This window comes from uncultured Litoreibacter sp. (assembly GCF_947501785.1).
Taxonomy (GTDB): domain Bacteria; phylum Pseudomonadota; class Alphaproteobacteria; order Rhodobacterales; family Rhodobacteraceae; genus Litoreibacter.
The window spans coordinates 1,016,932-1,128,490 of record NZ_CANMXB010000001.1 but is presented as its reverse complement, the minus strand read 5'-3'; the positions used below and the strand labels follow the sequence as shown (position 1 = coordinate 1,128,490).

Sequence of the window (111,559 nt, the reverse complement as noted above, 5' to 3'; positions counted from 1 at the left end):
TCGAGCAATCTCGGCGCGGGTTTTTTGTTTAAGTTGGAGGGGCTTAGCCGACAAATGCCTTTTCGACCACATAGTGTTTCGGGTCGCTATTCGCGCCTTCTTCCAGGCCGAAGCCTTCCAGAATTTCCTTGAGGTCTGTGTTCAGCCCCATTGACCCGCACACCATCGCGCGGTCGGTGTCTGCAGAAATGCCGTCGATCCCCAGATCCTTGAAGACCGACCCGTCTTTCAGCCGCGTGGTGATGCGGCCCATAACCGGGCTCTCCTCGCGGGTGGTGGTGGGGTAGTAGACCAGCTTTTTCAGGTTCTCTTCGCCCAGCAGCTCGCCCATCATTTCGTCGCTGCGGATATTTTCGATCAGCTGCTTGCCATATTCCAGCTCCGCCACGTCGCGGCAGGTATGGGTCATGATAATCTGGTCATAATCCTCAAAGGTTTGCGGGTCGCGCAGCAGGGACGCGAAGGGCGCAAAGCCGGTGCCGGTGGCGAAGAACCACAGCCGCTTGCCGGGCAGCAGCGCGTCATGGACCAGCGTGCCCACGGGCTTGGGGCGCAGGATGATTTGATCGCCGGGTTGGATGTGCTGCAGCTTTGACGTCAGCGGGCCGTCTTGGACCTTGATGGAGTAGAATTCCAATTCTTCATCCCAGCTTGGCGACGCGATGGAATAGGCGCGCAAAAGCGGCTTTTGCTTGCCAGTCTCGGGGTGCGGGTCGCCCATCAGGCCGATCATCACGAACTCGCCGGAGCGGAACCGAAGCGACGCGGGGCGCGTCACCCGGAACGAAAACAGGCGGTCGGTCCAGTGCTTCACTTCCGTCACAGTCTGCGCATCGGGCAGTGTGGGGACGGCTTTTGCGGGTGCGTTCATGGTCATGTCATTCATAGCGTGTCTAGCGAGGTTGACACCTCGCCCTTCTCTGTAACGGGGAAATCTGGGTTCTGGAAGTGCGGTTCAGGCGCGCAGGCGGTTCTGGTAATCGTGCGCTTTCCAATTCGCGCGGGCCAGCCATTGATCCTGTGGCTGACGCGCGGCCAGATCGCCTGGTATCTCCACCTCGTCAAATCCCGACCGGCGCGCCATGGCGTATTGGTCCGCAATCACATGGCCATGGGCGCGTAGGCGGCCTTCATAGCCCATCAGCCGCAAACGGCGGGCGATGGTAAAGCCCCGCCCATCCGCAGAAGAAGGGAAGTCGATGCGGATCATGTCGGTCGTACTCAGCCGGTTAGCCAGCCCCGCAGGGTCTGCGTCACTGGGCAGATCGATGCAGCACACGGTGTCATTGGCGGGCAGCTCGGCCAGCGGGGTGAAACCGCGGTCCCAATCGTCAATGACGAAGCCTGTGTCTTGTACCAAAACGCTCATGCCGCGCTCTCCTGTCTGATCGCTTTGCCACCCTCGAAATGGATGCCGCATTCTGTTTTCTCTTGCCCGCGCCAGCGGCCCGCGCGCGGGTCTTCGCCCTCGGCCACTTTGGTGGTGCAGGGCGCGCAGCCGATGGAGGCGAACCCGCGTGCCACCAACGGGTGGCGCGGCAGGTCGTGCTGATCCATGTAGTCCGCTATCATCTTGGGCGTCCACGCGGCCAGCGGGTTGATCTTGATGCGCGTGGTCTCGTCCTTCTCGTAAAGCGGCAGCTGGGCGCGTTGTCCGCCCTGTACCCGCTTGCGCCCGGTGATCCAGCCGCCAAAACCTTGCAATGCGCGTTCCAGCGGCTCGGTCTTGCGCAGGGTGCAGCACGCATCGGTGTCGAAAGTGTGCAGGATGCCGTCCACGTCCCGCTCCATCACCTTGGCGCGGTCAGGGGTCACGACGCGGATATCCGTCAGGCCCAAGGTGCTGGCCAGTTCGCGCTGATAGGTCAGCGTTTCGGGAAACAGCATCTCAGTGTCGAGGAAGATCACCGGCGTGGCCGGGTCAATCTCGGCCACCATATGCAGCAGCACGACGCTTTCCGCGCCGAAGCTGGAGACGAGAGCAACCTCGCCAATCTGCACGTCATCCAGCGCGTGTTTCAGCACGGTCTGCGCATCGCTTTTGCGATGCAGCAGGGTGCGGCGTTCGGCGAGTTCCTTAAGCGGCATTGGCTTTGACCTCCGGATAGAGTGCGGCTTTGAACGGTGCCATGCCAAGACGGCGGTACGTATCGATGAACAGCTCATCGTCTCCCGCGCGCAGCTCAAGATAGGCTTCAATCAGCCGCTCAATGGCTGGCACAATTTCGTCATAGGCAAAGCCGGGGCCAGCACGTTCGCCGACAGCAGCGGTTTCAGTGTGATCGCCGCCTAGCGTGATTTGGTAGTTTTCAACGCCCGCACGATCGAGACCGAGAATGCCGATGTGACCCACATGGTGGTGCCCGCAGGCATTGATGCAGCCGGAGATCTTGATCTTCAGCTCGCCGATATCATGCTCCAGCTTCAGCTCGTCAAAACGGGTGGCAATCTGCTGCGCCACAGGGATCGAGCGGGCCGTTGCAAGCGCGCAGTAATCCATGCCGGGGCAGGCGATGATATCGGAGATCAGGCCGATATTGGCAGTCGCCAATTCCACCTCGCGCAGGCGAGCATGGATCGTGGGCAGGTGGGATTTATGCACATGCGGCAGGATCACGTTCTGCTCATGGCTGATGCGCAGCTCGTCATGAGCGAACTCACGCGCGATCTCGGCCATCACCCGCATCTGCTCAGACGTCGCGTCGCCGGGCGTTTGCCCCTGCTTCTTGATGCTGATCGACACGATGGCGTAGTCGTCATTGCGGTGCTTGGTGATATTGGTGTCGACCCAAGAGCGGAACACCGGGTTCTCATGATAGGCCGCGTTGAAGGGCGCAATCGACGCCTGCTCCCACTCTGGGGCGGCAAATTGCGCCTCGATGCCTGCCAGCATCTCTTGATCAACGCCGCCAAATTGTGGGCGCAGCAACGCAAACCGTTCTTCGACTAGGTCGCGGATTGTGTCGATGCCGTTCTCATGCACGGTGATCTTGATGCGCGCTTTGTACTTGTTGTCACGACGACCCAGCAAGTTGTAAACGCTGACGATGGCCTCGCAATAGGGCAGCAGGTCCGCCTTGGGCAGGAAGTCCCGCAGCACTTTGCCGACCATTGGTGTGCGGCCAAGACCGCCGCCGACAATGACCTCGTAACCTTTTTCGCCGTCCCGTTCGACCATGCGCAGGCCGATATCATGTGCTTTGGTCACGGCGCGGTCATTGGGCGAGCCTGTTACGGCGATCTTGAACTTACGCGGCAGGAACTGGAATTCCGGGTGGTCCGTGGACCACTGGCGCAGCAACTCAGCCGTGGGGCGGGGGTCTTCGATCTCATCCGCGGCAGCGCCCGCGAAATGGTCGGAGGTGACGTTGCGGATCGTATTGCCGGAGGTTTGAATGGCGTGCATGCCAACCTCGCCCAGCGCGTCCAACATGTCCGGGACATCGCGCAATTCGGGCCAATTATACTGAATATTTTGGCGCGTGGTGAAATGGCCGTAGCCCTTGTCCCACTTGTCCGCGATGTCCGCCAAGACGTTCATCTGGCCGCCATTCAGCGTGCCATAGGGAATGGCCACACGCAGCATGTAGGCATGCAGTTGTAGGTACAGACCGTTCATCAGACGCAGCGGCTTGAACTCATCCTCGGTCAGGGAGCCGTCAATGCGGCGCTCCACCTGGGCGCGGAACTGCGCGTTGCGTTCTGCAAGAAAGTCGCGGTCGAAGTCGTTGTATTGATACATTAAACCAGCTCCGCCTGTTTGCCGTGGTTGTAGTTAGACGGGCCCTTGGTGCGGAACTCCTCGCGGAAATGCACGGGCTGCGGGCCATTGTCGGTCAGGGTCACGTCGGCTAGATAGACGCCGACAACGTCATTGGGTTGCGACTGGCCAAACAGCATCCGCAAGTCGCCATGGGCTTCGTCTTCGATAACCTCGGCATCCTTGATGGTGCGCGACCATTGGTCATCCGCCGTCAGATAGATCACGTCACCCTCAAGCAGTGCGTTTGCGGTGACGACTTTGGGAGTAAAGGGCTTGCTCATACCGCAGCCTCCTTTTGTTCAAATTGATCAGCCACCTGCAAAGCGGCGCGGGGCGCGAGGCCCAGAAAGACAAGGGCAGGACCGTCGAAATTGGCCTCCGTCAGGGAGGGCTCCAGCTCGCTCAACTTGGTCGACAGGATACGCTGCGAGGCGCGCGAAGCGTTTTCGATCACGGTCACTGGCGTGTCGGGGTTGGCCCCGTGCATCAGCAATCGGCCTTGGATAAACCGCGCGGATTTCTTGCCCATATAGATCGCGGCAACCTCGCCGGGTTGTGCTAATGCGCGCCAGTCGTGATCGGCATATCCCTTGGTGTCATGGCCCGTGATCAACCGCACCGCAGAGTTGCGACCGCGTTTTGTAAGGCTTTGGCCCAATGCAGCCACACCGGCAGAGGCCGAGGTGATGCCCGGTACGATGGTCCATTTCACACCGGACGCCTCGCAGGCCTCAATTTCCTCGTCCAGGCGGCCAAACACGGTTGGGTCACCCGACTTCAACCGCACGACATGTGCGCCGCCGCGGGCGTGGCTGACGATCATCTCGTTGATTGCGTCTTGGGTGACCGAGGGGCCGAAGCCTTCCTTTCCAGCCGACAGCATTACCGCTTCGCGGCGGGCCAATTCCAGAATTTCCGGGGCGACGAGGCGGTCGTAGATCACCACATCGGCGTTATCCAACGCCTTGCGGGCCTTCAATGTCAGCAATTCGGGATCACCGGGGCCGGCGCCGACCAGATCAACCCAACCTTCACGCTCAGGCGCGTGCAGGTGCTTGTCGAGCAGGTCTTCTAGGCGTTCCTGCGCAACATCCGCGTCGGCCACGTCTGCCGCGTAATAATCCGACCAAAAGGCGCGGCGCTTGGCACCAAAGGGCAGGGCCTCAACTTTGGAGCGGAAGGCTTTGCCGATGCGGGCCATCAGGCCGAGGTTGGGTGAAAGCTGCTCCTCCAGCGACTTCTTGATCGAGCGGGCCAAGACAGGGGCGGCACCTTCCGTGCCAATCGCCACAGTCACCGGGTCACGGTCCACGATCGCGGGTGTGATGAACTGGCTGTCGGCCAGGTTGTCGACGATATTCACCAAGGCACCGTCGCGATGCGCTAAGGCGGCAACGCGGGCGTCCTCGGCATCATTCTCGTTCGCTGCGTAAAACAGGGAGGCGCAGATCGCGTCACCCGGCTCCATCGCGCGGTTGATCAGGGACAGACGGCCTTGAGCGGCCCAATCGCGAATTTCCGGCGCAGCGTTGTCAGACACAACGGTCAGCTTGGCTTCGGTCTTCAACAGCAGGCGCAGCTTGGCCAATGCAGCCTCCCCGCCGCCCGACAGGACGACGCGGCGGCCCTCGAGGGCCATGAAAATTGGAAAATGCTTCATATCAAGCGTTCCTTTGCGGTGTTGCCCTTATAGATAGGAAAAAATCCTAATAAAGCCTACCCATTCGCCCAGATAAGGAATATTGTTCTCTTGAATCGTAAATTAGGAACGTCAGTTCCCAATCGGAGAGAATTCAGGAATGGCAGACCAGTTGGACGCGATGGACCGGAATATCCTCGCAGAGTTGCAACGCGACGCATCACAGAGTCTTGATGAAATTGCCAAGAAAACAGGCAGTTCCAAGACGCCGGTGTGGAACAGAATCAAGAAAATGCGCAGCAAAGGCGTCATCAAACAGGACACCGTGCTGCTGGACCCCGAAAAGCTAGGGCTGGAGGCATGTTTCTTCGTCCTGATCCGTACATCTGAGCATGAAGCCGACTGGCAGGACCGGTTCCTGCAAACGCTTCGCGCGCGACCCGAGGTGTTGGAGGCCCACCGTCTTGCGGGCGACATCGACTATATTTTGAAGGTGCGGGTGGCCAATGCGCGGGCCTATGACGAGTTCTATCAGGCGCTGATATCCGAGGTACGCATCTTCAACGTCACCGCATTGTTGTCGATGGAAGAGATCAAATCGACCTCTGCGCTGCCACTTTAGCCCGTCTGCCGTGGCACCGTTGGTGCAACGGCCAGCATCTCCTGATCGGCGCGGCCTTTGACCAACCAGGCCAGCGAAAACGCCCAGACGCCCACGACCTCGACCCAGAAGATCACGTCGAAATCGACGATAAAGGCAGAGACATCAGGCGGGCCCATCTTCTTGGCGATAGACCCGAAGAACAGCCCCGCGCAGGAAAAGATGATTGCCCAGCCGCAGCCGCGGTAGATTTTGCGGCGGGGCTTGTCTGATGTTTTCGAAAATTTGAACATGCAGAAATGGCCCATGCAGTAGAAGAACACGAAGGCGCAGCTGTAGTGAAATAGCGGGCTGAGACCAACGCCGACGGTTTGCTGCACCACCGATGCAATCTCGCCAGTGGGGCTTTCATTGGGGAACAGCGCGACCCCAAAGACCGAGATCCCCGCGATGGTCGCCAACCAATTATCTGCAATGGTTTCATCGGGTTGGCGGTCATAGCCTTCATAGACGATCAGAAACGTGCCAATCGAAAACATGATGCCCACAAATATGTCGCGGGACACGGTGTGGAAGAAGTCGCTGATCGATGGCTCAACTCCGGTGCGGGCGAGCATGCCGCTCACCATCAGCAGAACCGGCAACATGAAGCCCAGCCAGCCAAGCGCCTGACGAACGCGGTAGAAGGACTTCACCACCGCGCGACGCTTGTCCATTGCCTGCTCGTGTTTGGCGATTGCGGCGTCAAACTTGGCTTTGCGGTCTTGGGCGGGCATAGGGCAAAAACACCGTCATGATGAACAACGCAGCGACTTTGCTTGAAATGCGGGCGGTGACACAAGCTATTTGTCAGATTTTCCGCTTACTGCGCCATGGGTTGATTGTACCTCGGGCGCAGCGCCCTTAGATTGCCGCCATGAGACGTCTTCTTCTGTGTTCAGCGCTGATATTGCCTGCCGTCGCGCAGGCGCATCCCCATATCTTTATTGAGACGGGGTTGGAGGCGATCGTGGATGAACAGGGTCGCCTAACCCATGTCAAAGTGACATGGACCTATGACGACTTCTATTCCTTGCTGATCACCGAAGATATGAAGCTAGATCAAGACTTTGACGGCGTTTTGACTGCCGAGGAAGAAGCCCGGTTGACCGGGTTCGACATGAATTGGGACGAGGGATATTACGGTGATTTGGTCGCGCTGCTGGGTGACAGAAATCTGACCTTGTTACGCCCGCAGGACTACACGGCGAGCTTTGCGGATGGGAGAGTGACCTCGACGCATATCAGGGCAGTGGCAGAGGCGCCGGTGATCACCGGGGGCGAGCTGGTCCTGCGGCCCTTTGATGAGACGTTTTATACCGCATATGACGTGACGCTGCCGGTCTCGGTCACCGGCGCGCAGGCCTGTTTGATCTCGAAGATTGAGCCAAATATTGATGCGGAGCTGGAGGCGCTTCAGGCACTCCTTGCCGACATAGATGCAAATTCCAATCCGGAAGATGCTGGGTTGGGCAATATGGGCGAGCGGTTCGCAACAGATGTGAGGATCCTATGCGCGGGGTCGTAGCACTTGTTGCCCTGGTTGTAGCAGGCGGATTGACGTGGTTCTGGGCGAGCGGTGGGTTCGACGATTTGGCCCGCTATGCCGCTGGCGAACAACGACAATTTCAAAACCAGATTGCAGGCACATTGCGCGGTTTGCGCAGCGGTGAGGCGGGGGCATTCTGGGTGCTCATGACGCTTTCCTTCGCCTACGGGTTTTTCCACGCGGTGGGGCCGGGGCATGGCAAAGTGCTGATCGGTGGATATGGGTTGGGACGAAAAGTGCCCGTTATCCGGCTGTCCGTCATTGGATTTCTTGCCTCCATGGGGCAGGCCGTTACGGCGGTTTTGCTCGTTTATACAGGGGTTTGGCTGCTGAACCTCACCCGCAGCGCGATGATCGGGGTCACCGAAGACATCATGGCACCGGCCAGCTACGGCGCAATCGCGTTGATTGGGCTTTGGCTGGTCTGGCGCGGGCTGAGAAAGCTCAGACCCGCAAAGGCACATCATCATCATGGCCACGATTACCACCATCACGATCACGACCACGGGGACACCTGTTCAGAATGCGGCCACAAGCACGGCCCAACCATTGAAGAAGTCAATAACATCAGAACGTTACGCGAGGCCGTTGGGTTGATCGGCGGCATTGCGATCCGGCCCTGCACGGGGGCGCTGTTTGTGCTGATCATCACCTGGCAAATGGGCATTGGCCTGGCAGGTGTGGCCGCCGCGTTTGCCATGGCGCTGGGCACCGCGTTGGTGACTGTGGGCGTGGGCATCGCGGCGGTCGGTATCAGGGGCGGTTTGCTTGGCGGGCTGGCCGGATCAACACTGGCCGCGCGGGTTGTTCCATTGGTTGAAATGGCTGCGGGTGCGGTGATTGTGGTGATCGCGTCAGGGCTGCTGATGCGCGCGATTTAACCCACTGAAGCGGGGCAAAGGGCAACAGAAGACCGCTCCGACATTTGCCTAATTTGCGCGTACACACCCTGTACACACCTTGTACACCATCCGTGCATCTATTTTGACAGCGCGTCCAGCACCCTCACCCAGGACCGGATGCCCTTGTGGAAGCTCGACAGGTCGTATTTTTCGTTCGGGGAATGGATCTGGTCGTCATCCTTGCCAAAGCCGATCAGCATCGCGTCCATGTCGAGGATGTCCTTGAAGTGCCCGGCAATCGGGATCGAGCCGCCGCAGCCCACGAAGGCGGCTGGGTTTGGCCATTCATCGGTCAGCGCCGCGCGCGCTTTTTCGAACGCGGGGTGGTCGGTCGACATTTCGGACGCAGGTGACGCGCCGTGGCCGGTGAATTCGACGCTGCAATCTTCGGGCAGCTGGTCTTGCACAAACTTGCGGAAGCTGTCGCGCAACTTCAGCGGGTCCTGACCGGGGACCAGCCGGAAGCTGATCTTGGCGGTCGCCTTGGCGGGCAGCACCGTTTTGAAGCCCTTGCCCTGATAGCCGCCGCCGATGCCGTTCACCTCGCAGGTGGGGCGGGACCAGATCATCTCCAGGCCGGTGCGCCCATCTTCGCCTGCGGGCACCCCAAGGCCGACCTCGCCCAGGAATTGCGCATTGTCGAAGCCCAGATCGTCCCATTGCTGCGCAATGTCGGCGGGCAATTCCTCGACCCCGTCATAAAAGCCCGGCACCATGATGCGGCCCGTATGGTCATGCAGCGAGGCGATGATCTTGGACAGCACCCTAATCGGGTTGCGTGCGATGCCGCCATACATGCCGGAATGCAGGTCCTTGTCGGGGCCGGTGATTGTCAGTTCTTCCCCCAAGAGCCCGCGCAGGCGGGTGACGATGGCAGGCGTGCTGTCGCCGAAGAGGCCGGTATCGCAGATCAGCGCCACGTCGGCGGTGAGTTCGTCCTTGTTGGCCTCCATGAAGGGGACCAGCGAGGGGGAGCCGCTTTCCTCCTCGCCCTCAAAGAAGATCGAGATTTTGGCGGGCAGGGTGCCGTTGACGGCCTTCCACGCGCGGCAGGCTTCCACAAAGGTCATCAGCTGGCCCTTGTCATCAGACGACCCGCGGCCGCGGATCACGGGGCCTTTGTCGGTTTCTTCCAAAGCGGGCTCAAAGGGCGGGCTGTTCCACAGCTTCAGCGGGTCGACGGGCTGCACATCATAATGGCCGTAGAACATGACGTGGGTGCCGTCGCCTTCGGCATGGGCCACTACCATCGGGTGGCCGGGCGTGTCGCGTTTGGAGGCGTCCATGCCCAGCGACTGAAGGTCTTCCACCAGCCAATCGGCGGCGCGGTCGCAGTCATCCTTGTAGGCGGGATCGGTGGAAATGGAGGGGATGCGCAGCAGGTCCAGCAGCCGCGCGACCGAGTTGGTGAGATCCTCATCAACGTGTTTTAGTACCTGATCCACCGACATATTTGCCCCCACTTCTTCGTGTATTTACGTTCCACCGACAACATACCTACCACCGGGAATGGGGCTGTAAAGCCAAACCGACATAGGCGGAAACAATGGCGCGGCTGCGCTTGTGACTGACGCTTGGAGCGGTGATAATGTGCCTTGTGAATCGGGGATCAGGTGGGGATTGCGCCATGAAATTATTAACATCTTTGGCCGTCATGGCGGCGTTGTCATTGCCAGCTATGGCGGAACCCATCACCTTCAAGGAGGCGCGCAAAGCGCTTCCGCGTGCCACTGCAAAAGCATCCGTCACCTTTGACGCCGCCATCTTGCCCGAGAGCGATCAGGCACGTGTGGGGGGCGAAGCCGCCGTCGAGAAACTGCTGCGCACATTGGGGGCCAGCACGCCAGCTTACGGGGCGGTTGCGATCTCTCCATCGGAGGGGTTGTTCGTGGAATGGCTGAACGGCGCAGGTAACTTCCACAGTATTGCCGACGCCCGGGCCGCGGCGCTTGCCTATTGCAACGGACAGCGCAAAGGCGGGTCCGCGAAATGCGCGTTGCTTGTGGAAGTGACGCCCAAGGGCACGTCTGAGGAAGACACGTTCTCGCTGAGCGGCCCCGCGAACAAGGCGCTGCGTGGCCCGTATCGCAAATTGAAGTCGCCAAAGGCTTTCGCGATCTCGGCCAAGACTGGCAATTTCGGGTTTGACCGTGGCGATGGTGGTCGCGCGCTGGAGGCTTGTGCCGCGGCGGGCGACGGGGCGAAGGATTGCAAAATCGTGGTGGCCGACTGACGCTACGGGCCGATGGTCTGCCGGCACTCACGTCTGCGTGGGGGCGTCAAATTGTAGCTTCGCGCCGGGGCCGGTTTGCGCCTATATGAACTTCAAAGATTCTAAGGGCTGCCGGATATGAGCTACGACACCGCGTTAGACACCGCCTTGAACCGCCTGCATGAAGAAGGGCGTTACCGCACTTTCATCGACGTGGAGCGGTCGCGCGGGAATTATCCAGACGCGGTCTGGACCCGCGAAGACGGCAGCCAGACCGATGTGACCATCTGGTGCGGCAACGACTATCTGGGCATGGGCCAGCACCCGGTCGTTCTGGCCGCAATGCACGAGGCGCTTGACGCCACCGGCGCAGGTTCTGGCGGGACGCGCAACATCTCGGGCACGACCGTGTACCACAAACGCCTTGAGGCGGAGCTGGCGGATTTGCACCAGAAGCAAGCGGCGCTGCTGTTCACCTCGGCCTACATCGCAAATGACGCGACGTTATCGACATTGCCCAAACTGTTTCCCGGGCTGGTGATCCTGTCCGACAGCCTGAACCACGCCTCGATGATCGAGGGCATCCGCCGCAATGGCGGGGCGAAACAGGTGTTCAAGCACAATGACCTGGATGACCTGCGCGCCAAGCTGGAGGCGCTGCCGGCGAACGCGCCAAAGCTGATCGCATTTGAATCGATCTATTCGATGGATGGCGACTTTGGGCCGATCGAGGCGATTTGCGATTTGGCGGATGAGTTCGGCGCGCTGACCTATTGTGACGAGGTCCATGCGGTCGGCATGTACGGCCCCCGAGGCGGCGGCGTCGCGGAACGCGACGGCCTGATGGACCGCATCGACATCATCAACGGCACGCTGGCGAAAGCTTACGGCGTGATGGGGGGCTACATCGCGGCCTCCGCCAAAATGTGCGACGCCATAAGGTCTTACGCGCCGGGCTTCATCTTCACCACGTCGCTTCCGCCAGCGGTTGCGGCGGGGGCCGCGGCCAGCGTCAAACATCTGAAAACGGATCACGCCCTGCGCGAGGCCCATCAGCAGGGCGCGGCGGCTTTGAAGCTTCGGCTCAAAGGGTTGGGGTTGCCGCTGATCGACCATGGCAGCCACATCGTGCCGGTCCATGTGGGCGATCCGGTGAAATGCAAGATGATCTCCGACATGCTGCTGGACGAGCACGGCATCTACGTACAACCGATCAATTTCCCGACGGTTCCGCGCGGTACGGAGCGGCTGCGCTTTACCCCATCGCCAGTGCACAATCCGGCAAAAGTGGACGCGCTTGTTTCCGCGTTGGACGCGCTGTGGGGGCAATGTGCGCTAAATCGCGCCGACATTGCCGGGTAAGATTTTCCGCACGTGCATTGTGACGGGTAAGTGTGGTATGTAGCTGGGAAATAGAGCCGCTTGGGGACGAATCGCGGCTCTGCTGGGAACGATAAAAGTACACACTTGAGAGTAGCGGGCAGACGCTGATGCTGGGGCGAAAGTCACATCGTAAGACCAAAGAACCTGAAGACGAGAAACGCGGCTTTGACGCGTTCGATCTCAGGCTCGGTGACATCATGCGCGGCGAGCGGGCGACGCTCGGCAAGTCGCTGCTGGACGTGCAGCGCGAACTCAAGATCAAAGCCACCTACATTTCAGCCGTCGAAAACGCCGACCCGTCGGTTTTTGAAACGCCCGGGTTCATCGCCGGTTACGTGAGGTCTTATGCCAGGTTCCTCGGGCTGGACCCGGAATGGGCCTTTGAACGCTTCTGCATCGAGTCCGGTTTTGCCGGCGTCGAAGGACTTTCGGCGGGCACAAACACCAAGCCCAAGGCGGCGACGGCATCAGCCGCAATCCGCCAGCCCGGCGAGGACCTGATTGTGAAGCCCGTTGCCCCCTACGCACCTGTGGGCGAGGGGTTGTTTTCGCGCATTGAACCGGGCGCCATCGGGTCGATCTCGGTCATGTTGGCCTTGATCGGCGTCATTGGGTACGGCGGCTGGTCGGTGCTGCAGGAAATACAGCGGGTCGATTTCGCCCCCGTGGAACAAGCGCCCGGCATCGTTGCCGAGATTGACAGCCTTCAAACCGGCCCGGCCCAGGTGGATGTGGCAGACGCGTCAACCGGATTTGCCGCGCCATCCACCGACGCGTTGGACCGGTTGTACCGGCCGCAGGCGCTGGAGGCCCCTGTGTTGACCGCACGGGATGGCCCGATTGCCGCGCTGGACCCGAACGCCAACGGCGCGCTGATCGACAACACCGACGGATGGCGTGTGGCCGGAACCTTGGCCCGCACCGCAGTAGATGCGCCGTCCACACCGCAGGTTGTTGCCGAAGCTTCGCCTGACGTCGTGCTATTTGCGGTGCGCCCGGCCTGGGTGCGGGTGGCCTCCGCCGACGGCACCGTGCTGTTTGAAAAGATTTTGGACGCGGGGGAGCGTTACGTGCTGCCGCAGTCAGATGAACAGCCTTTGCTGCGCGCAGGCAATTCAGGCTCCTTGTTCTTCAACGTGCAGGGCAAGACGTACGGGCCTGCCGGCCCCGGCACCTCTGTCGCCAAGAACGTGGCCTTGGGCGTCGAGGCGATCACCACCGCATATGCCGAGGCCGACCTGACCGCCGACCCCGCGCTGTCGGATGTGTTGACCGCCATGGCCGCCAGCCCGCTGCCAGCCACCGATCCGACCCTCGCTTCGGAATAATCTGACCGTTTCAGACAGTTTTATTGCGGGGCGTGGCCGCGCGGCCTATATCTAGTGCAACCGCAGCAATTGCAGGCCTCACGCGATGTCATCACTTCATTCTATCCGCCCTTGGCGCCAGATCGACCGCCGGAAATCGCGCCAGATCATGGTCGGCAACGTCCCCGTGGGCGGGGACGCGCCGATCACCGTGCAGACGATGACAAACACCATCACCACCGACATCAAGGCGACCATCGAACAGGTTCAGGCTTGCGCCGAAGCCGGGGCCGACATTGTGCGGGTGTCAGCGCCAGACGAGGCCTCGGCCCGCGCGTTGAAAGAGATTTGCGCCGAAAGCCCGGTGCCGATCGTGGCGGATATCCATTTCCACTACAAACGCGCGATTGAGGCGGCTGAATCCGGGGCGTCCTGCTTGCGCATCAACCCCGGCAACATTGGCGACGCCAGCCGGGTGCGCGAGGTGATCAAGGCCGCAAAGGATCATGGCTGTTCGATCCGCATTGGTGTGAATGCGGGGTCGCTGGAAAAGCATCTGCTGGACAAATATGCCGAGCCATGCCCCGAGGCGATGATCGAGAGCGGGCTCGACCATATCCGCATTCTCGAAGACAACGATTTCCAAGAGTACAAGATCAGCTGCAAGGCCTCAGACGTGTTTCTGGCGGCGGCGGCCTATCAAGGGCTGGCTGAGGCCACGGACGCGCCGATCCATCTGGGCATCACGGAAGCGGGTGGGCTGGTCTCGGGCACGATCAAATCCGCCATTGGGCTTGGAAATTTGTTGTGGATGGGCATAGGCGACACGATCCGCGTTTCCCTGTCGGCTGACCCGGTCGAAGAAGTAAAAGTCGGCTATGAAATCCTGAAATCCCTTGGGCTGCGGCACCGCGGTGTGAACATCATTTCCTGCCCCAGCTGCGCCCGGCAGGGCTTTGACGTGATCGCCACCGTGGCTGAGCTGGAAAAGCGTCTGGAGCACATCAAGACCCCGATGTCGTTGTCGATCATTGGCTGCGTGGTCAACGGGCCGGGCGAAGCGTTGATGACCGATGTCGGCTTCACCGGCGGCGGCGCGGGGTCGGGTATGATCTACATGGCGGGCAAGCAGGACCACAAGCAAAGCAACGAAGGCATGGTGGACCACATCGTGGGACTGGTTGAGCAGCGTGCGGCGCAGTTGGACGCCGAGGCGGACGTGGCAGCGGAGTAGGAAGAATTTTCTACGAAAATTCTTGAAAACTCTTCGGTCGAAGAGTTTTGCCTCCGGCGCCGGTATCTTTGAACGTGGGAAGGACGGGACGTGATCTGGAAGTCGGTGCTGGCGATTTTGGTCATCGGGTTTTTGGCGGGCGCCTATTTTGTGCGCACCAAGCCGCTCGATACAGCCAGTTTGCATATAGACCCAGAAACCGCTGAACGGCCCGGCGTTCCGGGGCATGTGCTGTTGCGCGCCGGTGGTGATATTGAGCCGCCCGTCTATGAGATGGACGCGTCGGCTTTGGCTTTGAGGGTTGAGGCGGTGATCCTGTCGACCCCGCGCACCGAGAAGTTGGCGGGGGAATTGGCTGACGGCTATGCCAGTTACGTCGCGCGCTCCGCGCTTTGGGGGTTCCCCGACATCGCCTCGGTCAAGGTAGTTGAGGCCGGGGAGGGCAAATCAAGCTTGATCGTCCTGTCGCGGCTGCGCTACGGGCAGATGGATATGGGCGTCAACCGCGCCCGCGTGGAAGACTGGTTGGCGCAGCTTAGCCGGTAAGGCAGCTGCTTTCCTGCTCGCGCCACATCGGCACGTTCAGCGACATCTCGCAGCGGGCCATGAAAACGCGCCCACCCACATTCATGCAGCGTGTCTGGCCCAGTTCAACCCGCGCGCCCGATTTGTCGGTGCAATAACAATCCACAGTCTTGCGCGCCTGTGCCACGGATTGGGTTGTTAAGCCGGCGCTCAGAAGCGCCAATATCAGCGTGATCTTCTTCATGGGGCCAGATTAGCACAGTTGACGCCCTCGTGCCAATCGGGCAGCACGTAGCCATGGTAGCTATAGAAAAACTCGCCCAGATTACGCAACGATTTGAATTCCTTGAGGCAAAATTGGCCTCGGGCGAGACCGACGATATTGCCGCGCTGAGCCGCGAATATGCCGAACTGAAGCCGGTCGCAGAAGAAGTGGCTGCGTTTCGCGCGATCACCGAGGGGATCGAGGCGGCTGAGGCCATGCTGGCCGACCCTGAGATGAAAGAGTTGGCGGAAGAAGAGCTGGCAGAGCTGAAAGCGCAACTGCCCGATGCCGAGGCCTCGATCCGTTTGGCCCTGCTGCCCAAGGATGCCGCCGACGCCAAGCCCGCGATGATTGAGATACGGCCCGGAACGGGCGGCGACGAGGCGGCTTTGTTTGCCGGTGATTTGCTGAATATGTACCGCCGTTACGCCGAAGATAAGGGATGGACATTCGACATCATCGAGATGGCCGAAAGTGAGCTCGGTGGCATCAAGGAAGTCACCGCGCATGTCAAAGGGCAGGGCGTATTTGCGCGGCTGAAATATGAAAGCGGCGTGCACCGTGTGCAGCGCGTGCCGGTGACCGAAAGTGGCGGGCGGGTGCATACCTCAGCGGCCACGGTTGCCGTGCTGCCAGAGGCCGAAGAGGTGGATATCGACATCCCCGGCACGGATATTCGCATTGATACCATGCGGGCCTCGGGCGCGGGGGGGCAGCACGTCAACACCACGGATTCGGCGGTGCGGATTACGCATATCCCGACGGGGATCATCGTGGTGAGCTCTGAGAAATCGCAGCACCGCAATCGCGAGATCGCCATGCAGGTGCTGCGTGCCCGGCTTTACGACCTGGAGCGGCAGAAGATCGACGACGCCCGCTCAGCCGACCGCAAGGCGCAGGTGGGATCGGGCGACCGGTCGGAACGGATCCGGACGTACAATTTCCCGCAGGGCCGCATGTCTGACCACCGGATCAACCTGACATTGTACAAGCTCGATCAGGTGATGCAGGGCGACCTGGACGAAATCATCGACGCGCTGACGGCGGACGCGCAGGCGCAGTTGCTGGCCGATGAAGGGTTATGAGCGTTGAGGTGCGCGCAGCCTTCCGCGACGCGGTACGGCGGCTGGAACTGGCAGGTGTGCCGACCCCACAGATTGATGCGAGCGCGTTGATGGAAGCGGCCTGTGACGGGCGCTCCGCCGCGGTGGACACATTGCCAGATGAGATGGCCGCTGATTTCGCGCGCATGGTGCAGCGCCGGGTGCAGCGCGAACCGGTGAGCCACATCACACAGAGGCGGGCCTTTTATGAGCATGAGTTCATCGTAACGTCAGACGTATTGGACCCGCGCCCGGACACCGAAGCGCTGGTGGATGAGGCCCGCTGGTGCGACTTCGAAACGGTACTCGATCTGGGCACCGGCTCTGGCTGCATCTTGTTGTCCCTGCTGGCTGCCAAGCCGGGCGCGCAGGGTGTGGGCACCGACATTTCCGCAGCGGCGTTGGATGTGGCGTCGCGCAACGCCGAAAAGATCGGTGTGGCGGATCGGGCGCGGCTGGTAGAGAGCGACTGGTTTGACCAAGTTGACGGACGCTTTGATCTGATCGTCTCCAACCCGCCCTACATCACGGCCGAGGCATTTGACGCGCTGCAACCAGAGGTCAAAGAATTTGAGCCAAAAATCGCGCTGACGCCCGGAGGCGACGGGCTGGCGTCCTACCGCATCATCACGGCAGGCGCACCGGATTACCTGAACGCGGGCGGCGCGCTGATGGTGGAAATAGGCTATGATCAGGGACAGGCGGTCAGCGAGCTGTATGATCAGGCGGGATTCACGGATATCAGCGTTTTGCCAGACATAAACGGCAAAGACCGCGTTGTGCGGGCGGTTTTGCGCTAGCCCATGTCGAATCCGCTTGCAAAATGCCTCTGCGCGTTGTTTTACTACCGTTAGTAAGACGAAGGCGCCTCGGTGCCCCTTACGCTTAAGCCAAAAATAAGGTCTCGATCCTAAGTCATGGGGACGCCGCGTATAGAAGCGGAGAGGATCGTAGGAAAGACCGCTGCTTAACTAGGCTGGAACCCAACCCACATGAGATCTCAGAAATCCCGCTCGCGCGGCAAGAACCGTAACAACAACCGCTCCAATGTGAACATCGTGAACCGGGTGTTTGACAGCTCCGGCCCCGAGGGTAAGGTGCGCGGCACCCCGCAGCAGATCATCGAGAAATACCAACAGCTGCACCGCGACGCGCAGTTGTCGGGCGACCGGGTGGCGGCGGAAAACTTCCAGCAGCATGCCGAACATTACGCCCGCATGCTGGCCGATGCGATGAAGGAACAGGAAGCCAAGCGGGAGGCGCATGAAGCGCAGCAAGCCGCGCAGCGCGAGCGCCAGCAGCGCGATGCCCAGCACCAACAAAACAAACAGGATCAGGCCGGCCAGAACACCGGCGGCGACCAACCCAAGCAGGACAAACCGCGCCGCGAGCGCAAGCCGCGTCAGGACGGCGACCGTGACGGTCTGGAGCGCGTTCTTGGCGGCGGCGACCAGCCCGATGTGATTGATATGGGCGGCGCTGAGGATAGCGGTTTGGTGGAAACGGTGGAGGCGGCGCCAAAGCCCGCCCGCAAGCCTCGGACCCGCAAGCCAAAGCCAGCGGCTGAGGCCCCCGCAGCCGATGACCAGTCAGCGGCGGAATAAGATACCCTTAGAACTGACGGGCCAAGGCGCAAAACCCCTCGAGGGGGACCTGCTCGGCGCGTTCCGTTGGCTTTAGCCCGGCGGCCAGCAGCCTGTCCTCGATATCGGGGGCCATCCCCTTCAAAGCGGAACGTAGCATCTTGCGCCTCTGGTTGAAGGCGGTCGCCACCACACGGTTCAGCTTGGCAGGGTCGGCGTCGAACCTGGGGGTGGGCAGCGCATCCAGATGTACCACCGCAGAATGCACTTTCGGGGCGGGGACGAAGGCCTCGGGCGGCAGTTCCATCACAATACGCGGATCGCTGCGCCACTGTGCCAACACGGCCAGCCGGCCATAGGCCTTGCTGCCGGGCGTGGCGACGATGCGGTTCGCCACTTCGCGTTGAAACATCAGCGTCAGGCTCTGCCAAAATGGCGGCCACGCTTTGGGCGTCAACCAGCGCACCAGCAGCTCGGTGCCGACATTGTAGGGCAGGTTGGCTGCCACGCGGATCGGCGGCGTCAAATGCGCCAGCGGGTCCACGTCCAGCGCGTCACCATTTATCACCAGCAGTTGGCCGGGATAGGCCTGCGCAATCTCGTCCAGCGCGGGCAGGCAGCGGGCGTCTTTCTCAATGGCCAGCACGCGGCGCGCGCCCTCGGCCAACAATCCGCGCGTCAACCCGCCGGGGCCGGGGCCCACCTCCAGCACGTCGCAGCCCGACAAATCCCCCGCCTGTCGCGCGATCTTGGCGGTCAGGTTGAGATCCAGCAGGAAGTTCTGCCCCAGGCTCTTCTTGGCGGAAAGCTCATGCGTCCGGATCACATCGGAAAGGGGCGGCAGCCCGTCTATCTGCGCCATGGGTGCGGCTTCGTTTTGGCAAAAATACTCATGTCGTGCGGGCCGACACCATGTCCTGCGCCATGCGCAGCGCGGCGATGGTCGAGGTGGGGTCTGCCAGACCCTTGCCGGCAATATCAAACGCCGTGCCGTGGTCGGGCGAGGTTCGGATGAAATCCAACCCCAGCGTCACGTTCACCCCACCTGCAAAATCAATCGTCTTGATCGGGATCAGGGCCTGGTCGTGATACATCGCCACGGCCACATCGTAGCCATCCCGCGCGGCAGCATGGAACATGGTGTCGGCGGGCCAGGGGCCGGTGACGTTCATGCCGCCTTTTGCCAATTCCGCGATGCAATCGCTGATCCAGGCCAGCTCCTCTTGCCCCATCGCGCCGCCTTCGCCGGCATGTGGGTTCAGCCCGCAGACCGACAGGCGGGGGGCCGGAACGCCAAAGTCGCGTTGCAACGCGCTTTGGGTGATCTCGAGAGTCTCGGACAGCAACTTGGGTGTCAACGCCTTCGGCACGTCGGCAAGGGCGATGTGAATCGTGACGGGCACCACGCGCAGGTCGGGGCAGGCCAGCATCATCACCACAGTGTCTTTGCCATCGAGATGCGCCAGGTACTCTGTATGGCCGGGAAAAGCGAAGCCGGCCCCGTCCTTCAGCGCCTTCTTGTGGATGGGCAGGGTGCATAGGGCCGACGCCTCGCCGGCCTTCACCAGCTCCACTCCGCGCGCGATCACGTCGATCACGCCTTGCGCGTTTTTGGGGTCTGGCTGGCCGGGGGTCGCGTCCCCCGCAAACTCATGGTGGATGAGGGGGAGCGGGCCGGCCGGGTCGGTCTCGCTGGCGGCCTCGATCACTTGTACGTCGCCGTCGACATGACGGCGGTCACCCAACAGAAAGAACGGCACCTCCGCGCCGAGCGCGTTCCAAGCCTTCCGGGCAATTTCCAGCCCGACGCCGGCGGGCTCCCCGCAGGTCAGGCAGATCGGGGTCATTGCGTGCTGTTATCGACGATAATGGCATCCGCGCGCAGCTCTTCGAGATAGCTATCGGCGTAGGAGGCCAGGCGTTGTTGGAACAGCTGCTGACGGGTCTGGTCGCGCTCGTCCACCACCGGCAACGGGTCGCCGTTTTCGTCCAGCTCCGGCTCGCCCTCGTCATCGGCGAGGATATCCAGCGTGCGCCCGCACAACATAAGGTAGACCTTGAACGCCCCGTTCTGACGGGTCAGCGTGCTGGAGACTTCGTTGTCGTCCAGCTTGGCCATCTCCAGCGCAATGTCGCCGGGGACCTCGTCCGCGGCTTGGGTCACCCGCTCAAAATACTCAGGCGGCAGGGACTGCGCGGGCTTATAGAGGTCGTCGCATGTGTCGTAATTGTCCCGCAGCTTTTGGGCCTCGGCGCGCGCCTGTTCGCTGTCTCCGCCAGGGATCAGGATCTTGACATATTCCAGCGCCAGCGTGTCGGGGGCGTCGCCCTCGGTTTCTTCAAGGTCGCGCAGCTGGAAGATGCCGATGCCGGGACCAAGGTTGATTGGGTCGGTCACCTCGCCGGGTTCCAGCACCAGGACGGCGGCGCGCAGCGCGGGCGGGACCTGCCCGATGGGCAACCAGTCCAGGCGGCCACCCCGACCACGGGTTGGCGCGGCAGAATAGCGCCGCGCAGCCGCCGCAAAGGCACCGGTGGTCTTCAGCGTTTCCGACAGGCGCTGGATCAGCGCGCGGTTGCGCGCCTCGTTCGGGCCGGCGGCGGGAACGATGATTTCAGACAGCAAGATGCGCACAGAACCACGGGTGTTGGTGGATTGCGACAGGGCGCGGTCGACCTCGGCGTCCGAGACCTGCGACCGCGGCCCGAAACGGCCTTGCACAAAGGTTCGCCACGCCAATCCGGCCGCGACAAAATCCCGGAAGGTTTCGGCGGCGACCCCGGCTTGCCCGATGGCCTGAATGAATTGGTCAGCAGTCAGGTTTGCGCGGCCAGCAAACTCCTCCAGGCCTTCCTGAATTTCCTCTGGCGACGGGTTAATGCCCGCACGGCGGGTTTCGCTGAGGCGCAGCCGGTCCTCGATCAGACCTTCGCGGGCCTGTTCCACCGGGTCGCCGGGCGCGCGCAGCAGCGTCAGGAAGCGGGCGCGTTGGTCGATCTCATATTGGGTGATCACCATCTCATTGACGGTGATTGCGGTGCCGAACAGGCTCTGCGCCGCGGCAGGCAAGGCGGCGAGGGCGACCAACACCATCAGGCCCGCGGCCAGCGTCATGCGTGAGATATGTCGAATACGTGTCATGGCTCTGCTCGTTTTTTCTTATCCATTGCACTTGCGCGCGAAGCTCTCCCCGCCAATCCCGCGCGCGCCGAAGCCCGCCAGCTGGACCGACAGGTTGAAATCCGTCGTTGGTGTCACATTAGTCGAAGAGGTGAAGCGGCGCGAGAGGGAAAGGTCGACCTTCGCGCATTCGTTCTGATAGCTGGCCCCGATGCCCGCGCGCGTGGTGCGGTCGCCGACAAAGTCGTAGCGCAGATTTGACGACAGCGTCCAATGCCGGCTGACGCGGTACGCGCCGTCCACGGCAAATTCCGAGGTGTCAATCGGTCTGCCCTCAGCGGCGTCTGCCTCCAACCAGGCAAAGGTCGACCCCAGCCGGTAGGTGTCGCCCGTCCAGTTCAACCGCATCTCGTTGCGCGAGATAGAGAAGCTGTCGTCAAACACGACGCGGTTGATAACATCAAACTGCTCGCCCACTTTCAGCTGCGCGGCGATCAGCCAGTCGCTGCTTTTGCCCTGCAGCCCGGTAGAGACCGAGAATTGCCCCAGGTCGCTTTCGCGAATGACCCTGCCAACGGTGACGCCAAGGCCCCAGCCGTCGACATCCTCGCGGGTGTAGGTGACGCCCAGATTGATCCGACGCCCGCGTTCCTGCCCGTCAACGCCCGGAAAGCGCGAGAAGGAAAACAGGTTGGCCTCGTCAAATTCGACCAGCACGCTGTCTTCGTTGTCCACGCTGCGGGCGCCGTCCTTGGCCCAGACCAGTTGCACGACAGGTTCCAGCAGGTGACTGGCGCCCGCACTTTGGCGCAGCATCGGCCAACGCCATTCCGCCATGGCATAATGGGTGATCTCAGTCGTGTCGTTATTGGTCACCACGCCGCCTTGCCGGATTTGATACCAATCGGCGCGCAGCTCGGTCGCCGCGGCAAAGATCATGCCGTTGCCCATCACCCAGTCGCGCCGCCAGTCTGCCGCCGCTGATAGGCGGGCCACGTCTCGGCTAAGCGGGCCTACGGGGAAGTCGGATCGCCGGTAGTGTCCGCTCGCCTCCAATTGAAACGACGCAATTCCGCCGATGCTGCCTGGATCAAAACGGCGTTTGTAGATCGCGTCGCCCACCAAGGTTGGCAAGGTGCGGTTGTTGTCGCCGTCGCGCAACGATTTGTAATGCACCACCTCCAGCCCGATATATTCATCGCGGCTGGCGCGGAACACGTCGATGGCGCTGTCCAGTCGGTCCTTGTCGGAATAGTCGTATTGCAGCAGGTAGCCATTGTCGGTTACCGCCTCGACGTCAAATTTCAGCGTAAAGCCGCGCGGCAGCGCGAAGGTGCCGTCGGCAAAGACATATCCGCGGATGTTTTCGGTGGTGGTCAGATTGTCCTCAGTAATGGCGCCGTTGATCTCGAATTCGCCGAAGCTCAGCTTCTGGCGGTAGCGCGCCTCCAGTGTTTTGGAGCCGTTCCAGGTCAGCCATGGCGTCAGCGTCAAATCCGCATGATCGCCCAGCGTGAAGAAATAGGGGATCTTGATGCCGACCCCAAGATCGCCATCCGAATTCAGGCTCGGCAAAAGAAAGCCGCTGGCGCGTTGAACCGTCGGGTCGGGCAGGCGCAGGTAGGGCCAGTAGAAGACGGGGACATCCAGAACCCGAAAGCTGGCGTTTTCAAAATAAAGCTGCCGTTCCTGCCCGTCATGGGTGATGCGCTTGGCCCTGATTTCCCAAAGCGGTGTAGGGTTGTCAGCGCAGATCTGGCAACTGGAGGCCACGGTCTTGTAAAACTGAGTGTAACGCCCGCCGCTGCGGCGCACCTCGTTGGCCGCCAGTTGTAGCTGCTGCGCAAACACCACCCGCGCCTGCGCCAGTATGCCGTCCTGCAAATCGCCCGACAATTCGGCAAATTCCGCGACAATCACCACGTCTTGGCCGTCGATCAGATAGAGGGGGCCGGTAACCACCAGCCTGTCCGTCGCGCCGTCATATGCGATCGAGGACGCGCGCAGCCGGATCCCGTCTTGAAGCACCTCGACATTGCCCGACGCCAACAGCCTGCGCCCCTGCGGATCAAACGTGACCTCATCGGCCACAAGTGATGCTGTCTGCGGCTGCGATTGGGCCAGCGCCAGGCCGGGCAATGCAAGCGATACGATCAGGGCGAGGATCAGCGCGCGCATGTCAGCCATCCTCCATATGAAACAACAAGCCCAGCGACATGAAAATGCCCGCCAGCGGCGGCGCCCACGCGGCGACGATGATCGGGATTTGTCCATTTTCGCCAAGAACTTGCGCGAAGTTGCGCAGGAAGTAAACGGAGAAGCCCATCAAAATGGCAAACAGCACCATCAGCCCGGTGCGCCCAAAGCGGGTGTGGCGCATGGTGAAGCCCGCGCCAATCAACACCATGGCTGCCAACAGCAGCGGGTTGGCCAGCTCCATCTGCAACCAAACGCGATGCTGTAAAGCGGAGAACCCGGCGCGGTCCAGCTGCTTGATGAAACGAGGCAATTCCCAAATTGGAATGGCGGCCGGGCTGCCGAAGCTGTCGCGGATCTGGTCGCGGGTCAGCTCGGAGGGAACGGCGAGACGGCTGAAAGTCCGCGCGCCTTCCTCGGCATTGCTGTCGGCTGAGAACGTCCAGCGTTTGGCCTCGGTCAGGTCCCATTGGCCGGGGGTTAGCAGCGCCTCCGCCGCGTCAATGCGATAGGTCGCGGCGCCAACATCGTCAAAGCCGTAGAAGGTCACGCCAAAAAACTGCGTCCCGTCCAGATTGGACCGGCTGGCGCGGATCACGACCTGGCCCACCGCACTTGCCTGGCGCAGCCACAACCCGCCATCACTGACCGACGAGGTGCTGGAATTGCCTGCATAACGCGCAGATGCCAGTTCGAACTGTTTCGACGTTGCCGCCACAATCGGGTTCAGCGCCGCCACACCCAATGCGCCAAACAGGAATGCCGTCACCACCGGCGCAAAGAGCGACCGGATGGCAGAGCGTCCCGATGCCCGCGCCACCACCATCTCGGAGGTGCGGGCGAGGCCGAGAAACAGCATGATCGTGGCCAACACGGTTAGAAGCGGCAACATGCGGTACATTGTGGCCGGTGCTTTCAGCAAGGCCAGTTCGCCGGCCTCTACCATGCCAACGGCCGCGCTGTCGAAGCGGCGCATTTGTTCGACCATGTCGATCAGGTAGACAATCCCGAAAAACACGCCAAAGACCAGCAGAAACGCGCGGATGAAGCGCCGCATGAAGTACCAATCCAACCTCATGCCGCCGCCCCCGTATTTGCTGGTGCCGCACGCCGAAACTTGCGCATCGAGGACAGGGTTATCAGGATGCCGGACATCACAAAGCCCATCAGCGGGGCCAAATAGGCCAGCCACCATAGTGTTTCGTCTTTGCGGGCGACTTCCTCAGCGGAGTTTGCAATCAGCTGGACCAGAATGATCAGTACAACCGCAATGACCACCTGCCGCCATACGCCGAACCGGGAAAAGCCACCAACCATCAGCGCCGCAAAGCCCATCAACGGCACCACCACCGAAAGAAGTGAACGCGCGATGCGGTCATGCGCCTCATAGAGGAAATCTGCCAATTCTCCATGCGCGCTGGCGATGTCATCAGGCGTGGGGTTCAGCAGCACGGCTGTCGGCAGCTCGCGCAGGTCGCGGGTGCGGGTGTCGCCGTCCTGAATGAGCGCGCCGATATCGTAGGCAAAATCGGCAAAGCCGATGGTGCTCAGCTTGCCGGTCTCAGGGCGGAATGTCTGCGCCAACCCGTCAAACATCACCAGCCGCGGGCCGGTGTCGCCGCGCACCAACAGCGCCTTTTCGGCGGTATATGTCACAACGGCGGCAGGGTCGCGCTCATCTTCCAGGAACAATTCCTTCATTTCGCCTTGCTCGGTGATGCGGCGGATGTAGACGGTGATGCCGGACGCGGGGTGCAGAAACTGGCCTTCCTTGAGGAATCGCGCCGTGATGTCGCGCGAAATTTCGGCGCTGCGCCCGGCCAGCTCGGTTCGGGCGGAGGGAACCAGAATATGCGCCAGGATCCCGACCAGAACTGCAACGATCAGGCCGAAGTAAATCACCGCCCGTCCGATGCGCATGGTTGAGGCCCCTGCAGTTTGCAGCACCACCATCTCGCTGTCCGATGACAACCGGTTGGTGACGTAAACCGCTGCCACGAAAGCAGAAATTGGCAGCACAATCATGATCACATAGGGCAGGGCCAGCATGGTGAATTCCAGAAACACCAGCGCGCTTTGCCCGTCGCCGATCAGCTGGTCAAACAGCGAGATCGCGCGGTTGATCCAGTAAACAGACACCAAAACGAGGGAAAAAAAGCCGAACAGAAGCAGCAGCTGCGACAGCATATATCTGTCGAATCGCGCCACTTGCTACTCCTCACGTTTCTTTTTCCGAAAACCTAACCGAATTATGCCTGTCTCAAAAGGGCCTTCTGGCCTTCCGGCTGGGGGCAGGCTAGCTATATCCCAACCAACCCATTCCCGAGAGGCCCACCATGACATCGCCAGTGACCCCCACCTTCATCGCGACAGACATCGAGTTGATCAAAGAGGCCGACGGCATCCTTGCCATTTTCGTGCCAGAGGCCGGGACATTGGACGCAACCGCCAAACGCGCAAACCGTTTGTCGCGCGGGGCTGTGGCCCGGCTGGTGGACAGCGATGGCTTTTCCAAGTTGGAGGAAGGCAAAGGCAAGATGCTGGCCTTCCCGATCAACATGGAGGCTGAGGGCGTCGTGGTGATCAAACTGTCCCGCCGCCCCGATGTCAGCGCTGCGCGCAAGGCGGGCGCGACTTTGGCCAAGATGGCGGGTGGCAAGCCTGTGATGGCGCTCTGCGGCAACCTACGCCGCGCAGAGGAGGTCGCCTTGGGTTTCGCCTTGCGAGCCTACGATTTCGATGACCATTTCACCAAAGATTCCGATGCCCCCGGCGCGGTGACCTTCATGGTCAATGACGTACCCAAAGTGACCGAGGCCGCAGAAGCCAATGGCGCGATAGCGGATGGCGTCTTTTTCACCCGCGATCTGGTCAATGAACCCGCCAACGTGTTGACCACCACCGAATTCGCCGACCGTCTTGTCGCGCTGAAAAAGCTGGGCGTCGCCGTTAAGGTGCTGGAAGAGGACGAACTGGAAAAGCTCGGCATGGGGTCGCTACTGTGCGTGGGCCAAGGCTCGGTCAGCCCGTCAAAGGTCGTCGTTATGGAATGGATGGGCGGCGAAAAGGGCGATGCGCCCTTCGCGCTGGTTGGCAAGGGCGTGGTGTTTGACACTGGCGGCATTTCTTTGAAACCCGCAGGCGGCATGGAAGACATGACCATGGATATGGGCGGCGCAGGTGTGGTCGCGGGCGTGATGAAAACGCTGGCCGCGCGCAAAGCCAAATCCAATGTCGTGGGGCTGGTCGGGTTGGTGGAGAACATGCCGTCCGGCAACGCTGTGCGTCCGGGCGACGTGGTCACATCTATGAAAGGGGACACGATCGAGGTCATCAACACCGACGCCGAAGGTCGATTGGTGCTGGCTGACGTGCTCTGGTATGCCCAAGAACAATACAAGCCCCTGGGCATGATCAACCTCGCCACCCTGACTGGCGCGATCATCATTGGCCTTGGCCATGAAAACGCAGGCGTATTCTCCAACAATGACGCGTTGGCCAATGCGTTCTTGAAAGCCGCTGGCGCGGAGGAAGAAGGCGCATGGCGGATGCCGATGGGCAAAGCCTATGACGACCAGCTGAAGTCACATGTGGCCGATATGAAGAACGTGGGCGGCAGGCCTGCTGGTTCCATCACTGCGGCGCAGTTTTTGGAACGCTTCGTGAAACCCGAAACGCCTTGGATCCATCTCGACATTGCCGGCGTCGCCGCGTTGAAGACAGAAAGTGACTTTGCACCCAAAGGCGCCACCGGCTGGGGCGTGCGCGCCTTGAACCGGCTCATCGCTGACAATTTCGAGGAGCCGCAGGGCTAAATGGCGGAAGTTTTCTTCTACCACCTGACCAACCAGCCGTTGGAGCAAACCTTGCCCAAGCTGCTGGGGCTCGCCTGCAAGGCCGGATGGCGGATCGCCATCCGTGGCAAAACCGCTGAGCGGTTGGAGTGGCTGGACCAAAAGCTTTGGCTCGAAGACGGCTTCCTGCCGCATGGGGTTGCGGGTGGCGAACATGACGCCGACCAGCCGATCCTGTTGACAGACGGGCAGGCGGGCAATGCGCCCGATTGTCTGATCTCCATTGATGGCGCGGATGTGGACCCGGCGGAGGTCAGCGGCCTGAAACGCGCCATGATCCTGTTTGACGGCAATTCCGGCGACGCTGTCGCCTTCGCACGGACCCAATGGAAAGCCCTGACGGAGGCCGATTTGCCCGCCAAATACTGGTCACAGGAAAATGGCCCGTGGGAGATGAAGGCGCAACATCCGGCTTAGGTGCCGGTGTCGTCGTTCCATTTCCACGCAATAGCGCCAAGGTAGTTGCCACGATCAACGCTGATGACACTGATGCGGGCCGGGCCGTAGGCGTCAGCGCGCCGCACGCGTCGATCCGAATTGCGGTTGCGGACAAGGCGGACAATACCGGTAATTGTCAGAGCTAGAAACATACCTTCCCCGGCCAACGGAATGGTTTCCACTGTCTGCCACCCGTTTTTCAATGCGTCTTCCAGCAATGCAAACGGGTCAACCCGGCTGTTGGTCGGTGTATCTCTCAAAATGTTATGTCCGCGAGTGAGTGACTCTTAGCGCCCGCGTTATGCCGGTACAGGGCCAAGGCGTAAAGGGGCAAGGCGGCATCGGATGTCACGTTATTGGGATCATGGTGAACAGCGCCTCTCATCGTTCCAGCAACAGCGTGTCGCCGCGTATCTCGATCCGGCCAAACCGTTGCAGGTAGCTCATGCCCAGCAGCGACGTCTCCAGATCACCCTCATTGACCGAGGCGCGCACAGTGCCCTCGTCCAAATCACCGACACGCACGTCTTCCAAGCGCACGCGGGCGGTGCGCACGATGCCGTTGGCGGTCGAGGCCTGTCCGCTGAACACCAGCTCGTCTTCGTTGATGCCGATGCGCGCGGCGTCCTGCATGCTCAGAACCACATCCGTGGCCCCGGTGTCGACGACGAACTCAACGGGCACGTCACCCACGGTCATGGTCAGGTAGAAATGTCCGTCACCTCGGCGCGGGGCTTCGATAACCCCTTGTTCTCCAAACACAGTTTGCTGAGGCAGCACGGTTTGTTTCACGTCGTTCCACAGCCCGTAGCCCACGATGACGCCCAAGAAGATGAACACCCACAATGCAGCGGCCCGCGCAGTTTCGCCCAGTTGCTTGCGCCCTGAAACAAAGAAATAGCTGCCGATGACGCAGCCCAAAAGGACAAGGTAGATCAGTCTGCCGGTTTCGTCGCCACTCATGATGCGGGCCCTCCTGAGACCTATATAGGGACGGGGTCAGCCGGCTGCCAGAACCCCAAGGTCGCGCATCCCGTCCACGACGAATTGCACGGACAGAGCCGCCAGCAACATCCCCATCAGCCGCGTGGTCACAACGACGCCGGTGGCGCCAAGCAGCTTTTCGATAGGCGTGGCCAGCAGGAACATAACAAACACCAGCGCGACCACGGCCAGCATCACACCCAAGATCATCACCGTCACGTCCCAATCCGCGCCCGAGGACAGAAGGATCATCGACGCAAGCGCGCCGGGCCCCGCGATCAGCGGCATCGCCAGCGGGAAGACGGACGGGTCATTGGCCAGGTCGCCCGACGCGTCATCGGCCTTTTCCTCCCGCCGCGCGGTGCGGCGTTCAAACAGCATGTCCAGCGCGGTGATGAACAGCAGGATGCCGCCGGAGATGCGGAATGCGGCCAAGGAAATGCCAACGAAATCAAGTAGTTTCTGACCCGCCAGGCCAAACACCGTCAGAATGAACACGGCCACCAAGCAGGAGGTCGCCGCGATGCGCAGCCGCTGTTTCTGCGTCATGCCCGACGTCATGGCAACAAACATCGGAGCCAGCCCAATAGGGTCGATGACCACAAACAGCGTAAAGAACGCGGTAACTGCCAGTGCCATTTCCATTACTTTTCAGCCTTCTCCAGCTTGGCCTGCGCCTTGACCCACATGGTTTCGGCGCGGTCGAGAGCCTCCATCACCTCGGAATATTTCTTCTGGTAGACCTCGCGTTTGGCCTTGTTCTGGTCCTCGTAGATCTTCGGGTCCGCCAGCCGTTTGGCCAGCTCGTCCTGCATGCCTGCGATCTTCTCCACCCGGGCCTCGCATTGCCGCACATCGGCGCGCATCGCGAGGATTTCGTCGCGGCTTGCGACTTTCTTCTTGGGCTTTTCGATCTTGTTGCCGGATTTGTCCTTGTCCGGTGGGGCCAGCAGCAACTTGCGGTAGGCCTGCAGATCCTCGGTGTAGGGCGTCACGCGCCCGTCTTTGACCAGCCAAAGCCGGTCGGCGACAAGGCTGAGCAGGTGCATGTCGTGACTAACCAGTATCACCGCGCCGGAATAGGCGGTCAGCGCCTCCACCAAAGCCTCGCGGCTTTCGATATCTAGGTGGTTGGTCGGCTCATCGAGGATCAGCAGATGCGGGGCAGGGAGCGTGGCCAGCAGCAGGCTGAGGCGGGCTTTCTGCCCGCCCGACAATCGGCCCACTTCGGTGTCAGCCTGATCCGCGCCCAGCCCAAAGGAGGCCAGCCGCGCCCGCAGCTTGGCTTGCCCCTCATGCGCGCGTTCGCGGATCAGATGCTCCAGCGGCGTTTCGTCAATATGCAGCTCATCCACCTGATGCTGAGCAAAGAACCCGATGCGCAGCTTGTTGGAGGCCGTCAGTTGCCCGCCCATTGGTTTAAGCCTGTCCGATAACAACTTGGCCAGCGTCGATTTTCCTTCGCCGTTGCGGCCCAACAACGCAATGCGGTCATCTTGGTCAATGCGCAGGTTCAGGTGGCTTAGAACAACCTTGTCATCATAGCCAACCGACACGCTTTCGGTGTTGATGATCGGCGGCGACAGCTCTTCGGGCTTGGGGAAGGTGAACACTACGCGGGCCGCGTCTTCGGGCGCCGTAATCGTCTCCATCTTCTCCAGCATCTTCACGCGAGACTGGGCCTGCTTGGCTTTGGACGCTTTGGCTTTGAACCGGTCCACAAAGGCCTGCAAATGCTCTCGCTTCAGGTCCTGCTTCTTGGCGGCGGCGGCCTGCACGGCGCGTTTGGCGGCACGTTGACGGGCGAACTGGTCGTAAGGCCCCGTGTAGTAGGTCAGCTGTTTGTCTTCGAGATGCAGGATTGCGTTCACCGACCGGTTTAACAGCGCCCGGTCGTGGGAAATGATGATGACCGTATGCGGGTAGCGCGTCAGGTAATTTTCCAGCCACAACGCGCCTTCAAGGTCCAGATAGTTGGTCGGCTCGTCCAGCAGCAGGTAGTCTGGTTCTGAGAACAGTACGGCGGCCAGGGCCACCCGCATCCGCCAGCCGCCAGAGAAGTCGGAACATGGCTGCAATTGTTCTTCCGGCGTGAAGCCAAGGCCCGCCAGTATGGACGCGGCCCGCGCTTCCGCCGACCACGCGTCAATATCGGCCAATCGGGTCTGCACCTCGGCAATGCGGCCGGGATCTGTCGCGCTGTCCGCTTCTTCCAACAGCGCAGCCCGTTCCAAGTCAGCCGCCAGCACGGTGTTTATCAATGACACCTCGTTGCTCGGCACCTCTTGCGCGATGCCGCCAATGCGGGCGCGGTCGGGCAGGGTGATGGTGCCGCTTTCCAGCACCAATTCGCCCCGGATCAGCTTGAACAGCGTGGTTTTGCCCGCGCCGTTGCGGCCAATCAGGCCGACCTTGTGGCCGGTGGGAATCGTGGCAGACGCGCCCTCTAACAGGGTGCGGCCTTCGACGGCGTAGCGGAGGTCTGACATGCGTAACATGTGGCCCGTGTCGCTTATGGCGCAGCCCGTGTCAATGAACCGCTTTTCAAGGCCGAGGCCCCGTGTTAGGTCCGCGCCAAACTCACACCCAAAGGAGCCCGACATGGCTGTTCAACGCACATTCTCGATCATCAAACCAGACGCCACCAAGCGCAACCTGACGGGCGTCATTGCCTCCAAGTTCGAAGAGGCAGGCCTGCGCATCGTCGCCTCCAAGCGCATCCAGCTGACACTGGCCCAAGCGCAGCAATTCTACGGCGTGCACTCCGAGCGTCCGTTCTTCGGCGAGCTGTGTGAATTCATGATTTCCGAGCCGATTGTTGTTCAGGTTCTCGAAGGCGAAGACGCCATTGCGAAAAACCGCGAAGTCATGGGCGCAACCAACCCGGCGGAAGCCGCAGACGGCACCATCCGCAAGGAATTCGCGCTGTCGATCGGCGAAAACTCTGTGCACGGCTCCGACGCGCCAGAAACCGCAGCTGAAGAGATTGCGTTCTTCTTCTCTGGTCTCGAACTGGTTGGCTAAAGCAAAATTCTTCTTCGAAGAATTTTAGCCAAGAATTTTCGTCGAAAATTCTTTCTATTGCGGGCCGCTCTGATCTGTCAGAGCGGCCTTTTCTTTGGGGCGGCCTAGTTCTTCGCGCAGGATTCGGGTGTTGCGGATGTTGGCCTGCCATCCAAAGTCGAACAGATCCCCGACGACCGGAACGAGCCCGACCAGCCAGTCAATGCCGACATTGAACCCCATGCGCCCCAAAGCGTGGGAAGATGCGCCAAGGCGCTTGGCCTCGATCATTACATAGAGGGACGGCGCCAAGGCCAGCGTGTCGCCGACCACCGGGATCAGGCCCAATACCGAATCCAGCCCCAAGGTCAGGCGCGTTCCCGGAATGCGCACCAGCGCATCCATATTCACCGCGAACCGGTCCAGCTTGTCCAGGTCGCGCTCCAGCTCTCGGCGACGAACAGGGATGTTTGGAATGTCACTCATCTGCGTATGCCCACGCCAATCGCGTCAAGGACGCCTTCAAAGGCGCTGAGATCATTGTCAAAATGCTGCTCTTTCAGTGCGTCAAAGCGCACCCGAAGTGCCTTCTTTTCTGCGCCCTTGCAGTCGTTCCAAGGGCGGCCCTGAAGCCCCATCACCAACACGTAATATCCGATGAAATGTGGGCGGGTGCCATTGGCCAACAGCTTTCCATAGGCCGCATCGGGGCCAATCTCGCGCAATTGCTCGGCAGAGGTAATGCCAACCCCGGCGAGGCTCTTCTCATAGGCGGGGCCCAGATTGCGGATAGATGAGATCGGTTCGGCCATGGGCCAAACATAGTCACGCCGGCACGCGGGGAAAAGCCTCTACAGGCTCGCCCAATCTGTAAAGCGCCATTCAGAGGCCTTCACAGGCGGGGCGCTTACGGGCGGTTTTGCGTCGCGGTCTACCGGCTTTTGCGGTTGTTGTGTCATTGCTCGCCTCCTCATGGCGGGAGATTTCTGCTCTGAGGAGGAGCGCAACACGCAATTGGGGCGTCTGACGGGTTAGAATGTGGCGGAAGTAAGGCGCAGCCGCAGTGAGGCTTTCTGGCCACAGTCGCGACTACCGGGTCGTATCCACGCTGCGCTCCCGCGCGTATTCCGCTTCGGCCAGCTTACGCAGGGCCCCCCGGATGATTTTGCCAGTGGTGGTCATCGGCATCTCATCAACAAAGCGCACCACACGTGGGTATTCATGCGCCGCGAGGCGGGTTTTGACGAAGGCCGCGATCTCTGCCTCCAGCGCTTCCGAAGGTGCGACGCCGTCCACCAAGGTCACATAGGCCGCCACCACTGCACCGCGCACGGGGTCAGGCTTGCCCACCGCCCCCGCCAGTTGCACGGCGGGGTGGCGGATCAGGCAATCTTCGATCTCGGACGGGCCAATGCGGTAGCCCGATGAGCCGATGACGTCGTCATCGCGGCCGATGAATTTGAACGCGCCCGACGGGGTGCGCAGCCCGCGGTCGCCGGTGAGGAGCCACTTGCCGTCCGGGCCCTCCACGAATTTCTCCGCCGTGGCGGCGGGGGCGTTCCAGTATTGCAGAAACATCACCGGGTCGGGCGAAAGAACCGCAATGGCCCCTTCCGTTCCGTCTGGTAGCACCGCGCCGGTGTCCTCTTCGATGATCTCGACGCGGTGTCCCGGCACCGCGAACCCCATGATGCCGGGTTCCGGCGGGGAGAGGGCAGAACAGGACGACACGATCATGTTGCACTCCGTCTGGCCGTAGAATTCGTTGACCTCGGCGCCCAAGGCGCGGCCACACCAGTCTATCAACTCAGCGCCAAGTGTTTCGCCGCCGCTGCCCACCGATCTGAGGCTGACACCGAAATCCTCGGCGCGGGGCAGCTGCCGCATCAGTTTCAGCGCCGTTGGGGGCAAAAATGCGTTCTGAACGCCATGATCGCGCATCAGGGCGAAGGCCGCCTCCGCGCTGAACTTCTCAAACCGGCGGGCCACAACGGGGATGCCATGATGCAGGCTGGGCATCAGCACATCCAGCAACCCGCCGATCCACGCCCAATCGGCGGGGGTCCAGAACCGGTCGCCATTTTCGGGCAGGAAGTTATGGCTCATCTCCACGCCGGGCAGGTGGCCCAGCAGCACCCGGTGGGCATGCAGCGCGCCCTTCGGGTTGCCGGTGGTGCCGCTGGTGTAGATCAGTAGGGCAGGGTCGCGGGCCTTGGTGTCTGCCGGGATGAACGCCTCGCTTTCCGCGTCGCAGGCGGCCACGAAATCCTCAGCGGGAGCCGCGTCACCATCCACCGACAATATGCAGGTCAGGTCGGGCAATTCGGGCAAAAGGTCTTGCAGCTTTTCGCAGCCGGCCTTGTCGGTGATGACGGCCTTAGCGCCCGAGTCGCGCAGCCTGTGCACCAGCGCGTCCCGGCCAAACAGCGTGAACAGCGGGATCGATATGCAGCCCATTTTCGTGACCGCGATGTGGGCGAGGGCGGTTTCCACCCGTTGCGGAAGCAAGACGCCCACACGGTCCGCGTAGTCCCCGGCATTTGGCCCGACGCCGCGGGTCCGCAACGCATTCGCCAGCTGATTTGACCGCGCCTTCAACGCGCCGAATGTGACGTCCTGCGAAGTGCCGTCTTCGCTGACATCGATGATTGCGATCCGGTCGGGGGCTGCCTCGGCCCAGCGATCACAAATGTCGACGCCAATATTGTAGCGCTCCGGGATGTCCCAGACGAAGTTTTCACAAAGAGAGCTGTAGTCTTCCTGCTTCTCAAGCATGGGTAACGCCTTTGTCCTTGCCGCAGGCTCTGTCTAGCACTCGCCGCAACGGGCGGACAACGCGGCGGGATCATCCGGTGAATTGGCGTACCGTGCTGACGCCGCCATCCACGGCCACAACCTGACCATTGACGAAGCTTGCATCTTCCGATGTCAACAAGGCGGCGACGCCCGCGACCTCGTTGAGATAGGCCACGCGGTTGCTTGGGGTGGCCTCCACCCAGCCCTGCCGGGCGGCGGGATTGGGTAGCATCCCGCCGTCAACCGCGCCGGGGGCCAGCACGTTGACGCGGATACGATGCTGCCCCAGCTCTGCTGCCATCACGCGGGCCAGCGATGCGACGCCGCCTTTCGACGCCGCGTAGGCGCCGCGCCCCTCAACGCCCACCTGCCCATGGATCGAGGTCACAAGCACGATGCGCCCACCATGCGCCATCATCAGGGCGCTTGCCCTTTGCGCCACCCGGAATGCCCCCAGCAGGTTGACCTCCAGAACGTCCTGAAACGTGTCTTCCGTCAGATCCATGAAAGCGGCGGTGCGCATGATGCCCGCCGCATGGATCAGGACGTCGACCCGTCCGAGCCGTTCTGCGGCCCGCTGCATGGCCGTGTCCACGCTGGCGGCGCAGGTGATGTCGACCGGAATATAGGCGGCGTCCGACGGGGCGGGCGGGCGTTGGTCGAGGCAGACCACATCGTCCCCGCGCGCCAGCAATGCCGAGATGATGGCCCCGCCCAAAGCGCCGGACCCGCCGGTTACCAGGGATTTCAATCTACGGCTGGTCGATTCGGGCATATTATCAGAGCTTCCTCGGCCGCATGGGGAGATGGTGCAAAACGAAAATTACCAAATCATATTATAATTTGCATGTATATATTATAAATTTCTTGCGCGCCTTGGCCGGTATGGTATCTCTTGGCGAATGGTCTGATTTCAACGTCTGGGGAGGGTTGGACAGAATGCCAAAGCAAAGCTCCGTTATCGCAACTCTGTCGGATCAGTTGCGCCGCGACATCTCGCTTGGGGTGATCAGGCCCGGCGACAAGCTCAACATTGAAGCCTTGAAACGCACCTACAGCGTGTCCCACCCCTCGGTGAGGGAGGCGCTGTCGCTGCTGGTGGGAGAAGGCTATGTGGGGTTCCAGGAATCAAAAGGGTTCCGCGCGCTGGACTCGTCTCCGGACGAACAGCAGGACAACATCCGGCTGCGCGCTGAATTTGAATGCATCGCGCTGGAATGGTCCATTGCCCGGACAAATGTGGACTGGCGTTCCTCCGTCGTTGCTGCTCATTATGCGTTGTCAGAAATCGAACAGGAGATGCCCGGCGATCCGATGAACGCGGCCTTGGAATGGGAAGAGCGCAACCGAAGCTTCCACGCCGCGCTGGTCGGCAATTGCGACTCGCCGAAGCTGCTGGACATCATTGACACGCAATACAATCTCAGCCGCCGCTACAGATTGATGGCCCATGCGCAGGACCGCAGCCAGATGTCGCGCGCCCGCTGGGTCGAGACAAGCGCGCAGGAGCACCGGCTGCTGAAAGACGCGGCGCTGGAGGGGGATACCGAATTGGGCAAACGCGTCCTGAGACAACATATCAAAAAAGCCGCGCTTCACGCCGTTGAAGACGCTGCATCCATCCGTGGGGCTGCAAAATAGCTTCACTTCAAAGGTCTTAAGCGACACTTTCAAAGCAAGACCACAACAACCAAGGGAGGGATCACATGATCCATACTTTCAAGACGGCCGCGATCAGCGCGGTTCTGGCTTTGGGCCTGGCGGGCACCGCCATGGCGCAGGACCTCAAATTCTTCACCATCGGCACAGGCGGCACCGCGTTCACCTACTATCCGGTTGGCGGGGTTATCGCGAACGCAATCTCCAAGCCACCCGGGTCGCGCGAATGCGGCGAGGGCGGGTCTTGCGGCGTTGACGGGCTGATTGCGTCGGCGGTGTCGTCGCGTGGCTCCGTGGACAATGTGAATGCCATCATTTCCGGTCTGCGGAATTCGGGCTTTGCGCAGTCGGATGTGGCGTATTGGGCCTATACCGGCACCGGCACGATGGAAGGCAAAGAGCCAGCCACCGACCTGCGCACCATTGCGGCGTTGTTCGAAGAGCATATCCACCTTGTGGCCTTGGCTGACAGTGGCATCAACTCCGTGGCGGACCTCAAAGGCAAGCGCGTGTCGTTGGATGAGCCTGGCTCCGGCACATATGTCGACGCGACCCTGATCCTCGAGGCCAACGGCCTGAGCGTCGATGACGTCACGGCTGAGCAGCTGAAAGGCAACGCTGCCGCTGAAGGCCTGCGGAACGGCAAGATCGACGCGTTCTTCGCAGTTGCGGGCTACCCGACCGGCGCAATCGTTGAATTGGCTTCTGCTGCCGACATCAAGCTGGTGCCGATCTCCGGTGCGGGCGCGGATGCGCTGACGGAAAAATACGGCTTCTTTGCCTCTTCCGACATCCCTGCGGGCACCTATGAGGGTGTTGACGCGGTCACCACCGTGGCTGTTGGCGCGCAATGGTTCACATCCGCCAAGGAAGATGAAGAGCTGATCTACAACATCACCAAAGCTTTGTGGAATGACGAAAGCCGCAAGCTGCTGGATGTGGGCCACGCCAAAGGTGCGACCATCACACCAGACACCGCGCTGAACGGCGTGGGCGTGCCTCTGCACCCGGGTGCAGAGAAGTTCTACAAAGAAGCAGGCCTGCTGGAATAACTGGCCTATTGCTTTGAATCCGGGCTCGGGCGCGCCATGGCGTGGCCGGGCCCTTTTGACACCTAAGAAATGACGGGACGCGCGCAATGGCATCGGACAGCACCACAGACCTGACCCCGGAACAGCTGGCTGAGCTGGAACGCAAATATGACAGCGAAAGCGCCTTCCGCCCGATGGGCTCCAAGATGGGGGCGGTGGTGGCTGTCGCCCTGGTGGCCATGTCGGTCTACCATTTCTACGCCTCCGGCTTCGCGCTGATCCGCGAGCTTTTGCATTTCGGCATTCACCTGGCCTTTGTGCTGGGGCTGACCTTCCTGCTGTTCTCGTGGCGCAAGGATTACCGGCTGTCCGGCCCGCCCAAAGGGTGGATGTATGTTGATGGGGTCAACATCTTTGACATTGCTTTGGCGATCCTGGCCGTTGCTGCAGCGCTTTATTTGCCGCTGCTGCCGCCCGCCGAGGCCGCGCAGCGCGCGGGCAACCCGAACGCAACCGATACGTTCATGGGCTCCGTCGTCCTGCTCTTCACGTTGGAGGCCGCGCGGCGCTCCATCGGCTACACGCTGCCGCTGATCGCGGGGTTCTTCGTCCTTTATGCCATCTATGGGCAGATGGCGCCCGGCATGCTGAAACATGGCGGCGTGGCCTGGGCGGGCTTTGTGGACGGCATTTACGGCAGTCAGGGCATCTACGGCATCGCGATCGGCGCCATGGCGAAATACGTTTTCCTGTTCATCCTTTTTGGGGTGCTGGCGGCCCGTATCGGGCTGGGGCAGCTGTTCATCGATTTGGCCACCGTGGCCGCTGGCCGCTTTGCGGGCGGGCCTGCTAAAGTTGCAATCTGCGCCTCGGCCTTCATGGGGTCGATTTCGGGCTCGTCAATTGCCAACACGGTGACCACCGGGGCGCTGACCATTCCGGCGATGAAGAAGGTGGGCTACCCGCCGCATTTCGCAGGCGCGACCGAGGCGACCTCGTCAACCGGCGGGCAGATTACTCCGCCGGTCATGGGTGCGGCTGCCTTCATCATGGTGGATTTCCTAAACATTCCGCTGCGCGACGTGTTGGCGGCGGCTTTGTTCCCGGCCTTCCTGCATTACTTCGGCATCTTCGTGATGGTGCATCTGGAGGCGAAGAAGCTGGGCCTGCGCGGCCTGTCGGCCGAAGAGATGCCGCTGCTGTGGAAGGTGCTGAAGGCCAACTGGTTGTCCGCCGCACCGCTGATCATCCTGATCTACATGATCCTGTCAGGCCGGACGCCGGATTACGCGGCCGTCTACGCGATCATCGCCTGCGTCGTCGTGGGGTTCCTCAAGCCCAATGACCGGATGACCATTCCCGGGCTTTGGGATGCATTGGCCGCGGGCGCGCGGTCGACCATCGCCATCGGCTCAGCCGCCGCGTGTGTTGGCATCATTGTGGGGGTCATCACCCTGACCGGCACCGGCTTCCGTGTGGGTGCGATCGTGATCCAGACGGCCAGCGACTTCGCCGGCGTAGTGTCGACGATCTGGCCGTTCAGCTTCTTTGACCTGCAGCAATGGGTGCTGTTCTTCTCGCTGGTGCTGGTGGCCCTGGCCTGCATCGTGATGGGGGCAGGGGTGCCAACCACGGCGACCTATATCATCCTGGTGTCGGTCACCGCTGGCGCATTCCAAATCTTGGGGGTCGAGCCGCTGGTGGCGCACTTCTTTGTCTTCTACTACGGGGTGCTGGCCGACATCACTCCGCCTGTCGCGCTTGCGGCCTATGCGGCGGCGGGGATCGCCGGGTCCAACCCGTTCAAGACCGGCAACACCGCGTTCCGGCTGGGCATTGCCAAGGCATTGGTGCCGTTTGTGTTCGTCTATTCGCCCGCGTTGCTATTGGTAGCGGACGGGTTCACCTGGTGGCTGTTCTCGGTCACGCTGCTTGGGGCCATGCTTGGCATCGGCTCGCTTGGGGTGGCGTTTTCGGGCTACATGCTGGCGCCACTCAAAGCATGGGAGCGGTGGTGGGTCGCCCTGTCATCCTTCCTGTTCATTGCGCCGGGCCTGACCACAATGGGTGTCGGGCTGGCGCTGATGACGCCGATTGTCCTGCTGCAGCTGACCCGCCGAAAGAAAGCCGCATCAACGCCCTAGATGGCGGGCGATTTATGCGGGCGTTTGGAGTGGGGGGGAATCGGCTCCATCCGGGCATGGTGGAGCGGGAATGTGGTCTGCTCGTTCGAGAATTCCACTTGCACAACGAATTAACCTGCCTCATCTTTTCGAGGTAGTCCTCGTTTAGATTATTAATATCAAATTAATAAACTCACGTTTTCATTGAATGGTTGGCGTTGTTTGCAAACTATTTTGCGCATGAAAATCTGATACATATTTCAAAGGAAGATTGAATTTGACACCGATGACCTTATCGCGCCGTGCGTTTTTGAAATGCACCGCAAGCTCTACATTTGCACTTGCTGTTGCCTCCCCCCTGCAGGCGGCATCCGAATCCACCGCGCCTGCATTTGCAAGCCCCGCTGATCTCGCCCCGGCAACCAAAACCGGCCAAGGCTTGGCCTTTATCGAGAGGTTCGAAGGAACGCTTGGGGCGGAGTACCTTGAGTACTTGACCCAGCACTGGCTCCAACACATGGAGGTGAACTTTACGGGTGGGGGCACGGTGCCAGACGTGTTCTATGCCCTTGGGTGCGAGACGCGGCCAAACGCGCCGTTCAACGGTAAGAACATTCGTGTGCCGGCCTATGTCGACATGACCAAAAATGAGAGCGGCCAACCCATTGTGGGCCCGACCCTGAACATGATGCGCGGGGAGACAACCGGGGTTTTGCTGAGTAACGCAATTCAGGGCTGCGGGGCGGATGCAATCCCAGGCGTCAAAGACAATGTGTCGGGGTGGAAGCCGCATGACTTCACCTCAACCAACCTGCACACCCATGGCCTGCATGTCTCGCCTCAGGCGCCGTCAGACGACGTTTTGATCATCCTCGATTCAAAGAACAAGCCACATGCTGCGCATGCGGGGCATGCAAATCACAATGGCGGTCATAGCGCTCACCACACGCTTCGAAGCGAATTGGATGCGACATCTTATGCGTATCGGTACGAGCTGCCCGGCGACCACCCTGTCGGCACCTTCTGGTATCACCCCCACAAACACGGCTCTGTCGCCGCACAGGTTGGCCCAGGCATGGCGGGGGCCCTCATTGTAACGGCGCCTGAAGCCGAAAAAGACTTTGACACTTTGCTGGCGACCACCTGCAACATCACCACCGCTGACGAAGAAATCGTGGTTTTGCAAAACATCTCGTACTTCGAGACGACCGGCGGTACGGGGAAGGGGGCGTTCTACCCATATGGCTATTACGTTGGTAAGGTAGAAGATAACTTTGACGCCAGCACCTGTGACGGGCTGACGCCGACCAGTGCGGCCGCCGTTCCGGCGATTGGTGTCAACGGGCAGGTTAACCCCGTCATCACCATGGATCAGGGCGAAATCAAGCGCCTGCGCTTTGTGAACGCGTCAAACGGTCAGACTATTGTGCCCCAGTTCGTCGGCCACGGCGCTCCTGAAGTGTATGCCATTGCGGTTGATGGCATTGCTTTGTTGCCGCCAACAGATGCGGAGGCCTCCGATAAAGAGTATTTCAAGATTGACTACAGCACCCCCAAGTCCGAAGCGGCGACCTATTGGACCACTGCGGAGTTGATCACATTGGCCCCGGGGCAACGTCTTGATTTGCTCGTCAAGGCGGGTGCTGTTGCGGGTAGCTTCCAACTCAAAGGCGCGGCGAAAGGGACAGTGCCTATGGTCGTGGAAGGTCAAGACCCCAATACGGCCGATATTCTGACCGTCACGGTGACAGAGAACCCGAGCACCAAAAACCAGAGCATTCCAACGATCAGCCTGTTCAGCGAACAGACCATCAAGCGCCCCGTCGAGCCGGCGTTTGCGATTGATGAAACGTGGCCGGCTGCTACGCAGTCCATCGAGTTCAAGACGATCAAAGAGAACTTCACTGAAAGCTACCCGTCAAAGCCCGCCTTTGTGGTGAATGACCAGTATTTTGACGTGACCGTTGGCGACCCGGCGCAAATTCAGCTGTTCAAAGGCGACACGGATGTCTGGAATGTCTACAGCACCAATGATGCGCATATCTTCCATATCCACATCAACTCGTTCCAAGCGCTCGGTCGGTCTGTCTACGACAAGGACAACCGCGTCTACAATCCACCTGTAACCTACAAGATGCCAATCTGGCGGGACACGATTTACGTGGACAGCATTGGGGGCGACACCAAACCGGGCTCAAGCCCGAAAACGAAGTACGACACCTACACACCCGGCACCATGGTCACCATGGCCAGCAAACAGGTCGATTTTACGGGCGAGTTCGTCCTGCATTGCCACAACCTGTTCCACGAGGATAACGGCATGATGTTGACCGTATCCATCCTTGATCCTGAGACCGGGGGCACGGACGACGCCTAACCGATCACAGGTCGCGCACAACATTTCCGGGGCAGAATGATGCGCCGGTTAGGTGCGCGGCCCAGCGGAGGTCTCAATCCCGGGCGGCAACGTCCGGTAAGTGGTTCGGTGTTAGCGGGCGTTTTTGCGCGCCGATGCGGGCTATGTGTCAGCCAAGAGTTCCTCGGGCGTTCCGATCTATGCTGGCTCCAGCTGGTCAAAGATATCCCTGAACGCCCTGCGCGCATCGCCGGGGTGGCGTGCTGTCTTGGCTTTGGCGAGGTTGGAAAGGTCGTCTCCCACGACGATCAGGCCAACCATTCCGACTTCGTAATGGGGCAGGCAGAGATATCCGTAGATGCCGGGAATTGTCAGTGTAACGGTCAGCTCCTCATCTACGGCGCCGTTCCAAGGTTCGGCCCCCTCGGGAATCATCCCGCGTTTGGAGGCGGCGTTGTGGCCCTTGTCTGTCGGCATAAAGGTAACGCTGTCGCCGGGCGCGATGTGCAGGATCGCGGGCTCGAACACATTGATGGCATTGGCATCGTTGCAATCGGCGTTGAGCATCATGACCGTATGGTGGCCAGCTATGGATGACGATGCGGTTTCTGAACGGGCCATGGGCGCCAGTGCAATGACCGGCAGCGACAGGGTGAAATTACGGCGCGTAAGCATGGACGGTCAGCTCCTTTCTTGGGCCGGGGGTGATGGTGACATCGACGCCGTAGGTGCGGGCGAGCGCGGGATTGCGCAGCACGTCGTGCGGCAGGCCTTGTGCAAGCACGCGGCCCTGGCCAAGCAAGATCAGATGATCCGCAAATCGTGCGGCGAGGTTGAGATCATGTAGCGCTACGATGCCCACGGCATCGCGTGCACGTACCGCGTCGCGGATCCGGCTGAGGACGCCAAGTTGGTGGTGCAGATCAAGGGCTGAGGTAGGCTCGTCGAACAGGTAGACATCCGCAGGGCGGATCAGCGCCTGCACGCAGGACACCAATTGCGACTGCCCACCCGAAAGCTCACTCACGTAGGCTTCGGCCAGGTGGCCAATCCCTCCGTCATGCAGCGCCTCGGCCACCCGCGCCAGGTCCTCAGGCGAGACCCGCCAGCCTTGCAACTGCTTTTCGGCCATCATCACCACGTCAAACACGGTCAGCGCGGCGTTGGCGGCGAAGAATTGCGGCATGAAACGGATGCGCGCCAGCCGGTCCTTGGTGCTGAGCGTGGCGAGGTCGGTTTGTCCCAGGGACACGTGCCCGGCCGACGGTGACAGCAGCCCCGCAATCAGCTTGAACAGCGTCGACTTCCCGGAGGCGTTGGGACCGATCAAGGCGGTCAATTTGCCGGGCTTCAGCGGCGCGACGGAGGCGCCATTCAGGATTGCGCGAGACCCGTAGGCAAAGCTGAGATCGGTGATCGAGAGCGCGTTCATTGCCAGTGCCTTTTGCGTTGGCTGAGGATCAGGGACACGAAGAACGGGATGCCGATTAGCGAGGTGATCATGCCAATCGGGTAGACCACGCCCGGCGTTATGGCCTTTGACGCGATCGATGTGCCGGACAGGATCAAGGCCCCCGCCAGTGCTGAGAGCGGCAAGAAGCCGCGTTGGTCTTCGCCCACGATCATGCGCGCGATATGCGGCCCGATAAGGCCCACAAAGCCAATGGCCCCGACAAAGGATACGGCCACGGCCGTCAGCAGCGAAACACCGGCCAACACACTCAGGCGCAGGACGGTGACATTGACGCCGAGGCTTGCGGCTTTCTCCTCGCCCATGCGCAGCGCGGTCAGGGCCCAGGATCGGCTCAGAAAATAGGGCAGGACCAGCAATAGCACGCCAAGGCAGATGCCGATCTTGGTCCATGTTGCGCGCGCCAGAGACCCAAGCTGCCAGAAGACGATCTGGGCGAGTTGCAGCTCGGACGCGCCATATTGCATGAAGGCCAGAAGCGCGTTGAATGTGAAGAACATCGCGATGCCGATCAGCACCATCACCTCGGCGGTGACGCCGCGCAGCCGGGTGAAAGCAAACAGCACGAGAGCGCTGAGCATGGCGAGAACGAAGGCGTTGACGGTGACAAACAACCCACCCACGCCGGGAATGACGGACCAGCCCAGCACGATGGCCAGCGCCGCGCCAAAGCTGGCGGCGGGGGCAAGGCCCAGCGTGAACGGGTCGGCGAGGGGGTTGTTTAGGATCGTTTGCATCTCTGCCCCGGCAACCCCGAGCATCGCCCCCACAACCACCGCCATCAGCGCAACGGGCAGTCGCAGGTCCCAGATGATGACATCCTCCTGCACCGACGCGACGGAGGGTTGCACAACCACCTGCAGCGTGCGCCAGAAACTCAGATCTGCGGGGCCGGTAATCACGTCAATGATAACTGTCGTCACCAGCAGGGCAGCGGCCCCCAATACAAGCGCAAGCCTTTTGGCAGAACGTCGTTTGTAGTCGCGCACCAGGTCTTGTGGTGCGGGCGGGGAAAGAGCCTGATCGGTCATGTTTCCATTTTCAATTTAGGAAGGTTAGGCGGCCCCCCTAACAGAAGGGCCGCCGGTCAGGGTCAAGGATGGCTTCAGTTGGAGGCTGGCGCTTCCATGCTGAGCCAGAACTGGCCCGAATTGTCATACGGCATGAACCGCGCGTGCAACTCGTCAAAGGTGGCTTGCGGGTTCAGGTCCTCGAACTCGTCGGGATGCAGCCACTTGGCGATCTGCTGAATCGCGATGAAATGATACGGCGAGTTGTAGAACTGGTGGTAGATGGAATGCATCCGCCCGTCCCGCACCGCGCGCAGGTCCCTGAACCCGTTGCGTTGGGCCAAAGCGGCTAGGCGCTTGTCGTTCTCAGCCGGCTCACCCTCGTAGCCCAGCAGCGTTGCGGTCACTTCAGGTTTGGCTTCGGCCCAATTGGCCCCTGTGCCGATGATCACATCGGGGTCGGCGGCAATGATGCCTTCAAGACTCACTTCTGTTGAATAGCCCGAAAACTTGGTGGAGCCGTAATTCACACCGCCCGCAAGCTCGACGAAGCGGCCATAGTTGAAGCTGCCGAACGTCCAGCAGCAAAAATCGGTGTTCCACCCGGCGGCGTTCTCGACAAAGACCAGCGGCTTTTCGTCATTGGGCAGGCTTTGCACCACGTTGGTGACTTTGCGCATTTGGGCGACGTAGAAGTCGATGAACTCCGCCGCGGCTTTCTCTTCCCCAAGCAAGCGGCCCAGTATCAGCATTGAGGGGATCGCGTTCTCGGTCGGGTTCTGGCGGAAGTCGATGAAGACCGTCGCCACACCCGCCTTGTCGAGCTTTTCGATCAGCCCGGTGTCTTCCGCTTTGAACAGGTTTCCAAGGTCAAGCAGCACCAGATCGACTTCTGATTCAAGCACCGCCTCGATGCTGAAGTCCCCGGCATAGGGGTTGCCGAAGTTGATCATCCGCGCGGTGTCCTGAGGGTAGGCGGCCTCGAACTTTCGGAAGGCGTCGGGGTCATAGAGGATCAGGTCGTCTTTCCAGCCGACGATCTTTTCGAACGGGTTGCCGTCCGACAATGGGGCCACGGCATACATCATGCGGCCTTCGCCGAGGATGATTTTGTCGGGCATTTCGGGCAGCGTCACTTCGCGCCCCGCGATATCGGTGAGTGTCACAGCTTCAGCAAATGCTTGAGGGGCTGATGCGAGAAGGGTCGCACTGGCTGCTATAGCAAAGGTGAAACCATGCACACGTTTCGTGTGAAACATGGGCTTCTCCTGGGTTGTGGACGGCGGAAATCAGCCATCTCAGGCATTAGCATTTATTAACTGACTAAATTAGTCAATTACTCTCTTGTCTTTTCTTACTAATTCACTCAACTTCTCCTCAGAGCCAGCCAATGTGAGTCTCCGGCAAGCCAGACACCCGTCATCCCGAAGGGAATGGGAATATGCAAATTGCTCAAGACAGCAGGCGCTTGCGCCGATCCGAGGCCACCGAAATGCTTTTCACGGCGGTTTCGTTTGGCGTGCCACAGATTTTCAACGTTGAATGGCTGATTGATAAGGTCGAACGCGACGAATGGAGCGGGCTATGGTGGTAAACGTCGCCCGGGAGACCAAGATTCGCCCCGATGATACGCTGCCCATTTATGAGGCGAGCGACCTCACCAAGGGCGGCGACCTCGCCCGGATCAAACTGGAGGATCAGCTCTACACCCTGCGCATTACCCGCGCGGGCAAGCTGATACTGACCAAATGAACGCGATGACCGCTCCGCATCGCGGCGGTGCGCCGGTTGGATTTGTGACGGAGCTGGGCCCGGCTGAGGCAGGCGCGGTGCTGTATCTTCGTCTGTGGTGCGATGGGCCGGATGCCCAGACGCTGGCGAGAGCCAACTTCGCCGCAGCCCTCGGTCAGAAGCGTGGCCGCTTGACGAGGGGTTGATCGACTACATCTTTGCCTCTTACGGCGGTGCGGCAAATGAAAGGCTATCAGGGCAGCGTCGCAATTTCTGAGGGTGCTGTTCACATCGCGACTGGGTCTCCACACGCGGGCGTCATTCAGACGTTCCAGCGCACGAAATTGGTGGAGGAGGTGCCCATAAGTGATGTCTGTGGCGTTGCGCTACAATTTCATCGCCTTCACCCATCTTACGAGGCGTAGAGACGGGATCGTTCCCCGACTGTTCCCGCGACACATATTTAGCAAAACTCTGGCAGACGAGATTTGTTCAAGGCGCTGCAAAATAATGGGGAAATTGGCTCCGACGGTAGGGATCGAACCTACGACCAATTGATTAACAGTCAACTGCTCTACCGCTGAGCTACGTCGGAACGGTTTGGGCGATATAGCAAGGGTCCTATGCCCCCGCAAGTGGGTTTGACGCGAAATTCGTCAGCGAAGTGAAAAAACCGCCGTCTCCGATAAATCGCCGTCGGGGGCGGCAATGTCGCGGGCGGTCAGGTCGATGAGATGGGCCAGCACGTTGCGGGTCGCGGCGGGCAGCAGGCGGGGGTCGACATCGGTGTAGATTTGGGCCGCCAACCCGGCGGCGGAGGCGGGGCCTTTGTCCAAAGCCTGCACAATCTGGCTTTCACGGCCGGTGCGGTGCTCCTGCAGGCCCGCGACCCGCGCGACCGGGTCGTCAACCGGCGCGCCGTGGCCGGGGTGGTAGGTGGCGTGGCCGTCGCGCCCCTGCAACAGCCGAAGCGAGGCCATGAAATCGGTCAAATGGCCGTCGGGCGGCGAGACCATGGATGTGGCCCACCCCATCACCATGTCGCCGCTGAAGACATGGCCGCTGAAGGTGCCGTCCCAGTCCAGCTCGAAACACAGGTGATTGCCCATGTGGCCCGGCGTGTGCAGTGCCCGCAGGGTCCAGTCGGACCCGGCTATCTCGCCCAGATGCGGCACGCTGACATCGGGCATGAAGGTCTCGTCTATGCCTTCGCCGCCGCCAAGATCGCCCAGCGCCGCCATCACCGGTGCGCGGCCCGCGCTGCTGGGGCCGAACCCATGCACTTTCACCCCGGCGACCTGCGCCAGCACCATGGCCAGCGGGGAATGGTCGATATGGCTGTGGGTCACCACCACGTGGCTGATGCGCTGGTTGCCTTCCAAGGCGCCCATGATGGCGTCCAGATGCGCCTGGTCCGGCGGGCCGGGGTCGATGACGGCGATGTCGCGATAGCCCACCAGATAGGTGTTGGTGCCGCGAAAGGTCATCGCCGACGGGTTGGGGGCAAGGATGCGTCTGATGCCGGGCGCAAGCGTTTCGGCCAGCCCCGCTTTGGGGTTGAATGTGGTGTGGTCGTCCATTGCTCTTTCCCTCCGCCGCAAGGCGGCTTAGCTTTGCCTGCGTCATGACCCAATTTTCAATCAAACGCTACTTGCCACGCAGCCTCTACGGGCGGGCGGCGCTGATCCTGCTGGTGCCAATTATCACCATCCAACTTGTCGTGTCTTTTGCCTTCATTCAACGCCTCTATGAGGATGTGACGGTGCAGATGACGCAAAACATGGTGCCGCAGCTGGAATTGCTGCTGGACGCGGTGCCGAACGGCGAGGGCGCGCTGAGCGAGGCCGCCGACACGTTGCAGCTGGGCGCCAACCTGCCCGCCGAGGCGTTGAAAGAACGGGTGCGATTCTATGATCTGTCGGGCCGCGCGGTGCGCGACACGCTGCAAAGCAGCTTTCCGGCCCTGACCGGGGTGGATCTGGTCGAGAACCGCAAAGTGGTCCGGCTGGCCTTTGACACGCCACAAGGCATGATGCAGGTCAGCTTCCCGCGCAGCCGCGTGTCGGCGCGCAACCCGCACCAATTGCTGGTGTTGATGCTGGCCACCGGCGCGCTGATGACGCTGATCGCCTATCTGTTCCTGCGCAACCAGCTGAAACCGATCCGCCGCCTGGCGACAGCGGCCGAGGCGTTCGGCAAAGGCCAGATCGTGCCCTATCACCCGTCCGGCGCCAACGAGGTCCGCTCTGCCGGTGGGGCCTTCCTCAACATGCGCTCGCGCATTGAGCGGCAGACGCAGCAGCGCACGCTGATGCTGTCAGGCGTCAGCCACGACCTGCGCACGCCGCTGACGCGGCTTAAGCTGGGCCTGTCCATGCAGCCGCAGGACGCTGACACGGATGCGCTGCTGGGCGATGTGGGGGAGATGGAGAACCTGATCAGCGCCTTTCTTGACTTCGCCCGCGCCGATGCGACGGAGGAGCTGGAACCCTGCGACCCCGCTGATCTGGTGCGCGAGGTCGCGGCCAATGCGCAGCGGGCGGGGCAGGCCGTGACGCTTGGGACGATGCCTGAGGAGCCCGGCGAGATGAAGCTGCGCCCCATGGCCATCAAACGCGCGTTGGAAAACCTGGCGGGCAACGCCACCCGTTACGGCACCAATGCCCGGCTGTCGGTCGATGTGCTGGAAACGGCCGTCCGCATCCGCGTCGAGGATGACGGCCCCGGCATCCCCGAAGACAAGCGCGAGGAGGCGCTCAAACCCTTCGCCCGCCTTGATGCGGCGCGCAATCAGAACAAGGGCTCCGGCGTGGGGCTGGGGCTGGCCATAGCCGCCGACATCGCCCGCAGCCATGGCGGCACTTTGCGTCTGGGCGAAAGCGAAGCGCTGGGCGGGCTCTGCGTCGATCTGGTGTTGCCGAGGTAGCCAAAACCGGTGCGTTGCCGATGGCACCTGTTGTCCGAGTTCGGCGCCACCGAGCCACGTTCACTCCGTAATAGTCGCTCGGCCGTTGGCTGAAATCAGGTGAATGTGGGGTCGCTCAGCTTCATGACGGATGCCGCCGGTCTGTCGTTCAACCGAAAGATGTAAGCAGTCTCAGGGCTTCTTCTGCGACCTTGTCCTTTTCACGCTCGCTGGGTGATACAATTCCGCGGATCGAAAGGCCGCTATCGAGCGCTGACAGAAGGTTCGCAAGCACTCGGGGGTCGCGATCAGGGGGCAACTCACCGCTCGCTTGCGCCGCCTCAAGGTTGCGCAAAAACAATGCATGCGCTTCCTTGTGGACCGCTTGTGCGGCGTCAAATGCCACTTCCGAGACGGTGTGTTTATCCGTCAGCGTGTTGATCAGGAAACAGCCGTGGTAGTCGTCTCCAAATCGTATCGATTGGAAGTAGGATCGGATATTGCCGATCCCCATCGGCTCCACAGATAGCACGTCGCGATACGCGGTGCGGGCGGATTTCAGGTAAAGGTCCAGCGCTTCCTGAAACAGGCCCTCTTTGCCGCCGAACTCGGAATAGAGCCCGAATCTGTTCAATCCGGTGACGTCAACCAGCTCCGACAAATGCGCTCCTTCGTAGCCCTTGGCCCAAAACAGGTGCATCGCCTTCGTCAGGACGTCGGTTCTGTCGTAACTTTTTCTTCGGCCCATGGCCGTTTATCGCGCAGTGGATTGGGTTACGCAAGATAAATCACCTATCGTTCAGAAAACTTCTTGATCTTCCGGTTTGGGCGATATCATTTATCACCTATCGTTCTGAAAAGGAGAATCTACGATGAAGAAATTGCTGACCGGCGTGGCGCTTGCCGCCGTCTTGCTTGCCCAAAGCGTTCAGGCGGAAGAGTCGAAAATCCTGGAAATTGCCTGGTTCAAACTGCTTCCCGGTGCAAATGAGACCCAATTCCTCGATGGTGCGCAGCATGTGCAAGACCACTTTCTGCCACGCTTTGACGGCCGCATTTATCGTGAACTGATGTCTGAACACGAGGGTGGCTATTGGATTGACTCCATTCACTGGCGCTCCGTCGGGGATTTCGAAAAGGCTGCGGCGGAAATCCTGACGGATCCCGATGGCGCGGCGATCATGGATTTGATTGACCCGTCCACAATGGCTTGGTTCCACGCCGACCGCGTCAGGCATTGGAACGTCGCAGAGGTCCCGAAAGGGGACGGCTATACAGAAATACAGGTGTTCCGTCTTGTTGCGCCGGGATCGGAAATCGAATTTCTCTTCCCGACAACAGATGAGGAATTCCTGGTGTCGGCCGAAGCCATTCAGGCTGATCTGGCGTCCAAACAGGGATTTCTCGACCGTGAGCTTTTCAAGACCACGGATGGCTGGTGGGTCGATTTGATCCACTGGGAGTCCAAAGATGCGGCTGATGCCGCGATGGGCACCATCATGGCTGACCTTGCAGATATGGAATCCGCGGCAATGGGCTTCATCAGCAAGATTGACCCAAAAAGCCTCAAGTCGTTTTCAATGAACCAAGAACGGTTTTGGTAGACCAACGCAGAGGCAGCGCAATCGCGCTGCCTCATTGCTCCCCCAACGCGATAGTGACGACGGAGCCGCGCGCCACGTTTCACATGCGCTCTCGCGGATAAGGTTGGGAGGCGGCGTGGCGAAAGGGGAAGATGGTAGGCCCGGCAGGACTTGAACCCGCAACCAAAGCGTTATGAGCGCTCTGCTCTAACCAATTGAGCTACAGGCCCCCAAGTGGTGAGGGGTTTGGCTACCAGACCGGACGCGCAGGTCAAGAGGGAACCGGATTGCGAGCGCATTCAGGGCGCGGTAGCGTAACCGCAACAAGGGTAAGGACCCCGTCTGATGAACTCTGCCCATCTGATAAAACTCTATACGGTTTATTTTCTGTTAACGGTGATTGGCCTTGGCGCGGGCGCAGCGGCGCTTTCGGCGTTGTTTGATGTGGAGATCGGCGGCTCGCTTGGGATCGTCACAGTGATCTTGCCCTCGATGCTGGTGGGGCACCGCTACGCCAAAAGGTGGGAAAGCCGCCCGCCAAACGGCTACGCGTGGCGGCTGACGGCGATATTCACCTTGATCAACATAGGGCTGGGGCTTTGCGGCGCGCTCGTCTTTGTAGGCGTCATGTTTGGGTGGCAAGAAATCAGCGCGATCATGAGCGAGTTTGCGTCGGGCTATTTGCTGGCTATCGCGGCGGTGATGTTCCTGATCTACTGGCTCGCGGGCCGGTTCTTCTTCGGCTTTGGCGCGAAGAACCAGTTGAAATCCGTGGCTGAGAAGGCCGCCCGCGCGGCCAAGGATCAAAACCAGCCGTAGACTCTGGCCAGCGCCCTTGTTAGGTCGCTTGCGACCATTTCAGTTGCCGAGAGACGCGCCATGACTGACGCCAAAAAGAACGGATTGACCTACGCGGATGCGGGGGTCGATATCGACGCCGGCAACGCGCTTGTGGACCGCATCAAACCCGCTGCCAAACGCACCAACCGGTCCGGCGTCATGTCGGGCCTTGGCGGCTTCGGCGCGATGTTCGACCTCAAGGGCGCGGGCTACACCGACCCAATTCTGGTGGGGGCTACTGATGGCGTGGGCACCAAGCTGCGCATCGCGATTGATACCGGCAATGTGGACGGGGTGGGCATTGATCTGGTCGCCATGTGCGTCAACGACCTGATCTGCCAAGGCGCGGAGCCTTTGTTTTTCCTCGACTATTTCGCTACCGGCAAGCTGGAACTCGACGTGGCCGCGCGCATCATCGAGGGCATTGCGGAGGGCTGCGTGCGCTCCGGCTGCGCGCTGATCGGCGGCGAGACCGCCGAGATGCCGGGCATGTATCCCGAGGGCGATTTCGACCTTGCGGGCTTTGCCGTGGGCGCGATGGAACGCGGCGCGACTTTGCCCGCTGACGTCGCCGTGGGTGACGTGCTGCTGGGGCTGGCCTCAGACGGGGTGCACTCCAACGGCTATTCGCTGGTGCGCCGCGTGGTGGACCATTCCGGCCTGGACTGGGCGTCTGACAGCCCGTTCAGCGACGAGACCCTCGGCGCGGCCTTGCTGACGCCTACGCGGCTCTACGTCAAACAAGCGCTCGCGGCGGTGCGGGCAGGGGGCGTGCACGCTCTGGCCCATATAACCGGCGGCGGGCTGACCGAAAACATCCCGCGCGTGCTGCCGGATGGCATGGGCGTGGCGATTGATCTGGACACATGGGACCTGCCACCGGTCTTCAAATGGCTGGCAGAGGCGGGCGGCATTGCCGAGGCAGAGATGCTGAAGACCTTCAATTCCGGCATCGGCATGGTCCTGGCGGTGGACGCAGGCGAAGCCGACGCCCTGACCGCGCTGCTGCAAGAGCAGGGCGAGACCGTCGCGCGCTTGGGCGAGGTGACCGCCACCGAGGGTGTCGCCTACACAGGCTCATTGCTTTGAAAAACGTCGCCATTCTGATTTCGGGTGGCGGGTCCAATATGGTGGCGCTTTTGGACAGCATGGTGGGCGACCATCCGGCGCGGCCCTGTCTGGTGATGGCCAACAGCGAAGATGCGGGCGGGCTGGCCAAGGCGGAGGCGCGGGGCGTCAAAACGGCTTGGGTCGATCACAAACCCTATGGCGAGGACCGCGCCGCGTTCGAGGCGGAGCTGAACACCCATCTTGAAGCCGCTGGCACCGACATTATTTGCCTGGCTGGTTTTATGCGCATCCTGACGCCCGCGTTCATGGAGACGTGGCAGGGCAGGATGCTCAACATCCATCCCTCGCTCTTGCCGAAGTACAAAGGCCTCAACACCCACGCCCGAGCGCTCGCCGCAGGCGACTCGGAGGCGGGCTGTTCGGTGCATGAAGCGACGGCAGAACTGGACGGCGGACCGATTCTGTGTCAGGCCCGGGTGCCGATCGCGCCCGACGATGACGCGTCAACATTGGCGGCCAAGGTCTTGAGATTGGAGCATATTATCTACCCCGAAACGCTGCGCCGTTTCGCTGGCGGCGACAATGCGCGGCGCGACCATCCAATTGACGCCACGTGACCCGCCAACCCTTTCATTTTCTGGATTATAAGCGTATGACGCCTTGAGCGGGGGCGCCTGACGACAAGAACAAAGAACAACCGGACGCATATGAAAACCATCACCACCACGGACGAGCTGGCCGCCTATTGCGCCCATGCTGCCAAATTCGCTTACGTCACCGTCGATACCGAATTTCTGCGCGAACGGACCTATTACGCCAAGCTGTGCCTGATCCAGCTGGCCGTCGCGGGCGACGATCTGGAAGAAGACGCCGTGCTGGTCGACCCGATCGAGGGCAGCGACATGTCGCTGGAGCCGCTCTACGATCTGTTCCGCAACCCCGACGTGGTCAAAGTCTTCCACGCCGCGCGGCAGGACCTGGAAATTTTCTACGTCGAAGGCGGGGTCATCCCCGCGCCGCTGTTTGACACGCAGGTGGCCGCCATGGTGTGCAATTTCGGCGAGCAGGTGGGCTACGAGACGCTGGTGCGCAAGATTGCAAAATCCTCCGTCGACAAATCCTCGCGCTTCACCGACTGGTCGCGCCGGCCGCTGTCGGATGCGCAGAAGAATTACGCCTTGGCGGATGTGACGCATCTGCGCGTGATTTACGAATACCTCTCCAAGCGGCTCAACAGCACCAAGCGGGTGCCGTGGGTGGAAGAAGAGATGGCCGTCCTCCGCGCGCCGGAAACCTATGTGGTTGAACCAGCGCAGGCGTGGAAACGCGTCAAGGTGCGCACCAACGCGCCCAAATTTCTGGCCATCGTGCGCGAGCTGGCGCAGTTCCGCGAAAGCTATGCGCAAACGCGCAACGTGCCGCGCAGCCGGGTGTTCAAGGACGACGCGCTGCTGGAACTGGCCTCGACCAAACCCAAGGACATCAAGGATCTGGGTAAATCCCGCCTGCTGCTGCGCGAGGCGCGCAAGGGCGACATTGCCGAGGGCATTCTGGCCTCGATCTCTGCCGGGTTGTCCTGCCCGCCAGATGAAATGCCAAAGGTTGCCCCTCCACGGGACAAGAGCACGATCAACGCGGCTTTGGCCGACCTGCTACGGGTCTTGCTGAAGGCCAAGGCGGAAGAGGTGGGCGTCGCTCAAAAGCTGATCGCGACGGCGTCCGATCTGGACGATATCGCAATGGGCGAACGCGACGGGCTGTCGATGACCGGCTGGCGCCGCGAGGCGTTTGGCGAAGATGCGCTGCGGCTATGTGGCGGCGAAGTAGCCCTGACCGCCGATGGCGACAAGGTCAAAATCATCAACCTGAGCTGAGGGTTCGTGCCTACCGACGAACGGTGCGCTGGTTGCGCAGCCCGCGCACGGTGATGGTACGCACGCCTTGTAGCGCAATGTTGCTGAGGCTCGCGCCAGCGATGATTTCGCGCGACGCCACGGTGCCCTGCGCGCGGCGCTGCAGCGGCGGGACGACGCGGAACTCATACACCACATTGGCGGGGTCGGGTGTCTGGATGCGCACCAGTTCGGCGTCCCAGAACCCTTGGGTGGGCGGCACGCCCACGGCGCGGATGATGGCACCGCCTGGTGTGGCGTCCACGGCAAGTTCGGTCACCTGTTCGACAAATTGGCGACCGTCATTGGTGGCGGCCTCGGGTTGCACTTCAATCGTTTCCGCCCGGTCGCGACCAAACCAGTTGAACGGGTTGAGCCTGCTATCGGCGACCCGCCCGCAGGCTGAAAGGGTCAGGATGACGGCCAGGCTGGCCAGAAGCGGTTTGGTCATGCGTGTCACGAGTGGTCTCACCTGTTGTGCGGCCTTTTGCAGGGCGCTTCCCCCAAACAGCTACCGCATGGGCGCGAATTTGAAAAGCTAAAGGTGGACGCGGCACCGCGTGGCGCTATACCTGCCCTTAACCAAATGACGAGGATATCAGGCCCCATGGCGCAAGAGAAATTTGAAGAGATCGTCGAGACATTCGAATTCCTCGACGACTGGGAAGATCGCTACCGCGAGGTGATCGACATGGGCAAGGCGATGCCGCCCCTGGACGACGCGTTGAAGGTGCCCGCGACCAAGGTTGATGGCTGCGCAAGCCAAGTCTGGCTGCACCCCAAGATCGAGGGCGGGGTCTTCACCTTTGAAGGCGAAAGCGACGCCATGATCGTGCGCGGGCTGATCGCGGTGCTGCATGCGCTTTATGCGGGCCTGCCGGTGGATGAGGTCGTGACAGTGGATGCGGGCGCAGAGCTGGGGCGGTTGGGGTTGAACGATCACCTCTCGGCGCAACGCTCCAACGGTTTGCGGGCGATGGTGGAGCGCATTCGCAGCGTCGCGGCTGCGGCTTGAAACCGGCCCTTCGGGGAGGATACTTCAGACCATGGAAAGCGGTTAGAGGCGCGCCAGCGACGTGGCGAGGTCGCCGTATCCAGTGAAGCGGTATTCGTAGTCCAGCCCCAGCTTTTCGGCACAGGTTTTGGCTTTGGCTTGCAGGGCCGGGTCGTCGGTCTGGGCCTGATAGACCAGCTTGGTGTAATGGCCGAAATACATGTCGCGCAGGATGGCGGCTTGTTTTGGGTCGCGGTCCAGCCCCAGCGGCTTGGTGACGAAAGCATCGAATTGGCGGACAAGGAAGTCGGTGAGGTAGAAGGCGGTCAGCTCGCCCTTTGCCTCGAACGCGGCGTTGCCTTCGAAGAAGGAATAGCAATGCGGGCCCTCGACCATCTGCACCCCCAACTCTGCGCAGGCGGCTTGCAATTGCCCGCCGGTGCCGCAATCGGCATAGACCACGAAAATCTGCGCGTAGGCGTCGCGGTGCTTTGCCACGGCCTCGCGCACGGCGGGGACGATCTTGTCAGGCGTGTTGTGGTAAATCGCGGGCAGGCAGGCCAATGTCATGTGGTCCCAGCCATTGGCGTCTTTGACGGCGATGATTTCACGCGCAAGCGCGCCGCAGGCCAGCAGCAGGATCTGCCCCTTGTCGGAAGGGGCCAGCCCATCCTCGGTCAAGGTCGCGTCGTCAGGGATCATCGCGGTTCAGCCGTTTGTGCAGCGCGCGGATCAACAACCCCGCCAGCATCGCCAAGGGCAGCAGCACCGGGATGCCGCTGGCGGCTTGTCCCTGCGGCTGCATCTGCGCGAACAGGAACACGGTGAGACCTGCGGCCACGAGGACATAGCAGAGCAATAGGGCAAGGCGGGTGAAGGGCATGGGGTCTCTCCTTTGCCCTTTATGTATGCATCGCGAGCGCGTTTGCCACCGAGGGGCGCGCTTGCATCATCTCAAGGAAGGCGGACAGCTTCGGGAAGGCCGCCATATCCGCGCCGTCGCCCGCGAACCAGCGCGCGATGGTGAAGAGATAGATATCGGCGTTCGAGAACGTCTCGCCCAGCACAAACGGGCCCTTGAGGTAGTCGCTTTCAATCAGCGCGGCGTTCTCGGTGATGTTGCTGGCCACTTTGGCCTGCATGGCGGGGTAGGTGGCGGGGTCGTCCGACCAGCGGTGCCCGCGCATCTTGTGGGCGTGGTTGATATGCACGGTCGAGGCCAGATAGAGGAACACTTCCTCCATCTTGGCGCGCTGCCACGGGTCGTCGGGTGTCAGCGCGGCTTGGGGATGGGTCGCCGCGATGTAGTTCAGCATGGCGGCGGTTTCGGTCAACACGCCATTTTCGGTCATCAAGGCGGGAACCCGGCCTTTGGGGTTGATGGCCAGATAGTCGGGCTTGGTCTGCGCCTTGGCGGCAAAGTCCACCCAGACGAGGTCAAAATCGGCGCCGACCTCATTGAGCGCGATATGCGGCGCAAGCGCGACGGTGCCTTTGGCGAGATGCAGGGTCAGGGCGGGCATCGGTTGTCTCCAATCGGCAAGGTCATTTTTCTGGACGATGGCGCGGGTGATGTCCGCTGTCAATTGACCGCGCAGCTATTGGAGGTCAGCCAAAGAATGACAACGCGGACCCCAAAACAGCTGGGGCGGCGATCTTTGCGTATTCTGAGACCTTCGAGCTTCCAGTGGACTTGAACAAATCCTGCAAAGCCCCACCGTAACGCGCGGAAGCGTAGAGAATTCGGAATTTCTGGGCGTCACACGCGGTGTAGCCCGCAAGCCATAGATCCGCGAGGCCGAGCGTCTTTTCTTCCTCTTCGTCAGCGCGCGCTTTTTCGCGGCGTGCCACTTCGTCTGTGGCCCATGTCTCGTCAAGCACGGGATGTAGCGGGGTGATCTTGCGCCGACCTTTGGAGAGATCGGTTTCTTCCACCACCCATGGCAGGTCGCTGGCGGAGCTGGTTGCCCCGCCTGTATCTGCCTTTTTCAAACTATCTTCCGCCGCCAGAAATGGAGCCATGCGCAGTTGCGCCCAAACCGTGACAAGAACAAGCACCGCAGAAAAGCCGAACCCAACGAGCAGCAGGTAGCTTTGCAGTGCGGCTTCGCGTGCCGCCGAGAGTGTTGCGTCGCTGTCACCAAGCGTGTCCGCCAGATCCGTTGTCAGGAAGGCGACGGCCAGCAGTATCACCAGAAAGGTCACCGTCAGCGTCGCCGTCAAAGAGCCCAGATCGCTTTGGATATCCTTTGGTTTGAGCGTGTAGCCGGACGGCAGCCATTGCAAATTGATAGGGTAGCCACTTGCCTTGGCATGACGCCGCAGCGCCTGCCAGATTGGCTCCGGATCGGGTGCGGTGCCGTAAGCTCCGTTCACGGTCATATAGGGTGTAACAGTGCCATTTGGGTCGGGTTTGGGCGGGTCCTCCAAGGCTGCGGCGCGGTTGGGAAGATCCTGCACGTGAGAAGGGCGCGGGAAAGTGCTGACGTAGTTTGCCACAAGGAAGACGGTGATAGCGGTTGCGCCAGCCGACGTTCCCGCGAGCAGGGCAAAGATGGTGAACTGGCTGAGCGTGAACGTGCCGGACGTGTCAAACATCGCGAGTGCGGCCATAACGGCGACTATGCCAAGCGCCGCCGCGAGGCCGGTGACCAACCCGGGCGCTTTGCACAACACGACGTCTTGTTGCCTGAAATGCGGGATGGATTTGAGCAGCAAGGCCCATATGACCAGTAAGAAGGCCAAAACGATGCCAACCACGATGCCGGTTTGGTCAAATAGAAATATGCCGCCCAGCACGCTGACGGCGCCAAGCGGAAGGGCAAGCGCGAGTATCCAGTTCGCCTGGTAGCTCAGGCTGTAGGCATGTGGCGCGTCAAAAGCGTTACCCAGCGTGCTTTGCCAAGTGCGCACCGCCAGCTTGATTTGCGCGTGGATGATCGCGGCCAACACCACGACGATCAGCAATGTGCCAATGATCAAAGGCACGAGGTGCTGGTAGGTCTTGTAAGCAGCCGCCCGAGGCGAATTGCCTGCAGCCTTTGCCTGCATTGCCTCGACGGCATCTGCCGCCGCTTTGCGCTCTTTCAGGGTGCAATTGTCCCCGCCTGCACATCGCTGCAGCAAAGCATCTCGGGCCGCATCCGAGCGGGTTTTGAGATTTGAGCCAATTGAGTCTTCGATGGCGTTCTCGGGCAGGGCGCTGTTCCATTGGAAAGGCGCGGCGGCCAGGACGGGGATGAGCGCAACAAGAACACCCAAGCCTACGACAGTAGCCACGACTTTCCCAAAACCGGCGCCCCAAACCTGGGTATGCGGCGTCATCACTCGGTTGAGATGCTTCAGAAAGGTGTCAAACCTTTCTGTGCGGTCCGCATCAGCAGCCATATTCCGTCCCCCAGTTGCGCCTCTGGAGGGAGCTTAAAGCGGAAGACGATGTTGGGGCAAGGCGGCCGGGTTAGCCTACCCGGCGGCCATCTGGTTGTGCTTACGGGCCATGAATTCCTTGGCGGTTTCCACGGCGACGGCCGCGTCGCGGCAATAGGCGTCGGCGCCGATGGCTTTGCCAAATTCCTCGTTCAAAGGCGCGCCGCCGACCAGCACGGTGTAGTCGTCGCGGCGGCCTTTTTCGACCAGCGTGTCGATCACCACCTTCATGTAGGGCATGGTCGTGGTCAGCAGGGCGGACATGCCCAGAATGTCGGGCTCTTCCTTGTCCAGCGCCGCAAAATAGTCATCGACGGAGTTGTTGATGCCCAGATCGACAATTTCAAAGCCCGCGCCTTCCATCATCATGCCGACAAGGTTTTTGCCGATGTCGTGGATGTCGCCTTTGACGGTGCCAATCACCATCTTGCCGACGCGTGGCGCGCCGGTTTCGGCCAGCAGCGGCTTGAGGATGGCCATGCCGCCCTTCATCGCATTTGCGGCCAGCAGCACTTCGGGCACGAACAGGATGCCGTCGCGGAAGTCGTTGCCGACGATGGTCATGCCGCCGACAAGCGCCTCGGTCAGGACGCGGTAGGGTTCCCACTTGCGTTCCAGCAGGATTTCGACGCCTTCCTCGATCTCCTCCTTGAGGCCGTCGTAAAGGTCGTCAAACATCTGGGCGACAAGTTCTTCGTCGTCCAGCTCGCTCAGGATGATGTCGTCTTCTTCTTGGTCTGACATGGGGAGGCCCTTTGCACGTGTCTTTTTTGGAGTGTTGGACCTATCTGCCTGTCGTTGCAATTTAATTTACGACATGCGCGAAGTCGTGACCGACTTGTGATTGCGTGTGTTCTCTATTTGTTCTAAATTGATGGAATGGAGACTGATCCTCAGATTGATGCCGCATTGCGGCGCGGGCGCGGGGCCGCTACGAACCGGACGAACCGGTTTGAACGGCTGGTGCAGGTCGGCATTGATGACGGGTGGGGCCGGGACGAAGACCTGCCGCCGGTGCGCACCGAAGTCAGCGTCGAGGTGCCGCGCAAAGTGATCTCGCGCAACACCTCGCCCGACCTGCATTTCGACCGCTCCATCAACCCGTATCGGGGCTGCGAACATGGCTGCATTTACTGCTTCGCGCGGCCAAGTCACGCCTATCTTGGCCTGTCTCCGGGGCTGGATTTCGAGACGCGGCTGATCGCGCGGCCTGACGCGCCTGCCTTGCTGCGCAAGGAACTTCAGGCGAAGCGCTACGTGCCTCGGGTTATTGCGATCGGGACCAACACAGACCCGTACCAACCCCTTGAGAAGACGCATAAAATCATGCGCGGCCTGTTGGAGGTTCTGGCCGAGCATCGCCACCCCGTGGCGATTGTCACCAAGGGCACATTGATCGAGCGGGACCTGGATGTTCTGGCTGATCTGGCCGCGGACGGCTTGGTGCGCGTGGGCATTTCGGTGACGACATTGCAGCGCGATGTGGCGCGCAAGGCCGAACCGCGCGTGCCGTCGCCCGCGCGACGGCTGAAGACAATCGAACGGCTGGCCGCAGCGGGGGTCGAGGTGCGCCTGATGGCCTCGCCAATGATCCCCGGATTGACCGATCACGAGTTGGAAGCCGTGCTGGAAGCGGGCAGGGACGCGGGGGCGCTTTGCGCTTCGGTCACGCCATTGCGGCTGCCCCGCGAAGTGTCGCCGCTGTTCCAGGATTGGCTGGCAGAGCACTTCCCCGACCGCGCAAAACGCGTCATGGCGCGGGTCCGGGAGATGCATGGCGGTCAAGATTATGATGCAAATTTTGGCAGCCGGATGACCGGGACGGGGACCTATGCCGCGCTGATCCAGCAGCGTTACCGCAAGGCCTGCAAACGGCTTGGACTCGCCGAGAAGCTGCCGCCGCTGCGCAGCGACCTGTTCAAAGTGCCTGCGCGGGCAGGCGACCAGCTGAGCCTGTTCTAGCCGGTGATAACGAAGGTTAGGCGAACTTGGTCAGGACAGTACAAGCTGGCCCGCAGGTCTGCATGCGGGGGCACGAGGGGACGGTGCGGGCAAACCCGGCTCCTTGGCGAAATTTTGGGCCCTATTGGACGCTAGTTTTCTTTCAGTTCCTGCATCAAAAGAACAAGCAAATCCGCCTCGTCATCATCGCTGAGCTCAGTGTTGCGCCATGCAATGGACAAAGCGCATTTGACCGCTGCCCATTGCAGCAATCGACGCTCATTCACACCAAACTTGGCGCTCCAATTGCTGGCTCGCATTCTTATTCTTGCCGGGGCACGAATAAGGTCTTTCATGCCCCTTGGATTTCGAAATGCATTGGCCAGCTCATAGGTGCGTTCCCCCAACACGCCCTTTGCATCAAAGGCTCGATACCCGTGCGCACCGAGCCGGACGTTGTCGTGGTGCAAATCGCCATGAAGTGGCCGCAAGTCGTGGGACGTGGACAGAAGGTCGCGCGCCAGAACTTTGCTTTGCTGAATGGTGTGACGCAATTCCGGGTCGCAATCCGCACTGAGCTTCAGCTGAAGCAAGGAGCCAAACCAATCGGCAAGCGCCGGAAAGTCACCACTGATGGGACCCGTGCCTTGATGAATTTTGACCGCCAGCTTGACCAACTCATTGTCGGCTTCTTCGTCCCGGCCGCTGCGCGCCAGATCACCCAGCGATGGTCCATCAAGCCACTCAAGAAGCATGGCATTGTCCGACTGAATGTACACGTCAGCGCAACCGCGTCCCTTCAGAGCCTGCAAAAACGCGAAGCCGCACCTTTCATTTCCCATGTTTTGGTTCTTGTAGATCTTTAGCGCGGCGTGTTCACCGCTGCGGCAGATCACCCTCCAAACCGTGGCAATTGAGGTTTCATCAATGAACGTGGGGGCTGAGACCTGAAAATTCTTTAGTATCCGTGAGGATACCCGTGGCGGTACATTCATGGCGGCAAATTACAGATAAGATGGGCCCGACGAAACCCAAATCGGCAAATAGCCGGCACATCCGCATAACGAACCTCGACGCAGGAAAAACCTTATCCTGTCCGTCACGGCCTGCCCCTCGCAGAACGGGCCCGCAAACGCCGTTGGCACCCCGACCGATCAGACGGGGTGGGTTCAAGCTCGGTGCTGTCATTTGTATAAGGGTGGCGACGTCGCCGTTCCTGCGGACCGCAAATGCGGTGTCCTTTGCGCCGGGCTTTACGCCGACACATCTGGTCTACCGGTAGCGCCAGAGTGCGTCGCGGGAGACGGTTTTACCCGGCTGCGACGCTCCAAGAGCCACAATGTGGATACGACGGGCGGCCCTTGTAGGGACGCGCCGAAGGTTCGAACGGCGGCAGGTATAGCTGCCCCGAATTTATGAGGCGTTAACCATGCGTGCGGTGCCTAGGCCGTGGCGCGACGCCGCCCGCCCGCGCGGGCTTTGCGGGCGCCGGGGCCTTTGCCGTCGGTGCCGTCGCTCTCTGACGAGAAGCCGCCAAGGGCGTCGGTGATCTGTTCCAACGACGGCTTGCCATTTGGGGCCCGCGTTTCCAGCGCTTCGCGCATGTGGCGCAAGTGCTCGGGCGTGGTGCCGCAGCAGCCGCCGATGATCCGCGCGCCCGCGTCGCGCGCCAGCACGGCGTAGTTTGCCATCAACTCAGGCGTGCCGTCATAGTGGATATGGCCGTCATGGTATTTCGGGATGCCGGCATTGCCCTTGGAAATGAGGGGCAGGGTGGCGTCTGAGAACCCCAGAACGGTGCGCAGCAGATCGGACGAGCCGACGCCGCAATTTGCCCCGAAGGCCAGCGGTTTGTGCTTGAGCCGTTCCATCTGCGTGACCATCGCGGCGGAGGTGACGCCCATCATGGTGCGCCCCGCGGTGTCAAAGCTCATCGTGCCGCACCAGGGCATGCCGGCCAGCGCGATGCCTTCGGCGGCGGCCTTCATTTCTTCGGGGGCAGAGATCGTCTCGACCCAAAGCACATCCGCGCCGCCCGCTTTCAGGCCCTCGGCCTGTTCGTGGAACATCTCGACCGCGCTTGCGTGAGACAGCGTGCCCACAGGTTCCATTATGTCGCCTGTCGGACCCATCGAGCCCGCAACGACGACAGGGCGGCCCGCGGCGTCGGCAACCTCGCGGCCAATCTCGGCGGCGCGCTGGTTCAGCTCAAACACGCGGGACTGGGCGTCGTGCAGCTTCAGCCGCGACGCGTTGCCGCCAAAGGAGTTGGTCAGAAAGATATCCGACCCCGCTTTGACGGGGCCTTCGTAAAGCGCCTTGATGCGATCCGGGTGATCGGTGTTCCAAAGCTCCGGCGCGTCGCCGGATTGCAGCCCCATATTGAAAAGTTCGGTCCCCGTGGCCCCATCGGCCAAAAGCCAGTCGCGGGTGGAGAGGAGTTTCGTCAGGGCGTTGTCGGTGCTGCTCATGGCCTGCGTCCTTTGGTGTCATGCGCTGCAGCGCATGACATGCCGTGACCCGTGAGGCAAATTCATAAAACCGATAATGATTATGAGTTTGGTGGTATTTAGAGGGGGTGGCGAGGTGAACCCCGCCCTACAATTCGGACATCACCTGCGCTTTGGCCTCGACCATCAGCTCGGTCATCTTGGCGCGGATCGTGTCCTCGTTGGATTTGCCGCCCAAATCGCCCGCGACCTTGCGCACCACGTCGTCATCGCCAGCTTCCTCAAAATCGGCTTTCACCACCTCTTTGGCGTAATTCGCCGCGTCATCGCCGGATTTGCCCAACAGGTCGGCCGCCCAAAGGCCCAGCAGCTTGTTGCGGCGGGCTTCGGCCTTGAACTGCATTTCTGCGTCATGGGCGTATTTGTTTTCAAAAGCATCTGCGCGGTCGTCAAAGCTGGCCATTTGGGCCTCCATATTATGCGTGGTGTTGCCTTAGATATGACCATGGATGCGGGGCGGCGCAAGGGGGAGACGCTACATATAGGGGCATAACTTGTGTGGCCGCGCCCCGTGGCGTATAGGCAGCGTAACCGCGGGGCCGAAGTGAGTCCCGTGCGCGTTTTGGGGACCGCAATTATGGCACGTCGCAAGAAAATCTACGAAGGCAAAGCCAAGACCATGTATGAGGGCCCGGAGCCCGGCACATTGGTCCAGTATTTCAAAGATGACGCGACCGCGTTCAACGCCGAAAAGCGCGACGTGATTGAGGGCAAGGGCGTGCTGAACAACCGCCTGAGCGAGTTCTTCATGACCGGGCTGACGCAAATCGGCGTGCCGAACCACTTTCTGAAGCGGCTGAACATGCGCGAGCAGCTGATCCGCGCGGTGGAAATCATCCCGCTGGAGGTGATCGTGCGCAACTACGCCGCAGGGTCCATGGCCAAACGTTTGGGGATGGAAGAGGGCACGGTCTTGCCGCGTCCCATCGTCGAGTTTTCCTACAAGAATGACGATCTTGGCGACCCTTTGGTGCCGGAAGAGTATATCATCGCCTTCGGGTGGGCCTCGCAGCAGGATATGGACGACATGGTGGCGCTTGCGCTGCGGGTGAACGACTTCCTGTCGGGCGTCATGTACGGCGTCGGCATCAAGCTGGTCGACTTCAAGATCGAGATTGGCCGCCATTACGAGGGCGACTACCAGCGCCTGATCGTGGCCGATGAAATTTCGCCCGACAGCTGCCGCTTGTGGGACATCGAAACTGGCCAGAAACTGGACAAGGACGTGTTCCGCCGCGACCTGGGCAATCTGGCGGATGCCTATACCGAAGTGGCCAAACGTCTGGGCGTGATGCCGCAAAACAGCCCCCAGCCGGGCAAGCCGCAGCTTATTAACTAAGCCGCGGGATTTAGGTATTTTTGAAACAGTGATGGGTGATGTCGCACCCACGAACGAAGGAAAGCAGCGATGAAAGCCAAGGTACATGTGATGTTGAAGAACGGCGTGCTGGACCCGCAAGGGGAGGCCGTGAAACATGCGCTCGGGACATTGGGTTTTGACGGGGTTGACGGCGTCCGGCAAGGCAAGGTGATCGAGCTGGACCTGGCCGATGGGACGTCCGAGGCGACCGTTGCCGACATGTGCGAGAAGCTGTTGGCCAACACGGTGATCGAGAGCTACTCGATCGAGATGGTGTGAGCATGAAGGCGGCGGTCATCACCTTCCCGGGGTCGAACTGCGACCGCGATTTGGCTGTGGGCTTCGAGCTGGCGGGCGCGGATGTCACCATGGTTTGGCACAAAGACACCGAGCTTCCGGCGGGGCTGGATGTCATCGGCATCCCGGGCGGGTTCTCTTTTGGCGACTATTTGCGCTGCGGGGCGATCGCCGCGCGGTCCCCGGTGTGCAAGGCGGTTGTCGATTTTGCGCAACGTGGCGGACATGTCATCGGCATTTGCAACGGGTTCCAGGTCCTGTGCGAAACCGGCCTGCTGCCGGGCGTTTTGATGCGCAACAAGGGGCTGAAGTACATTTGCAGCCAGCAAGGTCTGCGGGTCGAGAGCACGGACAGCCCCTACACCAACGCGTTTGCCAAAGGCGCCGAGATCACGGTGCCGATTGCGCATCATGACGGCAATTACTCGGTGGATGACGACATGGTGGCACGCCTGAAAGGCGAAGACCGCGTGGCGTTCAGCTATTTGGACAACCCCAACGGGTCCGCAGGCGACATTGCCGGGGTGCTGTCCGAAAACCGCCGCGTGTTGGGGATGATGCCCCATCCCGAGCGGGCCACGGAAGCCGCGCATGGCAACACGGATGGGGCTGCGTTGTTTGCCTCGCTGATCGGTGCAATGGCGACGGCGTAATTCCGCCGACCGCCGCTATTGAGCCCCGTGCCGTGACGCCGTAACTTGGCGCCCATGTTGCCACGGACCCCGAACAAAGACGCCCCGCCGCGCCCGATTGGCGCCCGCTGGCAGGTGCGTCTGTTCGCGATCATGCTGATTGCCCTGGCCGTGGCCATCGTGTGGGTGTCCAACCTTTGGCTGACGGATCGGTTTACCGAACGCACGCGATCCTCGGCGGAATTGCGGGTGGCGCTGTATTCCAACGCGATCAACTCGGAATTGCAGCGCAACCGCGTTGTGCCGCTGCTGCTGTCGCGCGACCCGGTGATGGTGGGCGCGCTGAACTCCAACGACTTTTCGGCGACGTCGCAGCGGCTGATCTCCTTCAAGGAAGAAATCGGCGCGGCCGAGCTGCGGTTGCTGGACGAGGAGGGGCGCACCGTGGCGTCGTCTGACCGGCTGCAGATTGGCGAGGTGCAACGCAGCGAGGCGTTCTTCATCGACGCCTTACGCAGCACGGATACGCTGTTTCACATCACCGAATTGGAAACGGGCGCGTTCCAGTTCACCTACTCGCGTCGCATCGAATCGGAGCGGCAAGGCATCGGTGTGATTGTGGTGGATGTGGACCTGCGCCAGTTCGAAGGCCGGTGGCGCTCGCCCACCGACGCGGTGATGATTACCGACAGCGAGGGCCGGATCGTGATCGCGACGGACCCCAGATGGCGCGCCCAGACCGTGGACGCGGCACTGGCGGCACAGTCACCCGCGGGGGCGTTTCAGCGGGCATTGGACGCGACCAACGGCTATTTCGAGCTTGGGCGCTCCCCTGATGCGTATCTGCGCGAAGAGGCGGTGATGCGCGTCGATGGCCGCATCCCGTTCAGGGGCTGGCGGCTGATCAGCTTTTCCACCTATGCCTCTGTGCGCGAACGGGTAAACGGCGTTTTAGCGTTGGAAATCATGGGCTTCGCGATCCTTCTTGCCTTGACCTTTTACGTGCTGTCGCGCCGCGCCCAGTCGGCGGCGGGCTTTTTCCGGCGCGAAAGCGAACAGCTGCGCGAGCTGAACGCGCGGCTGAGCCGCGAGATTGCGGAACGCAAGAAGATGCAGGAAACCTTGGCCGTGGCCGAGCAGTCGCTGGCGCAATCGCAAAAGCTGGCCGCATTGGGCGAGATGTCGGCGGCGGTGAGCCACGAACTGAACCAGCCTTTGGCGGCGATGAAGACCTATTTGGCCGGTGCCAAGCTGCTGTTGCAGCGCAAACGGCCAGAAGAAGCGCAAAGCTCCTTCCAGCGCATTGACGACCTGATTGAACGCATGGGCGCGATCACCAAACAGCTGAAATCCTATGCCCGAAAGGGCGGGGACACGCTTCTGGAGGTGGATTTGCGCGACGCGGTGTCAGGCTCGCTGTCGATGATGGAGCCGCAATTGAAGCGCGGAGACATCAAGGTGGTGGTGACCCTGCCGGATCATCCGGTGAAGGTGATCGCCGACCGCGTGCGGCTGGAACAGGTGATCATCAACCTGTTTCGCAACGCGCTGGACGCCACCAAATCTGCCGAACAGCCGCAGATCGAGATTATGTTGAACGCGGGCGAAACCGCGACCCTGTCCCTGCGCGACAATGGCGAGGGGATAGACAACCTCGATGACCTGTTTGAGCCCTTCTACACCACCAAGGAGCCGGGCGAGGGGGTGGGGCTTGGTTTGGCCATCTCATCGTCCATCGTCACCGAGCTTGGCGGCACCCTAACGGCAAGAAACGGCCAATCGGGCGGCGCAGTGTTTGAAATGCAGCTTCCAATGCATAATTCTACCCCAAGGTCGGCCAAAGACGCCGAGGCCATCAAAGCCGCTGAGTAGTGCGGCCATAACCGCCGCCCAAAATGGCGGGACGTAAAGGAAAAACCGATGCAAAGTGCAAGTGCCCTGAAGATCGCGATTGTCGATGACGAACAGGATATGCGCCAATCCATCAGCCAATGGCTGGCCCTGTCAGGATATGACACCGAGACGTTCGGCTCTGCCGAGGACGCGTTGAAGGGCATTGGCTCCGACTATCCCGGCATTGTGGTCTCCGACATCAAGATGCCCGGCATGGACGGGATGCAGTTCCTCAAACGCTTGATGAGCACCGACAGCTCGCTGCCGGTGATCATGATCACCGGCCATGGCGACGTGCCGATGGCTGTGGAAGCCATGCGGGTAGGGGCGTTTGATTTCCTTGAAAAGCCATTCAACCCGGACCGGATGACCGAACTGGCCAAACGCGCCACCACCAACCGCCGCCTGACGCTGGACAACCGCGCGTTGCGCAAGGAGCTGTCGGACGGCACCAAACTGATGAAGAAGCTGATCGGCTCCAGCCCCGTGATGGAGAGGCTGCGCGAGGACATTCTGGATCTGGGCCAGGCCGACGGCCATGTGCTGATCGACGGCGAGACCGGCACCGGCAAGACATTGACCGCCCATGCGCTGCATGCCGTTGGCCCGCGCGCGGGCAAGAAATTCGTGGCGCTGAGCTGTGCCGCCTTCGACGAGGCATCGCTTGCCGCCAAGCTGTTTGACCCCGTGGAAGAAGGCGACACGCTGCCCTTGGTCGAAGAGGCGCGCGGCGGCACGCTTGTTCTGGAAGACATCGAGGCACTGCCCGGCGTGCTGCAGGCCCGCCTTTTGCAGTTCATCAACGACCAGGGCGCCCCCGCAGAGACCCGCATCATCGCGATCTGCAACACGCAGGAGCAGGACAAGACCTGCGAGGACCTGATCCGGGGCGATTTGTATTACCGGCTGGCGGCGATGAAGATCACCATCCCGCCGCTACGTCAGCGGGGCGAAGACATACTGACCTTGTTCAACCGGTTCGGCGAGCAATTCGGCGAGGAATATGGATCAGACGCGCCGGAAGTGTCCGCCCAAGAAGCGGCGCAACTGCTGCAGGCCCCGTGGCCCGGCAATGTGCGCCAGCTGATCAACGTGGCCGAGCGCGCGGTGCTGCAAAACCGGCGCGGGTCGGGGTCAATTGCCTCGCTGTTGATGGCGGACAACGCCGAGATGGGGCCGGTGGTCACCACCGAGGGCAAGCCGCTGAAGGAATATGTGGAAGCGTTTGAGCGCATGCTCATCGACAACACGATGCGGCGTCACAAAGGCTCGATTGCGTCGGTGATGGAGGAGCTCTGCCTGCCGCGCCGGACGTTGAACGAGAAGATGGCGAAGTACTCGCTGCAGCGATCGGATTACCTGTAGCGGCCCGTGACCCAAATGTGCCTGCGGCGCCGTTCTTATTCATTTGGGGCTCTGCCCCCGTCGCTGGCGCTCCTCCCCCGGGATATTTCTGAACGAAGGAAAGGGACGGCGTTTGCGCTTTGTTTCCTGAATGGAAACAGTGGTGTTGGGCGTTATCTGTGGTGTGGCATCGAATCCGCATTGTAAAAGCCATGTAAAACCCCCTATGTAAGAGATACGTACCGGTGGACGCTTCTTACGGCGCATTGGACGGTAGAGTTTCACTGACCCCCGCTTGCAGGACAAAACAAGCGATTGCTGGGCAGGATTAACGGCTTCTTTACGAGGCCAGAGCCTAAGATGGTTCCGAACCATCAAGGCATTTCGAACGGGCAGCCCCGAAACGCGGCGCTGTCGGAGACAAGAACGCGATGAGACGCGCAGGAGACAGACAGGCACAAAGGGTCAGGGCGCACAGCCCCGCTCGCGCCATTCCTGTCCGCGCGGACAGCCTCGCTCAGACAAGTCATTTCGCCAACGTTACTTCTCCCCCCGGGTCACCGCCCGGGTCTAGTGCCTTTGCGGAATGCGCACGGATACCATGGCTAAGAAAATGCTTATCGACGCAACACACCCGGAAGAGACCCGGGTTGTTGTCGCAGACGGAAACAAGATCGAGGAATTCGATTTTGAGTCTGAAAACAAACGCCAGCTTGCTGGCAACATCTACCTCGCAAAAGTAACACGGGTTGAGCCGTCGCTGCAGGCGGCGTTCATCGACTATGGCGGAAACCGCCATGGGTTCCTGGCGTTCAGCGAGATCCACCCGGACTATTACCAGATCCCCGTAGCCGACCGTCAGGCGCTGCTGGAAGAGGAAGCGGAATACGCCCGCCAGCAGGCGGAAGAGGACGAAAAGCCGAAGAAACGGTCGCGTTCTCGGTCCCGCTCGCGCTCCAAGGCGGCGGAGGCCAAGACCGACGACGTGGTCGTGACCGAAGAGGTAACATCTGAGGACGGCGCGGAAGTGGCCGAAGCCATTCCAGGCATGGACGTGGTCGAGCTGGACGAGGAAAAAGTGGTCGAAGAGGGGTCCTCCCCCATGGAGACCGTGGCGGAGACGCCCGTGGAAACACCTGCCGCCGACGACGATGACGGCGATGATGATGACGCGGCGGACGACGACGCGCTGCAGGCCACCGACAAGGACGAGAATATCGAATCCGTGGCGCAGGAAGACGACGCCGATGAGGTGCGCCCGAAGCGCAAGCCACGCCCGAAGCGCTACAAAATTCAGGAAGTTGTGAAAGTTCGCCAGATCCTTCTGGTCCAGGTCGTCAAGGAAGAGCGCGGCAACAAGGGCGCGGCGCTGACCACTTACCTGTCGCTGGCTGGCCGCTATTGCGTGCTGATGCCCAACACCGCGCGCGGCGGCGGCATTTCCCGCAAGATCACCAACGCCGCGGACCGCAAGAAGCTCAAAGAGATTGCGAACGAGATCGACGTGCCCAAGGGCGCGGGGCTGATCGTGCGCACGGCAGGGGCCAAACGCACCAAGTCGGAAATCAAGCGCGACTACGAATACCTGCAGCGCCATTGGGAGCAGGTGCGCGAACTGACCCTCAAGTCAATTGCGCCGGCCCCGATTTATGAAGAAGGCGACCTGATCAAGCGGTCCATTCGCGACCTCTATAACCGCGAGATTGACGAGGTTCTGGTCGAGGGCGAGGGCGGTTACCGCACCGCCAAGGACTTCATGAAGATGATCATGCCGTCCCACGCCAAGAACGTGAAGCATTACGCCGACGCGATGCCGCTCTTCGCGCGCCATCAAGTGGAATCGTATCTGTCGGGCATGTTCAACCCGACGGTGCAGTTGCCCTCGGGCGGCTATATCGTGATCGGGATCACCGAGGCTTTGGTTGCCGTTGACGTGAACTCTGGCCGGGCGACGAAGGAAGGCTCGATTGAGCAGACCGCGCTGAAAACCAACCTTGAGGCCGCCGAAGAGGTGGCGCGCCAGATGCGTTTGCGCGACCTTGCAGGTCTGATCGTCATTGACTTCATCGACATGGAAGAGCGGCGCAACAACAACGCCGTTGAGAAGCGCCTGAAGGATAAGCTGAAGACGGACCGCGCGCGCATCCAGGTGGGCCGCATCTCGGGCTTTGGCCTGTTGGAAATGTCGCGCCAGCGTTTGCGCCCCGGCATGTTGGAAGCAACGACACAGCCTTGCCCATCGTGCCACGGCACCGGGTTGATTCGGTCTGACGACAGCTTGGCCTTGACCATCCTGCGCCAGTTGGAAGAGGAGGGGACCCGCAAACGGTCGAAAGAGGTGCTGCTGAAAGCGCCTGTGGCCGTGGTCAACTACCTGATGAACGCCAAGCGTGAGCACATCGCCGAGATCGAAGCGCGCTACGGCATGGCCGTGCGCATCGAGGCGGACCCGCATAAGGTCTCCCCCGATTTCGAGATCGAAAAGTTCAAAACCGCAACCCGCAACCTTGCGCCTGTCGTGGCCAAGACGGCCGCCATCTCGATGGATTCAATCGACATGTCCGACATCGAGGACGCGGTTGAAGCGGATGAAGAAGAAGCGCCCGCACCGCGCGGCCAGGAACAGCAGCAGCAACGCAGCGAGCCTGAGCTGGACGAAGACGGCAACCCCAAGAAGAAAAAGCGCCGCCGGCGTCGGGGCGGCCGTGGCCGCAACCGCAACCGGGATCGTGAGAACGAGAACGCGGAAAACACCGAAAGCGCAGACAGCCAAAACGACACGCCAAAAGCCGCTGACGCCGAGGATGACGACCCACGTCCATCCATAGCGGAGGCCGCGGCGGCGGAGGCCGAGGCGGAAACCGAAGCCAAGTCGGACGAGAAGCCGAAATCGCGGCGTCGCTCACGTTCCAAAAAACCGGAAGAGGCTGAGGCCGAGACCGCGAAGGAGGAGGCGGCCCCCGCAGAGGCAGCGGCTGAGGAAGAAAAGCCCAAGCCCAAGCGCACCCGCCGCAAGAAGGCTGAGCCCAAGGAAGAGGCTGCGGAAGCGGCACCTTCCGAGGACGCAGCCCCGGCGGCGGAGGAGAAGCCGAAGAAGACCCGGTCGCGCGCGAAACCGAAGCCAAAGGCCAAGGAAGCGCCTGCCGAGGTGGTGGCGGAAGCCGCCATCGTGGCCGATGCCACGACCGACGCCGAAGCCGAACCCGCGCCGAAGCCGAAAAAGACCCGTACACGGACGTCGGGGACGACGCCAATGGCGGCAGCCGAAGGCGACACCGCCACGGAAGAAAAGCCCAAGTCCAAACGCAAGGGCTGGTGGTCGCTGGGCCGGTAGGGCTAAGCTACAGACTTACAGGGGCGGGCGCTGTGCCCGCCCTTTTTCGTTTGCGGGAGCTGTTGCGCGATGATTGATCACATGAATTTGCCGGTCACCAATGTGCACGACGCACGCGGGTTCTACGACGCGGTCTTGGCGACGTTGGGCGTCGCCATGGTGGCTGAAGATGGCGACGCGGTTGGCTACGGGGCGCAGCAGGAATGGTCCTTCGGGCTGGTGCCGGCAATAGGTGCGATAGAGCCGCTGCATGTCGGGTTCAGCGCGGCATCAGTTGCTGAGGTCGACGCGTTTCACGCCGCGGCGCTTGCGGCCGGAGGCACCTGCAACGGCGCGCCGGGGGACCGCCCGCAATACGGTGCAGGCTACTACGCGGCCTACATATTGGACCCTGACGGCCACAACATCGAGGCGGTCATACGCCGTTAGCGGCGGCGCTTCTTTGGCGCCGCTTTCGCGGTGCTCAGCACATCTTGCGCCCTCAGCCAACCTTGCGAGCCGCGCGGCAGGGCGCCCAAAGCCCGTTTTGAATGCAGCTCTGCCTCGTTGAAACGGCCAATCACCAAATACCTCTCCGCCGTGGCGACGGAGGCCATGGCATTCTGCCCATTCTTGGCATGCGCCAGGGCGAGGTTGCGCAGCATCACCGGATCGCCGGGGTCGCGGCCCCGCGCCGTGTTCAGGACCCGCAACGCTTCGGCATTGGACGCTTTGGTGTTTGCGGCCAGCAGCGCTTTGCCGAGACCGGCGAGGATCAGCGGCTCCCCCCGTGCAAGGTTAACCGCGTTACGGTAGGACTGCACGGCGGCGGCGGTGTTGCGGCTTTCAAGCAGAATTTGCCCCCGCAATTCGTGGTAGTACGGGTCGCGCGGGCGCAGCTTGAGCAGGGTGTTCATTTCCTTGAGCGCCTTCGCGGCGGCGGGCCGGCGGTGATAGGCCACGGCACGGCGCAGCACGGCGGTCTCTCCGTTTCCCTTCGCCTCAGGCCTACGCAGCACGGTTTTGGAATTTTGCAGGAAGCCTTGCAGCTTGGCCTCCATCCGGTTGTACCAATAGACCGTTTCGGCGGAGGCGGGCCGGGTCCGCGCTTTCAGCCCCGCCACATAGCCGCGCACCGCGCGTAGCCGGTCCGCGGTCAGGGGGTGGGTGCGCGCATAGGGGTCCTGGCGGTTGGAGCGCAGCGCCTCTTGCCCGCGAAAGAGATCAAGAATGTCGTTCATCGCCGCGGGATCAATCCCGGCAGACGCCATGTAGCGCAGCGCCGATTGGTCGGCGGAGGCTTCCTCGGCCCGCGTATGGGCGAAGAACACCCGTTGCGCGGACCCGGCTGACCCCGCCGCGATGCCGATGGCAGCTTCGCTTTCGCCCTTCGCGGCGGCCGCGACGGAGAGCGCCAGCCCGATCGCCGCGACCCGGCTCGCGGTCCGCGCGTTGCCCGCGCGACGCACCAGATGCCCATTGGCGATATGCGCAATTTCATGGGCCAGCACCGCCTGCAGCGCCTCGGGCCGTTTGAGCCGCATGATCAGGCCGGAATGCACGAAGATGTGGCGGCTATCGACCACAAAGGCGTTCAACGAGTTGTCCTGAATGACAAGGATACGGACCGAGTTGGTGCCAAGCCCCGCCGCGCGCAGCACCGGTTTGGCGATCTCCTTGAGAGAGCGTTCGATCTCGGCGTCGCGGATGACGGTGATGGCGTGCGCGGGCAGCGCCAACAGCAATGCCAGCATCAGGGGCAGCAGTCTGGACAGCATCAAGGCTTTCCTTTCATTGACCTTTGGCCCACGCGCTGGTTCAAGCGGGGCCAGAATTGCGGCCAGAGTGCGAGGAAGCCATGCGAAGTTCAAGCCGAGGCGACGTCGATCCGTTTATTGTGATGGATGTGATGGAGTCTGCAAGAAAACTTGAAGAGGCGGGCCGCCGGATCATCCATATGGAAGTGGGCCAACCCGGCACCCCGGCGCCCAAGCTCGCGCGCACTGCCCTGAGCCAGGCCATGGATGAAGACGCGCTGGGCTATACCGTGGCCTTGGGGCTGCCAGAGCTGCGCGCCGGTATCGCGGCGCTCTACAAGGATTGGTACGACGTTGACCTTGACCCGAACCGGGTGGTTGTCACGGCAGGGTCGTCCGCCGCATTCGTGCTGGCCTTTACAGCGCTGTTTGACACGGGCGAGGCGGTTGGTGTGACCGAGCCGGGTTATCCGTCCTACCGCCAAATCCTGAAATCGCTGGATTTGCACCCTGTGGGCTTTGCCACCCACGCCAAGGACCGCCATGTGCCGCAGCTGCCGTCAGCTGATCTGGCTGGGATGATCGTGGCCTCGCCGGCAAATCCTACCGGGACGATGCTGTCGCGTGAGGACCTTGCCGGGCTGATTGGCGCGTGCCAGATGAATGACGTCAGTTTCATCTCGGACGAGATTTACCACGGCGTACAATATGACGGCCGCGCCGTCTCGGCGCTGGAGATCAGCGACGATGTCTATGTGATCAACTCCTTCTCAAAATATTTCTCCATGACCGGCTGGCGGCTGGGGTGGATGGTGGTTCCGCAAGACCATGTCCGCATGATCGAGCGGCTGGCGCAAAACATGTTCATTTGCGCCCCGCATGCCGCCCAAATCGCGGCGCTCGGCGCGCTGCAGGCGCGGGACGAAACGGAAGCGATGCTGGAGGTCTATGCCGCAAACCGGCGGCTGATGCTGGACGGGCTGCCCAAGGCCGGGTTCGACCGCATCGCGCCGCCCGACGGGGCGTTCTACATCTACGCGGACGTGTCTGATTTGACGTCAGATTCGCTGGCGTTTTGCCGCGAAGTGCTGGACGAGGCGGGAGTGGCCATCACGCCTGGGTTGGATTTCGACCCTATTCGCGGACATCAGACGGTGCGCTTTTCTTACGCGCGCGCCACGGCTGATATCGCCGAGGGGTTGGACCGGCTGACGACGTTTATGACGCGACGCAAAGGGTAGCGACAAGCCCCGCGCCAACCGCTATACTATGTCAAAACAAGAACGGCCCGGCAGACGGGCCAAACAGGCTGGGCGGTCATGTATAGAAAGTTAATCGCAGCGTGCTGTGCGCTCTCCCTTGCGGTGGGCGCGGGTGCCTCAGTTGCACAACAGCTGCGCGCGCTTGCGCGTGTGGACATGGAAAATTCTGCGATCACTGACAATGGCTTGGGCGTCGAAGTGGCGCTCGCGCTGACACAGGCCGTGCCTTACCGCGTCTTCACGCTGGACGCGCCGATGCGGCTGGTGATCGATTTCCGCGAAGTGGCGTTTGAGGCCAATCTTGACGTGCTGGACCAGTCCGATCTTGTTGCCAGTGTCGCGGGCGGCGCGTTCCGCCCCGGCTGGTCGCGACTGGTGATGGAATTGTCCGGGCCTTTGGCCGTTCAAAAAGCTGCGTTGGAGACCGACCTGAACGAAGGCGATGCAGTCGTGCGCGTGGTGCTGGCGCCCGCGACGCCCGAAGAGTTTGCCGCAAGTGCCGGCGCGCCGGGAGAGGACAGCGCGCCTATGACGGAGCCTGTTCAACGCGACGATGGAAAGCTGATCGTGGCGCTTGACCCGGGCCATGGCGGCGTTGATCCCGGCGCGCAGCGCGGCGGCCATGACGAGGCCGACCTGATGCTGCAATTCGCCCGGGAGCTGAAAGAGGCGCTGCTGCGTGGCGAGGTTGACGAGGTGGTGATGACCCGAACCGACGACAGCTTCGTGTCCTTGCCCGCCCGGGTCAGTCTCGCGCGGGCTGGCAATGCGGACCTCTTCATTTCGCTTCATGCCGATGCGCTGGTCGAAGGCCGCGCGACGGGGACCACGATTTACACATTGTCGGAGGAAGCCTCCGACAGGGCGAGCGCGCTGTTGGCGGAACGCCAGGACCGGCAGGACATTCTGGCGGGGGTGGACCTGCGGGCGCAGGACGACCAGATCGCGACCGTGCTGATGGACCTCGCCCGGCTGGAAACAGCGCCGCGCGCCGATATGCTGGCCGACCAGCTGGTTATCGGCATGCGTGAACGGCTGGGAAGCTTGCACAAACGCCCGCGGTTGAAGGCCGGGTTTTCGGTGCTGAAAGCGCCAGATATCCCCTCGGTCCTGATCGAGCTGGGCTTTATGTCGTCGCAATCCGACCTCGACAATCTGATGGATCCGGTCTGGCGCGCGCAGGCCGCGGAGGGCATCGTGGATGCTATTGGTGCCTGGGCCGTCGAGGAAGAGGCGCAGCGCAGCCGGGCGGGGCAATGATGCTTTGCCCAAAAAGTGATCAAAATAGGCGTGAAATGGCCGCGTTTGGGCGGCCTCGCGTTTTGACGCCAGCCGCGCGGCCCCCTATAACGGGGCCATGTTTTAAATGGGGGCAGCTGTGATCCTGCGCGCAATCCTTTCCTTCTTCGGGTCGATCTTCAGCCTGATTACCATCGGGGCCTTCGCGGTCGCGCTGCTGGTTGGCGCCATCTTCATGATGTATTCGCGCGACCTGCCCAACACCGATGAGCTGGCGCAATACACCCCGCCCACCATCAGCCGCATCTATTCGGGCCAAGGTGACCTGATTGACGAATTTGCGCAGGAACGCCGCCTGTTCGCCCCGGCCGACCAAATCCCCGATATGGTGAAGCAGGCGTTCATTTCCGCCGAGGACAAATATTTCTACACCCACAAAGGCTATGACCCGCTGGGCATGGCGAAGGCCGCCTTGGACGCCGCGCAGGGCGGGCGTCTTCGCGGGGCCTCGACCATCACGCAGCAGGTGATGAAGAACTTCCTTTTGGGCGGCGAACGCTCGGCGGAACGAAAAGTTAAGGAGTTGATCCTCGCCGCACGGATCGAGACCACGCTCAGCAAGGACGAAATTCTTGAGCTGTACCTGAACGAGATTTTTCTGGGCCAGAACAGCTTTGGCGTGGCGGCCGCCGCGCAGACCTATTTCAACAAGACGCTGACCCAGCTGACGGTTGAAGAGGCGGCTTATCTGGCGGTGCTGCCGAAAGCGCCCTCGCGCTACCACCCGGTGCGCCAGATGGAACGCGCCATTGGCCGGCGCAACTTCGTGCTGCGTGAGATGTATGAAAACGGCTACATCTCGATGGAAGAATACGAGCGGGCGAAAGAGGCCCCGCTGATGTCCGTGCAGAACGGCGATTACGACGCGTTCAAAGGTCAAATTCCGGACCGCGATTATTTCACCGACGAAATTCGCCGCCAGCTGTCGGCCAACTTTGGCGAGGAAGAATTTTTCGGCGGGGGCCTGTCGATCCGCGCCACCGTGGATCGCGAATTGCAGGATGAGGCCGCCAAGTCGCTGCGCCGCGCGCTGGAAAGCTACGATCGCGGGCAAGGCATCTTCCACCGCGTGAAGACCAAGCTGGAGCCTGACACCCTGACCGGCGAGGCCTGGAAAGAGACGCTGTTCAATACTGTCTTTCCGCGTGACGTCAAAGGCTGGCGGGCGGCGGTGGTCCTGAAGCTTGAGGGCGCAGACGCGACCATTGGCATCGAGGGGGAAGGCGAAGGCATCATCCAAGGCGCTGACGTCAAATGGGCGCGCCCCCGTCTGGAAGACGGCAAGCTGGGCAAGAAACAAGCCTCCGTCGACAACCTGCTGGATGTGGGCGACGTCGTTCACGTGAAGGCCCGCGACGACGGCACTTGGTCGCTGCGCCAGATCCCGCAGGTGCAGGGCGGGTTCATGGCGATGGATGTCAATACGGGCCGCGTTCTGGCGATGCAGGGCGGGTTCTCCTACCAGCATTCGGTGTTCAACCGCGCCACGCAGGCAACGCGCCAGCCGGGGTCCTCGTTCAAGCCGTTTGTCTACGCGGCAGCTTTGGACAGCGGCTTTGCGCCCAACACCATCGTGGTGGACGCGCCGATTGAGATCAACACGCCGCAGGGCTTGTGGCGGCCCAAAAACGCCTCCAACAAATTCTACGGCCCCGCGCCGTTGCGCACCGGGATTGAACGCTCGCGGAACCTTATGACGATCCGTCTGGCCGAGGAAATCGGCATGGGCACCGTGGCGCAATATGCGGAACGCTTTGGCGTGTACGACAAGATGAACCCGTTCCTGTCCAACGCGCTGGGCGCGCAGGAATCGACGTTGATGAAGATGGTCACCGCCTACGCAATGTTTGCCAATGGCGGCGAACGGGTGGAACCCACCTTGGTGGACCGTGTGCAGGATCGCTGGGGGCGGACGGTGTATCGCCACGACCAGCGCGTCTGCGAGGATTGCCAATTGGCGTCGCTGGACGACAACTTTGCGCCCTTGATCGTGTCCAACCGCGAACGGGTGATGGATGCGATCACCGCGTATCAGCTGACCTCGATGATGCGGGGCGTGGTTGAGCGCGGCACCGCGGCCAAAACCGTCAACCTCGGCGTGCCGACGGCGGGCAAAACCGGGACCACCAATGACGCCAAGGATGTTTGGTTTGTGGGCTTCACATCCAACATCGTGGCGGGTTGTTACATCGGGCATGACCGCCCGCGCGGCCTGGGGCGTGGTGCCTCGGGCGGCGGCATGTGCGGCCCCGTGTTCAACAGCTTCATGAAGCAGGCGACGGCCAAATACGGGGGCGGCAAGTTTGACGTGCCTCCGGGCGGCTATTTCGTCAAGATCGACCGCTTCTCTGGCGCGGTGCTGCCCAACGATGCCAGCGGTGACCACGTGGTGAGCGAGTATTTCCGCGACGGCGAGGAGCCTACCTTCGGTCTGGGCGCTGTGCTTGATGGCGGCTTTGCGATGGGGTCCAACCTGAACCTGTTTGTGCGCGGCGACAGCAACGTGAATGCGGTGACTGAGGTCACCACCTCAAGCGGCAAACGCGCGGTGATCCCGAAGCGGGCCAATTTTGGCACGCTTTCGGCGGGCGGGCTGTACTGACACCACAGATTTCGTGAAAGAACGAGTTGGACGCGGGCGCGCCCAGCGCCTATCTATCCATGTGACTTAAGACAGGAAGACCACCGCCATGCGCGCAGACGCTCAGAACGCCGTCGAGGCCATCACCAAATCGCTGGAGCTTCTCAAGAGCCGCATGGACTGGGAAACCGCTTCTCATCGGTTGGAAGAATTCAACGCGCGCGTTGAGGACCCGACCCTGTGGGACGACCCGGAGAGCGCGCAGAAGCTGATGCGCGACCGCCAGTCGCTGGTGGATGCGATGGACAGCTACACCTCCATGCTGCAGGAGCTGGATGACAATGTCGAGCTGATCGAATTGGGCGAGATGGAAGACGACGCGGAAGTCGTGGCAGAGGCCGAGGCGGCGTTAACCGCCCTTGTCGAGAAAGCCGCCGCCAAAGAGCTGGAAGCGCTGCTGGACGGGGAGGCGGATGCCAACGACACCTTCCTTGAGATCAACGCAGGTGCGGGCGGTACGGAAAGCTGCGACTGGGCGTCGATGCTGGCACGGATGTATGTGCGCTGGGCCGAAAAACGCGGCTTCAAGGTTGAACTGCAATCCACCAGCGCGGGGGACGAGGCGGGGATCAAATCCGCCGCCTACAAGATCAGCGGGCACAACGCCTATGGCTGGCTGAAATCCGAAAGCGGCGTGCACCGGCTGGTGCGCATCTCGCCGTTTGATTCAGCGGCCAAGCGGCACACGTCGTTTACCTCTGTTTGGGTCTACCCGGTGGTGGACGACAATATTGATATCGAGGTGAACCCCAGCGATATCCGCATCGACACCTACCGGTCCTCCGGGGCGGGTGGGCAGCACGTCAACACCACGGATTCCGCTGTGCGAATCACGCATGAGCCGACCGGCATCGTGGTGACCTCCTCCGAGAAATCGCAACACCAGAACCGCGACATTGCGATGAAGGCACTGAAATCGAGGCTCTATCAGATGGAGCTGGACCGCCGGAATGCGGCCATCAACGAGGCGCATGAAAACAAGGGGGACGCGGGCTGGGGCAACCAAATCCGATCCTACGTGCTGCAGCCCTACCAGATGGTGAAGGACCTGCGCACCAACTACGAAACGTCGGACACCAAAGGCGTGCTGGACGGTGATCTGGATGGGTTCATGGCGGAAACGCTGGCCCAGAACGTGGCGGGCAAAAGCCGCGCCGACGCGCAGGGGTAAGCGCCTACGAGATGACCTGCGACAGGTCTTGTTCTGCCTTGCGCTTGCTGGGGCCGGTGGTGCCACTGAACACCGAAATGACGGCACTGATCGCGCAGAGTACTGCAGCGACGGCTGCGAACCGCGCGAATGCCGCGTTGGAGGCGGGCGCGTGGGACGCAAGTTCGGACGCCTCGCCAAAACTGCCGCCGCCGCCTGCCGCGCCATAGGTCACCGCAATCACGCTGCCCATTGTTGCCACCGAGATCAGGCCTGCCATGCGGGTCACCGCGTTGTTCACACCTGATGCGGTGCCGGTTTTGTGGCTTTCCACCGATCCCATGACGGCTGTGGACAGCGGCGCTACGACGAGCGCCATGCCGATGCCTTGCAGGCACATTGCGGGCATCACCGCGCCCCAGAAGTTTTGGGTATGGGCCACGTAAGACAACGACGCGTAGCCCGCCGCCAGCACCAACGAGCCTGTAACCAGCAGCGGCGCGGGGCCGTAGCGGTCGGCCATCTTGCCCGACAGACCCGACAGGGACGCGATGAAGAAGGACAGGGGCGCGTAGGCGGCCGAGACCTCGATCTCGGTGACGTTCCAGCCGCCGACCACAGCCATGGGCAAGTACATTGAGATGGTCGAGAACGAGAAATAGATGAAGAAGCTGACGACGTTGGCGATGGTGAACCGCAGGTTTTTGAACAGGCTCAACGGCATCATCGGGTGCGGGCTGGTGGCCTCGGTCCACAGGAACGCGCCCATGGCCAACAGACCTGCGCCCGCAATGGCCAGCGACTTGCCATCCACCAGATTGCCGTGTTCCGCTCCGGTCAGCGCCCATGCAATCAGCCCGAGGCCCAACGTGGCCAGAATGCCGCCCTGGATGTCGACGCCGCGTTCGGGTTGCGCCGGGTCCTGCTCGATCTTGCTCCAAAGTACGTAAAGCGCGAGCCCACCCAGCGGCAGGTTGATCGCGAAGATCCAACGCCAGGTGTCATCCGTCCCGAATGTCAGCGCCAGCCCGCCAATGATGGGGCCTAGGGCCGCCGTGATGGCCGAAGACGCAGCCCAGATGCCAATGGCGCGGCCACGTTCCTCGGGGGGGTAGGCGCGCGAGATCAGGGCGAGGGAGCCGGGCACCATGAACGCAGCCCCGATGCCTTGGATGGCCCGTGCCACGATCAGGAATTGCGGCGTGGGCGCAAGCGCGCAGGCGATAGAAGCCACCACGAACAACGCGATGCCGCCCGCAAAGACACGCGCCAGCCCGAAGCGGTCACCAATTGCGCCGCCCACAAGGATCAGTGCCGACAAGGTCAGCATATAGGCATTGGAGATCCACTGAGCTTGAACCAGCGTTGCAACCAGCGAGTTGCGCATGCCCGGAAGGGCGATTGCGACCATGGACCCGTCAATAAAGCCGAGACCGGAGGCCAGAATTGCTGCAAACAGAATATATTTTCGCGCCTCGGGGGCGCATAATGTATAGGGCCCCGAACCCGTAATTGGTCCCGGGGCCGATGTCTTAGTCATTCAATTAGCTTTTTGCGGGCTCTGCTTTGGCCGCCGCGGCGGTTGGAACAGGCGTTTTCGACCCGGAATTCAGTGGATCATCTTGCCGTTGCACCGAGCCCTCGAAATGGGCGCCGGATTCGATGGCGATTGTCTTGTGGATGATGTCACCTTCAACGCGGGCGGTTGATGTGAGGCGGACCTTGAGGCCACGCACGCGACCAACAATACGACCATTTACAACTACGTCGTCAGCAATGATCTCACCCTTGATAACGGCAGTGTCGCCGACGGTCAGCAGATGCGCGCGGATGTCGCCTTCGACAGTGCCTTCAACCTGAATGTCGCCGGTGGTTTTCAAGTTGCCGGTGATGGTCAGATCGCTGGACAGGGTCGATGGGGCCGCCTTGGGGCGGGGGGCAGTGCTGGTCATATCAGACTTCGGTGCGCTCGCTGGGGCTGATGAGGAAGCCGGTGCAGCAGGCACAGCTGGCTTGGCGTCGGAAGAAGAGGGGTTGGGTTCGTTGATCTTGCTCTTAGAAAACATCGCGTCCTGCCTTGATATAGGTCATTGGGTTTACGGGGTTTCCGTTGATCCGCACCTCGTAATGAAGATGCGTTCCCGTCACCCGGCCAGTAGCTCCCATATCACCGATACGATCACCGCGCGAGACCCTTTGTCCGACTTTCACGCGGATTTTTGAGTTATGCGCGTAGCGTGTTTCGATGCCAAATGCGTGCTTGATTTTGACCAACCTACCATATCCTGATTGCCAACCGGCGTGGGTCACAACACCGTCCGCCGACGCATAGATTGGGGTGCCGTGGGCGGCTGCAAAGTCAACGCCAGCGTGCATCCGCCGACCGGCCCCTTTCGGGTCGCGACGGTAGCCAAAGCCCGAAGTGAATCGGAATGCCGATTTCACTGGAACGCCCACCGGGGTCTTGTCAGCGGCGATGCGGAACAGGTTGATACGGTCGAGTTCCTTCAGCAGCGTGTTGGCGCGGGCCGATGTGCTGTCCTTCACGGTTGCACCGCCGGAGGTCGACTTGGTCACCGGCAACAGCGGGCCGCCCTGGCCGGAATATCCTCGGCGCACCTCGTTCAGGATGCTCTCAGTGGGCATGCCTGCGGCGCGGAACATTTTGTCCAGCGGCTCAAGCGATACTGTTACGGCTTCTTCAAGGCGTTGGAAAATGCGGTTGTTGCGGTCCTCATTCAACTGCATCTCGAAGCGCAGGTCTTCAACGATTGTCTCGGCCTCCGCCGAGAATTTCAGCGCTTCGTCGCGTTCTTCGGCGGTCTGTTCCAGCGCCGCTGTCAAAAACGCGACAGAGCCGTCAGCCGACTGCGCGCGGGCAATGGTTGGGCCGGTGCCGTCCGCATTTTCTTCCAGCTGTGCCAACAGCGTTTCATGTTCAGTGCGGGCGCCGTCGCGTTCGCGAATGGTGCGGCGCAGCGTCTTTTGAATAACTTCGATGCCGGTCTCGAGCTCGGTGCGGCGATCCTCCGATGCAAGCAGGGAGCTTTGCATGCCCGAGATCTGCTCCAACGCCACAAAGAACCTGTCCTGGGCTGCGGCAGCTTCGGCGGCGCGGTCGTCGCGCTCTTTGCTGAGCGCGTTCAGGCGCGCCTCATATATGGCGCGTTCGCGTTGGGACTGTTCACGCTGGTTGCCGGAACTGATCGAGTCCATCAAGAAGATGGCCGTTACCACGATGGCCCAGCTCATCAGCACGGCGCCACCGGCCAGCATTCCGGCCATTGTCAGCGGTCGTAACCGAATGAAACGGGTGCCCGCATCCGATTTCATGAAAAGGCGTTGTTCAGGCAGTCTACGCTCAAGCGCGGTGTTGAGCTTATCTAGCAGTTTTCTACGCAATTTGATGTGTCCCGTCGTGTCCCAGTACCCAGCGCGCGCAAGCGTGTCCCCACACGGTTTCCCGCGCGCCCGATGTGCTTAGGGGCTCAAGCGAAACGTCGCAATGATTTAGGTCAAATTTTGTGCCTAACGCGCGGATTTTTGCTTATGGCTTCGGCTTTTCCGGGCAGAAGTTAAAGAAATGGGACCCTGACGCTAGGTCAGCGCCGCCGGGGTTTGCAGCTCCGCCTCGGTCAGCGGCCAGTAAAAGTCAGGAGCAAGTCCCGCCTCGGCACGTTTTTCTTCGTTGAAGGGCGGTCTCAATTTTGAATGGAAGTAGCGTTTGACGAGGCCGTGAAATGCGATTTTGGGGTCGAGATTTTCGCGCCCGCACAGGAAGTGAAACCACTTTGAGCCATAAGCCACATGGGCCACTTCTTCGGCGTAAATCACATTTAGCGCCGCGACCGTTTGGGTGTCCTTGGCCTGCTGGAAGAGCTTGATCATCCCCGGGGTGACGTCCAGACCGCGGGCCTCCAGTACCATCGGCACGACGGCCAACCGGCCCATGATGTCCTGTGCCGTGTCAGTGGCCGCTTGCCACATGCCGGCATGCGCGGGCAGCGCGCCATAATGGCTGCCGTAGCTCTGAAGGCAGTCCGACAACAGTTTGAAATGTTTGGATTCCTCGTCAGCGGCCTTGACCCAGTCGTCAAAGAAACCAAGCGGAAATTCCACGTCGGGAAACCGCGCGACCAGATCCCAGTGCAGATCAACCGCGTTCAGCTCGATATGCGCAATTGCGTGCAGCATGGCAATGCGGCCCGCTTCGGTGCCGGGTTTGCGATGTGGCACATCGCGCGGGTTGAGCAGTTCCGGCGAGGCGGGGCGCGCAGGGAAATCCGGCGGCGCTTTGCGGCCGAGCGGTGGTTCTGTGCCAGTCGCACGCGCGTCGCGCCACGTGGCCGCATGGGCGCGGCTGAACGCCACTTTAGCATGCGGGTCGGCAGTGGATAGCACCTCGACCGCCATATCGCGCAAGCTGACATTCATGCGGATTGCGCGGCCTCAAGGACGGCCTCCACATGGCCGGGCACGCGCACTTTGTGCCATGCGTTCAACACCTTGCCGTCCCCGCCGATCAAAAAGGTGGAGCGTTCGATGCCCATATAGGTCTTGCCGTACATGCTCTTTTCTTTCCACACGCCGTAGGCCTCGCAGACCTGATCGTCGGCGTCAGAGGCCAGGATCACGCCCAAAGCGTGTTTGGCCAGAAACTTGTCATGCTTGGCGGCAGTGTCCTTTGAGATGCCGATGATGTCGCAGCCCGCGGCCTTGAACGCGTCCAGATGTTCGGTGAAGCCGATGGCTTCTTTTGTGCAGCCGGGCGTGTCGTCCTTGGGGTAGAAATAGACCACTGCCTTGCCGGGGCGCAGCTCCGACAGCGTGATCGTGCCGCCGCCGTCGCGGGGCAGGGTGAAGTCAGGGGCCATGTCACCTTCGGAAATCATGCGGGACGCTCCTTTCGCGTTGCTCATACAAAAATGATGTGGAGCGGAAGCTAGAGCGTTATAAGAAAAGATAAACCCGGCAAATCGCATTTCGGCGATGAAAGAGGCAAGAGGCAAAATGTCGAACGCGCCCACAGAGCCGCCCCCCGAACTTGAAGGGGTCGATGACGCCCCGCCATTGCCCGGCGGCGCGCCGCGCGAGGCACCGCGCAAGCGCGGCATGAAAGTGCGCAAGAGGTGGATCTTGCTATCGGTCATGACCGCCATGCTCAGCATGGTGGCCGCGGCGTTGGTGATAGGGCTGCTGACCGTGATGGGGCGGTCCGTGAACTTGCCGGATTGGGCGACGGAGCAGGTGCAAGACCGGATCAACGCCCAGATCGAGGGGCCAGACATTTTGTTGGCCGGCGTGTCGGTCGGGTTGCTGGATGACGAGCTGCGCCCGACGGTGGAGCTGCAGGGCATCCGCATGCGCAGCGCCGCCGAGGCCCCGTTGATGGCCCTGCCAAGCTTGCAGGTAAAGCTCGACACATCAGAGCTGCTGCAGGGGCGCATTGCCCTTGAAACACTGGACATCAGCGCCGCGCAGATCAACCTGACGCGGGATGCGAGCGGTCAGTTTGCCTTCGCTTTTGGCGGGACCGCGGCAGCGGATGAGCTGGAGGCCAACTCGGTGGCCGAGGTGATGGCCCTGATTGACGCCGCCTTCGCGCATCCGGCCCTTCGAGAGCTGGAGGAAGTCACCGCCACCGGCGTTCGCATGGTCTTGGATGACCAACGGGTTGGGCGTGACCTTGTTGTGGATGAAGGGCGTCTCAAGCTGGTTAATGGCGCAAACTTTCTGGCGCTGAATGTCGCTTTTGACATCTCCTTGGATGGCAACGATCCCGCAACGCTAACGCTGTCGGCGGACAAGGCCAAAGGCGCGCCGGGTGGCCGCCTGGAGGCGAAATTCTCGCAACTGCGTGTGCGCGACGTGGCCGAACAGGTCAGCACATTGAACTTTCTTGAACTGCTGGACGCTCCCATTGACGGGGCCCTGACCACCGAAATTGGCGCGGAGGGGGAAGTGGTCAGCTTCTTTGGCGCGCTCAATATCGGCGGCGGCTTCGTGCAGCCGGCCCCGCAGGCCAAACCATTGCCGCTCAACAGCGCGCGCACTTTGGTGCGTTACAGCTCGGCCACCGGCCGCCTGCATCTTGAGCAGCTTGACATCGACGCACCCGAGTTGCGGCTCAAAGGGCAGGGCCATGCGGACCTGATGGACTTTGCCGCCGGCATCCCCGAAACGCTTCTCATGCAAATTCGGTTGTCCGATCTCAAGCTGGACCCCGAAGGCATCTTCGAGACGCCGGTCACCTTTAGCGAGGGGCAGGTGGATCTGCGCTACCGGCCCAATGATCTGAAGGTTGATATCGGGCAAATGGTGCTGCGCGACGAGGGGACCGAAATTGTCGCGGGCGGCAAAGTGTCCGTGGGAGACGCGGGGTGGCTTGCTTCGGTTGACGCCAATATTGGCAGCATTGATCAGGACCAGCTGCTGGGGCTGTGGCCCACCAGCGCCGTCAAAAACACCCGTGACTGGCTGACCAGCAACATCCAATCGGGCGAACTGACAAATGCCGCCGCCGCCTTGCGGGTGGTGCCGGGCAAAAAGCTGGGCTCAGCTGTTACCTTCAACTTCGAAAACGCCAATGTGCGTTACCTCAAGACCTTGCCCAAGGTGGAAAACGGCCATGGCTACGTCACGATCGCCGAAGACGAAATGACCTTGGTCCTGCATGAGGGATTTGTGACCGCACCGGCGGGCGGGCGCTTGGATGTGGCGGGATCGGTCATGCAAATTCCCGACATAAACAAGAAGATCCCGGACGCTGAAATATCGCTGCGGGCGCGCGGGCCTTTGCAGGCGGCGATGTCGTTGCTGGACGAGAAGCCGTTTGAGTTTCTCAGCAAGTCGGGCTTCGCCACGGATTTGGCGCAAGGCCAGGCCGATGTCATCGCGCAGCTGCAAGTGCCGTTGGCCAAGGAGGTTCTTGTCAAGGACGTCACCTATTCCGTGGAGGCTTTGGTAAGAGATGTCCACTCTGACACGCTGGTCCCGGGCCGCAGCCTGCGCTCGGAAGTTATGAACCTGACGGCCGCGGAGGGGGCTTTGACCATTGCGGGACAAGGCACGCTGGACGGCATCCCGATAGATGTGACCTGGGAGCGTGGCATAGGTCCGAGCTCGGGCGACAGTTCGACGGTGAAGGGCTCTATCGAGTTGTCACAAACCGCGCTGAACGCGTTCAATATCGGGCTGCCAGATGGCAGCGTGCGGGGCAAGGGGCGGGGGCAGTTTGAGCTGGCGCTGACCAAAGGGCAGGTGCCCGACCTGACGCTGCGCTCTAACCTGCGGGGCGTCGGGCTGAGGATCGACGCTTTGGGGTGGTCAAAGGGGCCAAATCAGGACGGTGCCCTGAATGTCGCGCTCAGCATGGGTGAAACGCCGGTGATAAAGAGCCTCAGCATATCAGGCGCGGGCCTGTCGGCGACCGGGTCGCTGACGCTGCGCCCCGGTGGCGGCCTGGACCGCGCGGTCTTCAACCCGTTGAAAGTGGCAGGGCGGCTGAACAGCCGGGTCGAGGTTGTGGGACGCGGCAAAGGCAGGCCGGTGCAGTTGCTGGTGCGCGGCGGGTCCATTGACATTCGCAAGTTCGGGGTGGGCTCCGGTGGCGGCGCGCCCACCGGCGGCCCGCCGCTTGATCTGGCCTTGGACAGCCTTCAGGTGACAGACGACATCCGCATCGACAAGTTCCGCGGCAAGTTCCGCAACGATCGCGGGTTGGACGGGTCCTTCACCGGATTGGTCAACGGGCAGGCAAAGATCAACGGGGTGGTTGTGCCGACCGCCAAAGGGTTGGCGGTGCGTATCGCCTCCGCGAATGGTGGGGGCGTCATCGCCGCGACCGGCATTTTCCGCAACGCGCGCGGAGGGGAGATGAACCTCGTGCTGCAACCCACCGGCAGGGCCGGGGAATTTAACGGGCGCGTGACAGTCGCCAATACAAGGATCAAGAAGGCTCCGGCGCTTGCAGACCTTCTGTCCGCCTTGTCCGTTGTGGGGTTGTTGGAACAGTTGTCGGGCGACGGCATCCTGTTCAGCGAGGTTGACGCGACCTTTACCCTGTCACCCGGCGGCGTGCGCCTGCGCGAAAGCCGCGCGGTGGGGCCGTCGATGGGTATCACCATGGACGGCGTCTATTCTACCAGCAGCCGCAAGATGCAGATGCAGGGGGTGATATCGCCGCTGTTTTTCGTGAACCGGCCTTTGGGCTTCCTGTTCTCCAAGAAGGGCGAGGGATTGTTTGGCTTCAATTACTCGCTCAACGGTGCGGCGGATGCGCCCAACGTGGCGGTGAACCCGCTTTCGGTCTTTACCCCCGGCATTTTCCGCGAGATTTTCCGCCAAGCCCCGCCGAAGCCTACGAACTGATTTAGCATGAAACTTGATGATTTTGACTTTGATCTGCCCGAGCAGCTGATTGCCGTGCGCCCGGTGTCGCCGCGCCGGTCGGCCCGGATGTTGGTCGCAGATGGGGGCGAATTGCAGGACCGGATGGTCAGCGATCTGCCCGCCTTGCTCGGCCCGGACGACCTGCTGGTGCTCAACAACACCAAGGTGATCCCGGCGCGACTGTTTGGCACGCGGGATCGGGGGGGCAACGTCTCGAAGATCGAGGTGACGCTGTTGTCGCCCGATACGGACGGCAACTGGACCGCGTTGATCAAACCATTGCGCAAGGTCAAGGACGGAGAGGTGATCCGCTTTGCTGCCGGCCTGCAGGCCGAAATGCTGGGCCGCGCCGACGGGCAGGGCGTGCTGCGTTTCAACCTTGAAGGCGACGCCTTTGACGCCGCTCTGGCGGAGGCCGGTCAGATGCCTTTGCCGCCCTATATTGCGGCCAAACGCGCGGCGGATGCGCGCGACAAGGACGACTACCAAACCGCCTTTGCCAAACACCAGGGCGCGGTTGCGGCGCCGACGGCGTCGTTGCATTTCGACGACGTGCTGCTGGCGGAATTGAAAGCCAGGGGCGTGCAATTTTGCGAAGTGACGTTGCATGTGGGCGCGGGGACGTTTTTGCCGGTCAAGGTCGACGACGTCACCACCCACAAGATGCATGCCGAATGGGGGCAGGTCAGCGCCGAGGCCGCGGCGCAGATCAACGACATAAAGGCCAAGGGCGGGCGGGTGATCCCGGTGGGCACGACCGCGCTGCGGCTGATTGAAACCGCAAGCCGCGACACTGGCAAAGTTACGGCCTGGACGGGCGAGACCGACATTTTCATCTACCCCGGCTTCGCCTTCAACGTCACTGACGCGTTGATGACCAATTTCCATCTGCCGAAATCGACATTGCTTATGCTGGTCTCGGCCTTGATGGGGCAGGAGTCGGTTACGAAAATTTACGGACATGCCGTCGCGGAAGAGTACCGGTTCTTCTCATATGGCGACAGCTCGCTGCTGATCCCCTGAACACGAAATAATTACGACTCATTTTCGTCGTTGTGGGACCTGAAATCTGGGCGTAAGCGGGCGACGGTAAGGGCCATGCCGAGTCGGTGTCGCGATGTTGTGGAGCAGCAATATGTTCAAAGTGATCGGCAACGCCTGGGCGCTTTTGCTGGGCATGATGTTCTTGATGGTCGGCAACGGCATGCAAGGCACCATGATGGGCGTGCGCGGCGCGCTGGAAGGCTTCACCACCTTCGAGCTGTCACTGATCACATCCGCCTATTTCCTTGGCTTTCTGGGCGGATCAAGGCTGGCGCCGGACTTCATCGGACGGGTGGGGCATGTGCGCGTCTTCGCGGCCCTTGGGTCCATGGTGTCTGCGGCGTTGATCCTGTACCCTGCAATCACCTACCCGGCGGCGTGGATATTGTTGCGGGTGCTGGTGGGGTTCTGCTTCTCAGGGCTCTATGTGACGGCGGAAAGCTGGCTCAACAACGCGGCCACGAACGAGACGCGCGGCCAGACCTTGTCGTTATACATGATCGTGCAGATGGTCGGGATTGTGACTGCGCAGGGCCTGCTGAACGTTGCCGATCCTGGCGGCTGGATCCTGTTTGTGATCCCCTCGGTGTTGGTGTCCATCTCATTTGCCCCAATCCTGTTGTCGGTGGCCCCGGCGCCCGCATACGAGACCACCAAGAATATGAAATTGCGGGACCTCTACAAACTGTCCCCTCTGGGCTTTGTCGGGATGTTTCTGCTGGGATCAATCTTTGCGGCGCAATTCGGGATGTCAGCGGTCTATGCCACGGAAATTGGGATGAGCGTGGGCGAAATTTCGATCTTCATCTCAGCGATATTTGTCGGCGCGATGGTGCTGCAATACCCAATTGGGTTCATGTCCGACCGGATGGACCGGCGGCTGCTCATCATCGGGGTCGCAGCAGGTGGGGCGTTTGCAGCAATAGTCGGCTGGGTGTTCAGCGGCTATTTCTGGGCGCTTTGCATGTCTGCCTTTGTGCTGGGTGGTATGTCCAACCCGCTTTACGCGCTGCTGATCGCCTATGCCAATGACTATCTAGAACCTGATGATATGGCGGCCGCGTCAGGCGGGTTTCTCTTCGTGAATGGATTGGGGGCTGTTGGCGGGCCTATCCTGATTGGTTGGATCATGACCAGTTTCGGGGCGGATGGGTTCTGGTTGGTGATCATTGTGCTCATGTTCGCGGTCGCAGCTTACGGCATCTACCGCATGACCCAGCGTGCGTCGCTATACGTGGAGGAGGCCGACGATTACGAACCGGTGCCCTATGCGCCGGTGACGTCTGCGGGCATGGCGATTGCGGCGGAGGTGGCGCAGGATTTCTATTCTGACGCTGATGACGAGGACGAAAACTGGGAATTGCCGGAATGGGACGGGAATCCGCGTGAATAGCCGCAACAAACTGTCATGAAAGTCACGATCGTTTCGCGGGGAAAGCCAACCGGCTAAAAACCCTTGATCGGGGCGCAAATGGTTGTAACGATTTGATGAACGTAGGGGGTAAGTGGTCACGGGAGGGCGCTATGGCGACACCGGAAGAAGTACTGGCCTTTTGGCTGGATGAGATCGGACCCAAGGGTTGGTACGAGGCAAACGAAGAGGTCGATGAGGCCATTCGAACGCGTTTCAAGGACAGTTTGGACAAGGCGCGCTCCGGCGGATTGTCCATGTGGATGACCTACCCAAGCGGGGCCTTGGCCTACATCATCCTGACAGACCAGTTTTCGCGCAACATGTACCGCGGCTCCAGCGAGGCGTTTGCCACCGACAGGCTGGCATTGGCCATGTCGAAGATCGCGGTCGACCGCGGCTGGGATCTCAGAATAGACGAACCGGCCCGCCAGTTTTTCTATATGCCGATGATGCATTCGGAGTGCATCACCGATCAGGAACGCTGCATTCGCATGTTTGCCACCCGGATGCCGGAGGGCCGCGACGAACATCTGCTTCACGCGCGCGCGCATCGCGATGTCATCCGCAAATTTGGCCGTTTCCCGTTCCGCAACGAAGCGCTTGACCGCAAAACATCCGAGCCGGAGGTCGCATTTCTGGAAGCGGGCGGCTACGGCGCGACAGTTCGGGAAATTCAGGCCACGGCCTAACCCTGTTTTCAAATACCGGTGACCGGTTAACCTTCCCGCAGGTTGATGCTTGATGTCACGCGGGCCATCGGTAGGGTGTGTTGCATGCGTATGATCCTCTCAAAATGCCTCGTCTTTATCGTCATGCTTGGCTTCGTTGCGCCCCCGGCTGCGGCCAACGAGCCGCGCCAGGTGCTGGTGTTGGGCGACAGCTTGTTGGATTGGCACCGCATGCGCGGCAAATCCATCCCGCAGGTTCTGGCGCGGCAAACGGGGTGGAAAGTGCGCAATCGCGCCGCCTCCGGCGCGAAAATGTACCTGACCGGCGCCGAGGATAATCCGCGCAGCGTTATCCCGGCCCAGTTTGAGGAGGGCGACTGGGATTGGGTGGTCATCAATGGCGGAGCCAATGATTTGTTGACCAAATGCGGCTGCAATCGCTGCGAGAAGGTGATCAGCGGTATCATATCAAAGGATGGCAAAACGGGCATATTGCCTGATCTGGTGCGCCGCGCCCGCGGCACCGGCGCACAGGTGATGATGGTAGGTTATATAGGCAACCCGCGGCTCAACCTGTTTTCAGGGTGCAAAGACGATGTGCTGGAGCTGGTGCGCCGCCAGAAAATCATGGCGGGTCGTTTGCCGGGGGTGGGGTACTTCTCCACCCGCGAGGTCGTGGACATTGAAAAACGGTCCAGCTTTGCGCTGGACGGGTTCCACCCGTCGCAAAAGACCACCCGCAAGATCGGGGCGACCCTTGCAGCATCATTGAAAAAGCTGGAATCCGCCGGAAATTGACCCGATCCAGCGCGTCCGCGTTATGCATCTGGGTCATGGCGGGGTCGCAACTCTGTCTGTTGCTTTGTCATCTGCGCAAAACTAGTTTAACACTAAACTAGTTTTCGGGAGAGACAGATATGGCGACCGCATCCTACGATCTTGTTGTAATTGGCGCAGGCCCCGGCGGCTATGTCGCCGCCATTCGTGGCGCACAGCTTGGGCTGAACGTCGCCGTTGTCGAACGAGAACATCTGGGCGGCATCTGCCTGAACTGGGGCTGCATTCCAACCAAGGCGCTGCTGCGGTCCTCTGAAGTGTTTCATCTGATGCATCGCGCCAAGGAATTTGGCCTGAAAGCAGATGGCATCGGGTATGATCTGGACGCCGTCGTCAAACGCTCCCGCGCTGTGGCCGGGCAACTGGCGGGCGGCGTTGGCCACCTGATGAAGAAGAACAAGGTGACCACCGTGATGGGGGAGGCCAAGCTGACCGGCAAAGGCAAGGTCTCGGTGAAAACCGAGAAGGGCACCGAGGAGCTGACCGCCAAAAACATCGTGCTGGCCACCGGCGCGCGGGCGCGTGAGCTGCCTGGGCTGGAAGCAGATGGTGATCTGGTCTGGACCTACAAAGCCGCGTTGACGCCCAAGCGGATGCCCAAGAAGCTGCTGGTTATTGGCTCAGGCGCGATTGGCATTGAGTTTGCCAGCTTCTACAACACGCTCGGCGCCGACACGACGGTGGTCGAGGTCATGGACCGCGTGCTGCCGGTGGAAGATGAAGAGATTTCCAAATTTGCGAAGAAGCAATTTGAAAAACAGGGCATGAAGATCATGCAAAAGGCGATGGTCAAACAACTTGACCGGGCCAAAGGCAAAGTCACCGCGCATATCGAGGTCGGCGGCAAGGTCGAGAAGCACGAATTCGACACCGTGATCTCCGCAGTGGGTATTGTGGGCAACGTCGAAAACCTGGGTCTGGAAGAGCAGGGCATCAAGATCGACCGCACCCATGTGGTGGTGGATGAATATTGCCGCACCGGTGTTGATGGGGTGTTTGCCATTGGCGATATCGCCGGCGCGCCCTGGCTGGCGCATAAAGCCAGCCATGAAGGCGTGATGGTCGCTGAGCTGATTGCCGGCAAAAACAATGTGCACCCGGTGCGCCCGGAAAGCATTGCGGGCTGCACATATTGCCATCCGCAAGTGGCCTCCGTCGGCTATACCGAGGCGAAAGCGAAGGAGCTGGGCTATGACGTCAAAGTTGGCCGCTTCCCGTTTATCGGCAACGGCAAGGCGATTGCGCTGGGCGAGCCGGAAGGCATGGTGAAGACCGTTTTTGATGGCAAGACTGGCGAGCTGCTGGGGGCCCATATGGTGGGCGCGGAAGTGACCGAACTGATCCAAGGCTATGTCGTGGGGCGCCAGCTGGAGACCACCGAAGAAGACCTGATGAACACAGTCTTCCCCCATCCGACCTTGTCCGAAATGATGCACGAAGCTGTGCTGGACGCTTACGGACGGACGATCCACATGTAGCCAGGTTTTGCGACGGCTATCGTCGTCGCTAAGGCGGGGGCGTCGCCATTGTCGCTCGGACCAATGGCGCAACAATTGCGACCCCCCGTCGCTGACGCTCCTCCCCCCGGGAGTATTTTTGAACGAAGGAAAGGGACCGCCCGCCATGAGCCCGGTTCGCACAAACTGGCTGTTGGTGTTCATGCTGCTTGTGGCCGGGCTGTTCGCGGCGGCGCAGTTTGGCAAGCTGACCCTGACGCTGGAAGTGCTCCGTGCGACCTACCCGCAGGGCGGTGCGTTTGTGCCTGTGCTGATCTCGATCGTGGGGATTGTGGGCATCGTGCTTGGCGCGGTCGCGGGGTCTGTTGTCGCGCGCATCGGGGTGGTTCGGGCCTTGACGGGCGCGCTTTTGGCAGGCGGCGCGCTGTCCCTGTTGGAGGCGCTGATCCCTCCCATGCCGGTTTTCGCGGGGCTGCGGATTTTGGAGGGCATCTCTCATTTGGCCATTGTCGTGGCCACGCCCACCTTGATGGCAAGCATCGCGACCGACCGCGACCGCCCCGTTGTTATGGGCATTTGGGCCGCATTTTTCGGGATTTCTATGGCGCTTTTGGCGATTTTGTTGCCCGGATTGCTGTCTCTTGGCGGCTTGAGCGCGGTGTTCCTCTTTCATGGGGTGGGCATGTTGTTGGTGGCCGGGGCGTTGTTTCCGCTGCTGCCCAAGGGGCGGATTGCGGACCCGGTGCCGGTATCCTTCGTGGCAGAGCACCGGATCATCTATGCCACGCCGCGCCTGCTGATCCCTGGCGCGGGGTTCGTCTGGTACACGATCCTCTACTTAGCGTTGCTTGCGGTTTTGCCTCTCGCCCTGGATCTGGAGCTTTGGGTGATCACCGCGTTACCCCTGATCAGCATTGTGGGCACGATCTGGGGCGGCTTTCTGGCCAAGCGCATCGCACCCGACAAGTTGGTGGCGGCTGGCTTTGGGCTGACCATCGCCGCGACCGGGGTGGTCTTGTCGCTGCAAGGCGCGAATTGGCCGCTCTTCGTGTTGTTCTTCGTAATGGCGTTGATCCCGGCGGCGTCTTTCGCCTCGATCCCGTATTTCAACGATACGGCCACGGACCGCGCGCGGGCAACGGGGGGGATTGCGCAGCAGGGCAATATCGGCACCACGCTTGGCACGCCGATCTTCGTGCTGATGATGGAGAGCGGGGGGATGGCGGCGGTCGGCACGGTTTTGATCGCGTTTTGCGCATTGGGCATCGGCTCGACCCTGCTGCTGCGGCGCGCGATCAAATAAATCTGTGGATGTTCTCTTAATGTTCTATAAACTGGTTGGAACTTGCGGCGGCACGGATTAAGTGTGTCGCAACCGATTTGGGGTGGATCATGGCCGAGCTGAAAAACATCGAAGTACGCGGCGCGCGCGAACATAATCTCAAGAATATTGACGTTGATATCCCGCGCGATCAGCTGGTGGTCATCACCGGGCTGTCGGGGTCCGGCAAGTCGTCATTGGCCTTTGACACGATCTACGCCGAAGGGCAGCGCCGCTATGTGGAATCGCTGTCGGCCTATGCGCGCCAGTTCCTTGATATGATGGAGAAGCCGGATGTGGATCACATCGCCGGGCTGTCGCCTGCGATCTCCATTGAGCAGAAGACCACGTCGAAAAACCCGCGCTCCACTGTGGGCACGGTGACCGAGATTTACGACTATATGCGGCTGCTATTCGCGCGCGTTGGTACGCCGTTTTCGCCTGCCACCGGCAAGCCGATTGAGGCGCAGCAGGTGCAGGACATGGTGGACCGCACCATGGCTTTGGAGGAGGGGACGCGCGGCTACCTGCTGGCGCCGATTGTGCGCGACCGGAAGGGCGAGTACCGTAAGGAGTTTGCTGAACTAGCAAAGTCCGGTTTTCAGCGGGTCAAGGTGGATGGCGAATTTTATGAGTTGGACGCCGCCCCGACTTTGGACAAGAAGTTCCGCCATGACATTGACGTGGTGGTCGACCGCATTGTGGTCCGCGAAGGGTTAGAGACGCGGTTGGCTGACAGTTTCCGTACCGCTTTGGATTTGGCAGACGGGATCGCAATCCTTGAGACCGCCCCCAAAGAGGGGGAGCCCGAGCGCCACACGTTTTCTGAGAAATTTGCCTGCCCAGTGTCTGGCTTCACGATCTCGGAGATTGAACCGCGCCTGTTTTCTTTCAACGCGCCCTTTGGCGCCTGCCCAAGCTGCGACGGGTTGGGGGTAGAGCTGTTCTTTGACGAACGGTTGGTGGTTCCAGACGCCACGCTGAAGCTGTATGACGGCGCGCTTGCCCCATGGCGCAAAGGCAAAAGCCCGTATTTCCTGCAAACCATCGAAGCGATTGCCAAGCATTACGAGTTCGACAAGAACACGCCTTGGAAGGATCTGGACGCGCATGTGAAGCAGGTCTTCCTCTATGGCTCTGGCGACGACGAAATCCCGTTCCGCTATGACGAAGGCGGGCGGGTCTATCAGGTGACCCGCAGCTTTGAGGGCGTCATCCCCAATATGGAGCGGCGCTACCGCGAAACAGACAGCTCGTGGATCCGCGAAGAGTTCGAGCGCTACCAGAACAACCGCTCCTGCGGGACCTGCGGCGGATTCCGCCTGAAGCCCGAGGCTTTGGCCGTGAAAATTGCCGGGCTGCATGTCGGCGAGGTCGTGCAGATGAGCATCCGCGAGGCGTTTGACTGGTGCAAATCGGTGCCCGACAGCCTGACCGCGCAAAAGAACGAGATTGCCAAGGCGATCCTGAAGGAAATCCGAGAACGGCTTGGGTTCCTGAACAATGTGGGCCTTGAATACCTGACGCTGTCGCGCAACTCCGGCACCTTGTCGGGCGGGGAATCACAGCGGATCAGGCTGGCCTCGCAGATCGGGTCCGGCCTGACGGGCGTGCTATATGTGCTCGATGAGCCAAGCATCGGTCTGCATCAGCGTGACAATGACCGGTTGCTGACCACGCTGAAAAATCTACGCGATCAGGGCAATACCGTGATCGTGGTGGAGCATGACGAGGAAGCCATCCGTGAGGCCGATTATGTCTTCGACATTGGCCCCGGCGCGGGTGTGCATGGCGGCGAAATCACCGCGCATGGCAAGCCCGAGGATGTGGCCTCCAACCCGGATTCGATCACCGGTCAATACCTGACGGGCGTGCGCGAAATCAGCATTCCGGCCAAGCGCCGCAAGGGCAACGGCAAGAAACTGACGGTGAAGAAAGCCACCGGCAACAATCTGCAAAATGTCACTGCTGACTTTCCGCTGGGCAAGTTCGTCTGCGTGACGGGTGTGTCGGGTGGCGGCAAGTCGACGCTGACGATTGAGACGCTGTTCAAAACCGCCTCCATGCGGCTGAACGGCGCGCGGCAGACGCCTGCGCCATGTGAGACCATCCAAGGCCTCGAACTGTTGGACAAGGTGATCGATATTGACCAGCGCCCCATTGGGCGCACGCCTCGGTCAAATCCAGCCACTTATACAGGGGCTTTCACGCCCATTCGTGAATGGTTTGCGGGGCTGCCGGAGGCCAAGGCGCGCGGCTACAAACCGGGCCGGTTCAGCTTCAACGTCAAAGGCGGGCGCTGCGAGGCCTGCCAGGGCGACGGCGTCATCAAGATCGAGATGCACTTCCTGCCCGACGTTTATGTGACCTGCGAAACCTGCAACGGCGCGCGCTATAACCGCGAGACATTGGAGGTCAAATTCAAGGGTAAATCCATCGCCGACGTTTTGGATATGACCGTCGAGGACGGGCAGGAATTCTTCAAGGCCGTGCCCTCCATCCGGTCCAAAATGGACGCGCTGATGCGCGTAGGGCTCGGCTATATCAAAGTGGGCCAGCAGGCGACGACCCTGTCAGGCGGCGAAGCGCAACGGGTGAAGCTGTCCAAGGAGCTTGCCAAATCCTCCACCGGCAAGACGCTCTATATTCTGGATGAACCGACCACAGGTCTGCATTTCGAGGATGTGCGCAAGCTCCTGGAAGTGCTGCACGAGCTGGTCGATCAGGGCAATACCTGCATCGTGATCGAGCACAATCTCGACGTCATCAAGACCGCCGACCACATCATCGATATTGGGCCGGAGGGCGGTGATGGCGGCGGCAAGATCGTGGCCAAGGGCACGCCCGAACAGGTCGCCAAGGTCGAGGGGTCCTATACGGGGCATTACCTCAAGGACATGTTGGAGCCCAAGAAAACCAAGAAACCCGTCGCGGCGGAATAACCCCGGTGCCGACCGAGCCGTCAGCCTTCATCCAAGCCCACCGTATGCTCAGGGTGTCCGGCTTGGAGCCGTTCAGGCAATGGCGGCTGGCGCTGGTGGTGCTGTTGGTGACCTACTTGCCGCTCGCGATCTTGTGGTTCGGCTACGACGCGCTGATGAGCGCGGCAGCCATGGCCATTTATGACAGCGAGGAGGGGCTCGCGAGTGGCGGCATGGACCCGATCTTGGCGCAAACCCTGATCCATGGGACTGACAGCGTTGGGGTCTTGCTGCTGCTCTTTGGGGTCGTGGGCTACCCGTTCATCATCTGGGGCGTGGTGGTGTGGTGGCGGTCGCAGGGCGCGGGGATCACGCTGAAAGCCTCGCTCAAGTCGCTCTGGTGGGTGGGGGTGATCTATCTGATCCCGATGGTGGTCTCAGGCATCAGCGCGCTACCGTTGTATTTCGCCGACTTCGATGAGGGGTATGTGGGTGGGGAACTCGTGTCCTACCCTGAGCCGTCGCTGTTGCTGCCCAATCTGCTGACCTTTTTGTCCTACTGGCTGATCTTCCGGCTCGCCGCCGCTCTGGTCACAGCGGCGCAGGGGCAGGGCATGGGGTTGAAAGCGGGCTGGCAGGTCAGCGCGGCAGACAACAAGCTTACAGCTTTCATTGCTCTCGACCTCACCGTGCTGTCGCTGCTGCTTGACGCGGCATCAAAGTTTCTCGCGGAGATCAGCAATGCCAGATGGGAGCGGGAGCTGGAAAACCACGACCTCGACATGACGTCGCTGACCCTTTTCGACAGTGCCGTAGCGGGGGCGGAGAGTTTGGTTGTCACTTGGCTGATCTTTGTCGAATTGGCATTGGTTTGGTCGTTGGCGCAACGCTACAGGCAAGGCAAAACAGACTTTCGCGAAAGTCTGTAACCAAATCCTCGAGGAGGATTTGAATCCAATTTCTCCTCGAGAAATTGGCGCCAGAACCCTCCGTGGTGCCGCTTCAGAACTTTACCGTTGCTCCCGCCAATCGCTTCGTCCTACCGTGGGCCACAAAAGTGCGACAGGGCCAAACATCCATGACATTCGAACTGCTTTGCCGTTTCAGCTTCGCCATCTTTGCGGCACTGGCGCTGACGCTGCTTGTCGCGCCAGGCGTCATCCACTGGCTCTTTGCCATCGACAGCGGGGCGGCGGCCGACATCATGTCGCGCCGCGCTGCGATGTTGTTTGCGGGGCTTGCGGTCCTGATGTTTTTGGGCGGCAGCACCACCAGCCTTGAGGTGCAGCATCTGGTCAGTGCCGTCGCGGTCGTGACAATGGTCGGGCTGGCGGTGCTGGGGTTGGTGGAATGGTTGCGCGGCGTGGTTGGCATTGGCATCTGGCTGGCGATTGGCGTGGAGGTGTTCTTCGCCTGGTTCTATTTCCGCTACTGGCAGGAGTAGCGCCGGGCCGCGGCACGGCCCAAGGCGCGACAAATGCCCATAAGCAATTAGCCGTCTTTCGGCCGGAACGGCTCCAACACCTCGACATCAACCGACTTGATCCGCGCGAAGCGCTCCGTCACGTCATTGGTGGCGGTCCAGTTGTGGCGGGTCTTGGCCACCAGCTCGGTGCCATCTGGCAGCAGCCCGTGCCAATCGAAATCCACGCTGAGACTATAAAGCCCGTCCGCGTCGGGGCCGCTGGCGGAGAAGTATTCAAGCAAATGCGTGCTCGCCGCCACTTGCGAGCCGGGGCCCGCCAGCCACGCCTTGAACCCCTCAAAATCGGTGATCGCCCCGCTAGAGAAATTCAAAGAGAAGCCGTCGGCCAAAATCTCGCGCACTGGATCAGGGTTGCGGGATGGGTCTTCGATCAACGCCAGCCAGTAGTGCACAAGGCTCAGCATGCGGTTGTCGGCATAGGCGTCGGAATACGCGTCAGGCTCGCCTTCGCTGATCGGGGTAATTGTCACCTCGGACATCACCGGCAACACGGTGTCGGTTGGGCTGAGCGCTATGTTGTAGCTCAGTTCCGCCTGCCGGATCGCGCCGCCTTCCAACATCCCTTCGTTTTGGTAGGTGATCTGCGCGCTCAGCGTCATCGCGCCGTCTTCGCCATGTGTGATCTCGGTCGATTTGACGTGGTGGGCGTTCTTCCAGGTGTCAGGCAACAGTGAGACCCGGGCGGCGTAGTCGTCATGGCCATTCGCAGTGCCCAGGCCGGAGGTCACAGTCACGTCCTCAGCCAGAATGTCGAGCGCATTTTCAATGCCACCAGCGGGACGTTCGTAAATCTGATACCAGCGGTGAAGCTGCGCCAAAGCCGCGTGTTCCTTGAAACCGTTCTTGATGTCTTGGGTTGTCATCTCGGCAAATCCTGCTGTTGCGGAAGCGGTGAGAAGGGCAGCGCCAAGCGCCGTGGTCAGAGTTTTCATGCAATAAGCCTCGGGTTCAATGCGTTTCTGGTGCGGGTCTAGCGCAGCCCTTAGACAGCCGCCAGCCAGATCTGGCGTGGCGGCGGCGGCTTGCCAACGGCAACACCTTCAGGCGTCGGCCAGTACCGTCTTGATATTAGCAGAGCTTTCCAGCGTCTTGTGCACCGGGCAGCGATCGGCGATTTCCAGCAGCCGTTGGCGCTGTTCGGCGTCCAGATCACCGTCCAGATGGATCTCGCGCAGGAACGTGTCGATCTTGGAATGGCCGCCATCGGCATCTTGCGCATGCATCGCGTCGTGTTTGACGTCGACCCAGATGTTGTCGAGCTTCCACTTCTTGCGCCGCGCATACATGCGGATGGTCATGGACGTACATGCGCCAAGCCCGGCTGACAGAAAGCCGTAAGGCGTCATGCCCTTGTCGGTGCCTCCATAGGCCACCGGCTCGTCGGCCTGCATATGAAATTTGTGGCCAAGGTTGATATCTTGCAGGAACCCGCCGGGGTCGGCTTCGCGCACGCGCAGCACGCCCTCGGGCGCGCCAATGGGCGGGGCCGGGGGCTTGAGGTCGAGATATTTCGACGACCATGCGGCGATGACGTCGGCTGCGTATTCCGCGTCTTGCTCGCGGGTGATCAGGTGGTCGGCGTCGCACAGCGTGATGAAACTTTTGGGATGCTTGGCATGGATGAAAATCTGGGTGGCGTTTTCCACGCCAACCGTCGCGTCTTTCGGTGCATGCAGCACCAACAGGGATTTCTTGAGGGTCTTCAGCGCGCCTTCTAGCCGGTTGGCAGAGACGTCTTCCAGAAAGCCCGCCCCGATTTTGACGCCGCGCCCGCCAAGCTGCACCTCGGCCACGCCCTTTTCCTTGATCTCGTGTATCGAGCTGCCAAAATTGTGGGTCACGTGATCGGGGTCGAATGGCGCGCCAATTGTTACGACCGCGCGGGCTTGCTGTATCTTTCCAGCCGCGGCGATGATGGCAGCGCCGCCAAGCGAATGGCCAATTAATAGCTCGGGCCCCATGCCGCGCTTTTCCAGCTCGGCGGCGGCCAGCGTCAGGTCCTCGACATTGGATGAAAAGGTGGTGTTCTCGAACTCGCCTTTGCTGTGGCCCAGCCCGGTGAAGTCGAACCGCAGTACGGCGATGCCCATATTGGCCAAGCGCCCCGCGATGCGCCGCGCGGCGGGGATGTCCTTGGAGCAGGTGAAGCAATGCGCAAACAGCGCCGTCGCCAGATGCGGCCCCTCGGGCAGGTCAAGTCGCGCAGCAAGTTCGTCCCCGGAATGTCCGGCGAAGGTGAATCGTTCTGTGGCCATGGTCGTATTCCTATGTTGGCACCAAGGATGGGCCGCACACCGCGTTGCAACAACCTTTGTGGCGCCAAGGTCACGCGATGGTGAGCAAAGGAGAGGCTATGTGACAGAATTTCGGGATTCTCAGTGGTTTATCCGCCCCATGCGCGCGCGGAATCAGCCGGTTCGGCCGTAAAACCCCATCTGTTCCTCCGGCGTGAATCGCGCGCCGGGGTGGTCGTAATAGGTCATGACGGTGATGATCCGCGCCGTGTCACCCTCAACCGGGGTCACCCGGTGGGCGGTGTTGACGCCTTTGAACACGTTCAGTGTACCGGCCTCCACCGTCATCAGCTTGGCCCCGTCATCCTCGCCGTTCAGCAGCTTCGCGACCCCGTCGTAATTCGGGTCATCGGCGCTGCGCAGATTGGTACGGTATTCAAACCCGCCACCCTGATCGGGTTTTTGCAGCAGCAAGGTGATGGTGAATTGTGATCGGTCAAAGTGCCAATTCAACGCCTCGCCCGCGTGATAGGCCATGACGTTGAACGCGGCCAACTGGTCGTCCATCGGGTAAAGCGGCCCGGTCTCCATGACGTCAGACAGGAATTGCGCCAATGTCGGGTCGTAATAGAGCGTGGCCACGGGCGTGTCTTGCAACAGGTCGCCGCAGAGCGTGTGGTTGGTGGTGTCGTGCAGCTTCAGGGCAGGGTGGTCGTCGCTCAAACCCGGCACAGATTTCTTGAAGTAGATGTTGTGGCGGCGCTGGTGGGTGAAGGATTTCTCCTCCCACAGGGGGGCGGCCATGGCCAGAGTTTGCGCAATGGCGTCGGCGCGGAAGAACCCGTCTAAGTTGAACATGCCGTCCGCCTCCAGATCGGTGCGGCAGCGGGCAATCAGCGCGTCGCGCGCCGGGCCTTCTTGGTGGATGGGATGGCGGTCAAGATCAACCAGGTCAGCAAGCATCAATGCCCCATAAGTGCAGGATCGAAAGGGTATTTCGTCAGTAACTCATACCCGTCTTCGGTGATCAAGACCTGGTCTTCCAGCTTGATCGAGAAGGTGCCGCCAACCTCGCCCACCAGCGCCTCGACGCAAATCGCCATGCCCGGCAACAGCGGGTAGTCAAACGCGCCTTCCACATGTTTGTCTGGGTAGGCCACCAAAGGCCATTCGTCGCACAGGCCCACGCCGTGCATCAGGCAGCCGTATTTCTGCTCCTGGTATTTGTCGTGCAGCACATGGGTGTTCATTGTCAGCTCTTTGATGGTCACGCCGGGTTTGAGCATCTCCATATTGGTCTGTATGTGCTCGACGCCGTGTTTCATGGCCTCGATCATGTCGGCGTGCGGTTTCTCGTCCCCAATCCACCACGTCCGGGAAATGTCGCAGCAAATGCCGTATGGCCCCACAAGGTCGGTATCAAAGGCCAAAATCTCGTTGTTCTGGATAATGCGCGGCCCGCATTCCTGAAACCACGGGTTGGTTCGTTGGCCCGATGCCAGCAGGCGGGTCTCAATCCATTCCCCGCCGCGTTTGATATTCTCTGCATGCAGCACCGCCCAGACGTCATCTTCGCTGACGCCGCCAGAGGGGATGTTTTCGCGGGCAAATCGCTCCATCTCATACATCGCGGTTTCGCAGGAATGGCAGGCCGCGCGCATCGCAAGGATTTCGTCGGGGCCTTTGACCGACCGCGCGTGTTCGGTCAGGTCCTCGCCCTCATGCACCTCAAACCCACGGGCTTCGAGCGCGCGCAGCCCGGCCATCATGATCTTGTCAACCGCGATGCGTTTATTCCCGCCGCCATGGGCGAGAATGAGGTCCTCGACCTCCGCCGTGAAGGTTGACGCCGCTTGCTGCACCTTGTCGCCGTTGGAGAAATAGAACATCGACGCGCCCGAGCGCTGCTCGCGTACCAGCGGGTTGAATTCGGACAGGAATGGCGAGTTCTTGTAGTCCCAGATCACCATATACCCGTCAGCGCAGACCAGTACCGCCCGGAACGGGTTATGCGTGTTCCACAGCTGCATGTTGGTGCTGTCCGTGGCGTAGCGGATGTTGAGCGGGTCGAACATCAACAGCCCGCCCATATCGGCATCCACCACGTGCCGGGTCAGCCGCTTCCAACGATACTCCCGCATCTTTTCGAGGTTGGGCATGGTCAGCCCGTCGGCCTCCCACTCGGAAAAGGCCAGCATCGTCGGCCCGATCTCGATCCGGTCATTGTCATTGGGGCTGCCATCGGCCAAATGCGTGCCCTTGGTCGGGTCGATCTTGCGCGTGTCACGGTAATGCTGGTTCATCATTTGGCTCCCCGTTATTGGGTTCAGGATGGAAGGCCGGTTTCGCCCGTGCTAGGCAAAAAGCGTCAAAATGCGTGTCGTATCGAGGAAAAATGCCCGCAATCTGCCAATCATCGCTGCGTGACGCGCCCTGGATGCAGCCAAAAACGCGCCGGCTTCCGGGCATCCAGCCTTTGGATTGGTCTGATTGGATACAGTTGGACGAGGCATATGCGCCGCAAATGGCGGAACGCGCGCGGCTTCTTGAGGCGCGTCGCAACGAGGTGCTGCAGATGACACCCGCCGCCGAGATGGCTGCCAAAGAACTTCTGGGCGTGATCTGCGCGATGCTGGCGGGGCGGGATGACTTTGATGTGGACGGTGCGCGGGTCGCGCGGCCCGATGGGGTGACGGTTGAAATTGACCCAAATGACCCGCTTATGTCCATTAACCGCCTGATCAGCGAAGATGTCTGCATCCTGCAAAAGCGAGGCGGGGAACATGTTTTGACGGCAGGATTGCTGTGTTTCCCCGCAAGCTGGTTGTTGCATGAGAAGATGAACCAGCCTTTGACGGCGATTCATCAGCCGGTCTCCACCTACACCACGGATGTGGCGGCGCGGGTGCAACGCCTATTTGACGCGGTGCGGGCCGACAAACCCCTGTGGCGGGCCAATGCGTTGCATTACCACGATCCCGACCTGTTCCAGCCGCTGCCCGACACCGTCAAACGCGTCGTACCCGAAGGGCAGGGCTATATCCGGTCGGAGCGGCAGTCCATTCTGCGATTGCCAAAGTCGGACGCGATTGTGTTTTCGATCCATACGCGGTTGGTGGCATTCGGCGATCTCACACCAGCCCAACGCGCAGGGCTGCGGGAGAACCCCTTAGAACATGCCTTGGACGTCTCTGCGCTGCCTGCCAATGTCGGGGCAGACCTATGAGCAAAGTCAAAGATCAGTACGAGGCATACCCGTACCCCGAACGCGACCCGAAAGATGAGAAGAAAAGGCTGATTACGGGGTCACCCTCCCATCCTCTGGAGGTGGACCACTTTTTGTTTGGCGGGCAGCGTGACTGGTCGGCGGGCACCCGCATTCTTGTCGCGGGTGGTGGGACCGGGGACGCTCTCATTCAACTTTCACAGACGCTGACAAGCGCAGGAAAAGAATACGAAATCACGTATATCGATTTGTCTTCTGCCTCCCGCAAGATCGCGGAGGCCCGGGCCAAGGCCCGGGGCCTGAAAGGCATCACGTTCACCACCGGCAGCCTGCTGGACGCGGCGGAATACGGGCCATTTGACTATATTGACTGCTGCGGGGTGCTGCACCACTTGCCCGAGCCGCAGGCAGGCTTCGACGCGCTCGCCGCGGCGCTGTCGCCGGAAGGCGGGCTTGGCTGCATGGTTTATGCGCCCTATGGGCGGTCGGGCGTGTACCCGCTGCAGGAGGCATTCAGGAGCCTTCTCAATGGCTTGCCGCCGAAAGCTCAACTTCGCGAAGCGAAGCGCATCTTCGCGGAGCTGCCCGCCGGGCATCCGTTCAAATCAAACCCCCATCTAGTGGATCACAAGGCCAGCGATGCGGGGTTCTACGACCTGTTGCTGCATTCGCAGGACCGGCCTTACACGATCGACCAGCTATCACAAACGCTGGGCGCGGCGGGGCTGCGCATGGTGGGAACCCCGCAGGCGGCGCTTTATGATCTGAGCCGGTTTACCGATATAAAGAAGGACATGGACCCAGTGGCGCAGATGGCCCTGGCCGAAAAGCTGGACGGTACGATCAAGACGCATGTGGTCTATGCCCGCCCTAGCGCCGCACCGGTCGTGGCGGCAGGAAAGTCGGGCCGGGACGTGCCGCATCTCAAAGGTATGGCTGCGGGCGCACTTGCCCAGAAGGTGGCCCGCGACGGGGCGATCACAGTGACGCTGAATGGGGTCAAACATCACGTACCGATTGCCAAATCGGCGGCAAAGGCCATTTCGGGCGTAGACGGGCGGCGGGATTTGGCTGCTATCCAGGCGGGCTGTGCGCTTGATCCATTGGCTTGGAACGCCATCTGGCAACCGCTGCACTGTGATCTGACGCGGTTCGGATTGCTGGTCTATTCGCGGCTTCTGGCGTGACGGCTGACATTTTCCCGGTTCGCGGCGATGAAACTGGCCATATGTGTCTCAAACAGCTAGCTTTCACGTGGACAGGCATAGAGGACAGACACCCATGACACCCAAGAAACCGAGCAGCGGCGCGAAAGCCGCGCCGAAACGGTCAACCACCAAGGCCGCTATCAAGAAGCCGACCGCGGCGGCGAAGGCCACCAAAGCGGCGGTCGAGGAGAAAGCGGTCTCCACTGGCGAACTCAGCAAAAAGGAGCTGGTGGAGCGGATGGTGCTGGAAAGCGGCATGAAAAAGGGTGACGCGCGGCGCGCGTTAGAGGCCGTGCTGGGCGTGGTCCGCTCTGCCATCATCGAAGGCAAGGACATTTCAGCCGCGCCATTGGGCAAAATCAAAATCGCCCGCAAGAAGCAGACCCCAAATGGTGAATTGGCTGTGTTGCGGGTGAAGTTGAAGGATCTCACCAAGGCCGCAACTCCCGCCACATCCGACGGCGCGGTTGCACCCGACGAAAGCTGACGGTAAGCACGCAGCAGGGGTGATTAGCTCAGTGGTAGAGCGCTTCGTTCACATCGAAGATGTCAGGAGTTCAAATCTCTTATCACCCACCAGTTTTTGACGGCGCATCCTGACAAAGGGGAGCGCCGTTATCGTTTGAGGGGCGTGGCGGGCCGTGCGTGATTTTCCAGAATTGTTGATCCTGCGCCATGGCGAGACCGAATGGAATCGCGAAGGCCGGATGCAAGGCGCGCTAGACAGCGCGTTGACAGACCGGGGCAGGGAACACGCCGCGCAGCAGGCGCGCATTCTATCGCAGTTTGACCTGACTGAATTGGACCAGTTTTCCAGCCCGCAAGGCCGCGCCTGGGCCACGGCGCAGATCGCCTTGCCAGACGGGGCCGCGCAGGCACGCAAGGAGCCCAAGCTGGTCGAGATTGGCGTGGGCGCGTGGTCGGGAAAGCTGCGCGCTGATTTGCATCTTGATTTGCCGGCTGGCGTCACGCTGGAGGAGGGCCCCGACGGCCCGATCGGGCTGTATCAGCACGCGCCGGGCGGCGAAGGCTTCGTTGCATTGCGTGCGCGGGTGACGTCTTTTCTGGCTGATCTAAGCGGACCTTCGGTCATCGTGACCCATGGGATCACCAGCCGTATGCTGCGCGCCGTGATATTGAATGTGCCCGATGAGGCGCTGGGTGATTTGCCCGGTGGGCAAGGCGTTGTGTATCATCTGAAAGATGGTGTGCAAAAACGGCTCGAATAGGGGCTTGCAGGCACCGTATCAGTTGCGCTAAACGCTGCCCTAACGGGTCGTTAGCTCAGTTGGTAGAGCGCTTCGTTTACACCGAAGATGTCGGGAGTTCGAGCCTCTCACGACCCACCATACCCTTCCGCTACATATGATAATACTGGCCGATGCGCGACCTGCCAGGCCGATTGAAAAAATTCGTCATAAAGAGCCGTGAACGTGCTTGACGGGGCAGGGCTTGGGCCATAATACAACCCAACATTCACTGCGGTGAATGTGCAATGGGCGGTTGTAGCTCAGTTGGTTAGAGTACCGGCCTGTCACGCCGGGGGTCGCGGGTTCGAGCCCCGTCAACCGCGCCACCATTGCCTGAAAAAGCCCCGAACTTTGGTTCGGGGCTTTTTTCGTTGCTGACCTGATTGAGCGGCTGCGCCGCGCTCTATGTTTTGTGCTCTTGGGAGGTTTTACCTCCCGCCGCACGGGCAACCCACCAGAGTATTTTTGACCAAATGGAGATTAGGCCCGCCTGCGGGACGCAAAGCGTGGCAACATTGCCGAGAAGTCTTTGCCTAAGCCATCTTCGTTTTCGACAAAGGTCTCATAGAGCTGCGTAGCAGCCTCGCCCATCGGCGTGTCGGCATCTGCCGCCTCGGCGGCCATCTGGCTGAGGCGCAGGTCCTTGAGCATCAGCTCTGCCGCGAACCCGGGTTGGTAGTTATTGTCGGCAGGACTTTGCGGGCCGACGCCGGGGGCGGGGCAATAGGCGTTCATCGTCCAGCTGTAACCGGACGAGGTAGAAACCACGTCAAACATCTTTTGCCGGTCAAGCCCCAGCTTGTCGGCTAGGGCAAAGGCCTCGCAAGTGCCGATCATCGTGACACCAAGGATCATGTTGTTGCATATCTTGGCGGCCTGCCCGTTGCCAGAAGGGCCGCAATGCACGGCCTTTTGCCCCATGATGTCGAAGAGCGGGCTGACCTTGGAGAAGGCGGCGGCGCTGCCGCCGGCCATGAACGTCAAGGTGCCAGCAGCCGCCCCGCCAATGCCGCCGGAAACGGGCGCGTCGGCCGCCAGACAGCCTGCGGCCTCCGCTATCTCAGCGACGTCTCGCGCGGCGGCGACATCGACCGTAGAGCAATCGAGCAGCACGGCACCTGGGCCCATCACCGGGATCACCTCCTGGGCCACGCTGCGCAGGATCGCGCCATTTGGCAGCATGGTAATAACAACATCTGCGCCCTGCGCGGCCTGCGCGGCGCTTGTTGCCGCCGCGACCCCGTCGGGCGGCGTATTTGCCAGGTCGAACCCCGCCACGTCGTGGCCCGCCTTCGCCAAATTGAGCGCCATGGGTGCGCCCATGTTTCCAAGACCAATAAATCCGATTTTCATGACATGTTTTCCCAATTCAGCGCTGCGTCTTTCAGCGGTTTCAGCATGTTGGCGACGTCCACCGGCGGTACTTGGTCCGGCGCGGCATGCGCCCAATTGGGCTGTCGGTCGCGGTCGATGATAGCGGCGCGGATGCCTTCTATGAAGTCGCCTTGTTCCATGGCCCGGTAGGTGTAGCGGAATTCCATATCCAGCGCCTGGCGGATAGAGGTCGCGCTGCGCAGGCGGCGCACAATCTGCAGGGTGCAGGCCATGGCAAGCGGCGCGTTGCGGGTGATGGCCTTCAGGGCCTGCTTGGCAAAGGGGTCTGACGCCGCGCGCAAATTGCGCTGGATGTCGCCGAGATCTTCGCCCTTGAAATGCGTGTCTATGTCGGGTTGCAACGTCGCCAATGTGCCGTCCGGCGGGGGGGAGGCAGCAGCTTCCACCAGGGTGGCGTCGCCGGTTGCGCAAATTTTCGACACCAGGGTAGGCCATTGATCTTGTGGTACAAAATGGTCGGCAAAGCCTGCGTAGATCGCGTCCGCCGCGCCCATGCGGGCGGAGGTGACGCCCAGATATTCGCCCAACCGCCCCGGCGCCAGGGTCAGCATCAGCGAGCCGCCCACATCCGGCACCAATCCGATCCCACATTCCGGCATAGCGATTTGGCTGCTTTCGCCCACCACCCGATGAGAGCCGTGGCAGCCGACGCCGACACCGCCACCCATAGTGAAGCCCTGCAGGAAGCTGACCACCGGTTTGGGGTACTCGAACAGCTTGGCGTTCAGGCGGTACTCGTCGCGCCAGAACTTGCGTCCGTAGTCATAATCGCCCCGGGTCCCGCTGGCATACATCTCCGAAATGTCACCGCCAGAGCAGAAGGCGCGTTCGCCCTCGGCGTCGATCACCACAAGATCAATGTCGGCCTCGCGCCAGGCGTCCAGCGCCGCCTCAATCGCCAGCACCATGTCGTAGGTCAGCGCGTTGAGCGCGTCGGGGCGTTGCAAGGTGATGCGCCCCGCGCGCCCGTCAATGCGGATGGAGGTTTCGGTCATCTCTGGCTCAGCATATCGCGCGAGACAATAAGGCGCATGATTTCGTTGGTGCCTTCCAGAATTTCATGGACCCGCAGGTCGCGCACCAACTTTTCGATGCCGTAATCGGCGAGATAGCCGTAGCCGCCATGCAGCTGCAGGCAGCCATTCACGATCCGGGACCCGGCCTCGGTGCAAAACTTCTTGGCCATGGCGCAGTGGCGCATGGCGTCGGGGGCCTGGTTGTCCAGTTTCCACGCCGCTTGACGCAGCATCACGCGGGCGGCCTGCAGCTCTATCTCCATGTCGGCAAGCCGGAATTGCAGCGCTTGGAACTGGTCAATGGTGCGGCCAAAGGCCTTGCGTTCGCCCATATAGTCCAAGGTCTTGTTCATCGCCGACTGCGCAGCCCCGATGGAGCAGGCGGCAATGTTCAACCGACCGCCATTCAGGCCCTTCATCGCATATGTGAAACCATTGCCTTCCTCTCCCAGCAGGTTTCCGGCGGGAATGTTGCAATTGTCCAACTGCACTTGGCGGGTGGGTTGCGACCGCCACCCCATTTTGTCCTCGAGACCGCCAAAGGACAGGCCGTCAGCGCCGTCCTCGACCAAGATGGCAGAGACGCCCTTTGGGCCGTCTTCGCCGGTGCGGCACATGACGATATAGGCGTCCGAATAGCCGCCGCCCGAGATGAACGCCTTGGTGCCGGTCAGCACAAAGCCGTCGTTGGTGCGTTCGGCGCGGGTTTTCAACGCGGCCGCGTCCGATCCCGAACCCGGCTCGGTCAGGCAATAGGCCATGACCGTGTCCATGCTGAGTACGCCGGGCAGCACCTGGGCCTTCAGCGCGTCCGAGCCGAAATTGTCCAACATCGCGGCGCACATGTTGTGGATCGACAGGAACGCGGCGACCGAGGGGCAGGACATCGACAGCGCTTCAAACACCAGCACCGCGTCCAGCCGTGACAAGCCGGAGCCGCCGCTGTCTTCGCTTACATAAAGGCCGCCAAACCCCAGCTCAGCCAGTTTGGGCCACAGGTCCTTGGGGATGGTGCCGTCTTTCTCCCATTGCTGGGCGTGGGGCGCGACGTGATCTTCACCAAAGGCGCGGGCCATGTCGAATATGGCCGTTTGTTCTTCTGATAGGGCGAAATCCATTTTATACCTCCCGGCAGGAATTGAACGCTTGTTTAATTCTGCGATGATTTGGGCGATAATGCAATAAAAAAAGGCAGGCCAGAGGCCCGCCAATGTCATTATTTATTGATGTTAGCGCTATATCAGCCGGACTTGAGTGCCCACTGGCGTGATAGCGAACAATTCGGCGATCTGTTCGTTGTATAGCCCGATGCAGCCCGAGGATGAGCGGCGCCCGATTTTGCGCGTGTCATGCGTGCCGTGGATCAAATAGGCCGGCCAATCAAGGTACATTGCGTGGGTGCCCAGCGGGTTGCCCGGCTCACCTGAATCCATAAATTCAGGCAGCGATGGGTCGCGGCGGCGCATGTCTGCGGTGGGTGTCCAGGTCGGACCCACGCGCTTGCGCACGATCTTGGTGTAGCCCCGGCGGGTCAGCTCGTCCGATTTGGGGACGGAGGTCGCGAAGACGCGGTAATCCGTGCCGGCCGCATTCCAGAAATGCAGTGCACGCGACTTGGTGTCGGCAATGATGGTGGCCACGCCAAGGGACGGAAAGTGATCGCGCCAATCTGGCACCACGAAGCTGGACGCATTGCGGGAGGT

Annotated in this window: 107 protein-coding genes and 5 tRNA genes (1 of these 112 cut by a window edge); 58 read left to right on the top strand and 54 right to left on the bottom strand. The window is 61.1% G+C overall.

The genetic code is table 11. The features are described 5' to 3' along the window. Positions 1-43 precede the first annotated feature (43 nt). The 6 genes from Q0899_RS05535 to cysG form a co-directional block, all read right to left on the bottom strand. Positions 44-877 carry a ferredoxin--NADP reductase gene (locus Q0899_RS05535; protein ID WP_299195253.1) on the bottom strand — a complete coding sequence of 278 codons (834 nt, stop codon included), beginning with the start codon at positions 875-877 and terminating at the stop codon, positions 44-46. A 78-nt stretch (positions 878-955) separates the two neighbouring features. Continuing rightward, positions 956-1,369, bottom strand: coding sequence for a DUF934 domain-containing protein (locus Q0899_RS05530; protein WP_299191420.1), 414 nt, complete (start codon positions 1,367-1,369; stop codon positions 956-958). Continuing rightward, positions 1,366-2,088, bottom strand: a complete 723-nt coding sequence (locus tag Q0899_RS05525) for a phosphoadenylyl-sulfate reductase (protein ID WP_299191418.1) — start codon at positions 2,086-2,088, stop codon at positions 1,366-1,368. Before Q0899_RS05525 ends, Q0899_RS05530 begins: the two co-directional genes overlap by 4 nt. After that, positions 2,078-3,742 carry a nitrite/sulfite reductase gene (locus Q0899_RS05520; protein ID WP_298290488.1) on the bottom strand — a complete coding sequence of 555 codons (1,665 nt, stop codon included), beginning with the start codon at positions 3,740-3,742 and terminating at the stop codon, positions 2,078-2,080. Before Q0899_RS05520 ends, Q0899_RS05525 begins: the two co-directional genes overlap by 11 nt. After that, positions 3,742-4,044: a DUF2849 domain-containing protein gene (locus tag Q0899_RS05515; protein WP_298290491.1), complete on the bottom strand. Its 303-nt coding sequence runs from the start codon at positions 4,042-4,044 to the stop codon at positions 3,742-3,744. The genes Q0899_RS05520 and Q0899_RS05515 overlap by 1 nt, the downstream gene beginning before the upstream one ends. Then, positions 4,041-5,423: a siroheme synthase CysG gene (cysG, locus tag Q0899_RS05510; protein ID WP_298290494.1), complete on the bottom strand. Its 1,383-nt coding sequence runs from the start codon at positions 5,421-5,423 to the stop codon at positions 4,041-4,043. Before cysG ends, Q0899_RS05515 begins: the two co-directional genes overlap by 4 nt. Positions 5,424-5,562: 139 nt before the next feature. Between cysG and Q0899_RS05505 the strand changes: the two genes are divergently transcribed. Then, positions 5,563-6,024 (top strand): Lrp/AsnC family transcriptional regulator, encoded by a 462-nt coding sequence (locus Q0899_RS05505; RefSeq protein ID WP_298290497.1) that lies wholly within the window; start codon positions 5,563-5,565, stop codon positions 6,022-6,024. Here the strand turns inward: Q0899_RS05505 and Q0899_RS05500 are convergent. Continuing rightward, a complete protein-coding gene (locus Q0899_RS05500; RefSeq protein WP_299191415.1) occupies positions 6,021-6,779 on the bottom strand; it encodes a hypothetical protein in 759 nt (252 codons plus the stop codon). The two genes, Q0899_RS05505 and Q0899_RS05500, sit on opposite strands and share 4 nt — an antisense overlap. Before the next feature lie 140 nt (positions 6,780-6,919). Between Q0899_RS05500 and Q0899_RS05495 the strand changes: the two genes are divergently transcribed. Together Q0899_RS05495 and Q0899_RS05490 are read left to right on the top strand one after the other, a co-directional pair. Beyond that, a complete protein-coding gene (locus Q0899_RS05495) occupies positions 6,920-7,570 on the top strand; it encodes a DUF1007 family protein (protein WP_298290503.1) in 651 nt (216 codons plus the stop codon). Next, entirely contained in the window at positions 7,555-8,472 is a 918-nt protein-coding gene (locus Q0899_RS05490) for a hypothetical protein (RefSeq protein ID WP_299191413.1), read from the top strand. The genes Q0899_RS05495 and Q0899_RS05490 overlap by 16 nt, the downstream gene beginning before the upstream one ends. Before the next feature lie 98 nt (positions 8,473-8,570). On the opposite strand, the gene Q0899_RS05485 is transcribed toward Q0899_RS05490, so the two are convergent. Continuing rightward, positions 8,571-9,944, bottom strand: a complete 1,374-nt coding sequence (locus tag Q0899_RS05485; RefSeq protein ID WP_298290508.1) for a M20/M25/M40 family metallo-hydrolase — start codon at positions 9,942-9,944, stop codon at positions 8,571-8,573. A gap of 176 nt (positions 9,945-10,120) precedes the next feature. Between Q0899_RS05485 and Q0899_RS05480 the strand changes: the two genes are divergently transcribed. The 5 genes from Q0899_RS05480 to Q0899_RS05460 all read left to right on the top strand — a co-directional run bounded on the left by Q0899_RS05480 (position 10,121) and on the right by Q0899_RS05460 (position 15,175). Then, the gene (locus tag Q0899_RS05480) at positions 10,121-10,726 is read left to right on the top strand and encodes a 5-aminolevulic acid synthase (RefSeq protein WP_298290512.1); all 606 of its coding nucleotides are present in this window, start codon (positions 10,121-10,123) and stop codon (positions 10,724-10,726) included. A 117-nt stretch (positions 10,727-10,843) separates the two neighbouring features. Further along, positions 10,844-12,067, top strand: coding sequence for a 5-aminolevulinate synthase (gene hemA / locus Q0899_RS05475; protein ID WP_299191410.1), 1,224 nt, complete (start codon positions 10,844-10,846; stop codon positions 12,065-12,067). 128 nt (positions 12,068-12,195) lie between these two features. Further along, positions 12,196-13,416, top strand: a complete 1,221-nt coding sequence (locus Q0899_RS05470) for a helix-turn-helix domain-containing protein (RefSeq protein ID WP_299191408.1) — start codon at positions 12,196-12,198, stop codon at positions 13,414-13,416. A gap of 85 nt (positions 13,417-13,501) precedes the next feature. Next, positions 13,502-14,629, top strand: a complete 1,128-nt coding sequence (gene ispG, locus Q0899_RS05465) for a flavodoxin-dependent (E)-4-hydroxy-3-methylbut-2-enyl-diphosphate synthase (protein WP_299191406.1) — start codon at positions 13,502-13,504, stop codon at positions 14,627-14,629. Between the two features lie 90 nt (positions 14,630-14,719). Continuing rightward, positions 14,720-15,175 carry a DUF1499 domain-containing protein gene (locus tag Q0899_RS05460; protein WP_299191404.1) on the top strand — a complete coding sequence of 152 codons (456 nt, stop codon included), beginning with the start codon at positions 14,720-14,722 and terminating at the stop codon, positions 15,173-15,175. Here the strand turns inward: Q0899_RS05460 and Q0899_RS05455 are convergent. Then, positions 15,165-15,398 (bottom strand): hypothetical protein, encoded by a 234-nt coding sequence (locus Q0899_RS05455; protein ID WP_298290526.1) that lies wholly within the window; start codon positions 15,396-15,398, stop codon positions 15,165-15,167. The two genes, Q0899_RS05460 and Q0899_RS05455, sit on opposite strands and share 11 nt — an antisense overlap. Before the next feature lie 53 nt (positions 15,399-15,451). Between Q0899_RS05455 and prfA the strand changes: the two genes are divergently transcribed. The 3 genes from prfA (at position 15,452) to Q0899_RS05440 (ending at position 18,126) form a co-directional block, all read left to right on the top strand. Further along, on the top strand, positions 15,452-16,504 hold the full coding sequence (gene prfA / locus Q0899_RS05450) for a peptide chain release factor 1 (RefSeq protein ID WP_298290529.1): 1,053 nt from the start codon (positions 15,452-15,454) through the stop codon (positions 16,502-16,504). Continuing rightward, positions 16,501-17,322, top strand: a complete 822-nt coding sequence (gene prmC, locus Q0899_RS05445) for a peptide chain release factor N(5)-glutamine methyltransferase (protein WP_299191401.1) — start codon at positions 16,501-16,503, stop codon at positions 17,320-17,322. The genes prfA and prmC overlap by 4 nt, the downstream gene beginning before the upstream one ends. Before the next feature lie 192 nt (positions 17,323-17,514). After that, positions 17,515-18,126, top strand: a complete 612-nt coding sequence (locus tag Q0899_RS05440) for a DUF4167 domain-containing protein (RefSeq protein WP_299191399.1) — start codon at positions 17,515-17,517, stop codon at positions 18,124-18,126. Positions 18,127-18,133: 7 nt separating this feature from the next. On the opposite strand, the gene rsmA is transcribed toward Q0899_RS05440, so the two are convergent. Genes rsmA through lptF form a run of 6 tightly spaced genes read right to left on the bottom strand, consistent with a single transcriptional unit; the run spans position 18,134 to position 25,630 of the window. Continuing rightward, entirely contained in the window at positions 18,134-18,967 is an 834-nt protein-coding gene (gene rsmA, locus Q0899_RS05435) for a 16S rRNA (adenine(1518)-N(6)/adenine(1519)-N(6))-dimethyltransferase RsmA (protein ID WP_299191397.1), read from the bottom strand. Positions 18,968-18,995: 28 nt separating this feature from the next. Then, positions 18,996-19,952 (bottom strand): 4-hydroxythreonine-4-phosphate dehydrogenase PdxA, encoded by a 957-nt coding sequence (gene pdxA, locus Q0899_RS05430; protein ID WP_299191395.1) that lies wholly within the window; start codon positions 19,950-19,952, stop codon positions 18,996-18,998. Continuing rightward, positions 19,949-21,247 carry a peptidylprolyl isomerase gene (locus Q0899_RS05425; protein WP_299191393.1) on the bottom strand — a complete coding sequence of 433 codons (1,299 nt, stop codon included), beginning with the start codon at positions 21,245-21,247 and terminating at the stop codon, positions 19,949-19,951. Before Q0899_RS05425 ends, pdxA begins: the two co-directional genes overlap by 4 nt. 18 nt (positions 21,248-21,265) lie before the next feature. After that, the gene (gene lptD, locus Q0899_RS05420) at positions 21,266-23,404 is read right to left on the bottom strand and encodes an LPS assembly protein LptD (RefSeq protein ID WP_299191391.1); all 2,139 of its coding nucleotides are present in this window, start codon (positions 23,402-23,404) and stop codon (positions 21,266-21,268) included. A gap of 1 nt (position 23,405) precedes the next feature. Continuing rightward, the gene (gene lptG, locus Q0899_RS05415; RefSeq protein WP_298290551.1) at positions 23,406-24,500 is read right to left on the bottom strand and encodes an LPS export ABC transporter permease LptG; all 1,095 of its coding nucleotides are present in this window, start codon (positions 24,498-24,500) and stop codon (positions 23,406-23,408) included. After that, on the bottom strand, positions 24,497-25,630 hold the full coding sequence (lptF, locus tag Q0899_RS05410; RefSeq protein ID WP_298357211.1) for an LPS export ABC transporter permease LptF: 1,134 nt from the start codon (positions 25,628-25,630) through the stop codon (positions 24,497-24,499). Before lptF ends, lptG begins: the two co-directional genes overlap by 4 nt. A gap of 128 nt (positions 25,631-25,758) precedes the next feature. On the opposite strand from lptF, the gene Q0899_RS05405 reads away from it, so the two are divergent. Together Q0899_RS05405 and Q0899_RS05400 are read left to right on the top strand one after the other, a co-directional pair. Then, positions 25,759-27,237, top strand: a complete 1,479-nt coding sequence (locus Q0899_RS05405) for a leucyl aminopeptidase (RefSeq protein WP_299191388.1) — start codon at positions 25,759-25,761, stop codon at positions 27,235-27,237. Then, entirely contained in the window at positions 27,238-27,693 is a 456-nt protein-coding gene (locus Q0899_RS05400; RefSeq protein WP_299191386.1) for a DNA polymerase III subunit chi, read from the top strand. On the opposite strand, the gene Q0899_RS05395 is transcribed toward Q0899_RS05400, so the two are convergent. From Q0899_RS05395 to Q0899_RS05380, 4 genes are all read right to left on the bottom strand, one after another. After that, positions 27,690-27,974, bottom strand: coding sequence for a hypothetical protein (locus Q0899_RS05395; protein ID WP_298290564.1), 285 nt, complete (start codon positions 27,972-27,974; stop codon positions 27,690-27,692). The two genes, Q0899_RS05400 and Q0899_RS05395, sit on opposite strands and share 4 nt — an antisense overlap. Before the next feature lie 121 nt (positions 27,975-28,095). Next, the gene (locus Q0899_RS05390; RefSeq protein ID WP_299191384.1) at positions 28,096-28,677 is read right to left on the bottom strand and encodes a TIGR02281 family clan AA aspartic protease; all 582 of its coding nucleotides are present in this window, start codon (positions 28,675-28,677) and stop codon (positions 28,096-28,098) included. Between the two features lie 36 nt (positions 28,678-28,713). Next, on the bottom strand, positions 28,714-29,343 hold the full coding sequence (locus Q0899_RS05385; protein ID WP_298290570.1) for a MarC family protein: 630 nt from the start codon (positions 29,341-29,343) through the stop codon (positions 28,714-28,716). Continuing rightward, positions 29,343-31,196, bottom strand: a complete 1,854-nt coding sequence (locus tag Q0899_RS05380) for an ABC-F family ATP-binding cassette domain-containing protein (protein WP_298358256.1) — start codon at positions 31,194-31,196, stop codon at positions 29,343-29,345. The genes Q0899_RS05385 and Q0899_RS05380 overlap by 1 nt, the downstream gene beginning before the upstream one ends. A gap of 103 nt (positions 31,197-31,299) precedes the next feature. Here Q0899_RS05380 and ndk point away from each other — a divergent pair, with 103 nt between their 5' ends. Next, entirely contained in the window at positions 31,300-31,722 is a 423-nt protein-coding gene (gene ndk, locus Q0899_RS05375; RefSeq protein WP_298357228.1) for a nucleoside-diphosphate kinase, read from the top strand. Positions 31,723-31,776: 54 nt separating this feature from the next. Here ndk and Q0899_RS05370 read toward each other — a convergent pair whose 3' ends face one another. The 4 genes from Q0899_RS05370 to Q0899_RS05355 all read right to left on the bottom strand — a co-directional run bounded on the left by Q0899_RS05370 (position 31,777) and on the right by Q0899_RS05355 (position 35,272). Further along, positions 31,777-32,187: a DUF4112 domain-containing protein gene (locus Q0899_RS05370; protein WP_298290580.1), complete on the bottom strand. Its 411-nt coding sequence runs from the start codon at positions 32,185-32,187 to the stop codon at positions 31,777-31,779. Then, positions 32,184-32,513, bottom strand: a complete 330-nt coding sequence (locus tag Q0899_RS05365) for a TfoX/Sxy family DNA transformation protein (protein ID WP_298290584.1) — start codon at positions 32,511-32,513, stop codon at positions 32,184-32,186. Before Q0899_RS05365 ends, Q0899_RS05370 begins: the two co-directional genes overlap by 4 nt. A gap of 277 nt (positions 32,514-32,790) precedes the next feature. Beyond that, positions 32,791-34,476 (bottom strand): AMP-binding protein, encoded by a 1,686-nt coding sequence (locus Q0899_RS05360; protein WP_298290587.1) that lies wholly within the window; start codon positions 34,474-34,476, stop codon positions 32,791-32,793. Between the two features lie 70 nt (positions 34,477-34,546). Beyond that, the gene (locus tag Q0899_RS05355; RefSeq protein WP_299191356.1) at positions 34,547-35,272 is read right to left on the bottom strand and encodes an SDR family NAD(P)-dependent oxidoreductase; all 726 of its coding nucleotides are present in this window, start codon (positions 35,270-35,272) and stop codon (positions 34,547-34,549) included. Between the two features lie 164 nt (positions 35,273-35,436). On the opposite strand from Q0899_RS05355, the gene Q0899_RS05350 reads away from it, so the two are divergent. The 4 genes from Q0899_RS05350 to Q0899_RS05335 all read left to right on the top strand — a co-directional run bounded on the left by Q0899_RS05350 (position 35,437) and on the right by Q0899_RS05335 (position 41,687). Next, the gene (locus tag Q0899_RS05350) at positions 35,437-36,138 is read left to right on the top strand and encodes an FCD domain-containing protein (RefSeq protein ID WP_299191350.1); all 702 of its coding nucleotides are present in this window, start codon (positions 35,437-35,439) and stop codon (positions 36,136-36,138) included. Positions 36,139-36,203: 65 nt separating this feature from the next. Continuing rightward, positions 36,204-37,208 carry a TAXI family TRAP transporter solute-binding subunit gene (locus Q0899_RS05345; RefSeq protein ID WP_299191348.1) on the top strand — a complete coding sequence of 335 codons (1,005 nt, stop codon included), beginning with the start codon at positions 36,204-36,206 and terminating at the stop codon, positions 37,206-37,208. 86 nt (positions 37,209-37,294) lie between these two features. Continuing rightward, positions 37,295-39,331 (top strand): TRAP transporter permease, encoded by a 2,037-nt coding sequence (locus Q0899_RS05340; RefSeq protein WP_299191346.1) that lies wholly within the window; start codon positions 37,295-37,297, stop codon positions 39,329-39,331. Between the two features lie 265 nt (positions 39,332-39,596). Then, entirely contained in the window at positions 39,597-41,687 is a 2,091-nt protein-coding gene (locus Q0899_RS05335; RefSeq protein ID WP_299195249.1) for a multicopper oxidase family protein, read from the top strand. Positions 41,688-41,864: 177 nt separating this feature from the next. Here the strand turns inward: Q0899_RS05335 and Q0899_RS05330 are convergent, their stop codons facing one another. The 4 genes from Q0899_RS05330 to Q0899_RS05315 all read right to left on the bottom strand — a co-directional run bounded on the left by Q0899_RS05330 (position 41,865) and on the right by Q0899_RS05315 (position 45,406). Continuing rightward, positions 41,865-42,341: a pseudoazurin gene (locus tag Q0899_RS05330; RefSeq protein WP_298290603.1), complete on the bottom strand. Its 477-nt coding sequence runs from the start codon at positions 42,339-42,341 to the stop codon at positions 41,865-41,867. Next, the gene (locus Q0899_RS05325; protein WP_298357243.1) at positions 42,325-43,098 is read right to left on the bottom strand and encodes an ABC transporter ATP-binding protein; all 774 of its coding nucleotides are present in this window, start codon (positions 43,096-43,098) and stop codon (positions 42,325-42,327) included. The genes Q0899_RS05330 and Q0899_RS05325 overlap by 17 nt, the downstream gene beginning before the upstream one ends. After that, positions 43,095-44,168 carry an iron ABC transporter permease gene (locus Q0899_RS05320; protein WP_298290609.1) on the bottom strand — a complete coding sequence of 358 codons (1,074 nt, stop codon included), beginning with the start codon at positions 44,166-44,168 and terminating at the stop codon, positions 43,095-43,097. The genes Q0899_RS05325 and Q0899_RS05320 overlap by 4 nt, the downstream gene beginning before the upstream one ends. 74 nt (positions 44,169-44,242) lie before the next feature. Further along, positions 44,243-45,406 (bottom strand): ABC transporter substrate-binding protein, encoded by a 1,164-nt coding sequence (locus tag Q0899_RS05315; RefSeq protein WP_299191343.1) that lies wholly within the window; start codon positions 45,404-45,406, stop codon positions 44,243-44,245. A 182-nt stretch (positions 45,407-45,588) separates the two neighbouring features. Here Q0899_RS05315 and Q0899_RS05310 point away from each other — a divergent pair, with 182 nt between their 5' ends. The 4 genes from Q0899_RS05310 to Q0899_RS19375 are packed head-to-tail and all read left to right on the top strand — an operon-like array spanning position 45,589 to position 46,303. After that, on the top strand, positions 45,589-45,741 hold the full coding sequence (locus tag Q0899_RS05310) for a hypothetical protein (protein ID WP_298290616.1): 153 nt from the start codon (positions 45,589-45,591) through the stop codon (positions 45,739-45,741). Continuing rightward, positions 45,732-45,899 carry a hemin uptake protein HemP gene (gene hemP / locus Q0899_RS05305; protein ID WP_298290619.1) on the top strand — a complete coding sequence of 56 codons (168 nt, stop codon included), beginning with the start codon at positions 45,732-45,734 and terminating at the stop codon, positions 45,897-45,899. Before Q0899_RS05310 ends, hemP begins: the two co-directional genes overlap by 10 nt. Continuing rightward, positions 45,896-46,084, top strand: coding sequence for a hypothetical protein (locus tag Q0899_RS05300; protein ID WP_299195434.1), 189 nt, complete (start codon positions 45,896-45,898; stop codon positions 46,082-46,084). The genes hemP and Q0899_RS05300 overlap by 4 nt, the downstream gene beginning before the upstream one ends. A gap of 36 nt (positions 46,085-46,120) precedes the next feature. Continuing rightward, on the top strand, positions 46,121-46,303 hold the full coding sequence (locus Q0899_RS19375) for a DUF1513 domain-containing protein (RefSeq protein ID WP_366942095.1): 183 nt from the start codon (positions 46,121-46,123) through the stop codon (positions 46,301-46,303). A 95-nt stretch (positions 46,304-46,398) separates the two neighbouring features. Here the strand turns inward: Q0899_RS19375 and Q0899_RS05295 are convergent. Both Q0899_RS05295 and Q0899_RS05290 read right to left on the bottom strand, forming a co-directional pair. Continuing rightward, a tRNA-Asn gene (locus Q0899_RS05295) sits at positions 46,399-46,473 on the bottom strand. Positions 46,474-46,534: 61 nt separating this feature from the next. Beyond that, positions 46,535-47,458, bottom strand: coding sequence for an MBL fold metallo-hydrolase (locus Q0899_RS05290; protein WP_299191335.1), 924 nt, complete (start codon positions 47,456-47,458; stop codon positions 46,535-46,537). Positions 47,459-47,502: 44 nt separating this feature from the next. Here Q0899_RS05290 and Q0899_RS05285 point away from each other — a divergent pair, with 44 nt between their 5' ends. Then, complete coding sequence (locus Q0899_RS05285; protein WP_299191333.1) at positions 47,503-48,804, top strand: ATP-binding protein; 1,302 nt, start codon at positions 47,503-47,505, stop codon at positions 48,802-48,804. A 148-nt stretch (positions 48,805-48,952) separates the two neighbouring features. Here Q0899_RS05285 and Q0899_RS05280 read toward each other — a convergent pair whose 3' ends face one another. Further along, positions 48,953-49,531 carry a TetR/AcrR family transcriptional regulator gene (locus Q0899_RS05280; protein WP_298357255.1) on the bottom strand — a complete coding sequence of 193 codons (579 nt, stop codon included), beginning with the start codon at positions 49,529-49,531 and terminating at the stop codon, positions 48,953-48,955. Between the two features lie 124 nt (positions 49,532-49,655). Between Q0899_RS05280 and Q0899_RS05275 the strand changes: the two genes are divergently transcribed. Then, positions 49,656-50,387 (top strand): hypothetical protein, encoded by a 732-nt coding sequence (locus tag Q0899_RS05275; RefSeq protein ID WP_298357258.1) that lies wholly within the window; start codon positions 49,656-49,658, stop codon positions 50,385-50,387. Positions 50,388-50,519: 132 nt separating this feature from the next. On the opposite strand, the gene Q0899_RS05270 is transcribed toward Q0899_RS05275, so the two are convergent. Continuing rightward, positions 50,520-50,596 (bottom strand) — tRNA-Ile (locus tag Q0899_RS05270). A 115-nt stretch (positions 50,597-50,711) separates the two neighbouring features. Here Q0899_RS05270 and Q0899_RS05265 point away from each other — a divergent pair. The 4 genes from Q0899_RS05265 to rnd all read left to right on the top strand — a co-directional run bounded on the left by Q0899_RS05265 (position 50,712) and on the right by rnd (position 54,151). After that, positions 50,712-51,185 carry an ABZJ_00895 family protein gene (locus tag Q0899_RS05265; RefSeq protein WP_299191330.1) on the top strand — a complete coding sequence of 158 codons (474 nt, stop codon included), beginning with the start codon at positions 50,712-50,714 and terminating at the stop codon, positions 51,183-51,185. 60 nt (positions 51,186-51,245) lie between these two features. Continuing rightward, positions 51,246-52,295, top strand: a complete 1,050-nt coding sequence (gene purM / locus Q0899_RS05260) for a phosphoribosylformylglycinamidine cyclo-ligase (protein ID WP_299191328.1) — start codon at positions 51,246-51,248, stop codon at positions 52,293-52,295. Continuing rightward, the gene (gene purN / locus Q0899_RS05255) at positions 52,286-52,894 is read left to right on the top strand and encodes a phosphoribosylglycinamide formyltransferase (protein ID WP_298293266.1); all 609 of its coding nucleotides are present in this window, start codon (positions 52,286-52,288) and stop codon (positions 52,892-52,894) included. Before purM ends, purN begins: the two co-directional genes overlap by 10 nt. Positions 52,895-52,984: 90 nt before the next feature. Next, positions 52,985-54,151, top strand: coding sequence for a ribonuclease D (gene rnd, locus Q0899_RS05250; RefSeq protein WP_298290641.1), 1,167 nt, complete (start codon positions 52,985-52,987; stop codon positions 54,149-54,151). A 10-nt stretch (positions 54,152-54,161) separates the two neighbouring features. On the opposite strand, the gene Q0899_RS05245 is transcribed toward rnd, so the two are convergent. Beyond that, positions 54,162-54,620, bottom strand: coding sequence for a hypothetical protein (locus Q0899_RS05245; protein WP_298290644.1), 459 nt, complete (start codon positions 54,618-54,620; stop codon positions 54,162-54,164). Between the two features lie 156 nt (positions 54,621-54,776). On the opposite strand from Q0899_RS05245, the gene Q0899_RS05240 reads away from it, so the two are divergent. Further along, entirely contained in the window at positions 54,777-55,184 is a 408-nt protein-coding gene (locus Q0899_RS05240) for a SufE family protein (protein WP_299191326.1), read from the top strand. 42 nt (positions 55,185-55,226) lie between these two features. Here Q0899_RS05240 and Q0899_RS05235 read toward each other — a convergent pair whose 3' ends face one another. The 5 genes from Q0899_RS05235 to Q0899_RS05215 all read right to left on the bottom strand — a co-directional run bounded on the left by Q0899_RS05235 (position 55,227) and on the right by Q0899_RS05215 (position 59,333). Beyond that, positions 55,227-55,865 carry a DUF1638 domain-containing protein gene (locus Q0899_RS05235; RefSeq protein ID WP_298290650.1) on the bottom strand — a complete coding sequence of 213 codons (639 nt, stop codon included), beginning with the start codon at positions 55,863-55,865 and terminating at the stop codon, positions 55,227-55,229. Then, a complete protein-coding gene (locus Q0899_RS05230) occupies positions 55,855-56,046 on the bottom strand; it encodes a hypothetical protein (protein ID WP_298357273.1) in 192 nt (63 codons plus the stop codon). Before Q0899_RS05230 ends, Q0899_RS05235 begins: the two co-directional genes overlap by 11 nt. Before the next feature lie 19 nt (positions 56,047-56,065). Beyond that, positions 56,066-56,686, bottom strand: a complete 621-nt coding sequence (locus Q0899_RS05225) for a glutathione S-transferase N-terminal domain-containing protein (protein WP_366942094.1) — start codon at positions 56,684-56,686, stop codon at positions 56,066-56,068. 85 nt (positions 56,687-56,771) lie between these two features. Then, the gene (locus tag Q0899_RS05220) at positions 56,772-58,550 is read right to left on the bottom strand and encodes a hypothetical protein (RefSeq protein ID WP_299191323.1); all 1,779 of its coding nucleotides are present in this window, start codon (positions 58,548-58,550) and stop codon (positions 56,772-56,774) included. A gap of 75 nt (positions 58,551-58,625) precedes the next feature. Then, positions 58,626-59,333 carry a B12-binding domain-containing protein gene (locus tag Q0899_RS05215; protein WP_298290661.1) on the bottom strand — a complete coding sequence of 236 codons (708 nt, stop codon included), beginning with the start codon at positions 59,331-59,333 and terminating at the stop codon, positions 58,626-58,628. A gap of 135 nt (positions 59,334-59,468) precedes the next feature. Here Q0899_RS05215 and Q0899_RS05210 point away from each other — a divergent pair, with 135 nt between their 5' ends. Beyond that, positions 59,469-60,551: a PA0069 family radical SAM protein gene (locus Q0899_RS05210; protein WP_299191322.1), complete on the top strand. Its 1,083-nt coding sequence runs from the start codon at positions 59,469-59,471 to the stop codon at positions 60,549-60,551. 131 nt (positions 60,552-60,682) lie between these two features. On the opposite strand, the gene Q0899_RS05205 is transcribed toward Q0899_RS05210, so the two are convergent. From Q0899_RS05205 to Q0899_RS05195, 3 genes are all read right to left on the bottom strand, one after another. Then, positions 60,683-61,525, bottom strand: coding sequence for an aminoglycoside phosphotransferase family protein (locus tag Q0899_RS05205; RefSeq protein WP_299191321.1), 843 nt, complete (start codon positions 61,523-61,525; stop codon positions 60,683-60,685). A gap of 447 nt (positions 61,526-61,972) precedes the next feature. Beyond that, complete coding sequence (gene bmt / locus Q0899_RS05200) at positions 61,973-63,001, bottom strand: betaine--homocysteine S-methyltransferase (RefSeq protein ID WP_298290670.1); 1,029 nt, start codon at positions 62,999-63,001, stop codon at positions 61,973-61,975. A gap of 127 nt (positions 63,002-63,128) precedes the next feature. Then, positions 63,129-63,443 (bottom strand): DUF1476 domain-containing protein, encoded by a 315-nt coding sequence (locus tag Q0899_RS05195; RefSeq protein WP_298290673.1) that lies wholly within the window; start codon positions 63,441-63,443, stop codon positions 63,129-63,131. 174 nt (positions 63,444-63,617) lie between these two features. On the opposite strand from Q0899_RS05195, the gene purC reads away from it, so the two are divergent. The 7 genes from purC (at position 63,618) to Q0899_RS05160 (ending at position 72,329) form a co-directional block, all read left to right on the top strand. After that, a complete protein-coding gene (gene purC, locus Q0899_RS05190) occupies positions 63,618-64,379 on the top strand; it encodes a phosphoribosylaminoimidazolesuccinocarboxamide synthase (RefSeq protein ID WP_298290676.1) in 762 nt (253 codons plus the stop codon). A gap of 69 nt (positions 64,380-64,448) precedes the next feature. Then, positions 64,449-64,679, top strand: coding sequence for a phosphoribosylformylglycinamidine synthase subunit PurS (gene purS, locus Q0899_RS05185; protein ID WP_298290679.1), 231 nt, complete (start codon positions 64,449-64,451; stop codon positions 64,677-64,679). Between the two features lie 2 nt (positions 64,680-64,681). After that, positions 64,682-65,350, top strand: a complete 669-nt coding sequence (purQ, locus tag Q0899_RS05180; RefSeq protein WP_298290682.1) for a phosphoribosylformylglycinamidine synthase subunit PurQ — start codon at positions 64,682-64,684, stop codon at positions 65,348-65,350. A gap of 54 nt (positions 65,351-65,404) precedes the next feature. Continuing rightward, a complete protein-coding gene (locus tag Q0899_RS05175; RefSeq protein ID WP_299191317.1) occupies positions 65,405-67,201 on the top strand; it encodes an ATP-binding protein in 1,797 nt (598 codons plus the stop codon). A gap of 48 nt (positions 67,202-67,249) precedes the next feature. Further along, positions 67,250-68,587 carry a sigma-54 dependent transcriptional regulator gene (locus Q0899_RS05170; RefSeq protein WP_298290688.1) on the top strand — a complete coding sequence of 446 codons (1,338 nt, stop codon included), beginning with the start codon at positions 67,250-67,252 and terminating at the stop codon, positions 68,585-68,587. Between the two features lie 580 nt (positions 68,588-69,167). Continuing rightward, the gene (locus Q0899_RS05165; RefSeq protein ID WP_299191315.1) at positions 69,168-71,900 is read left to right on the top strand and encodes a ribonuclease E/G; all 2,733 of its coding nucleotides are present in this window, start codon (positions 69,168-69,170) and stop codon (positions 71,898-71,900) included. 69 nt (positions 71,901-71,969) lie between these two features. Further along, positions 71,970-72,329, top strand: coding sequence for a VOC family protein (locus Q0899_RS05160; protein WP_299191313.1), 360 nt, complete (start codon positions 71,970-71,972; stop codon positions 72,327-72,329). Here the strand turns inward: Q0899_RS05160 and Q0899_RS05155 are convergent. Then, complete coding sequence (locus tag Q0899_RS05155; RefSeq protein WP_298290698.1) at positions 72,326-73,657, bottom strand: M48 family metalloprotease; 1,332 nt, start codon at positions 73,655-73,657, stop codon at positions 72,326-72,328. The genes Q0899_RS05160 and Q0899_RS05155 overlap by 4 nt on opposite strands. Positions 73,658-73,737: 80 nt before the next feature. On the opposite strand from Q0899_RS05155, the gene Q0899_RS05150 reads away from it, so the two are divergent. The 4 genes from Q0899_RS05150 (at position 73,738) to prfB (ending at position 80,009) form a co-directional block, all read left to right on the top strand. Continuing rightward, entirely contained in the window at positions 73,738-74,877 is a 1,140-nt protein-coding gene (locus tag Q0899_RS05150) for an aminotransferase class I/II-fold pyridoxal phosphate-dependent enzyme (RefSeq protein ID WP_299191311.1), read from the top strand. Positions 74,878-74,955: 78 nt separating this feature from the next. Then, positions 74,956-76,158 carry an N-acetylmuramoyl-L-alanine amidase gene (locus Q0899_RS05145; protein WP_299191309.1) on the top strand — a complete coding sequence of 401 codons (1,203 nt, stop codon included), beginning with the start codon at positions 74,956-74,958 and terminating at the stop codon, positions 76,156-76,158. 121 nt (positions 76,159-76,279) lie between these two features. Then, the gene (locus tag Q0899_RS05140; RefSeq protein ID WP_299195241.1) at positions 76,280-78,799 is read left to right on the top strand and encodes a penicillin-binding protein 1A; all 2,520 of its coding nucleotides are present in this window, start codon (positions 76,280-76,282) and stop codon (positions 78,797-78,799) included. Between the two features lie 88 nt (positions 78,800-78,887). Further along, complete coding sequence (gene prfB / locus Q0899_RS05135) at positions 78,888-80,009, top strand: peptide chain release factor 2 (RefSeq protein ID WP_299191307.1); 1,122 nt, start codon at positions 78,888-78,890, stop codon at positions 80,007-80,009. A 4-nt stretch (positions 80,010-80,013) separates the two neighbouring features. Here the strand turns inward: prfB and Q0899_RS05130 are convergent, their stop codons facing one another. From Q0899_RS05130 to Q0899_RS05110, 5 genes are all read right to left on the bottom strand, one after another. Then, positions 80,014-81,528 carry an MFS transporter gene (locus tag Q0899_RS05130; RefSeq protein WP_299191305.1) on the bottom strand — a complete coding sequence of 505 codons (1,515 nt, stop codon included), beginning with the start codon at positions 81,526-81,528 and terminating at the stop codon, positions 80,014-80,016. 4 nt (positions 81,529-81,532) lie between these two features. Further along, complete coding sequence (locus tag Q0899_RS05125; protein WP_298290712.1) at positions 81,533-82,054, bottom strand: polymer-forming cytoskeletal protein; 522 nt, start codon at positions 82,052-82,054, stop codon at positions 81,533-81,535. Next, a complete protein-coding gene (locus Q0899_RS05120; RefSeq protein ID WP_299191303.1) occupies positions 82,044-83,390 on the bottom strand; it encodes a M23 family metallopeptidase in 1,347 nt (448 codons plus the stop codon). Before Q0899_RS05120 ends, Q0899_RS05125 begins: the two co-directional genes overlap by 11 nt. A gap of 195 nt (positions 83,391-83,585) precedes the next feature. Then, a complete protein-coding gene (locus Q0899_RS05115) occupies positions 83,586-84,422 on the bottom strand; it encodes a ferritin-like domain-containing protein (protein ID WP_299191301.1) in 837 nt (278 codons plus the stop codon). Then, complete coding sequence (locus tag Q0899_RS05110; RefSeq protein ID WP_299191299.1) at positions 84,419-84,880, bottom strand: peroxiredoxin; 462 nt, start codon at positions 84,878-84,880, stop codon at positions 84,419-84,421. The genes Q0899_RS05115 and Q0899_RS05110 overlap by 4 nt, the downstream gene beginning before the upstream one ends. A gap of 118 nt (positions 84,881-84,998) precedes the next feature. Here Q0899_RS05110 and Q0899_RS05105 point away from each other — a divergent pair, with 118 nt between their 5' ends. The 10 genes from Q0899_RS05105 to Q0899_RS05060 all read left to right on the top strand — a co-directional run bounded on the left by Q0899_RS05105 (position 84,999) and on the right by Q0899_RS05060 (position 99,485). After that, complete coding sequence (locus Q0899_RS05105; RefSeq protein WP_299191296.1) at positions 84,999-88,358, top strand: DUF3971 domain-containing protein; 3,360 nt, start codon at positions 84,999-85,001, stop codon at positions 88,356-88,358. 6 nt (positions 88,359-88,364) lie between these two features. Beyond that, positions 88,365-89,402 (top strand): tRNA preQ1(34) S-adenosylmethionine ribosyltransferase-isomerase QueA, encoded by a 1,038-nt coding sequence (gene queA / locus Q0899_RS05100; protein WP_299191294.1) that lies wholly within the window; start codon positions 88,365-88,367, stop codon positions 89,400-89,402. A 112-nt stretch (positions 89,403-89,514) separates the two neighbouring features. Continuing rightward, complete coding sequence (locus Q0899_RS05095) at positions 89,515-90,816, top strand: MFS transporter (protein WP_299191292.1); 1,302 nt, start codon at positions 89,515-89,517, stop codon at positions 90,814-90,816. 131 nt (positions 90,817-90,947) lie between these two features. After that, a complete protein-coding gene (locus tag Q0899_RS05090; protein WP_298290731.1) occupies positions 90,948-91,526 on the top strand; it encodes a DUF924 family protein in 579 nt (192 codons plus the stop codon). Between the two features lie 84 nt (positions 91,527-91,610). Next, positions 91,611-92,303, top strand: a complete 693-nt coding sequence (locus Q0899_RS05085; protein ID WP_298290734.1) for an SGNH/GDSL hydrolase family protein — start codon at positions 91,611-91,613, stop codon at positions 92,301-92,303. A gap of 119 nt (positions 92,304-92,422) precedes the next feature. Beyond that, on the top strand, positions 92,423-93,820 hold the full coding sequence (gene lpdA / locus Q0899_RS05080; RefSeq protein WP_298357317.1) for a dihydrolipoyl dehydrogenase: 1,398 nt from the start codon (positions 92,423-92,425) through the stop codon (positions 93,818-93,820). A 145-nt stretch (positions 93,821-93,965) separates the two neighbouring features. Continuing rightward, complete coding sequence (locus Q0899_RS05075) at positions 93,966-95,102, top strand: MFS transporter (protein ID WP_299191288.1); 1,137 nt, start codon at positions 93,966-93,968, stop codon at positions 95,100-95,102. 89 nt (positions 95,103-95,191) lie between these two features. Continuing rightward, positions 95,192-98,062 (top strand): excinuclease ABC subunit UvrA, encoded by a 2,871-nt coding sequence (gene uvrA, locus Q0899_RS05070; protein ID WP_298290743.1) that lies wholly within the window; start codon positions 95,192-95,194, stop codon positions 98,060-98,062. 5 nt (positions 98,063-98,067) lie between these two features. Beyond that, positions 98,068-98,970, top strand: coding sequence for a hypothetical protein (locus tag Q0899_RS05065; protein ID WP_299191285.1), 903 nt, complete (start codon positions 98,068-98,070; stop codon positions 98,968-98,970). Between the two features lie 149 nt (positions 98,971-99,119). Continuing rightward, positions 99,120-99,485 (top strand): hypothetical protein, encoded by a 366-nt coding sequence (locus Q0899_RS05060; RefSeq protein ID WP_298357322.1) that lies wholly within the window; start codon positions 99,120-99,122, stop codon positions 99,483-99,485. 47 nt (positions 99,486-99,532) lie between these two features. On the opposite strand, the gene Q0899_RS05055 is transcribed toward Q0899_RS05060, so the two are convergent. From Q0899_RS05055 to dddP, 4 genes are all read right to left on the bottom strand, one after another. After that, entirely contained in the window at positions 99,533-100,459 is a 927-nt protein-coding gene (locus tag Q0899_RS05055; protein ID WP_299191283.1) for a hypothetical protein, read from the bottom strand. A gap of 108 nt (positions 100,460-100,567) precedes the next feature. Further along, positions 100,568-101,782 carry a bifunctional alpha/beta hydrolase/OsmC family protein gene (locus Q0899_RS05050; RefSeq protein ID WP_299191281.1) on the bottom strand — a complete coding sequence of 405 codons (1,215 nt, stop codon included), beginning with the start codon at positions 101,780-101,782 and terminating at the stop codon, positions 100,568-100,570. A gap of 153 nt (positions 101,783-101,935) precedes the next feature. Continuing rightward, positions 101,936-102,724 carry a 2OG-Fe(II) oxygenase gene (locus tag Q0899_RS05045; RefSeq protein WP_299191279.1) on the bottom strand — a complete coding sequence of 263 codons (789 nt, stop codon included), beginning with the start codon at positions 102,722-102,724 and terminating at the stop codon, positions 101,936-101,938. Next, complete coding sequence (gene dddP / locus Q0899_RS05040; protein WP_298290758.1) at positions 102,724-104,064, bottom strand: dimethylsulfonioproprionate lyase DddP; 1,341 nt, start codon at positions 104,062-104,064, stop codon at positions 102,724-102,726. The genes Q0899_RS05045 and dddP overlap by 1 nt, the downstream gene beginning before the upstream one ends. Before the next feature lie 92 nt (positions 104,065-104,156). Between dddP and Q0899_RS05035 the strand changes: the two genes are divergently transcribed. From Q0899_RS05035 to Q0899_RS05005, 7 genes are all read left to right on the top strand, one after another. Continuing rightward, positions 104,157-104,987, top strand: a complete 831-nt coding sequence (locus Q0899_RS05035; RefSeq protein ID WP_298290761.1) for a DUF3445 domain-containing protein — start codon at positions 104,157-104,159, stop codon at positions 104,985-104,987. Then, positions 104,984-106,174 (top strand): class I SAM-dependent methyltransferase, encoded by a 1,191-nt coding sequence (locus tag Q0899_RS05030; RefSeq protein WP_299191277.1) that lies wholly within the window; start codon positions 104,984-104,986, stop codon positions 106,172-106,174. The genes Q0899_RS05035 and Q0899_RS05030 overlap by 4 nt, the downstream gene beginning before the upstream one ends. 94 nt (positions 106,175-106,268) lie before the next feature. Further along, positions 106,269-106,682 carry an HU family DNA-binding protein gene (locus tag Q0899_RS05025; protein ID WP_299191275.1) on the top strand — a complete coding sequence of 138 codons (414 nt, stop codon included), beginning with the start codon at positions 106,269-106,271 and terminating at the stop codon, positions 106,680-106,682. 17 nt (positions 106,683-106,699) lie between these two features. Continuing rightward, positions 106,700-106,774 (top strand) — tRNA-Val (locus Q0899_RS05020). Between the two features lie 62 nt (positions 106,775-106,836). Continuing rightward, the gene (locus Q0899_RS05015) at positions 106,837-107,424 is read left to right on the top strand and encodes a histidine phosphatase family protein (protein WP_299191273.1); all 588 of its coding nucleotides are present in this window, start codon (positions 106,837-106,839) and stop codon (positions 107,422-107,424) included. Between the two features lie 44 nt (positions 107,425-107,468). Beyond that, positions 107,469-107,544, top strand: a tRNA-Val gene (locus tag Q0899_RS05010). Between the two features lie 150 nt (positions 107,545-107,694). Continuing rightward, positions 107,695-107,771 (top strand) — tRNA-Asp (locus tag Q0899_RS05005). A 154-nt stretch (positions 107,772-107,925) separates the two neighbouring features. On the opposite strand, the gene mmsB is transcribed toward Q0899_RS05005, so the two are convergent. From mmsB to Q0899_RS04985, 4 genes are all read right to left on the bottom strand, one after another. After that, entirely contained in the window at positions 107,926-108,798 is an 873-nt protein-coding gene (mmsB, locus tag Q0899_RS05000; RefSeq protein WP_299191271.1) for a 3-hydroxyisobutyrate dehydrogenase, read from the bottom strand. Then, complete coding sequence (locus tag Q0899_RS04995; protein WP_299191269.1) at positions 108,795-109,835, bottom strand: enoyl-CoA hydratase/isomerase family protein; 1,041 nt, start codon at positions 109,833-109,835, stop codon at positions 108,795-108,797. Before Q0899_RS04995 ends, mmsB begins: the two co-directional genes overlap by 4 nt. Continuing rightward, a complete protein-coding gene (locus Q0899_RS04990) occupies positions 109,832-110,974 on the bottom strand; it encodes an acyl-CoA dehydrogenase family protein (RefSeq protein ID WP_298357348.1) in 1,143 nt (380 codons plus the stop codon). The genes Q0899_RS04995 and Q0899_RS04990 overlap by 4 nt, the downstream gene beginning before the upstream one ends. A 117-nt stretch (positions 110,975-111,091) precedes the next feature. Further along, positions 111,092-111,559 carry the 3' portion of a L,D-transpeptidase gene (locus Q0899_RS04985; RefSeq protein ID WP_298290782.1) on the bottom strand. 117 nt of this gene lie beyond the right edge of the window, so only the last 468 of its 585 coding nucleotides appear in the window; the start codon falls outside the window, past its right edge — the gene reads right to left on this strand; it ends in the stop codon at positions 111,092-111,094.

Coding starts and splice junctions, on each gene's coding strand:
- prfA (WP_298290529.1), top strand. CDS start 15,452: ATGGTAGCTATAGAAAAACTCGCCCAGATTACGCAACGATTTGAATTC.
- Q0899_RS05125 (WP_298290712.1), bottom strand. CDS start 82,054: ATGTTTTCTAAGAGCAAGATCAACGAACCCAACCCCTCTTCTTCCGAC.
- ndk (WP_298357228.1), top strand. CDS start 31,300: ATGGCTGTTCAACGCACATTCTCGATCATCAAACCAGACGCCACCAAG.
- Q0899_RS05175 (WP_299191317.1), top strand. CDS start 65,405: ATGTTGCCACGGACCCCGAACAAAGACGCCCCGCCGCGCCCGATTGGC.
- Q0899_RS05525 (WP_299191418.1), bottom strand. CDS start 2,088: ATGCCGCTTAAGGAACTCGCCGAACGCCGCACCCTGCTGCATCGCAAA.
- Q0899_RS05425 (WP_299191393.1), bottom strand. CDS start 21,247: ATGACACGTATTCGACATATCTCACGCATGACGCTGGCCGCGGGCCTG.
- Q0899_RS05035 (WP_298290761.1), top strand. CDS start 104,157: ATGCCCGCAATCTGCCAATCATCGCTGCGTGACGCGCCCTGGATGCAG.
- Q0899_RS05285 (WP_299191333.1), top strand. CDS start 47,503: ATGACCCAATTTTCAATCAAACGCTACTTGCCACGCAGCCTCTACGGG.
- Q0899_RS05075 (WP_299191288.1), top strand. CDS start 93,966: ATGAGCCCGGTTCGCACAAACTGGCTGTTGGTGTTCATGCTGCTTGTG.
- lptD (WP_299191391.1), bottom strand. CDS start 23,404: ATGCGCGCGCTGATCCTCGCCCTGATCGTATCGCTTGCATTGCCCGGC.
- Q0899_RS05535 (WP_299195253.1), bottom strand. CDS start 877: ATGACCATGAACGCACCCGCAAAAGCCGTCCCCACACTGCCCGATGCG.
- Q0899_RS05280 (WP_298357255.1), bottom strand. CDS start 49,531: ATGGGCCGAAGAAAAAGTTACGACAGAACCGACGTCCTGACGAAGGCG.
- Q0899_RS05490 (WP_299191413.1), top strand. CDS start 7,555: ATGCGCGGGGTCGTAGCACTTGTTGCCCTGGTTGTAGCAGGCGGATTG.
- rsmA (WP_299191397.1), bottom strand. CDS start 18,967: ATGGCGCAGATAGACGGGCTGCCGCCCCTTTCCGATGTGATCCGGACG.
- Q0899_RS05215 (WP_298290661.1), bottom strand. CDS start 59,333: ATGTCAGACCAAGAAGAAGACGACATCATCCTGAGCGAGCTGGACGAC.
- Q0899_RS05505 (WP_298290497.1), top strand. CDS start 5,563: ATGGCAGACCAGTTGGACGCGATGGACCGGAATATCCTCGCAGAGTTG.
- Q0899_RS05145 (WP_299191309.1), top strand. CDS start 74,956: ATGTATAGAAAGTTAATCGCAGCGTGCTGTGCGCTCTCCCTTGCGGTG.
- Q0899_RS05195 (WP_298290673.1), bottom strand. CDS start 63,443: ATGGCCAGCTTTGACGACCGCGCAGATGCTTTTGAAAACAAATACGCC.
- Q0899_RS05090 (WP_298290731.1), top strand. CDS start 90,948: ATGGCGACACCGGAAGAAGTACTGGCCTTTTGGCTGGATGAGATCGGA.
- Q0899_RS05290 (WP_299191335.1), bottom strand. CDS start 47,458: ATGGACGACCACACCACATTCAACCCCAAAGCGGGGCTGGCCGAAACG.
- Q0899_RS05440 (WP_299191399.1), top strand. CDS start 17,515: ATGAGATCTCAGAAATCCCGCTCGCGCGGCAAGAACCGTAACAACAAC.
- Q0899_RS05150 (WP_299191311.1), top strand. CDS start 73,738: ATGCGAAGTTCAAGCCGAGGCGACGTCGATCCGTTTATTGTGATGGAT.
- Q0899_RS04995 (WP_299191269.1), bottom strand. CDS start 109,835: ATGACCGAAACCTCCATCCGCATTGACGGGCGCGCGGGGCGCATCACC.
- Q0899_RS05220 (WP_299191323.1), bottom strand. CDS start 58,550: ATGGCTGCTGATGCGGACCGCACAGAAAGGTTTGACACCTTTCTGAAG.
- dddP (WP_298290758.1), bottom strand. CDS start 104,064: ATGAACCAGCATTACCGTGACACGCGCAAGATCGACCCGACCAAGGGC.
- Q0899_RS05470 (WP_299191408.1), top strand. CDS start 12,196: ATGCTGGGGCGAAAGTCACATCGTAAGACCAAAGAACCTGAAGACGAG.
- Q0899_RS05095 (WP_299191292.1), top strand. CDS start 89,515: ATGTTCAAAGTGATCGGCAACGCCTGGGCGCTTTTGCTGGGCATGATG.
- Q0899_RS05205 (WP_299191321.1), bottom strand. CDS start 61,525: ATGAATGTACCGCCACGGGTATCCTCACGGATACTAAAGAATTTTCAG.
- Q0899_RS05265 (WP_299191330.1), top strand. CDS start 50,712: ATGAACTCTGCCCATCTGATAAAACTCTATACGGTTTATTTTCTGTTA.
- Q0899_RS05350 (WP_299191350.1), top strand. CDS start 35,437: ATGCCAAAGCAAAGCTCCGTTATCGCAACTCTGTCGGATCAGTTGCGC.
- cysG (WP_298290494.1), bottom strand. CDS start 5,423: ATGAAGCATTTTCCAATTTTCATGGCCCTCGAGGGCCGCCGCGTCGTC.
- Q0899_RS05045 (WP_299191279.1), bottom strand. CDS start 102,724: ATGCTTGCTGACCTGGTTGATCTTGACCGCCATCCCATCCACCAAGAA.
- Q0899_RS05380 (WP_298358256.1), bottom strand. CDS start 31,196: ATGTTACGCATGTCAGACCTCCGCTACGCCGTCGAAGGCCGCACCCTG.
- Q0899_RS05300 (WP_299195434.1), top strand. CDS start 45,896: ATGAACGCGATGACCGCTCCGCATCGCGGCGGTGCGCCGGTTGGATTT.
- Q0899_RS05515 (WP_298290491.1), bottom strand. CDS start 4,044: ATGAGCAAGCCCTTTACTCCCAAAGTCGTCACCGCAAACGCACTGCTT.
- Q0899_RS05110 (WP_299191299.1), bottom strand. CDS start 84,880: ATGATTTCCGAAGGTGACATGGCCCCTGACTTCACCCTGCCCCGCGAC.
- pdxA (WP_299191395.1), bottom strand. CDS start 19,952: ATGACCCCGATCTGCCTGACCTGCGGGGAGCCCGCCGGCGTCGGGCTG.
- Q0899_RS05310 (WP_298290616.1), top strand. CDS start 45,589: ATGCAAATTGCTCAAGACAGCAGGCGCTTGCGCCGATCCGAGGCCACC.
- Q0899_RS05085 (WP_298290734.1), top strand. CDS start 91,611: ATGCGTATGATCCTCTCAAAATGCCTCGTCTTTATCGTCATGCTTGGC.
- Q0899_RS05340 (WP_299191346.1), top strand. CDS start 37,295: ATGGCATCGGACAGCACCACAGACCTGACCCCGGAACAGCTGGCTGAG.
- queA (WP_299191294.1), top strand. CDS start 88,365: ATGAAACTTGATGATTTTGACTTTGATCTGCCCGAGCAGCTGATTGCC.
- Q0899_RS05385 (WP_298290570.1), bottom strand. CDS start 29,343: ATGGAAATGGCACTGGCAGTTACCGCGTTCTTTACGCTGTTTGTGGTC.
- Q0899_RS05275 (WP_298357258.1), top strand. CDS start 49,656: ATGAAGAAATTGCTGACCGGCGTGGCGCTTGCCGCCGTCTTGCTTGCC.
- Q0899_RS05315 (WP_299191343.1), bottom strand. CDS start 45,406: ATGTTTCACACGAAACGTGTGCATGGTTTCACCTTTGCTATAGCAGCC.
- Q0899_RS05485 (WP_298290508.1), bottom strand. CDS start 9,944: ATGTCGGTGGATCAGGTACTAAAACACGTTGATGAGGATCTCACCAAC.
- Q0899_RS05170 (WP_298290688.1), top strand. CDS start 67,250: ATGCAAAGTGCAAGTGCCCTGAAGATCGCGATTGTCGATGACGAACAG.
- Q0899_RS05050 (WP_299191281.1), bottom strand. CDS start 101,782: ATGGCCACAGAACGATTCACCTTCGCCGGACATTCCGGGGACGAACTT.
- Q0899_RS05230 (WP_298357273.1), bottom strand. CDS start 56,046: ATGCCCTTCACCCGCCTTGCCCTATTGCTCTGCTATGTCCTCGTGGCC.
- Q0899_RS05225 (WP_366942094.1), bottom strand. CDS start 56,686: ATGCCCGCCCTGACCCTGCATCTCGCCAAAGGCACCGTCGCGCTTGCG.
- Q0899_RS05155 (WP_298290698.1), bottom strand. CDS start 73,657: ATGCTGTCCAGACTGCTGCCCCTGATGCTGGCATTGCTGTTGGCGCTG.
- Q0899_RS05105 (WP_299191296.1), top strand. CDS start 84,999: ATGTCGAACGCGCCCACAGAGCCGCCCCCCGAACTTGAAGGGGTCGAT.
- Q0899_RS05345 (WP_299191348.1), top strand. CDS start 36,204: ATGATCCATACTTTCAAGACGGCCGCGATCAGCGCGGTTCTGGCTTTG.
- Q0899_RS05370 (WP_298290580.1), bottom strand. CDS start 32,187: ATGAGTGACATTCCAAACATCCCTGTTCGTCGCCGAGAGCTGGAGCGC.
- Q0899_RS05355 (WP_299191356.1), bottom strand. CDS start 35,272: ATGCCCGAATCGACCAGCCGTAGATTGAAATCCCTGGTAACCGGCGGG.
- Q0899_RS05400 (WP_299191386.1), top strand. CDS start 27,238: ATGGCGGAAGTTTTCTTCTACCACCTGACCAACCAGCCGTTGGAGCAA.
- Q0899_RS05030 (WP_299191277.1), top strand. CDS start 104,984: ATGAGCAAAGTCAAAGATCAGTACGAGGCATACCCGTACCCCGAACGC.
- Q0899_RS05495 (WP_298290503.1), top strand. CDS start 6,920: ATGAGACGTCTTCTTCTGTGTTCAGCGCTGATATTGCCTGCCGTCGCG.
- Q0899_RS05055 (WP_299191283.1), bottom strand. CDS start 100,459: ATGAAAACTCTGACCACGGCGCTTGGCGCTGCCCTTCTCACCGCTTCC.
- rnd (WP_298290641.1), top strand. CDS start 52,985: ATGAAAACCATCACCACCACGGACGAGCTGGCCGCCTATTGCGCCCAT.
- Q0899_RS05365 (WP_298290584.1), bottom strand. CDS start 32,513: ATGGCCGAACCGATCTCATCTATCCGCAATCTGGGCCCCGCCTATGAG.
- lptG (WP_298290551.1), bottom strand. CDS start 24,500: ATGAGGTTGGATTGGTACTTCATGCGGCGCTTCATCCGCGCGTTTCTG.
- Q0899_RS05160 (WP_299191313.1), top strand. CDS start 71,970: ATGATTGATCACATGAATTTGCCGGTCACCAATGTGCACGACGCACGC.
- Q0899_RS05480 (WP_298290512.1), top strand. CDS start 10,121: ATGAAATTATTAACATCTTTGGCCGTCATGGCGGCGTTGTCATTGCCA.
- Q0899_RS05360 (WP_298290587.1), bottom strand. CDS start 34,476: ATGCTTGAGAAGCAGGAAGACTACAGCTCTCTTTGTGAAAACTTCGTC.
- bmt (WP_298290670.1), bottom strand. CDS start 63,001: ATGAGCAGCACCGACAACGCCCTGACGAAACTCCTCTCCACCCGCGAC.
- Q0899_RS05330 (WP_298290603.1), bottom strand. CDS start 42,341: ATGCTTACGCGCCGTAATTTCACCCTGTCGCTGCCGGTCATTGCACTG.
- Q0899_RS05500 (WP_299191415.1), bottom strand. CDS start 6,779: ATGCCCGCCCAAGACCGCAAAGCCAAGTTTGACGCCGCAATCGCCAAA.
- mmsB (WP_299191271.1), bottom strand. CDS start 108,798: ATGAAAATCGGATTTATTGGTCTTGGAAACATGGGCGCACCCATGGCG.
- Q0899_RS05390 (WP_299191384.1), bottom strand. CDS start 28,677: ATGAGTGGCGACGAAACCGGCAGACTGATCTACCTTGTCCTTTTGGGC.
- Q0899_RS05320 (WP_298290609.1), bottom strand. CDS start 44,168: ATGACCGATCAGGCTCTTTCCCCGCCCGCACCACAAGACCTGGTGCGC.
- Q0899_RS05530 (WP_299191420.1), bottom strand. CDS start 1,369: ATGAGCGTTTTGGTACAAGACACAGGCTTCGTCATTGACGATTGGGAC.
- purC (WP_298290676.1), top strand. CDS start 63,618: ATGGCACGTCGCAAGAAAATCTACGAAGGCAAAGCCAAGACCATGTAT.
- Q0899_RS05335 (WP_299195249.1), top strand. CDS start 39,597: ATGACCTTATCGCGCCGTGCGTTTTTGAAATGCACCGCAAGCTCTACA.
- prmC (WP_299191401.1), top strand. CDS start 16,501: ATGAGCGTTGAGGTGCGCGCAGCCTTCCGCGACGCGGTACGGCGGCTG.
- Q0899_RS05210 (WP_299191322.1), top strand. CDS start 59,469: ATGGAGACTGATCCTCAGATTGATGCCGCATTGCGGCGCGGGCGCGGG.
- Q0899_RS05025 (WP_299191275.1), top strand. CDS start 106,269: ATGACACCCAAGAAACCGAGCAGCGGCGCGAAAGCCGCGCCGAAACGG.
- Q0899_RS05130 (WP_299191305.1), bottom strand. CDS start 81,528: ATGACTAAGACATCGGCCCCGGGACCAATTACGGGTTCGGGGCCCTAT.
- Q0899_RS05520 (WP_298290488.1), bottom strand. CDS start 3,742: ATGTATCAATACAACGACTTCGACCGCGACTTTCTTGCAGAACGCAAC.
- Q0899_RS05325 (WP_298357243.1), bottom strand. CDS start 43,098: ATGAACGCGCTCTCGATCACCGATCTCAGCTTTGCCTACGGGTCTCGC.
- uvrA (WP_298290743.1), top strand. CDS start 95,192: ATGGCCGAGCTGAAAAACATCGAAGTACGCGGCGCGCGCGAACATAAT.
- prfB (WP_299191307.1), top strand. CDS start 78,888: ATGCGCGCAGACGCTCAGAACGCCGTCGAGGCCATCACCAAATCGCTG.
- ispG (WP_299191406.1), top strand. CDS start 13,502: ATGTCATCACTTCATTCTATCCGCCCTTGGCGCCAGATCGACCGCCGG.
- Q0899_RS19375 (WP_366942095.1), top strand. CDS start 46,121: ATGAAAGGCTATCAGGGCAGCGTCGCAATTTCTGAGGGTGCTGTTCAC.
- lpdA (WP_298357317.1), top strand. CDS start 92,423: ATGGCGACCGCATCCTACGATCTTGTTGTAATTGGCGCAGGCCCCGGC.
- Q0899_RS05240 (WP_299191326.1), top strand. CDS start 54,777: ATGGCGCAAGAGAAATTTGAAGAGATCGTCGAGACATTCGAATTCCTC.
- purS (WP_298290679.1), top strand. CDS start 64,449: ATGAAAGCCAAGGTACATGTGATGTTGAAGAACGGCGTGCTGGACCCG.
- hemA (WP_299191410.1), top strand. CDS start 10,844: ATGAGCTACGACACCGCGTTAGACACCGCCTTGAACCGCCTGCATGAA.
- Q0899_RS05115 (WP_299191301.1), bottom strand. CDS start 84,422: ATGAATGTCAGCTTGCGCGATATGGCGGTCGAGGTGCTATCCACTGCC.
- Q0899_RS05235 (WP_298290650.1), bottom strand. CDS start 55,865: ATGATCCCTGACGACGCGACCTTGACCGAGGATGGGCTGGCCCCTTCC.
- purM (WP_299191328.1), top strand. CDS start 51,246: ATGACTGACGCCAAAAAGAACGGATTGACCTACGCGGATGCGGGGGTC.
- purQ (WP_298290682.1), top strand. CDS start 64,682: ATGAAGGCGGCGGTCATCACCTTCCCGGGGTCGAACTGCGACCGCGAT.
- Q0899_RS05405 (WP_299191388.1), top strand. CDS start 25,759: ATGACATCGCCAGTGACCCCCACCTTCATCGCGACAGACATCGAGTTG.
- Q0899_RS05455 (WP_298290526.1), bottom strand. CDS start 15,398: ATGAAGAAGATCACGCTGATATTGGCGCTTCTGAGCGCCGGCTTAACA.
- hemP (WP_298290619.1), top strand. CDS start 45,732: ATGGTGGTAAACGTCGCCCGGGAGACCAAGATTCGCCCCGATGATACG.
- Q0899_RS05245 (WP_298290644.1), bottom strand. CDS start 54,620: ATGACCAAACCGCTTCTGGCCAGCCTGGCCGTCATCCTGACCCTTTCA.
- Q0899_RS04990 (WP_298357348.1), bottom strand. CDS start 110,974: ATGGATTTCGCCCTATCAGAAGAACAAACGGCCATATTCGACATGGCC.
- Q0899_RS05060 (WP_298357322.1), top strand. CDS start 99,120: ATGACATTCGAACTGCTTTGCCGTTTCAGCTTCGCCATCTTTGCGGCA.
- Q0899_RS05165 (WP_299191315.1), top strand. CDS start 69,168: ATGGCTAAGAAAATGCTTATCGACGCAACACACCCGGAAGAGACCCGG.